The sequence below is a fragment of the Streptomyces monomycini genome, from assembly GCF_022271435.1.
GTDB classification, from domain to species: domain Bacteria; phylum Actinomycetota; class Actinomycetes; order Streptomycetales; family Streptomycetaceae; genus Streptomyces; species Streptomyces monomycini.
In genome coordinates this window covers 57672-172265 of the sequence record NZ_JAFIQY010000010.1, presented here as the reverse complement: position 1 = coordinate 172265, position 114594 = coordinate 57672, and the positions used below count along the sequence as shown (strand labels likewise).

At 72.4% G+C, this 114594-nt stretch carries 102 protein-coding genes, 1 tRNA gene and 3 pseudogenes (1 of these 106 cut by a window edge); 64 read left to right on the top strand and 42 right to left on the bottom strand.

Features of this window, described 5'->3' with window-relative positions; translation table 11 throughout:
- The first annotated feature begins 145 nt into the window (after positions 1-145).
- Positions 146-694 carry a pyridoxamine 5'-phosphate oxidase family protein gene (locus JXZ78_RS15230; RefSeq protein ID WP_050502982.1) on the top strand — a complete coding sequence of 183 codons (549 nt, stop codon included), beginning with the start codon at positions 146-148 and terminating at the stop codon, positions 692-694.
- Positions 695-742: 48 nt separating this feature from the next.
- On the opposite strand, the gene JXZ78_RS15225 is transcribed toward JXZ78_RS15230, so the two are convergent.
- Positions 743-1342, bottom strand: a complete 600-nt coding sequence (locus tag JXZ78_RS15225; protein ID WP_050502983.1) for a UbiA prenyltransferase family protein — start codon at positions 1340-1342, stop codon at positions 743-745.
- A 120-nt stretch (positions 1343-1462) separates the two neighbouring features.
- Positions 1463-1834, bottom strand: a pseudogene (locus tag JXZ78_RS15220) (GNAT family N-acetyltransferase); the annotation flags it as partial.
- Between the two features lie 175 nt (positions 1835-2009).
- Between JXZ78_RS15220 and JXZ78_RS15215 the strand changes: the two are divergent.
- The 4 genes from JXZ78_RS15215 (at position 2010) to JXZ78_RS15200 (ending at position 7158) form a co-directional block, all read left to right on the top strand.
- The gene (locus tag JXZ78_RS15215) at positions 2010-3011 is read left to right on the top strand and encodes a sigma-70 family RNA polymerase sigma factor (RefSeq protein ID WP_030024263.1); all 1002 of its coding nucleotides are present in this window, start codon (positions 2010-2012) and stop codon (positions 3009-3011) included.
- Positions 3012-3316: 305 nt separating this feature from the next.
- Positions 3317-4087 carry a DeoR/GlpR family DNA-binding transcription regulator gene (locus JXZ78_RS15210; protein ID WP_030024264.1) on the top strand — a complete coding sequence of 257 codons (771 nt, stop codon included), beginning with the start codon at positions 3317-3319 and terminating at the stop codon, positions 4085-4087.
- Entirely contained in the window at positions 4084-5031 is a 948-nt protein-coding gene (gene pfkB, locus JXZ78_RS15205; RefSeq protein WP_030024265.1) for a 1-phosphofructokinase, read from the top strand. The genes JXZ78_RS15210 and pfkB overlap by 4 nt, the downstream gene beginning before the upstream one ends.
- A 72-nt stretch (positions 5032-5103) precedes the next feature.
- Positions 5104-7158, top strand: coding sequence for a PTS fructose transporter subunit IIABC (locus JXZ78_RS15200; protein WP_030024267.1), 2055 nt, complete (start codon positions 5104-5106; stop codon positions 7156-7158).
- Positions 7159-7283: 125 nt separating this feature from the next.
- Here JXZ78_RS15200 and JXZ78_RS15195 read toward each other — a convergent pair whose 3' ends face one another.
- Together JXZ78_RS15195 and JXZ78_RS15190 are read right to left on the bottom strand one after the other, a co-directional pair.
- A complete protein-coding gene (locus JXZ78_RS15195) occupies positions 7284-8540 on the bottom strand; it encodes a L,D-transpeptidase (protein WP_106968916.1) in 1257 nt (418 codons plus the stop codon).
- A gap of 99 nt (positions 8541-8639) precedes the next feature.
- Complete coding sequence (locus tag JXZ78_RS15190; protein ID WP_208870240.1) at positions 8640-9839, bottom strand: CaiB/BaiF CoA transferase family protein; 1200 nt, start codon at positions 9837-9839, stop codon at positions 8640-8642.
- A 345-nt stretch (positions 9840-10184) separates the two neighbouring features.
- Between JXZ78_RS15190 and JXZ78_RS15185 the strand changes: the two genes are divergently transcribed.
- A complete protein-coding gene (locus JXZ78_RS15185; RefSeq protein ID WP_030024273.1) occupies positions 10185-10463 on the top strand; it encodes a hypothetical protein in 279 nt (92 codons plus the stop codon).
- 60 nt (positions 10464-10523) lie between these two features.
- On the opposite strand, the gene JXZ78_RS15180 is transcribed toward JXZ78_RS15185, so the two are convergent.
- The 7 genes from JXZ78_RS15180 to JXZ78_RS15150 form a co-directional block, all read right to left on the bottom strand.
- Entirely contained in the window at positions 10524-11147 is a 624-nt protein-coding gene (locus tag JXZ78_RS15180; RefSeq protein WP_238783118.1) for a YIP1 family protein, read from the bottom strand.
- A 22-nt stretch (positions 11148-11169) separates the two neighbouring features.
- Complete coding sequence (locus tag JXZ78_RS15175) at positions 11170-12450, bottom strand: P1 family peptidase (RefSeq protein ID WP_078624634.1); 1281 nt, start codon at positions 12448-12450, stop codon at positions 11170-11172.
- Positions 12451-12572: 122 nt separating this feature from the next.
- Entirely contained in the window at positions 12573-13343 is a 771-nt protein-coding gene (locus JXZ78_RS15170; protein WP_106968917.1) for a L,D-transpeptidase family protein, read from the bottom strand.
- A gap of 392 nt (positions 13344-13735) precedes the next feature.
- Positions 13736-14647, bottom strand: coding sequence for a hypothetical protein (locus tag JXZ78_RS15165; protein ID WP_167745482.1), 912 nt, complete (start codon positions 14645-14647; stop codon positions 13736-13738).
- Positions 14648-14655: 8 nt separating this feature from the next.
- Positions 14656-16275 (bottom strand): cysteine peptidase family C39 domain-containing protein, encoded by a 1620-nt coding sequence (locus JXZ78_RS15160; protein ID WP_030024283.1) that lies wholly within the window; start codon positions 16273-16275, stop codon positions 14656-14658.
- A 113-nt stretch (positions 16276-16388) separates the two neighbouring features.
- Positions 16389-16802, bottom strand: coding sequence for a hypothetical protein (locus tag JXZ78_RS15155; protein ID WP_030024284.1), 414 nt, complete (start codon positions 16800-16802; stop codon positions 16389-16391).
- Between the two features lie 168 nt (positions 16803-16970).
- Positions 16971-17324 (bottom strand): WXG100 family type VII secretion target, encoded by a 354-nt coding sequence (locus tag JXZ78_RS15150; RefSeq protein ID WP_030024285.1) that lies wholly within the window; start codon positions 17322-17324, stop codon positions 16971-16973.
- Positions 17325-17927: 603 nt separating this feature from the next.
- Here JXZ78_RS15150 and JXZ78_RS15145 point away from each other — a divergent pair.
- A complete protein-coding gene (locus JXZ78_RS15145) occupies positions 17928-19229 on the top strand; it encodes a M20/M25/M40 family metallo-hydrolase (RefSeq protein ID WP_030024286.1) in 1302 nt (433 codons plus the stop codon).
- Between the two features lie 212 nt (positions 19230-19441).
- On the opposite strand, the gene JXZ78_RS15140 is transcribed toward JXZ78_RS15145, so the two are convergent.
- On the bottom strand, positions 19442-20017 hold the full coding sequence (locus JXZ78_RS15140; RefSeq protein ID WP_030024287.1) for a TetR/AcrR family transcriptional regulator: 576 nt from the start codon (positions 20015-20017) through the stop codon (positions 19442-19444).
- Between the two features lie 70 nt (positions 20018-20087).
- Here JXZ78_RS15140 and JXZ78_RS15135 point away from each other — a divergent pair, with 70 nt between their 5' ends.
- From JXZ78_RS15135 to JXZ78_RS15125, 3 genes are all read left to right on the top strand, one after another.
- Positions 20088-20690 (top strand): dihydrofolate reductase family protein, encoded by a 603-nt coding sequence (locus JXZ78_RS15135; RefSeq protein WP_030024289.1) that lies wholly within the window; start codon positions 20088-20090, stop codon positions 20688-20690.
- Positions 20691-20862: 172 nt separating this feature from the next.
- Complete coding sequence (locus tag JXZ78_RS15130; RefSeq protein WP_106968920.1) at positions 20863-22074, top strand: MerR family transcriptional regulator; 1212 nt, start codon at positions 20863-20865, stop codon at positions 22072-22074.
- Between the two features lie 63 nt (positions 22075-22137).
- Positions 22138-22764 carry a TetR/AcrR family transcriptional regulator gene (locus tag JXZ78_RS15125; protein ID WP_050502986.1) on the top strand — a complete coding sequence of 209 codons (627 nt, stop codon included), beginning with the start codon at positions 22138-22140 and terminating at the stop codon, positions 22762-22764.
- A gap of 8 nt (positions 22765-22772) precedes the next feature.
- Here JXZ78_RS15125 and JXZ78_RS15120 read toward each other — a convergent pair whose 3' ends face one another.
- The 3 genes from JXZ78_RS15120 to JXZ78_RS15110 form a co-directional block, all read right to left on the bottom strand.
- Positions 22773-23978 (bottom strand): NAD(P)/FAD-dependent oxidoreductase, encoded by a 1206-nt coding sequence (locus JXZ78_RS15120; protein ID WP_030024292.1) that lies wholly within the window; start codon positions 23976-23978, stop codon positions 22773-22775.
- Between the two features lie 169 nt (positions 23979-24147).
- A complete protein-coding gene (locus JXZ78_RS15115) occupies positions 24148-25035 on the bottom strand; it encodes a sulfite exporter TauE/SafE family protein (protein WP_238783117.1) in 888 nt (295 codons plus the stop codon).
- 52 nt (positions 25036-25087) lie between these two features.
- Positions 25088-25873, bottom strand: a complete 786-nt coding sequence (locus JXZ78_RS15110; RefSeq protein ID WP_030024294.1) for a GntR family transcriptional regulator — start codon at positions 25871-25873, stop codon at positions 25088-25090.
- Between the two features lie 260 nt (positions 25874-26133).
- Between JXZ78_RS15110 and JXZ78_RS15105 the strand changes: the two genes are divergently transcribed.
- Entirely contained in the window at positions 26134-27606 is a 1473-nt protein-coding gene (locus tag JXZ78_RS15105; RefSeq protein ID WP_030024295.1) for an MBL fold metallo-hydrolase, read from the top strand.
- On the opposite strand, the gene JXZ78_RS15100 is transcribed toward JXZ78_RS15105, so the two are convergent.
- Positions 27566-27976 (bottom strand): hypothetical protein, encoded by a 411-nt coding sequence (locus JXZ78_RS15100; RefSeq protein ID WP_030024296.1) that lies wholly within the window; start codon positions 27974-27976, stop codon positions 27566-27568. The two genes, JXZ78_RS15105 and JXZ78_RS15100, sit on opposite strands and share 41 nt — an antisense overlap.
- 671 nt (positions 27977-28647) lie before the next feature.
- Between JXZ78_RS15100 and JXZ78_RS15095 the strand changes: the two genes are divergently transcribed.
- A complete protein-coding gene (locus JXZ78_RS15095; RefSeq protein ID WP_238783116.1) occupies positions 28648-29163 on the top strand; it encodes an AMP-binding protein in 516 nt (171 codons plus the stop codon).
- 20 nt (positions 29164-29183) lie between these two features.
- Here the strand turns inward: JXZ78_RS15095 and JXZ78_RS15090 are convergent, their stop codons facing one another.
- On the bottom strand, positions 29184-29600 hold the full coding sequence (locus tag JXZ78_RS15090; protein ID WP_030024299.1) for a recombinase family protein: 417 nt from the start codon (positions 29598-29600) through the stop codon (positions 29184-29186).
- Between the two features lie 182 nt (positions 29601-29782).
- Positions 29783-30979 (bottom strand): helix-turn-helix domain-containing protein, encoded by a 1197-nt coding sequence (locus JXZ78_RS15085; RefSeq protein ID WP_238783115.1) that lies wholly within the window; start codon positions 30977-30979, stop codon positions 29783-29785.
- Between the two features lie 212 nt (positions 30980-31191).
- Between JXZ78_RS15085 and JXZ78_RS15080 the strand changes: the two genes are divergently transcribed.
- Entirely contained in the window at positions 31192-31458 is a 267-nt protein-coding gene (locus tag JXZ78_RS15080; RefSeq protein ID WP_050502990.1) for a hypothetical protein, read from the top strand.
- Between the two features lie 49 nt (positions 31459-31507).
- On the opposite strand, the gene mscL is transcribed toward JXZ78_RS15080, so the two are convergent.
- Positions 31508-32026, bottom strand: a complete 519-nt coding sequence (gene mscL / locus JXZ78_RS15075; RefSeq protein WP_030024305.1) for a large conductance mechanosensitive channel protein MscL — start codon at positions 32024-32026, stop codon at positions 31508-31510.
- A 166-nt stretch (positions 32027-32192) separates the two neighbouring features.
- On the opposite strand from mscL, the gene JXZ78_RS15070 reads away from it, so the two are divergent.
- Complete coding sequence (locus tag JXZ78_RS15070) at positions 32193-32462, top strand: hypothetical protein (protein ID WP_157851740.1); 270 nt, start codon at positions 32193-32195, stop codon at positions 32460-32462.
- A 430-nt stretch (positions 32463-32892) separates the two neighbouring features.
- Here JXZ78_RS15070 and JXZ78_RS15060 read toward each other — a convergent pair whose 3' ends face one another.
- The 4 genes from JXZ78_RS15060 to JXZ78_RS15045 all read right to left on the bottom strand — a co-directional run bounded on the left by JXZ78_RS15060 (position 32893) and on the right by JXZ78_RS15045 (position 37627).
- A complete protein-coding gene (locus JXZ78_RS15060; protein WP_030024306.1) occupies positions 32893-33726 on the bottom strand; it encodes an S-methyl-5'-thioadenosine phosphorylase in 834 nt (277 codons plus the stop codon).
- A 172-nt stretch (positions 33727-33898) separates the two neighbouring features.
- The gene (locus tag JXZ78_RS15055) at positions 33899-34258 is read right to left on the bottom strand and encodes an FmdB family zinc ribbon protein (RefSeq protein ID WP_030024307.1); all 360 of its coding nucleotides are present in this window, start codon (positions 34256-34258) and stop codon (positions 33899-33901) included.
- Positions 34259-34327: 69 nt separating this feature from the next.
- Entirely contained in the window at positions 34328-35548 is a 1221-nt protein-coding gene (locus tag JXZ78_RS15050; RefSeq protein WP_238783130.1) for an MFS transporter, read from the bottom strand.
- A gap of 447 nt (positions 35549-35995) precedes the next feature.
- On the bottom strand, positions 35996-37627 hold the full coding sequence (locus JXZ78_RS15045) for a potassium/proton antiporter (RefSeq protein WP_078624637.1): 1632 nt from the start codon (positions 37625-37627) through the stop codon (positions 35996-35998).
- A gap of 214 nt (positions 37628-37841) precedes the next feature.
- Here JXZ78_RS15045 and JXZ78_RS15040 point away from each other — a divergent pair, with 214 nt between their 5' ends.
- Positions 37842-40745 carry a penicillin acylase family protein gene (locus JXZ78_RS15040; protein WP_030024310.1) on the top strand — a complete coding sequence of 968 codons (2904 nt, stop codon included), beginning with the start codon at positions 37842-37844 and terminating at the stop codon, positions 40743-40745.
- 164 nt (positions 40746-40909) lie between these two features.
- Here the strand turns inward: JXZ78_RS15040 and JXZ78_RS15035 are convergent, their stop codons facing one another.
- A complete protein-coding gene (locus JXZ78_RS15035) occupies positions 40910-41527 on the bottom strand; it encodes a 5-formyltetrahydrofolate cyclo-ligase (protein WP_030024311.1) in 618 nt (205 codons plus the stop codon).
- An 80-nt stretch (positions 41528-41607) separates the two neighbouring features.
- On the opposite strand from JXZ78_RS15035, the gene galU reads away from it, so the two are divergent.
- From galU to JXZ78_RS14990, 9 genes and pseudogenes are all read left to right on the top strand, one after another.
- Positions 41608-42510: a UTP--glucose-1-phosphate uridylyltransferase GalU gene (gene galU / locus JXZ78_RS15030; RefSeq protein WP_030024313.1), complete on the top strand. Its 903-nt coding sequence runs from the start codon at positions 41608-41610 to the stop codon at positions 42508-42510.
- A 4-nt stretch (positions 42511-42514) separates the two neighbouring features.
- On the top strand, positions 42515-43831 hold the full coding sequence (gene glp, locus JXZ78_RS15025; protein WP_033039825.1) for a molybdotransferase-like divisome protein Glp: 1317 nt from the start codon (positions 42515-42517) through the stop codon (positions 43829-43831).
- A 309-nt stretch (positions 43832-44140) separates the two neighbouring features.
- The gene (gene moaC / locus JXZ78_RS15020; protein ID WP_030024315.1) at positions 44141-44623 is read left to right on the top strand and encodes a cyclic pyranopterin monophosphate synthase MoaC; all 483 of its coding nucleotides are present in this window, start codon (positions 44141-44143) and stop codon (positions 44621-44623) included.
- Positions 44624-44967: 344 nt separating this feature from the next.
- Positions 44968-45492, top strand: a pseudogene (locus JXZ78_RS40760) (MogA/MoaB family molybdenum cofactor biosynthesis protein); the annotation flags it as partial.
- The gene (locus JXZ78_RS15010; protein WP_078624639.1) at positions 45489-46112 is read left to right on the top strand and encodes a GNAT family N-acetyltransferase; all 624 of its coding nucleotides are present in this window, start codon (positions 45489-45491) and stop codon (positions 46110-46112) included. The pseudogene JXZ78_RS40760 and the gene JXZ78_RS15010, both read left to right, overlap by 4 nt.
- A gap of 151 nt (positions 46113-46263) precedes the next feature.
- Positions 46264-47367: a divisome protein SepX/GlpR gene (sepX, locus tag JXZ78_RS15005; RefSeq protein WP_238783114.1), complete on the top strand. Its 1104-nt coding sequence runs from the start codon at positions 46264-46266 to the stop codon at positions 47365-47367.
- A gap of 75 nt (positions 47368-47442) precedes the next feature.
- Positions 47443-47515, top strand: a tRNA-Ala gene (locus JXZ78_RS15000).
- Positions 47516-47973: 458 nt separating this feature from the next.
- The gene (locus JXZ78_RS14995) at positions 47974-48405 is read left to right on the top strand and encodes a DUF3995 domain-containing protein (protein ID WP_030018072.1); all 432 of its coding nucleotides are present in this window, start codon (positions 47974-47976) and stop codon (positions 48403-48405) included.
- A 144-nt stretch (positions 48406-48549) separates the two neighbouring features.
- Positions 48550-49353, top strand: a complete 804-nt coding sequence (locus JXZ78_RS14990) for a hypothetical protein (RefSeq protein WP_030018073.1) — start codon at positions 48550-48552, stop codon at positions 49351-49353.
- Positions 49354-49965: 612 nt separating this feature from the next.
- On the opposite strand, the gene JXZ78_RS14985 is transcribed toward JXZ78_RS14990, so the two are convergent.
- Complete coding sequence (locus tag JXZ78_RS14985; RefSeq protein WP_030017110.1) at positions 49966-50499, bottom strand: M23 family metallopeptidase; 534 nt, start codon at positions 50497-50499, stop codon at positions 49966-49968.
- A 120-nt stretch (positions 50500-50619) separates the two neighbouring features.
- Entirely contained in the window at positions 50620-51777 is a 1158-nt protein-coding gene (locus JXZ78_RS14980; RefSeq protein WP_050501957.1) for a LacI family DNA-binding transcriptional regulator, read from the bottom strand.
- Between the two features lie 550 nt (positions 51778-52327).
- Here JXZ78_RS14980 and JXZ78_RS14975 point away from each other — a divergent pair.
- The 6 genes from JXZ78_RS14975 (at position 52328) to JXZ78_RS14950 (ending at position 62535) form a co-directional block, all read left to right on the top strand.
- Entirely contained in the window at positions 52328-53749 is a 1422-nt protein-coding gene (locus tag JXZ78_RS14975) for an ABC transporter substrate-binding protein (RefSeq protein WP_238783113.1), read from the top strand.
- A 9-nt stretch (positions 53750-53758) separates the two neighbouring features.
- Positions 53759-54796, top strand: a complete 1038-nt coding sequence (locus JXZ78_RS14970) for a carbohydrate ABC transporter permease (protein ID WP_372498424.1) — start codon at positions 53759-53761, stop codon at positions 54794-54796.
- Positions 54793-55674: a carbohydrate ABC transporter permease gene (locus tag JXZ78_RS14965; protein WP_078623890.1), complete on the top strand. Its 882-nt coding sequence runs from the start codon at positions 54793-54795 to the stop codon at positions 55672-55674. Before JXZ78_RS14970 ends, JXZ78_RS14965 begins: the two co-directional genes overlap by 4 nt.
- A gap of 41 nt (positions 55675-55715) precedes the next feature.
- Positions 55716-56948, top strand: a complete 1233-nt coding sequence (locus JXZ78_RS14960; protein ID WP_030017116.1) for a glycoside hydrolase 5 family protein — start codon at positions 55716-55718, stop codon at positions 56946-56948.
- A 165-nt stretch (positions 56949-57113) separates the two neighbouring features.
- Positions 57114-59345, top strand: a complete 2232-nt coding sequence (locus JXZ78_RS14955) for an endo-beta-N-acetylglucosaminidase (RefSeq protein WP_078623891.1) — start codon at positions 57114-57116, stop codon at positions 59343-59345.
- A gap of 100 nt (positions 59346-59445) precedes the next feature.
- Positions 59446-62535, top strand: coding sequence for an alpha-mannosidase (locus JXZ78_RS14950; RefSeq protein ID WP_238783112.1), 3090 nt, complete (start codon positions 59446-59448; stop codon positions 62533-62535).
- A gap of 128 nt (positions 62536-62663) precedes the next feature.
- Here the strand turns inward: JXZ78_RS14950 and JXZ78_RS14945 are convergent, their stop codons facing one another.
- Both JXZ78_RS14945 and JXZ78_RS14940 read right to left on the bottom strand, forming a co-directional pair.
- On the bottom strand, positions 62664-63914 hold the full coding sequence (locus tag JXZ78_RS14945; RefSeq protein ID WP_030017119.1) for a glycosyltransferase: 1251 nt from the start codon (positions 63912-63914) through the stop codon (positions 62664-62666).
- 173 nt (positions 63915-64087) lie between these two features.
- A pseudogene (locus tag JXZ78_RS14940) lies at positions 64088-64855 on the bottom strand (MerR family transcriptional regulator); the annotation flags it as partial.
- Between the two features lie 301 nt (positions 64856-65156).
- Here JXZ78_RS14940 and JXZ78_RS14935 point away from each other — a divergent pair.
- The 3 genes from JXZ78_RS14935 (at position 65157) to JXZ78_RS14925 (ending at position 67594) form a co-directional block, all read left to right on the top strand.
- Positions 65157-65639 carry a hypothetical protein gene (locus JXZ78_RS14935; protein ID WP_030017121.1) on the top strand — a complete coding sequence of 161 codons (483 nt, stop codon included), beginning with the start codon at positions 65157-65159 and terminating at the stop codon, positions 65637-65639.
- Positions 65640-65645: 6 nt separating this feature from the next.
- A complete protein-coding gene (locus JXZ78_RS14930) occupies positions 65646-66986 on the top strand; it encodes an ATP-binding protein (RefSeq protein ID WP_033036952.1) in 1341 nt (446 codons plus the stop codon).
- A 104-nt stretch (positions 66987-67090) separates the two neighbouring features.
- Positions 67091-67594: a DUF1269 domain-containing protein gene (locus JXZ78_RS14925; RefSeq protein ID WP_030017123.1), complete on the top strand. Its 504-nt coding sequence runs from the start codon at positions 67091-67093 to the stop codon at positions 67592-67594.
- A gap of 133 nt (positions 67595-67727) precedes the next feature.
- On the opposite strand, the gene JXZ78_RS14920 is transcribed toward JXZ78_RS14925, so the two are convergent.
- Complete coding sequence (locus JXZ78_RS14920; protein WP_063726005.1) at positions 67728-68276, bottom strand: GNAT family N-acetyltransferase; 549 nt, start codon at positions 68274-68276, stop codon at positions 67728-67730.
- A 250-nt stretch (positions 68277-68526) separates the two neighbouring features.
- Here JXZ78_RS14920 and JXZ78_RS14915 point away from each other — a divergent pair, with 250 nt between their 5' ends.
- The 7 genes from JXZ78_RS14915 to JXZ78_RS40750 all read left to right on the top strand — a co-directional run bounded on the left by JXZ78_RS14915 (position 68527) and on the right by JXZ78_RS40750 (position 74251).
- Entirely contained in the window at positions 68527-68856 is a 330-nt protein-coding gene (locus JXZ78_RS14915; RefSeq protein WP_030017125.1) for a hypothetical protein, read from the top strand.
- 111 nt (positions 68857-68967) lie between these two features.
- Complete coding sequence (locus JXZ78_RS14910; protein ID WP_030017127.1) at positions 68968-69786, top strand: exodeoxyribonuclease III; 819 nt, start codon at positions 68968-68970, stop codon at positions 69784-69786.
- A gap of 166 nt (positions 69787-69952) precedes the next feature.
- The gene (locus JXZ78_RS14905; protein WP_030017128.1) at positions 69953-70300 is read left to right on the top strand and encodes a hypothetical protein; all 348 of its coding nucleotides are present in this window, start codon (positions 69953-69955) and stop codon (positions 70298-70300) included.
- Between the two features lie 30 nt (positions 70301-70330).
- Positions 70331-70621 carry a hypothetical protein gene (locus JXZ78_RS14900; protein WP_050501958.1) on the top strand — a complete coding sequence of 97 codons (291 nt, stop codon included), beginning with the start codon at positions 70331-70333 and terminating at the stop codon, positions 70619-70621.
- A gap of 288 nt (positions 70622-70909) precedes the next feature.
- A complete protein-coding gene (locus JXZ78_RS14895; RefSeq protein ID WP_050501959.1) occupies positions 70910-71557 on the top strand; it encodes a class I SAM-dependent methyltransferase in 648 nt (215 codons plus the stop codon).
- 164 nt (positions 71558-71721) lie between these two features.
- On the top strand, positions 71722-72858 hold the full coding sequence (locus JXZ78_RS40755) for a cytochrome P450 (protein ID WP_238783111.1): 1137 nt from the start codon (positions 71722-71724) through the stop codon (positions 72856-72858).
- A 76-nt stretch (positions 72859-72934) separates the two neighbouring features.
- Positions 72935-74251: a barstar family protein gene (locus tag JXZ78_RS40750; protein ID WP_050501960.1), complete on the top strand. Its 1317-nt coding sequence runs from the start codon at positions 72935-72937 to the stop codon at positions 74249-74251.
- Here the strand turns inward: JXZ78_RS40750 and JXZ78_RS14880 are convergent.
- Entirely contained in the window at positions 74244-75098 is an 855-nt protein-coding gene (locus JXZ78_RS14880; RefSeq protein WP_030017132.1) for a class I SAM-dependent methyltransferase, read from the bottom strand. The two genes, JXZ78_RS40750 and JXZ78_RS14880, sit on opposite strands and share 8 nt — an antisense overlap.
- A gap of 151 nt (positions 75099-75249) precedes the next feature.
- On the opposite strand from JXZ78_RS14880, the gene JXZ78_RS14875 reads away from it, so the two are divergent.
- Positions 75250-75834 carry a TetR/AcrR family transcriptional regulator gene (locus JXZ78_RS14875; protein ID WP_030017133.1) on the top strand — a complete coding sequence of 195 codons (585 nt, stop codon included), beginning with the start codon at positions 75250-75252 and terminating at the stop codon, positions 75832-75834.
- Positions 75835-75931: 97 nt separating this feature from the next.
- A complete protein-coding gene (locus JXZ78_RS14870) occupies positions 75932-76756 on the top strand; it encodes an ATP-grasp domain-containing protein (RefSeq protein WP_030017134.1) in 825 nt (274 codons plus the stop codon).
- 21 nt (positions 76757-76777) lie between these two features.
- On the opposite strand, the gene JXZ78_RS14865 is transcribed toward JXZ78_RS14870, so the two are convergent.
- Both JXZ78_RS14865 and JXZ78_RS14860 read right to left on the bottom strand, forming a co-directional pair.
- Positions 76778-76987 carry a DUF397 domain-containing protein gene (locus JXZ78_RS14865; protein WP_030017135.1) on the bottom strand — a complete coding sequence of 70 codons (210 nt, stop codon included), beginning with the start codon at positions 76985-76987 and terminating at the stop codon, positions 76778-76780.
- Positions 76984-77820, bottom strand: a complete 837-nt coding sequence (locus JXZ78_RS14860) for a helix-turn-helix domain-containing protein (protein WP_308281028.1) — start codon at positions 77818-77820, stop codon at positions 76984-76986. The genes JXZ78_RS14865 and JXZ78_RS14860 overlap by 4 nt, the downstream gene beginning before the upstream one ends.
- 401 nt (positions 77821-78221) lie before the next feature.
- On the opposite strand from JXZ78_RS14860, the gene JXZ78_RS14855 reads away from it, so the two are divergent.
- From JXZ78_RS14855 to JXZ78_RS14835, 5 genes are all read left to right on the top strand, one after another.
- Complete coding sequence (locus tag JXZ78_RS14855) at positions 78222-78470, top strand: hypothetical protein (protein ID WP_033036953.1); 249 nt, start codon at positions 78222-78224, stop codon at positions 78468-78470.
- A gap of 2 nt (positions 78471-78472) precedes the next feature.
- On the top strand, positions 78473-79684 hold the full coding sequence (locus JXZ78_RS14850) for a methyltransferase domain-containing protein (protein WP_050501961.1): 1212 nt from the start codon (positions 78473-78475) through the stop codon (positions 79682-79684).
- Positions 79685-79768: 84 nt separating this feature from the next.
- Positions 79769-80065: a hypothetical protein gene (locus tag JXZ78_RS14845; protein WP_030017138.1), complete on the top strand. Its 297-nt coding sequence runs from the start codon at positions 79769-79771 to the stop codon at positions 80063-80065.
- 310 nt (positions 80066-80375) lie between these two features.
- Positions 80376-81284 (top strand): zinc-binding dehydrogenase, encoded by a 909-nt coding sequence (locus JXZ78_RS14840; RefSeq protein ID WP_030017139.1) that lies wholly within the window; start codon positions 80376-80378, stop codon positions 81282-81284.
- A 24-nt stretch (positions 81285-81308) separates the two neighbouring features.
- Complete coding sequence (locus JXZ78_RS14835) at positions 81309-82226, top strand: AraC family transcriptional regulator (RefSeq protein ID WP_030017140.1); 918 nt, start codon at positions 81309-81311, stop codon at positions 82224-82226.
- Positions 82227-82282: 56 nt separating this feature from the next.
- On the opposite strand, the gene JXZ78_RS14825 is transcribed toward JXZ78_RS14835, so the two are convergent.
- Positions 82283-83044: an ALF repeat-containing protein gene (locus JXZ78_RS14825; protein ID WP_030017141.1), complete on the bottom strand. Its 762-nt coding sequence runs from the start codon at positions 83042-83044 to the stop codon at positions 82283-82285.
- A 266-nt stretch (positions 83045-83310) separates the two neighbouring features.
- On the opposite strand from JXZ78_RS14825, the gene JXZ78_RS14820 reads away from it, so the two are divergent.
- The gene (locus tag JXZ78_RS14820; protein ID WP_030017142.1) at positions 83311-83964 is read left to right on the top strand and encodes a hypothetical protein; all 654 of its coding nucleotides are present in this window, start codon (positions 83311-83313) and stop codon (positions 83962-83964) included.
- 148 nt (positions 83965-84112) lie between these two features.
- Positions 84113-85675: a phosphatidylinositol-specific phospholipase C domain-containing protein gene (locus JXZ78_RS14815; protein ID WP_050501962.1), complete on the top strand. Its 1563-nt coding sequence runs from the start codon at positions 84113-84115 to the stop codon at positions 85673-85675.
- 28 nt (positions 85676-85703) lie between these two features.
- Here the strand turns inward: JXZ78_RS14815 and JXZ78_RS14810 are convergent, their stop codons facing one another.
- Positions 85704-86447: a MerR family transcriptional regulator gene (locus tag JXZ78_RS14810; protein WP_030017144.1), complete on the bottom strand. Its 744-nt coding sequence runs from the start codon at positions 86445-86447 to the stop codon at positions 85704-85706.
- A gap of 263 nt (positions 86448-86710) precedes the next feature.
- Here JXZ78_RS14810 and JXZ78_RS14805 point away from each other — a divergent pair, with 263 nt between their 5' ends.
- Genes JXZ78_RS14805 through JXZ78_RS14795 form a run of 3 tightly spaced genes read left to right on the top strand, consistent with a single transcriptional unit; the run spans position 86711 to position 90077 of the window.
- Positions 86711-88237 (top strand): flavin-containing monooxygenase, encoded by a 1527-nt coding sequence (locus JXZ78_RS14805; RefSeq protein ID WP_030017145.1) that lies wholly within the window; start codon positions 86711-86713, stop codon positions 88235-88237.
- Positions 88237-89199 carry an alpha/beta fold hydrolase gene (locus tag JXZ78_RS14800; RefSeq protein ID WP_030017146.1) on the top strand — a complete coding sequence of 321 codons (963 nt, stop codon included), beginning with the start codon at positions 88237-88239 and terminating at the stop codon, positions 89197-89199. The genes JXZ78_RS14805 and JXZ78_RS14800 overlap by 1 nt, the downstream gene beginning before the upstream one ends.
- Positions 89196-90077 carry an SDR family oxidoreductase gene (locus JXZ78_RS14795; protein ID WP_030017147.1) on the top strand — a complete coding sequence of 294 codons (882 nt, stop codon included), beginning with the start codon at positions 89196-89198 and terminating at the stop codon, positions 90075-90077. The genes JXZ78_RS14800 and JXZ78_RS14795 overlap by 4 nt, the downstream gene beginning before the upstream one ends.
- A 67-nt stretch (positions 90078-90144) precedes the next feature.
- Here JXZ78_RS14795 and JXZ78_RS14790 read toward each other — a convergent pair whose 3' ends face one another.
- Positions 90145-90741 carry a hypothetical protein gene (locus tag JXZ78_RS14790; protein WP_030017148.1) on the bottom strand — a complete coding sequence of 199 codons (597 nt, stop codon included), beginning with the start codon at positions 90739-90741 and terminating at the stop codon, positions 90145-90147.
- Positions 90742-90782: 41 nt separating this feature from the next.
- Positions 90783-94169: a S41 family peptidase gene (locus JXZ78_RS14785; protein WP_030017149.1), complete on the bottom strand. Its 3387-nt coding sequence runs from the start codon at positions 94167-94169 to the stop codon at positions 90783-90785.
- Between the two features lie 171 nt (positions 94170-94340).
- Between JXZ78_RS14785 and JXZ78_RS14780 the strand changes: the two genes are divergently transcribed.
- Together JXZ78_RS14780 and JXZ78_RS14775 are read left to right on the top strand one after the other, a co-directional pair.
- On the top strand, positions 94341-94913 hold the full coding sequence (locus tag JXZ78_RS14780) for a TetR/AcrR family transcriptional regulator (protein WP_030017150.1): 573 nt from the start codon (positions 94341-94343) through the stop codon (positions 94911-94913).
- A gap of 135 nt (positions 94914-95048) precedes the next feature.
- Positions 95049-97256: an MMPL family transporter gene (locus JXZ78_RS14775; RefSeq protein WP_030017151.1), complete on the top strand. Its 2208-nt coding sequence runs from the start codon at positions 95049-95051 to the stop codon at positions 97254-97256.
- Positions 97257-97409: 153 nt separating this feature from the next.
- Here JXZ78_RS14775 and JXZ78_RS14770 read toward each other — a convergent pair whose 3' ends face one another.
- Both JXZ78_RS14770 and JXZ78_RS14765 read right to left on the bottom strand, forming a co-directional pair.
- Complete coding sequence (locus JXZ78_RS14770; protein WP_030017152.1) at positions 97410-98606, bottom strand: serine hydrolase domain-containing protein; 1197 nt, start codon at positions 98604-98606, stop codon at positions 97410-97412.
- Between the two features lie 167 nt (positions 98607-98773).
- The gene (locus JXZ78_RS14765) at positions 98774-100819 is read right to left on the bottom strand and encodes a DHA2 family efflux MFS transporter permease subunit (RefSeq protein WP_030017153.1); all 2046 of its coding nucleotides are present in this window, start codon (positions 100817-100819) and stop codon (positions 98774-98776) included.
- A 149-nt stretch (positions 100820-100968) separates the two neighbouring features.
- Here JXZ78_RS14765 and JXZ78_RS14760 point away from each other — a divergent pair, with 149 nt between their 5' ends.
- From JXZ78_RS14760 to JXZ78_RS14735, 6 genes are all read left to right on the top strand, one after another.
- Positions 100969-102180, top strand: coding sequence for an energy-coupling factor ABC transporter permease (locus JXZ78_RS14760; protein WP_078623895.1), 1212 nt, complete (start codon positions 100969-100971; stop codon positions 102178-102180).
- Position 102181: 1 nt separating this feature from the next.
- Positions 102182-102943, top strand: a complete 762-nt coding sequence (cbiQ, locus tag JXZ78_RS14755) for a cobalt ECF transporter T component CbiQ (RefSeq protein ID WP_030017155.1) — start codon at positions 102182-102184, stop codon at positions 102941-102943.
- Entirely contained in the window at positions 102931-103740 is an 810-nt protein-coding gene (locus tag JXZ78_RS14750) for an energy-coupling factor ABC transporter ATP-binding protein (RefSeq protein ID WP_050501963.1), read from the top strand. Before cbiQ ends, JXZ78_RS14750 begins: the two co-directional genes overlap by 13 nt.
- A gap of 106 nt (positions 103741-103846) precedes the next feature.
- On the top strand, positions 103847-105052 hold the full coding sequence (locus JXZ78_RS14745) for a serine hydrolase domain-containing protein (protein ID WP_033036954.1): 1206 nt from the start codon (positions 103847-103849) through the stop codon (positions 105050-105052).
- 79 nt (positions 105053-105131) lie between these two features.
- The gene (locus tag JXZ78_RS14740) at positions 105132-105293 is read left to right on the top strand and encodes a hypothetical protein (protein WP_157851440.1); all 162 of its coding nucleotides are present in this window, start codon (positions 105132-105134) and stop codon (positions 105291-105293) included.
- 54 nt (positions 105294-105347) lie between these two features.
- A complete protein-coding gene (locus tag JXZ78_RS14735) occupies positions 105348-106166 on the top strand; it encodes an SDR family NAD(P)-dependent oxidoreductase (protein ID WP_030017159.1) in 819 nt (272 codons plus the stop codon).
- On the opposite strand, the gene JXZ78_RS14730 is transcribed toward JXZ78_RS14735, so the two are convergent.
- The 4 genes from JXZ78_RS14730 to JXZ78_RS14715 form a co-directional block, all read right to left on the bottom strand.
- Positions 106163-107008, bottom strand: coding sequence for an EamA family transporter (locus JXZ78_RS14730; RefSeq protein WP_030017160.1), 846 nt, complete (start codon positions 107006-107008; stop codon positions 106163-106165). The genes JXZ78_RS14735 and JXZ78_RS14730 overlap by 4 nt on opposite strands.
- A gap of 216 nt (positions 107009-107224) precedes the next feature.
- Positions 107225-108883, bottom strand: a complete 1659-nt coding sequence (locus JXZ78_RS14725) for a penicillin-binding transpeptidase domain-containing protein (protein ID WP_030017161.1) — start codon at positions 108881-108883, stop codon at positions 107225-107227.
- Between the two features lie 134 nt (positions 108884-109017).
- Positions 109018-109365, bottom strand: coding sequence for a hypothetical protein (locus JXZ78_RS14720; protein WP_030017162.1), 348 nt, complete (start codon positions 109363-109365; stop codon positions 109018-109020).
- A 152-nt stretch (positions 109366-109517) separates the two neighbouring features.
- Positions 109518-111245, bottom strand: coding sequence for a dolichyl-phosphate-mannose--protein mannosyltransferase (locus tag JXZ78_RS14715; protein ID WP_030017164.1), 1728 nt, complete (start codon positions 111243-111245; stop codon positions 109518-109520).
- A gap of 153 nt (positions 111246-111398) precedes the next feature.
- Between JXZ78_RS14715 and rsmI the strand changes: the two genes are divergently transcribed.
- The 4 genes from rsmI to JXZ78_RS14695 form a co-directional block, all read left to right on the top strand.
- Positions 111399-112268, top strand: coding sequence for a 16S rRNA (cytidine(1402)-2'-O)-methyltransferase (gene rsmI, locus JXZ78_RS14710; protein WP_030017165.1), 870 nt, complete (start codon positions 111399-111401; stop codon positions 112266-112268).
- A gap of 170 nt (positions 112269-112438) precedes the next feature.
- The gene (locus tag JXZ78_RS14705) at positions 112439-112951 is read left to right on the top strand and encodes a hypothetical protein (RefSeq protein ID WP_030017166.1); all 513 of its coding nucleotides are present in this window, start codon (positions 112439-112441) and stop codon (positions 112949-112951) included.
- 57 nt (positions 112952-113008) lie between these two features.
- Positions 113009-113911: a TatD family hydrolase gene (locus JXZ78_RS14700; protein ID WP_030017167.1), complete on the top strand. Its 903-nt coding sequence runs from the start codon at positions 113009-113011 to the stop codon at positions 113909-113911.
- 123 nt (positions 113912-114034) lie between these two features.
- A protein-coding gene (locus JXZ78_RS14695; protein ID WP_030017168.1) for a resuscitation-promoting factor crosses the window boundary here: on the top strand, positions 114035-114594 show its start. It continues 1141 nt past the right edge of the window; the window shows 560 of its 1701 coding nt (coding positions 1-560); its start codon is at positions 114035-114037; the stop codon falls past the right edge of the window.

Here is a 114594-nt window from a genome sequence, read left to right as displayed (position 1 = left end):
TCGAGTGGAGATGTCGGGTATTGGCGGGAGGGCGAGGGCATGATGAGTGAGGAGACGCAAATGGACAGCCAGCCGCGTAGCGACGCCGAGGCGCCCCGCGAGCGATGAGACAGGCGCGGGCGACGCGCCACATGGGAGCGCTGACATGTGGACGAGTGACGGGACGGGCGCGGCCGGTGGTGCCGAGGGGGTGCGCTGGGCCGTCTTCGCGGCGGGACAGCCCCGGTTGGCGCGGCAGGTGGAGGAACGTTTCACGGCGCACGGGCCGCACGTCCTCGGCACGGTCCGCCGCGACGGCTCCCCGCGCCTGAGCGGCATCGAGGCGGACTTCCGCTTCGGTGAACTGTGGCTGGGCATGATGGTCCGGTCCCGCAAGACGCTGGACCTGCGGCGTGACCCGCGTTTCGCCCTGCACTCCGATCCGGGGCCCTCCTCGGACATGGCGAGCGGCGACGTACGGCTCGCCGGGCGAGCCATGGAGGTCACCGATCCGGCGCTGCTCGCACAGTATGTGGTGGAGACGAGTCCGACGGAGCCGTTCCATCTGTTCCGTACGGAGCTGACCGAGGTGGTCCGTACGTACGTCGAGGACCCGCACATCGTGCTGGAGACGTGGCGGCCCGGCGGCCCCCTGCGCGTCATCCGGAGGGGGAACGGCGCCGAGCCGCCCGAGGTCACCGTCGTGCCCGAGTAGGGCATCGGCGCGGTGCCGGCGTGAGATCAAGGCGGTCGAGGCGCCGCCTCAGTGCGTCGGGTGTGCCCGGTGCGCTCCGTGCGCCCGGTGTGCTCCGCGGGGGCGGTGTTCACCGTGGGGCTCGCGGGTGCGGTGGGTGCGGAAGACGTACAGGGAGACGACGAACATCACCGCGCCCATGACCAGGCCCATCCGGACCGACTCCAGGATGGACGGCCCGGACGTGTGGGAGATGCTGTAGAGGTAGCCCATCGCGATGCCGAACAGCGTTCCGTACGCCAGCGCCCGCACCTCGGTGATCAGCGTCGACTGGATGCGTACCAGGGCCAGCCCGAGCGCTCCGCTGACGGCGGCCGCGATCAGGCCCAGCAGCCAGGCGTGGCCCAGTGAGGAGCCGCTGGTGCGGTCGACGAAGGCGGTCCACAGGCCGTAGAGGACCGCCGCGGCGACGGGCAGGGCCAGGGCGGGGGTGGACATGCCGCGCCGCTTCGAGCCGGGTGCGTTCTCGTGCGGGGTCGCCTGGGACTGAAGCTGTGACGGTGACCGGAACTGGGACTGGGACCGGGACCGGGGCTGGGACTGTGACCGGGACGTGGGCCCGGGCTGCGGGTCCGCGGTGGCGCCGTTCCGGTGGACGGGTGTCTCCATGACGGGCTCCTCTCACTCGCCCCCGTCTTCCAGGCCACACCCGGGCCTCGCCACCGTCAACTGGAGGGGCTGGTTCCGGCCCGTCGCCGGACGACGGGAGGGCGCCCGCGCTCAGTCCAGGTGCACGTCCTCGTCCGTCAGTGCCTCGAAGAGCGCCTTGTACAGCAGCGTGCCGGCACCGCGCCCGACAGCCTCGGGCGCGCAGTGGACGCCGACCTCCACCGAGGTGGCATAGGCCGGCTTGATCCGGAAAGGCGTACTGGTCACACAACCCAAGAGACTCCGGTTTGTCCGGTCCCGGGCAACCAGAAGGCGGTGCGGGCCGTCTTCAGGGTGGGAGAGCAACCACGAGCGGCGCTGCTCGGGGGTGAAGGGCTCCGCGTCGAAGGTGATGGGCGTCTCACGGACGTAGTGGTCGTAGAGGTCCGTGAGGCTGCCGAGGCCGGCCTCGGTTGCCGCCCTGACCTGCGCTTCCCGGTACTCCGGAGACATCCGGCCTTCTCGGTGGGGCATGCAGGGTACTGCATGATCACGAAAATAGGTGCTCGGCAGGGGAATTCTGTCCGGATTCCAGCCGTTGTTTCCTTCGGAAGGGGTACTCGGGTCTCGCACCCGGTGTCCCACCGCCACCATCCCGCGACCGACTCATCGCAAAGGGAGCACACGCATGGCAACCCGTGCCGTCGCCCGACGTCAGGCCACCAGCAGCGGTGCTGACGGGGCCAACAGTGTTCGCGCCGTAGGCGGGGAGATCGCCGACCGCGACCTGGTCGGCATGTACCTCGACGAGATCGCGCGAACACCCCTGCTCGACGCCGCCAGGGAGGTCGAGCTGTCCCAGACCATCGAGGCGGGCGTCTACGCCCGGCAGATCCTCGACGGGACCGTCGATGACGGCAACGCCGCCGGCGGCACCCGCGAGGAGCTCGAAGCGCTGGCCGAAGAGGCCGAGAAGGCCAAGGACGTCTTCATCCGCTCCAACCTGCGCCTGGTCGTAGCGGTCGCCCGCCGCTACCCGCGCGCCGGTCTGCCCCTGCTCGACCTGATCCAGGAGGGCAACGCGGGCCTGGTCCGCGCGGTCGAGAAGTTCGACTACGCGAAGGGCTTCAAGTTCTCCACGTACGCGACGTGGTGGATCCGCCAGGCCATCACCCGCTCCATCGCGGACCAGTCGCGCACCATCCGGCTCCCCGTCCACCTCGTGGAGGAGCTGGGCCGCATCCGCCGCGTCCAGCGCGAGTTCAACCGTGAGAACGGCCGCGACCCGGAGCCCGCCGAGGTCGCCCAGGAGCTGGGCTCCACGCCCGAGCGCGTCACCGACGTCCTGGACTGGGCCCGCGACCCGGTCAGTCTGAACATGTCCGTCGACGACGAGGGCGACACCCAGTTCGGCGACCTGCTGGAGGACACCTCCGCGGCCTCGCCCGAGCAGTCCGTCCTGACGCTGCTGCGCAGCGAGGAGCTGGAGGACCTGATCGACCGGCTCGACCACCGTACGGCCTCGATCATCAAGGCGCGGTACGGCATCGAGGACGGCCGCGAGCGGACCCTCACCGAGGTCGGCAAGCAGCACGGCCTGACGCGCGAGCGGATCCGGCAGATAGAGAAGCACGCGCTGCTGGAGCTGAAGCGGATGGCGCGTGACACGGGGTTCGACGCGGCGGCGTAGCGGCCGCGGGGCCGCCGTCTGCGGCCCGGTGGTGGACGTGGCGCCTGCGTTCCCTCTCCCGGTCAGCGGTGGCCTGACCTGGTGAGGGGCGACAGCTTGCCCCCGACCCGACCCGACCCGACCCCGCCCCTTCCCCCCCATAGACGAGCCCCGGTGCCGAACCCCCCCTCGGCGCCGGGGCTCTTTGTTGTCCACTCATGCCCGTTTGGTTTTGTTGGGTGCCCGGATGTGTTTACTTCCCGCTCAACCGGACGTACCTTTGGCTCGAAACCACACGGTCGGGCACGAGGCAGGCACGAAGTCACATGTACGCAGCGGAGCGGCAGCAGGAGATCCTGCGACTGGCGCGGGAGAGCGGACGGGTCGACGTCCTCTCGCTCGCCGAGGAGTTCCAGGTCACCGCCGAGACCGTACGCCGGGACCTGAAGGCCCTGGACCGGGCCGGCCTGGTCCGCCGGGTGCACGGCGGCGCCATCCCCGCCGGGCGCCTGGACTTCGAGCCGGACCTCGCCGAGCGGGACACCGTCGCCGCCGACGAGAAGCAGCGCATCGCGCGGGCCGCCCTCGCGGAGCTGCCCGGCGGGTCGGCGCCCGGCAGCGTGATCCTCGACGCGGGCACCACGGCCGCCCGGATCGCCGCCGAACTGCCGCTGGAGGCCGAGCTGACCGTCGTCACGCACGCGCTCCCGGTCGCCGCCCGGCTGGCCGACCACCCGGGCCTGACCCTTCACCTCGTCGGCGGCCGCATCCGGCACCGTACGCGGGCCGCGGTCGACGACTGGGCGCTGCGCGCCTACCGCGAGATCAACGCGGACGTGGTCTTCCTGGCGACCAACGGCTTCTCCCTGGAGGGCGGCCTGACCACCCCCGACCTCGCCGAGGCGGCCGTGAAGCGGGCGGCGATGGCCGCCGCGCGGCGGGTCGTGCTCGTCGCGGACAGCAGCAAGTTCGGGCAGGTGCACTTCGCCCGCTTCGGCGGACTCGCCGACGTGGACCTGCTCGTCACCGACACCGGGCTCAGCCCCGACGACGCCCTCGCCATCGAGCGCGCGGGCACGGAAGTAGTGCGCGCATGATCCTCACCGTCACCCCCAATCCCAGCCTGGACCGCACGTACGAGATCCCGGCGCTGGAGCGCGGCGCCGTGCTGCGGGCCACCGCGGACCGCATCGACCCGGGCGGCAAGGGCGTCAACGTCTCCCGCGCCGTGGCCGCGGCCGGGCACCGCACGCTGGCCGTCCTGCCGCTCGGCGGCCCGGCGGGCGCGGCGCTGGGGGACCTGCTGGCGGCGGAGGGCATCGAGGTCGCGGGCGTGCCGGTGGCCGGACAGACCCGGTCGAACATCTCCGCCGTCGAACCGGACGGCACCCTCACGAAGATCAACGCGGCCGGGCCCGAGCTGACCCCCGACGAGTCGCGGGCGCTCCTCGGCACCGTACGGACCCGCTCGGCCGGAGCGGACTGGATCGCCTGCTGCGGCAGCCTGCCGCGCGGCCTGGCCCCCTCCTGGTACGCGGAACTGGTCGCCCAGGTGCACCGGGCCGGTGCCCGGATCGCCCTGGACACGTCCGGGCCGTCGCTGACCGCCGCGCTGGAGGCACGCCCCGACGTGGTCAAGCCCAATGCGGAGGAACTGGCCCAGGCGGTGGGCCGTCCGCTGCGCACCGTCGGCGACGCCGTGGAAGCCGCGCGGGAACTGCGCGCCCTGGGCGCGGGCGCGGTGCTCGCCTCCCTCGGCGCGGACGGGCAGCTGCTCGTCGACGGCGACGGGGAGCACTTCGCCTCCGCGCCGGTGGCGACCGTACGCAGCAACGTCGGCGCGGGCGACGCGTCGCTGGCCGGGTTCCTGGCGGCGGGCGGCACGGGCGTACGGGCCCTGGCCGCGGCCGTGGCCTACGGGGCAGCAGCCGTGCAGCTGCCGGGCAGCGCCATGCCGACGCCGGAGGACCTTGATCTCTCGGCGGTGGCCGTGGGGGAGACCGTGCCGGTGGCGAGGGAGCTGCGGGAGCCGGCGGGATGAGCGGGGCGGGGTGGAGCGGACCGGTTTCCGTCGGGACCGGGCGTGGACGTGATGCGAGCGAAGGAGCCCGCGATGAGTGAGCTGATCACCGCGGAACTGGTCGATCTCGACCTGTCCGCCGAGAGCAAGGAAGCGGCCGCGCGGTCGCTGGCCGAGCGGATGGCCGGGCTGGGCCGGGTCACCGATCTGGAGGGCTTCCTCGCGGACGTGGCCGCGCGGGAGGCCCAGATGCCGACCGGCCTGGACGGCGGCATCGGCATACCGCACTGCCGCAGCGCGCACGTCACCGAGCCGACGCTCGCCTTCGGGCGCAGCGCCGCCGGGATCGACTTCGGCGCGGCGGACGGGCCCGCCGACCTGGTCTTCCTGATCGCGGCCCCGGCGGGCGGCGACGCCGACCACCTGTCGATCCTGTCGGCGCTGGCCCGGCACCTGATGGACGAGGAGTTCACGGGGGCGCTGCGGGCGGCGGACGACGCGGGGGCCGCGGCGGTGCTGATCCGGGGCGACGAACCGGCTGCCGTAACGGATGCTCCGTCCGTAACGGATGCTCCGTCCGTACCCGGGGCGACGGCCGTACCTGCGGCGACCGCTGAGGCCGACGCCGCCTGGGAGGAAACGTCCCCTCCCGCCGCCCCCTTCAAGATCGTCGCCGTCACCTCCTGCCCCACCGGCATCGCCCACACCTACATGGCCGCCGAAGCACTGGCCAAGGCGGGCAAGGAGGCCGGTGTCGAACTGATCGTGGAGACCCAGGGATCGGCCGGGTTCAAGCGGCTGGCCCCGGAAGTCGTCGCCGCGGCGGACGGCGTGATCTTCGCGCACGACGTGGAAGTTCGGGACAAGGCGCGGTTCGCCGGGAAGCCGACGGTGGACGTCGGGGTCAAGGCAGGCGTCAACCGGCCCGCCGAACTGATCGCGGAAGTACGGAAGAAGGCCGCGCGCGGCGACATCTCCACGCCGGCGGCCGGGCCCGTACCCATGGACCGGAACGGCGAGGCGGGCGACGGCTTCGGTACCCGGCTGCGCAAGTGGCTGATGACCGGCGTCAGCTACATGGTCCCGTTCGTCGCGGCGGGCGGTCTGCTGATCGCCCTGGGCTTCGCGATCGGCGGGTACGGCATCGACAAGGCGCCGTCCGTCGCCGAGCACTTCGTGTGGAGCGAGGCCGCGAGCTGGGCGGCGCTGCTCTTCCAGACCGGCGGCGTGGCGTTCGGCTTCCTCGTCCCCGTACTGGCGGGCTTCATCGCGTACGGCATGGCCGACCGGCCGGGACTGGTGCCGGGCTTCGTCGGCGGCGCGATCGCACTGACCGTCAACGCGGGCTTCCTCGGCGGACTGATCGCCGGTCTGCTCGCGGGCGCGGTGGTGATGGCGGTCCAGCGGGTCGCGGTGCCGCCCGCGCTGCGCGGGATCATGCCGGTCGTCGTCATCCCGCTGATCTCGTCGGCGGTCGTCGGATTCCTGATGTTCCTGGTGGTCGGCAAGCCGATCGCCGCGCTCCAGAAGGCGCTGACCGACTGGCTGAGCGGGCTGTCCGGCGCCAACGCCGTCATCCTGGGCGTCATCCTCGGGCTGATGATGACGTTCGACCTCGGCGGCCCGCTCAACAAGGTGGCGTACGCGTTCGCCGTGGGCGGCCTCGCCAACCCCAACGACGGCAGCCTGAAGGTGATGGCCGCGGCGATGGCGGCCGGCATGGTGCCGCCGCTGGCCATGGCGCTGGCCACGACCGTACGGGGCCGCCTGTTCACCCGTACCGAGCGGGAGAACGGGAAGGCCGCCTGGGTGCTGGGCGCGTCGTTCATCACCGAGGGCGCGATCCCGTTCGCGGCGGCCGACCCGCTGCGCGTCATCCCGTCCGCGATGGCGGGCGGCGCGGTGACCGGCGCCCTGTCGATGGCGTTCGGCTGCACGCTCCGGGCCCCGCACGGCGGCGTCTTCGTGGTGCCGCTGATCGGGCAGCCGCTGCTCTACCTGGTGGCCGTACTGGCCGGTACGGCGGTCACCACCGCCTTGGTCATCCTTCTCAAGGGCCTGCGCAAGCCGGCCGCTCCCGGGTCCGCCCCCGAGTCCGCGGCCGAACCGGCCCAGGCACCGGCCGGGAGCACCCCGGTGGCCGCCTGACCGTAGCGGACGAAGAACGAAGGTGGCCGGTCCCCGCGCGGGGACCGGCCACCTTTTCGCCGTACGGGCCCGGAGGCCTGTTTTCCGCCGTACGGGCCCGGAGGCCCGGGGACGGCCGCGCGGAATCAGCCCGCGCTGCCCGCCTGCCACGCGCTCCACGACATGTTCCAGCCGTTGAGGCCGTTGTCCGGCTTCACGGTCGTGTCGGGGGAGTTCTTGACGACCACGACGTCACCGATCAGCGAGTTGTCGAAGAACCACTTGCCCGGGGTGTCGCCACCGCCGCCCCGGTTGTCCTGGAGGCCGACGCAGCCGTGGCTGGTGCCGGCCTTGCCGAAGATCGACGGGCTGCCCCAGTAGTTGCCGTGGATGAACGTGCCGGAGCGGGACAGCCGCATGGCGTGCGGGACGTCCTTGATGTCGTACTCACCGCCGAAGCCGACCGTCGAGCCGTCCATGCGGGTCTGCGTGAACTTCTCCGAGATGACCATCTGGCCGTTGTACGTCGGGTTCTTCGCGCTGCCGCCGGAGATCGGGATCGACTTGACGGTCTTGCCGTCCCGGACCACCGTCATGGTCTGGGTGTTCATGTCGACCGTCGAGACCTGGGAACGGCCGACGGTGAAGGACACCGTCTTGGACTGCACGCCGGTGATGCCCTGGCCGCCCTTGACCCCGTCCAGCTCGATCTTCAGCGTGACCTTGGAGCCGGCCTTCCAGTACTGCTCCGGGCGGAAGTCCAGGCGCTGGGCGCCGAACCAGTGCCCGACGACCTTCTGGCCGCTGCTGGAGGTCACCGTGATGTGGGACTGGACGTCCTTCTTGTTGGTGATCACCTTGTCGAAGGTGAAGGACACCGGCATGCCCACACCGACGGTCTTGCCGCCGTCGGGCGTGTAGGAGCCGATGAAGCTGTTCTTCGACGAGACGGTGGTGAAGGTGGCGTTCTCGGTGGCCGCCCGGCCCTTGCCGTCCTTGGCGTTGGCCACCAGCTTGTACTTCGTGCCGCGCTCCAGCTGCGCCGACGGCTTCCAGGACGAACCGTCGCCGGATATCTCGCCCTTGACCGCCGCGCCGTTGTCCGCCTGCACCAGCTTCACGTCGGTCAGCTTGCCGCCGCTGACCTTCACCCCGGTGTCGTTGATGCTGGCGTCGGTGGCGCCGTCCTTCGAGGTGACCGAGATCTTCGCCTCGGAGGCGTCCTTGGCGGCCGCGGCGTCCGCGCCCGCCTGCCCCTTGCCGTCGTTGCCGCCCGCCGAGGCGTCCCCGCCGCACGCGGACAGGGTCAGCGCACCGGCGGCCAGAAGGGAGGCCGCCGCGAGTCCGCGACGCAGCCGGCGCTTGGTGCGGGACGGTGCGGGCGGCGCGGTGTTGTCCGGCATTGTCACGGGCTGCTCCATGCAAGGGTGTTGTCAGTCAGTGCTGGTAAACAGCAACTACGGACGGGTTTGGTTGCACTCCCCGAACTGTTGTGATGAACGTCACACAAGAGGCGGCAGGGGAGCGTCGTCCGGGCCGGACAGCCAGGCACGCAGGGGGCCGCCGTGCTCGTCCAGGACGGGCGGGGCGTGCGGGGCGACGACCGGTGTGGCGGACAGCCGCAGCGGGCTGCGCACCTGTGGTGTCCGGTCCGCGCCGACCGGCACGACCGGGTCCAGACCGAGCCGTTCGGCCAGGGCCAGCGCCTCGCCGACGGAGTTGACCGGCCCGCACGGCACGGACGCGGCGGTCAGCCGCTCGGTCCAGACCGCGGGCGTCTCCGCCGCCAGCCGCTTCTCCAACTCGCCGGCCAGTTCGTCGCGGTGGTGCACCCGGTCCTGGTTGCGCGCGAACCGCTCGTCGTCGGCGAGGCCGGGCGCGCCGAGCGCCTGCGCCAGCGCCCGGAACTGCCGGTCGTTGCCGACCGCGACGGCCAGCGGCTCGCCGTCCCGGCAGGCCAGCGTCTCGTACGGGGCGATGCTCGGGTGCCGGTTGCCCATCGGGCCCGGGTCGCGGCCGGTGGCCAGGTGCCCGGAGGCCTGGTTGACCAGCGAACCGAGCAGCGACGACAGCAGGTTGACCTCGACGTGCTGGCCCTGCCCCGTACGGTCGCGGTGGCGCAGCGCGGCCAGGACGGCGGTGGTGGCGTCCTTGGCGGTCAGGACGTCGACGAGTGCGACGCCCGCCTTCAGCGGCGGGCCGCCCGGTTCGCCGGTGATGCTCATCAGACCGCCGACGGCCTGCACGACGAAGTCGTAGCCCGGCAGGCGGGCGCCCTCGCCGGAGCCGAACCCGGTGATCGAGCAGTGCACCAGGCCCGGGTGGGCGGCAAGGGTGGCCGCCGGGTCCAGCCCGTGGCGGGCGAGCGCGCCGGGCCGGAAGTTCTCGATCAGTACGTCGGCCCGGCGGGCCAGTTCCCGGGCGGCCGCCGCGTCGCCGGGGTCGGAAAGGTCCAGGGCCAGGCCGCGTTTGGAGCGGTTGGCGGCGTCGAAGTACGCGGCCGTGCCGTCGGCGGAGAAGGGAGGTCCCCAGGAACGGGTGTCGTCACCGGAGCCGGGCCGCTCCACCTTGACCACGTCGGCACCCAGGTCGGCCAGGGTGGCGGCGGCCAGCGGACCGGCCAGGACACGGCTGAAGTCGGCTACGAGGACGCCTTCCAGGGCCTTGGGGGTGGTGTTCAGGGCCTCGGGGGTGGCGTCCAGGGGCTTCGGGGCGGCGTGGGGCGCGGTCGGCTGCGGCACGTGCGGACTCCTCGCGTCGGGAGGGCGGTCCGCCACATGCTCGTGGACGATCTTGGGGGAGGGGAAGGGGGCGTCGGCGTAGCCGGGGAGCGGGCGTCGGCGTACGGGGTGTGGGTGAAACGTGGGGAGGCCGGGCGGGAGGTGCGGAGGTGCGTGAGCGGTGTGGGAGTTACGTCACGTGTGGGACGTAAGTCCGTTGAATCCCCTGACGGAAGTCCCTGACATGGTGTCTACTACTGAAGTCCGCACGCCGGGGCCCGCACGGGCCCGGAACCGCACCGTCGCGCACCCGACCTGGAGGACCGCATGCTCCCCTCCGTTCCACTCCTCCAGCAGATCGGCCTGGCCATCCTGCTCACCGTCACCGTCGGGTGGGCCGTGAGCCAGGCCCGGCTCGTGCGCCGGCACCGTTTCGGGGCGCCGACTCCGGCTCCGACCGGGAACGGGACGAGACCGCTGCTGCGCGCGGTCCCGCGGCAGACCGGCCCGGCGGGCCCGCCGTCCGAGCGCGTGGAGCTGAGCGCCGCCGAGCGCGAGGCCTTCGCCGGGCTCGTACGGCAACTGGACGGCAACGAGCGGCACTGAGCCGGGCCGGGCCCCGGCGCGGCAAGGGCCGGGCTGCCGTCCCGGCCCCGCGCTACGGCCTCAGCGCACCGGCCCCAGCTTCAGCAGCGCCAGCGAGGTCAGCATCTGCACCGCCACCGCCACCGCCGCCTTGACGGTGGACAGATGGTGCTGCCCCCGGATGAGCAGGATGGCCAGCAGGTAGCCGAAGCCCCAGGTCGTCCAGGCCACGGCCTGCACGAGCGTCGAACCGTGCGGCAGCCAGGTGGCCAGCACCAGCCGCGGCAGGTCGGTGACCCAGAACAGCACGACGAACAGACTGACCGTCGGCTCGAACCGGCCGTTCCCGCCGATCGTGCGCGCTATGGCATGGGTGACCACGCCCAGCGCGAGACTGGCCAGCAGGACGCCCGCCTCCGCGACGGCCGCCAGCTCCAGAGCATCCCGCTGGTCCAGCGCCCACTGCTTGCGGAAGGCGTCCACCGACACGATGCCGAGGGCGCCGCTGATCAGGCACAGCAGGACGGCCGCGCTCCAGGCGCTGCGGTCGCGTGCCTCGTCCATCACCTCGACGGGCCGGTACCAGAGCCCCAGGAACAGACGGTGCCACCACAACCGCCGGGGCCGCTTCGGCGGCTGCGGCGGGCCCGGTTTCTTCTTGGGCGACGGCTGGACGAGCGTGGGGGGAGGCGGCGGCACGGACATAAGGCCCGTTCTACCACCGGTGTCAGGAGGGCGGCTGCGACGGGTGGAGGTCTCGGTACGACGGGTAGAGATCACGGTACGACGGGAAGCAGCCGCCCGGGGTGTCCACCGTCTCCGCCGCCAGTACGCCCTTGACCACGGCCCGGACCAGCACGTCGGCCCCCGCGGCAAGGATCTCGTTGAGGGCGGCGGTCTCGGCGTGCGCTCCGAACGCCGCGTCGGCGTCGGCCGCTTGCGGCGTCAGCGGCCGGTCACCGGTGGCGAGGGCGAAGACCGTGTCGCCGTCGGTGAGCAGATGCGCCGGGCGTACGGCGCGGGCCAGCCCGTCGTGCGCGGTGCCCGCCAGCTTCTGGGCCTGGGCGCGGGTCAGGACCGCGTCGGTCGCGATGACGGCGAGGGTGGTGTTCAGGGGCGGGCGCGCGGAGACGGCCGAACGTCGCTCGGAAGCGGTACGGGCCTCGGCGAGACGGCGCCGCGCGCCGGCGTGCGCGCCAGGGGTGGGCAGGCCGGAGGAGGGCGTGACGGAGGAAGACGTACCGGGGGCCGGCAGGCCGGTCCCGCCGCCGTCTTCGGGTACGGCTCGCGCCAACTCCTCGCACACGTCCCCGTACTGCCCGTACAGCACCCCGGTACGCGGATCGACCACCGACCCCGCCGCGTTGACGGCTGCCAGCGCGGCGACCGTGACGCCCGACGGAAGGACCAGGCTCGCGGTGCCGACGCCGCCCTTGACGCCGCCGGCCACCGCGCCCGTACCGGCACCGGTGTTGCCCTGCGCGACGGGCGCGTTCAGGCCCGTGGCGGCGGCGTCCTCGATGGCGGCGCGGCCCAGCGCGGCGTCCGGGCGGGCGTACCAGTCGCCGCCGCGCCCCAGGTCGAACAGGGCCGCGGCCGGGACGACGGGGACGACCTGCGCCGGGTCGGGACCGACGCGGTAGCCGCGGCCCTGCTCCGCCAGCCAGGCCACCGCCCCTGAGGCGGCGTCCAGGCCGAAGGCGCTGCCGCCGGCCAGGACGACCGCCTCGATGCGCTGGACGAGGTTGCGCGGATCCAGGGCGTCCGTCTCGCGGGTGCCGGGGCCGCCGCCGCGTACGTCCACGGCGGCGATGACGCCGCCCTCGGGTGCCAGGACGACGGTGACGCCCGTCAGGCGGCCGTCGCCGAGGAGTTGCGCGTGACCGACCCGGAGGCCGGTGACGTCGGTCAACGCGTCACCAGGGCCGGGACGTTGCGTGGCCTCCTCAGGGGCGGAGGAGGCGCGGGCTGCGGCTTCGTCGTGCGACTGCTGAGGGTCGTCGGCCATGGCACATGCGTACCACGGGGGAAGCCGGGGTGGTACGGGGAGCGTCGGGGAAGGGCGGAGAAAGGCGGGGTTTTGGCGGGGCTTCCGGCGGGGCTTGTGGCGGGGTCCCGCCACGGGCGACGTCAGTGGCCGGCCGGGCCCATCACGACGACCGGGTGCTGTGCCGGGTCCAGGGTGCGCAGCAACTCCTGCATCACCTCGGGCTTGAGGCTGATGCAGCCCTGCGTGGGCCCGTTGTGGTCGACGTGCAGCCAGACGCCGCCGCCCTTCGCGGCGCCCTGCGGGCGGCGCTGGTCCAGGGGCGAGGAGCCCTTGACCCGGTTGTAGTCGATGGCGATGACGTAGTCGAAGGCGCCGCCCAGCGGCTCTCCCTCGACGCCGGTGCCGTGCGCGACGAAGCTGCTGTTGCGGTCGTACGGCAGCTTGGTGCCCTCCGGCGGCGCCAGCTTGCCGCCCGCGTCGCTGAGCGTGAACACGCCCTCGGGCGAGCGCAGGTCACCGTAGTGGTGGTCCGCGGTCCACCCCCGGGAGGCGTTGTGCGCCACCCAGCGGGCGCCGGGGTGCCAGTCCTGCGAGTGCTCGGCGCGGGTGTAGAGCACGACGGCGGAGTCGTGCGCGTCCGGGCCCTGGCCCGTGACGACCAGGACCTGCCGGGACTCGGCCGGGATCTGCTTGCGGGTGGCGTCGCTCAGGCCCGGGATCGTGCGCGGGGCCGGCGCGGCGGTACCGCCGGTGACGTGGTGCGCGGGGGTGTCCGGTGCCGAGGGGGCCGGGCGGGCCTGGTCGGCGCGGTGGCCGTCGTGGTCGTCGCCGGAGGCGGGCCACGCCCACAGTGCGGTGCCCACGAGGGTGGTCAGGGCGAGACCGCTCACGGCCTTGCCGCGACGGGTCATCCTTATTCGCGTACCGCCCGGCTGGGCGTGGCGGGCAGCCATGTCGTGGCGTCTCCTCGCCCGTCGGCTCTGGCCGGTGGGCTGTCGCAGGTATAAATCGGGCAATCTGCACCCTACACCGTCCGGGTAAATGCTCCGTACAGGTCCCGGTGCTGTTCATGCCTCGGGAGAGGTCAATGGCTGAAAGGTGCAGGCCCTTTGGCCGGAATGGCGGGGTCCGCTGGCCGGCGGACCAGTGCTCGCCCTGTCGTGCGGTCGGCGCCCAGTGCCTGTCCCTGACGCGCGGTCAGCGTCGCACCCGCCGCGACCGGTGGCGGCGCCGCCGCCCGGCCGGCAGGGCCGCCGCACGACCCGCGAACGCGCAGGCCCGTACGGCCGCCTGTGGGGTGGGCTCAGCGAACGGTGATCCTCACCGATCTCGTCTCGGAGTACGCGCGGCTCTCCGCCGACTCCGGGGTGCCATTGCCGCCGTTGCTGCCGTTCGTACAGCGGTAGCACCCGAACAGCTGGACGACGGTGGTGCCCGCCTGGTCGGCCGAGAAGGTGTACCAGTCCTTGCGGTCGCCCGCCGCATCGCCTTCGACGTGCGGCACGTCGCTCAGCAGCGGAGCGGGGCCCGACGCGCTGCGGCTGACGACCCGCCAGCTGATGCCCGGTACGTTCGAGTAGGCGTTCGGCAGCGAGAAGCGTTCCCCGCGCCGGACGGTCACCTCGCCGCCGGAACCGCCCGTGAAGCCGGTGCCCAGCGCGCGCCCCCGATGCAGGCCGCCGCCCGTCGCGCTCGGTGCCGCGCTCGGCGCGGCGCCCGGTCCCGTACCGACGGTGACCTGGTACGTCATGGTGCGCTCGCGGTCCGCCGAGGTCAGCACGATCCGCGCGGTGCCGGGCTTGACGGCGTGGAAGGGGGCTCGTAGGCCGTCCTTCGCGCCGGCGCGCGAGGCGGCACCCGAGGTGGCACCCGAAGCAGCACCCGAGGCGGCGGCGCCGGAACGGTACCGTACCGTCGCTCCCTCGATCTTCGGCTCGTCCACCCGCCAGCCGCTGCCGCCCGCCCGCAGCACGATGTCGAAGTCCGTACCGGCCCGCACCCGCAGGCTCGTCGCCTGGGACGGGAACGCCCAGGCCGCGCCCGGCACCCCGCCCGGCGTGGTGGGCGACGGCGAGGCGGTCGGCGCCTTGACGCAGCAGTCCGGCGTGCCGCCGCACGCGCCCGTCGTCAGGGCGACGAGCGCGGCGCCGGCGGTGGCCAGAGCGGCGGCGCGCAAACGGGGGGCGGGCTTCCGGGGGCCGGGAAAGCGCATCATCAGGCGGCTCACTTCGGTACGTGCACGGCGTACGCGTTCGGCAGGTCGTTGTCGGACGCCTTCTGCATCCGGCCGTTGACGAAATCGTCCTCGCTCACCCAGGTCGTGGTCCCCCACGGGTTGTAGACCTGGAGCATGTCGCCCTCCTGGCCGACGATCATCATGGCGTGGCCGCTGCGGTCGCCGTCCTTGTAGCCCTCGACGCCGATCGGTACGGGCTTGCCCTCGGCCACCGCCTTCTCGATGTCCGGCAGTGCGTCCCGGCGGGCGTCCGCGCTGCCGGTCTCGCGCAGCTCGTACGCGCCGCCCGTGTGCGGGCTGATCTCCTTGTTGACGACCTCGGTCTTGCCGTCGTTGTCCATACCGCTGGGCGCTCCGGTGCCGAACCAGCCCTCGTGGCCGCCGTCCCCCTCCTCGTGCACCCGGTGCTGCTCGTCCACCAGGCGCTCGCGGAACGCCTTGGCGTCGTTCTCCTGGCCCGACTCGCCGCCGGTGAGGCCCAGCGCGTACACCGGGTCGACCATGGCCCGCGCGGTGACGGTCGAGGAGGCCACACAGGTGCCCTCCTGGCCGTCGCCGCCCTGGGCCCACGCCTGGCCGTCGAAGGCCGCGGTGTCCTTGTTGACGTTCGACCCGTCGTCGTTGAGCCCTTCGTCGTCCTTGCTGTCGCCCTGGGTGACGACCGGTGTGAGGTGGGCGGCCAGCCACGCCTCGTCGTCGCCGTGCGGGTGGATCTTGTCGCGGAAGCCGCGTACGGAGTCGAGGTCGTTGCCGGCGGCGAGCGCCTTCATCAGGTAGGCGCGTTCCTCGGGCGACTTGGACTCGGCGAGCATCCGCTCGAACTCGGCCCGGTCCCCGGCGTTCATCCTGTTCAGGTACTGGCTGGACCGCTGGAGATCGTTGCTGGTGAGGATCTCGTTCTGCTCGCGGGCCGGGTCGTTCTCGTCGACGGTGGAGGTGTCGGCGAGCATCAGCTTGTCCGCGGCGGTCAGGCCCCGCGCGGTCACCTTGCCCGAACGGGCCTCCGCGGCGTACTTGTTCAGCTCGCGCGCCGCCGCCCGCCCCGCGTCGTCGGCGGTCACGGCCGCGCGGTACAGGTCGGCGACGCCGGTCTGCGCCAGGCCCTTCGCCCGGTTCTTGGCGTCCTCCTCGCCGTCGTCCTCCCACATGTCGTCGAAGAACCCGTTCTCGCCGCCGAGCAGGCTCAGCGCCTCCTCCAGGCTGGGGCGGCCCCGGCTGTCGGTGTCCTGGGCGGACCGTACGGCGTCCGCGAGCCGGATCAGCTCGCCGCCGGCCTTGCTGAACGCCTCCGCCATCTGCTGCGCCGCCCGGTCGGCCGCGGCCACCACGTCGGCCGCCTTGACCGCCGTCGTGCCGGTCCAGGCGTCCGGCAGGGTCTCCTGGGCGACCTTCTGGACGCGGGGCTGCACCTCGTGGCTACAGGCGTCGGCCGCGGCGCGGTAACTCTTGCCGGCGCTCTCGATCGAGCCGGGGTGACCGAGCGGCGCCTGTACGGCGAGCGCCTTCTTGATCTCGGACATCAGGTCGTTCTTGCTGTCGGCACCGTCGATGCCCTTGACCCGCTCGGCGAGTTCGGCCCGCCGTGCCGTCGTGGATTCGCCCGCCATGTGGGCCGCCTTTCCCCCGTGATGCTGTTGTTGTGGATGTTGCAGGTGGTGTGGTGGTGATGCTGTGGTGTGTTGGTGGTGCCGGGGGCCTGTTTACGGTGCCGGGTGCGTGCTTACGGCGCCGGAGAGGTGCCCGAGATGCCCGACGTACGCGCGGTCAGCCGTAGCTCCATCAGCGCGGCCACCGCCTCCAACCAGCGGGCGAGCGTCTCGTCGTCGTCCACGCCGCCGGTGACCCCGGCCGCGGCGGCGAGCCAGGCGCCCGCCGTACGGGCCGGTGTCTCGCCCGGCAGCGGCAGGTCGAGCGCGGCGGCGTACGCGGCGCCGCCCGCGCGGACGACCTCGGCGAGGTAGGCCACGGAGCGGGGCAGCACGCCGAGCCGGCCGAGCGTCACGGCGGCGGCGATGGCCCCGTCGCCGAAGAGGGCGCGGCGGGCGTGGCCTTCGGCGGGCAGGCCGAAGCGCAGCAGGGACGGGACGTCGAGCCGCAGCAGGTCGTCGTCGGTCTTCGGAGGGAATGCGGTCATGGCTGGCTTGCCCTGTTCTGGTGGCGTGGTGTCGGCCTACGGCCTGGCTTTGGTCTCCGGCCTGCCTTTGGGCCTGCGGCCTGACTTTGGGCCTCCGGCCTCGCTTTGGGCCTGCGGCCTGGCTTGGGGCCTGCGGCTTGGTGCGGCGGTGGCGGGTGCGGCCGCCGGTCAGCCGAAGGGGGTGCTGCCCGCGCCGGAGGGCGCCGGGGCGGCGACGGCCGCGTGGCGCAGGCCGGAGATGGCGGAGTGGTCCGCGGCACCGTAGTTGTTCGTCGTGGTGCGGAGTTTCTTCGCGATCTCGCCGAGAGCGTCGTGCAGAACGGTGGCTTCGCGCTGCCAGGCACCGGCGAAGTTGTCGAAGGCGGGGGCCGCGTCCTCGCCGCCGAACGCGTCCGGCCTGCTGCACGCCTGCTGCGGGATGGATTTCTGTACGGAGGCGAGTTGTCCGGCGGCGGAATCCAGTTCCGACGCGCTGCTCTCCGTACCGGATTCCTTGATCGCGTAACCTGACCCGTTGGCCATGCCTGAGTACCGTCCCCCGTGCGTTCGTGCATGCAGGCGTCTGTGCCTGCGGTTTCCGTGCCTGCGGTTTCCGTGCCGAGCGGCCTGATGTGCCGTGCGGAATTCCCGGACGCGCGCGAAATGCGGGCCGTCCGCCGATTCCGTCCGCCGATCCGGCGCGTAGCGGATTCCGCCGCCCGGACGGGACCGCTTGGATTCCGCTGCGTATCAGGTCACTTCGGTGCCGGAGGAGCATAACCGATTTCCGCCGAACACCGGCCGGACGAAGAGCGATAGGGCGGCTCATTCGGCCCGAAAGGCCGCCCAATAGGCCGTTCCAGGTGCTTCGGTCCCGGGAATTCCCGCAATGGGGTTTCCGTGCGCCGCGGTGCCCGGGCGGCGGAAGGCGGGAGAAGGTGGCGTGGCCGGGAACTTCTCCTCGTGCAACGCACGTTGTCCGTACAGGATTTCAGTGGAAAGGAGGGGGCGCGCAGCGGTCCGTCCGCCGGTTGCCGCCGGTTTTCGCCGGTGTGCCGGGAGGGGCGGTCCCGGGCGGCGTTTTCCGGCCCGCCGCGGCCGGTCCGAGCCTCGCCCGCGCGTCCGTTACATGATCAAATGCAACGTATGAGCGATAGCGCGCGTGACTCCGTACTGGCCCCGCTCGACGCCCGCATGGCGGACCTCGAATCCCTCTACGAAGACCTCCACCGGCACCCCGAACTCGGCTTCCAGGAGACCCGTACGGCAGCCGAAGCCGCCCGCCGCCTGACCTCGTACGGCTACGAGGTCACCACCGGCATCGGCCGGACGGGCGTGACGGGCGTGCTGCGCAACGGCCCCGGCCCGGTCGTCCTGCTGCGCGCCGACATGGACGCCCTCCCCGTCACCGAGCGCAGCAGCCTGCCGTACGCCTCCGCCGTCCCCGGCGTCATGCACGCCTGCGGCCACGACGTGCACGTCACCTGCCTGGCGGGCGCCGCCGACCTGCTGGCGGCGGGCCGGGAGCACTGGTCCGGCACCCTGGTCGTGCTCTTCCAGCCCGCCGAGGAGGTCGGCGACGGGGCCCGGGCGATGATCGAGGACGGCTTGTTCGGGGCGGCGGCGGACGGCTCCGCTGCTCCTTCTGATGCCGGTGCCGGTGCCGATGGGCAGGGGCGGGTGCCCACGCCCGACGTGGTGCTCGCCCAGCACGTCGCCCCGCTCGGCGCGGGCCTGATCACCTACGCCCCCGGCGCCTGTATGGCCGCCTCGGACAGCCTGAAGATCACCTTCCACGGGACCGGCGGTCACGGCTCCCGACCCGAGACCGCCGTCGACCCGATCGTGATGGCCGCCGCCTTCGTCCAGCGGCTGCAGTCCGTCGTCGCCCGCGAGGTCGCCCCCAAGGACCGCGCCGTCGTCACCGTGGGCTCCTTCCAGGCCGGGGACGCGCCCAACGTCATCCCCGACCAGGCGGTGGTGCAGCTCAGCGTCCGTACCTTCGACGAGGACGTGCGCAGCCGGGTGCTGGCGGCCGTCGACCGCATCGCCAGAGCGGAGGCCACCGCGTCCGGCGCGGAGCGCGAGCCGGAGACCGAGGTGCTGAACACCTTCCCCGTCACCCGCAACGACGACCGCACGCTGGAGCGGGTCAACGCCGCCTTCACCGACCACTTCGGCGCCCAGCGGCTGTTCGGCTACGAACCGGCCGCCGGCAGCGAGGACGCCGGGCTGATCGCCACGGCCGCCGGCGCGCCGCTCTACTACTGGTGGCTGGGCGGCTGGGACCCGGACGAGTTCCGCGCCGCGATGTCCTCCGGACGCCTCGCCCAGGACATCCCCTCCAACCACTCGCCGCACTTCACCCCGGTCAAACAGCCCACCCTGACCATGGGCGTCCAGGCGCTCACCGTTGCCGCACTGAGCCACCTGGAGCCGGGCAAATAATCTCCCGCGTGCCCAGACGTACGTAGGCCACTCACCCCTGGACGGCCAACGCCACCAGGACAGCGGGCCCCACGGCCCAGGGGAGCGCTCCCGCGACGGCGGGGGCGGTGCACAGGGGGGTGGTGATCAGGGTCGGCAGGATGGAAGCGACGGCCAGGCGGGCGCGGGTCCGGGCGCAGGTACGAGTGGGACGTCGGGTTCAAGTACGGGCGTCAGGGGGCCACGATGCGGTCGACCGCGGCGTACACCAGCTCTTCGCGTTCGGTTTCCGAGAGGACGTCGGGCAGGGTGAGCTGTTCGACGATGAGCCAGTTGAAGGCCAGGTACAGCAGCCGGACGGCGGTCGCGTCGCCGGGCAGGCCGGATGCTTCGTGGTAGGCCACGTTGGCGTCGAGGTCGGCGCGGACGCGCTCGGTCAGCACCGCGCGCAGCGCGGGGCGGCGGGTGGCTTCGAGGCGTAGTTCGAGCAGTGCCAGGTAGCCGGTACGGAACGAGCTGACCCGGCCGACCAGCTCGCGCATCAGCATGGCGTACGTCTCCCGGTCGGGCGTGGCCTGCCGCTGCCGCGCGATCGTCGCCTCGTCCGGCTGGAGGCGTTCGTAGACCCGGGCGCCCGCCTGGGTGAGCAGGTCGTCGCGGTTGGCGAAATAGTTGGAGGCGGTGCCAGGGGGGACGGCGGCCGCGTTGTCCACCGCGCGGAAGGTCAGGCCGCGGGCGCCTTCCCCGGCCAGCACCTCGATCGCGGCGTCGACGAGTGCCGCCCTCCGCTCGTCGTTCCTGCGGACCATTGACACCACTCCGTTCGTAGTACTACGTTCTCACCACTTCACTTGGAGCACTATGGATGGAGTCGTCGGTATGCGCAAGCTGGTCTACTACGTTGCCGTCAGCCTGGACGGCCGTATCGCGGGTCCCGGCGGAGAGTTCGACTTCTACCCTGCGGGCGACGAGCAGCAGGCCGCCGCGTACAGCGCGTGGTGCAACGCCCGCTACCCGGAATTTGTCCCCACCGCGATGCGCGACGCCCTCGGCCTCGCCGACACGCCCAACCGGCGCTTCGACACCGTACTGATGGGACTCGGCAGCTACCGCCCCGCGCTGGACGCGGGCATCACCAGCCCGTACGCGCACCTGCGCCAGTACGTGGTGTCGAGCACGCTCGCGCCGGACGCCGACCCCGCCGTGACCGTGGTCCGTGCGGACCCGCTGGCGCTGGTCCGTGACCTGAAGAAGGAGGAGGGCCGGGAAGGGCAGGGGCGGGACATCTGGCTGTGCGGCGGTGGGCGGCTCGCGGGCGCGCTGCTGCCCGAGATCGACGAACTGATCATCAAGAGCTATCCGGTGGTCGCCGGGGCCGGGATCTCCGTGTTCGACGGGGAGTTCGATCCGACCGTCTTCGACGTGACCGACCGGGCCTCGTTCGACAACGGCGTCACGGTCACTCATTTCGCCAGGCGGTGACCGCCTCCGTCCCGCCCTTGACCTTGCCCTTGGGGGAAGACGCAGCCTCAGGTCTGCGGGGCCGACCCCGCACGAGGAGGGTGAACGGGTGCGTGACGACACGGGGCTGGGCCTGGGGCCGCAAGTGGCGGCCGGGACGGGTGAGACGGGCGGCGGGGGAACGGGGCGGCTGCTGAGCATCGGAGCGTTCGCCAGAGCGGCGCGGCTTTCGCCCAAGGCGCTGCGGCTCTACGGCGAACTGGGGCTGCTGCCGCCCGCCCACGTCGATCCCGTCAACGGCTATCGGCGCTACGCGCCCGCCCAGTTGGAGCGCGCCCGGCTGGTCGCCTGGCTGCGCCGGCTCGGTATGCCGCTGGCCCGTATCCGGGACGTGTGCGAGCTGGCCGCGGGACCGGCCGCCGAAGCGGTGTCGGCGTACTGGGCGCAGACCGAGGCGGACACCGCCGCCCGCCGCGAACTGGCGGCCTTCCTCGTCGACCACCTGAAAAGGAAGGACGAGGCCATGACGGACATGTCCACGACCGCCCCGAGGCCCGAACGCCGACCGCTACCGCTCGGCATCCGCTACGCGGCCCTCTCGGACACCGGGCTGGTCCGGGAGAGCAATCAGGACACCGCCTACGCGGGCGACCGGCTGCTGGCCGTGGCCGACGGCTTCGGCGGGGCCGGGGCATCCGCCGGGGCCGCGGCCGTCGAGGCGCTGCGCGGCCTGGAGAGCTTCGACGGCGGGACGTTGCGCCCCGGCGACCTGCTCAACGTACTGGCGGACGCGGCCGGGCAGGCGAACCGTTCCGTACGGGGTGTCGTGACGGCCGCGGACGCGGACCACGCCGGCACCACGCTGACCGCCCTGCTCTGGACCGGCTCCCACCTGGCCCTCGTGCATGTGGGCGACTCGCGGGCGTACCTGCTGCGCGGCGGCGGGCTGTTCCAGATCACGCACGACCACACCCACGTCCAGTCGCTCGTCGAGGAGGGCCGGCTGACGCCCGAGGAGGCCGAGTCGCATCCGCAGCGCGCGCTGCTGTTCCGGGCGCTGGACGGCAGTGACGGGGTCGAGCCGGAGGTGGGGCTGCGGGAGGCGCGCCCCGGCGACCGCTACCTGCTCTGCTCGGACGGACTGTCGGCGGTGGTGTCCTCCGACGCCGTACGGGAGGTGCTCGGCGCGGCCCCCGGCCCCGGCCGGGCGGTACGGGACCTGGTGGCGCTGGCGCACGAGGCGGGGGCGCCGGACAACGTGAGCTGTGTGGTGGCGGATGTGGTCACGGACGTGCCGGTGGGCGGCAGCACGGATGTGCCGGTGGGTGGGGGTACGGATGTGGCGATGGGCAGGGGTACGGACGTGTTGACGGACGGGGGTACGGACGTGTCGGCCGCCACGTAGCGCCGAGGCGCGCGGGTATCGTCCGACGACGTCTCCGATTCCGTACCTGCTGCTGGAGCCCCCGTGAACGATCCGGAAGCGCACGAACCGGCCGCTGACGAAGCGTACGAACCGGCCGCCGACGGGCTCCGTTCCGCCGGGAAGCACGAGCGGCAGGCGCTGATCGAGGCCGCTCTGCGGGTCGTCGCGCGGGACGGTGCGGCGGGCGTCACCCACCGCACCGTCGCCCACGAGGCGCAACTGCCCACCGCGGCCGCCACATCCGCCTTCGAGAGCGCCGACGCGCTGCTCACGGCCGTGCTGACCAGTGCGATGGAGCAGGAGACCGAACGGGTACGGCAGCTCACCGCCGCGCCCGTCGAAGGGCCGGACGCGGCGGGCGGGCACGGCGACAAGCGGCGGATGCTGGCGCGCCTGACAGCCGGGTCGCTGGAGGACCGGGGGCTGCTGCTCGCCGAGTTCGAACTGTGCCTGCTGGCCGCCCGCCGCCCCGAACTGCGCGGCCACATCCGCCGCTGGTCCGAGGCGCTCGCCGGCTTCGCCCGCCTCCACACGCGGGACCCGATGCGCGTCGCGCTCTTCACCCGCGCCTACGAAGGGCTGCGCCTCCAGGCCCTGCTGGCCGACGATCCGCCTGCCGCCGAGGAGTTCGAGGCGATGCTGTGGGAGCTGCTGCCGGACGAGGGGTAGGCCTCCGCTCAGGCCAGGCCCTTGAGCATCCCCTTGAAGTACAGCTGCGGCAGCCCGTACCGCTTCAGGAACCACATGTCGGTGCGTTCCTTCGTCGTGTCGATGAACGGGATGGAGGGCGCCGGTTCCAGGTCGTAGTCGAACTCGGCGAGCAGCATCTTGTGGCGCGCGGTGACCAAGGGGCAGGAGGTGTAGCCGTCGTAGCGGGCGGTGGCGGGCCGTCCGCGCAGTCCGGCCCGCAGGTTGGCGACGACGACCGGGGCCTGTTTGCGGATCGCCGCGCCCGTCTTGGAGGTCGGCAGGTTCGCGACGTCACCGATCGCGAACACCTCGGGGAAGTCGGGGTGCTGGAGCGTCTCCCGGTCGGCCTTGGCGTAGCCGAAGGGCGAGGCCGGGTCGGCGAGCGGGCTGTCGGCCACCCACTGCGGCGCGCGCTGCGGCGGTACGGCGTGCAGCAGGTCGTAGCGGATCGTTTCCTTGGCGCCGGTCGCGTGGTCGACGATCTCCGCCTCCCGCGCGGCACCGTCCACCTGCGTCAGCTCCGACTGGAGCCGCACCTCGATGCCGTACCGCCGCGCCGTCTCCTGGAGCGCCCGGTCGAAGACCGGCACTTTGAACATGGCGGGCTCGGGCAGCACCAGGATCGTACGGATACGGCCCAGCAGCCCTCGCTTGCGCCAGTAGTCGGCGGCCAGGTACGCGATCTTCTGCGGGGCGCCGCCGCACTTCACCGGTCCGGACGGCATCGTGAACAGTGCCGTACCGCGCTGGGTGCGCCGGATGAAGTCCCAGGTCAGCGGGGCGAGATCGGGGCGGTAGTTGCTGGAGACACCGCCGTGGCCGAGGGCCTGCGCCAGCCCCGGTATGCCGTCCCAGTCCAGGCTCAGCCCGGGGGCGAGCACCAGCCGGTCGTACGAGACCGTCCGCCCCGAGGCGGTGCCCACCGTACGCGCGGCCGGGTCGACGGAGACGGCGGACTCGCGCAGCCACCGCACACCGGGCGGCATGACCTCCGCCTCCGTACGCAGGGCCGCCCGCAGCGGCGCCTGACCACCGCCGACCAGCGTCCAGAGCGGCTGGTACCAGTGCGTCTCGGAAGGCTCCAGCACCGCGATGTCACGCAGTCCGGCGCGGCGCAGCCGGGCGGCCACGGTGATGCCCGCGGTGCCGCCGCCGATGATGACGACCTGGTGGTGCGTCGAGGCGGAAGTCATGGTTCTTTCCTCCTGAGGTCGAGCTGGGATCGGGGACCGGATGAGGGGGTCGGGAGTCGGGGGCCGGGGGCCGGGGGTCGGATGAGGGGGTCGGGAGTCGGGGGCCGGGGGCCGGGGGTCGGATGAGGGGGATCGGGGGGCGGGCCGCCATGGTTCGGCCGTGGCCGGGTCACAAGCGGGGGATGCTGGTCACCGCCATCGACACGGCGAGCACCGTGACCAGCGACGCGAACGCCGTGGACAGGGCCTGCGGCCGCAGCCGGGCGGCGAGCCGGTTGCCGAGCCAGCTGCCGAGCGCGGCACAGGCGGCGAAGGAAGCCAGCAGCGGCCAGTCCAGGCCGCCCGCCCCGGCCCGGGTGGCGAACGCCGTACCGGAGTTGACGAGGATGACCAGGAGCGACGTGCCGATGGCGACCGGCATCTCCAGGCCGAGGACGAGGGTCAGCGCCGGCACGACGACGAAACCGCCGCCGACACCGAAGAAGCCGGTCAGCAGGCCGACGGCGGTCGCGGTGACACCGATGCGCAGAGCGGCGGCCAGGCGGGGGGCGGGGCGGGCGGCGAGCGGTGATCCGGAGGCGGTGGGAGACGCGGGGGGCGTGGCGGCCGTGCGCGCAGGGGCCTTCTCCCGTTCGCGCCACGCCCGTACGAGCATCACCGCCGCCACCGCCAGCATCAGCCCGGCGAACGCCGTCATCAGGACGGTCGGGTTCAGCGACGCGCTCCAACGGGAGCCCAGGAACGTACCGGCAGTGCCCAGCCCGCCGAACGCCGCACCCGCCCCCCAACGGACCCGGCCCGCACGGGCATGACAGGCCAGGCCGGACGCCGCGCCGATCCCCACCACCACCAGCGCACCCGCCGTGGCCTCGTGCGGGGTCTGGTGCAGCAGGTAGACCAGCGCCGGTACGGCGAGGATCGAACCGCCACCGCCGAGCGCGCCCAGCAGCAGCCCGATGACCAGCCCGCAGGGCAGCGCCGCCCAGGCTAGAAGCGGCATCGCCGGGGGCGGGTCGTCGGCGGCACCGGCCACGCGGCGGTGTGTGGCGCGGGCCACCACGCGGTGTGTGGTGCGGGCCGCGTCGCGGGGTGCGGTGCGGGTCCGGCCGTCATGACGGACACGAGGCGCGGGGCGCCAGTTCGACCGCGTGGCTGTCGCTCGACCACTCGGCGACGAAGGCGAAGCGGTCGCCGCGTACGACGGTCTCGCGCCACTCCACCGGCCGCTCCCCGGAACGCCCCAGCCGCTCGATGGCGAACGCGGGCTCACGGTCGGCCAGCCCCAGCAGCCACGCCTGCCGGATGTCGGGCAGAAAAGGGTGGATGCGTTCCCGGCCGCCGGTGACCTTGATCCCGCAGCGCTGCTGCAACTCGCCGTACAGCGAGGTGTGCCGGAAGTCGGCGTCGAGCAGCGGCTCGGCCACCTCGGCGGGCAGGTACGTGGTGTCGTGGGCGAGCGGTTCGCCGTCCGCCAGCCGGAGCCGTTCCAGTACGACCAGCGGTGCGTCCGGAACGAGTCCGAGCTGGTCGGCGACCGGGCCGTCCGCCGTCCGCTCCAGCCGCAGCACCTCGCTGCGCTGCTCCACGCCCTGGCCCTCCAGCTCGCGGAAGAGGCTGTAGAGGGAGCCGAGCGGCTGCTGTATGCGCCGGGTGTTCAGACGGCTGGCGCGCCCGCGTTCGGCGATCACCAGACCGTCCGCGCGCAGCTTGCGCAGCGCCTCGCGCACGGTGTGCCGGCTGACCTCGTACTCCCCGGTGAGCCGGTGCTCGGCCGGGAACTCCTCGGCGAACTCGTCCGCCTCCATACGGCGCCGCAGGTCCTCGGAGAGCTGGGCCCACAGGGGCAGCGGGGAGCGCCGGTCCAGGGGACGCGGGCCCGGGGGGTGTTCGGTCATGAGGGCGCCTCCGGGGGTGCGAGGGGTTCGCGGGGTTCGCGGGGTGTGAGGGCTGCGAGAGGTTTGACGGGTGTGGTTGGTACGGGCGGTTCGAGCGAGCGGTACGGGTGGGGCGTTCCGTCTCGTCACCCGCCTCCGTACCGGCCCCCAACTTGTCGGCGCCGACGGCGCATGCCTAATGTACGTACATCCGTGCATCCGCACAACACACTCCCCGCGGGGCTCGTGACGGCGGGCCCGCAGGACCACGGAGGTCGACCGTGCATTTCGCGCAGTACTACCTCGACTGCCTCTCCCAGGCGTCGTACCTGATCGGCGACAAGACCACCGGACGTGCCGTCCTCGTCGACCCACGCCGCGACATCGACGACTACCTGCGCGACGCGGAGGCGGCCGGACTGCGCATCGAACTGATCATCGAGACGCACTTCCACGCCGACTTCCTCTCCGGACACCTCGAACTGGCCCGCGCCACCGGCGCCACCATCGCCTTCGGCGAGGCCGCCGAGACCGGCTACCCGATACGGCGGCTGCGCGACGGCGAACGGATTTACCTGGGAGGCGGACCGGGCGACGGATCGGGCGGTGAAACGGGTGGCAGAACGGGCAATGGAACGGGCGGTGGAACGGGTGACGGACCGGGCGGTGAAACGGGTGACGGACCGGAGCCCTCCGGCGTGACCCTCACCGTCCTCGCCACCCCCGGCCACACCCCGGAATCCATCTGCCTCGTCGTCCACCAACACCCGGAGGCGGCGGAACCGTACGGTGTCCTGACCGGCGACACGCTCTTCGTCGGCGACGTGGGGCGCCCCGACCTGCTCGCCACGGCCGGCCTGACGCCGCAGGACATGGCGGGCCGCCTCTACCGCTCCCTGCACGGCAAACTGCTCACCCTCCCGGACGCCACCCGCGTCTTCCCCGCCCACGGCGCCGGTTCGGCCTGCGGCCGCAACCTCTCCACCGAGACCACCTCCACCATCGGCGACCAGCGCCGCCACAACTACGCCTTGCAGCCCATGCCGGAGGCCGAGTTCATACGCCTGGTCACGGCCGGACAGCCCGCCACCCCCGGCTACTTCGCGCACGACGCCGCCCTCAACCGCGACGGCCACCCGCTCCTGGACGCCGCGCCGCCCGCCGCGCTCACCCTCGACGAGGCGCTCGCCGCCTGCCGGGACACCGGCGCGGTCCTCCTGGACAGCCGCCCCCTCGCCGCCTACACCGCGGCGCACTTCACCGGTTCGCTGCACATCAGCCTGGACACCCGGTTCGCCGAGTACGCGGGCAGCGTGGTGGCGCCCGGCACGCCGATCGTCCTCGTCAGCGACCCCGGCACGGAGGCCGAGGCCCGCCTCCGCCTGGCCCGCATCGGTTACGACCACGTCCTCGGGCACGTACCCGACCCGGCCGCCGAACTCGCCCGCCACCCCGAGCTGGTGTCCCGCAGCCGCCGCCTGTCGCCCGGCGACGTGCCGGCCGAGGGCGTCCAGCTGATCGACGTCCGCAACCCCGCCGAGTACGAGACGGGCGCCCTGCCGGGCTCCCGCAACCTGCCCCTCGCGAGCCTTCCCACCAGCTGCGCGACGCTGGACGCCGACCGTCCGGTGGTCCTCTACTGCCGCAGCGGCGGCCGCTCCGTGATCGCCGCCGCGCTGCTGGAGGCCCGCGGCTTCCGGGACGTACGGGACGTCATCGGGGGCTACGAGGCGGCCGCGGCCACCTGCGGCTGACGCGCCACGGGATGCGCCGCTCCCGCGGGGCGTGCGGCTTCCGCCGGTCCCGCGGGGCAGGCCGGTCCTGCTGGTTCCGCCGGTCCTGCCGGTCCTGCCGGTCCTGCCGGTCTTGCTGGTCCTGCCGGTCCTGCGGGTTCCGCCGGTTTCGCGACAGGAGGGCCAGGCAGGCGGCCGCGCACCCGGCCGAGGCCAGGCGCAGCGCGCCGTCCGGATCCGAGCCGGCCGGTGCGAGGCCCGGCCCGGCCGCCGCCATCGCGGCTGCCGGTAGGAGGAAGACCGTTCCCGCACCCGGTACGGACATCCCCAGCACCCCCTGGAGCACGAACGGAACCACGAAGAGGAGCACCACGGTCGCCGCGTTCGCCACGCACCGGCCGAAGCGAGCGCGACGTAAGGCGCGTCACGGAAGAGGCCGAGGTCGTTCAGCGGCGCGCACGACCGGCGCTCGGCCCGTACGAACACCACACCGAACCCCAAAGCGCCCGCCGCCCACCCGCACGCCTGCCACCACACCCCCACGCTCTCTACAGTCATCACCGAACACACCGGCACCCCGGTCCCCATGACCATCGATCCCCACCGACCTCGACCACCCCGGACGACCCAGAAGCCCCGCAAACTCCAGACGCCCCAGGCGCCCCGGACGTCCTTGCCGCGGTCCAGACGAGCCACCACCCCGCCCCGGAGCCCCACCACCCGGGCATCACCCGCATGACACGACTCGTCATTCCCCTCAGACCTCGGACAACCGATCCACCTCTCACGCCACGCCACGCCACGCGGCTCGGCGCGGCGCAAGTACGTACGGACGAGGAAGGTGAAGGCGGGGGATTGGGTGTGCCGGAGACGGGGCAGAGACGTGGGGGTGCCGTACGGGCACCTACGGTCTCTCACGAACACGTCGCCCGAGGGGCACGAGAAGCGACGCCTTCCGGGGCGTCGCGAAAGCGGCGGCTACGGGGCACAGGACGTGCCGTACAGCGGACGTTCAGCAGTTGTTGATCGCTGATCTTCAAGCTGGTCCACATGTTGCGCCGTGTGATCTCCGAGCATGAGGAAACGACCCGGGAAACGCAGGAGCCCCCGGCGTCCCCGTCCCCGATGGCCCTCACCTGGCACGGTGAGCCGGGACGTCACGAGGAGCTGACCCACACCATGCTCATGGGCCAGGCCAAGCGGGCGGCCGCTGCGCTGGCCCGGCTCGGCGTACGGGCCGGCGACCCGGTGGCGGTCCACCTGCCGCTGGTGCCGGAGTCCGTCATTGCCACCCTCGCCTGCGGCCGGCTCGACGCCGTCCGTACGACGCTGCCGGTCTACCTGACCGTCCCGGAACTCGCCGAGGCGGCCCGCGCGTCCGGCGCCAAGGTGATCATCACCGCGGACGCGGCGTTCTGGGACGGCGCGGTGCGCCCGGTCAAGCCCGTACTGGACCGCGCCCTGCGCCGCGACTGCGCGTGGGTACGGTCCGTCCTGGTCGTCAACCGCACCAGCCGCCCGGTCTCCTGGACAGCGGGCCGCGACCACTGGTGGCACGAGGCCCTCGCCACCCGCTGACACCCGGCCCGGCCGACCAGCTACTCCAAGGGCTGCCGCCCCACCGGTACCCACGCGTACCCGGCCCGCGCGTCGCTCCGGCCGTTCTCGTCGCTCTCGCCGAACGTCGTGACCGAGAACCCGCCTGCCTCCGCCACGCGCCCCTGGAGCGCGAGCCGCCCCTCGACGTCGTGCGCGAACCGGTTCCAGTGGTGTACGAGACAGAACGCGCGCCGGCCCACCACCTGGCGCCCCAACACGCCGACCAGCGCCCCCAACTCGGGACGCTCACCCCCCAACGCCGCATCCCCGAAATCCACCCACCACCCGGCAACCTCCCACCCCTGCCGCTCGGCATAGGTGCGACACCCGGCCAAGCGCAGCTCCAACATCGCATGTGACCGCGTGGCACAGCGGTCGTAGACGAAGGCGAGCGGGGGTGTGGTGGCACCGGTCATACCTGGCTCCTGGTGGTTCACGGAGCGGCACCGTCTCCGCCCCGGTCCGGGAACGTGCGGGCGCCGCGTCATGCGGAGCACGCTAGGTATCGGCGCCGTTCCGGACCAGGGACGCCCTGGCCCATGTCGCGTCCGTGGTAGGGCGGCGGGGCCCAGGTGCTGGAACGGTGGGGCAGGGTGTCCTACCCACCGACCCCCAGCCGGTCGGCGAGCCTCAGCACCGGCGCGTCCCGGCGCCCGGCGCTCTCGCGCAGCTCGGTGACGAGGCGGCGGGACGTCGAGTGGTAGCGCATCCACTCGGGCGCGTCCCGCTCGGCCATGAGCAGGGCACGCGTCGCCGCCTTGTCGTCTTCGAGGTCGTGATGGGCCAAGGCCCGGTCGACGTGGAAGCGGGCCCGCCACGTGGGCGGGAGGGAGGCGAGGTCGGGCACAGCGCGGGCTTCGCGGACGGCGCGCTCGCTCTGCTCCATCTCCACCAGGAAATTGACCTTGGCGACACCGGTGTTGGTCGGGCCGAAGGGGACGGCGTAGACGATCTGGTCCTCCCCGATCAGCTCGGCGGCCGCCGAAGCCATCCGCAGGAGGTCGGTGACCGCGGCATGCCGCTTCTGCCGCACGGTGGCGGTGGCGGCGCGCAGCAGCAGGATGCCCCAGAGCGCGACGTCCCGGGGCGGCGAACGGAAGCCCGGCTCGATCGAGTCCGCGCGGACCATCGCCACGCGCTCGGCGTCGGCGAGGCGGCCCTGTTTGGTGAGCACCCAGCTCAGGGTGGATGCGGAGAGGGTCTCCAGGTGCGGGTCGTCGGAGAGGCGGACCGCCGCGAGGGAACGTTCCATGGCGGTATACGCCGCGTCCTCCTTGCCCAGCGCGGTCAGCGTCGTGGCGGCGACCTGGTAGGCGACGGCCAGCACGGAGTTGGCGGCGGCCGCCTCCGCACCGGTGAAGGCGTGGGCAGCCGTGCGCGCGTCGCGGATCAGGCTGGGCAGCAGGACACCGATCTCGCCCATCCGGCCTTCGCGCCTGATGCTCTCCGTGGACCGGAGCGCTGCGCGCAACTGGCCGATGGTCGGCGGTTCCTCGTGATCCTCGTCGTCCCCGAGGAGATCCGAGACCGGCGACACGGCGCGGCGCAGGGCCAGGACCGACGGGGCTTCGTCCTGAGCATCCTGCTGGATCTCGAAGGTCCCGGGCTGGCCGACGAGGTGGGACGGCTCGGTGTCCAAAGCGGCTGCGAGGGCGTTGATGCTGGACAGCCGTGCCGTTCTGCGGCGGCCCTGCTCCAGTTTGCGGACGACGTCCACCGAGAGGCGGGCCGCCTCGGCGAGCTGCTCCTGCGTCAGGCCACGGCGCAGCCGGAGCCGAGCCAGCCGGTCGCCCATCCCTGCTTCGTACGCGGCACTCATGAAGCCCCCCGCCGGAAGGTGTTCCGGCCACGGTACGCCCGGCAGCCCGGCGGGCCGCAAACGTACGGAGGCCGAGGCGGCGCCTGCCCGGGCCGCCCCGGGCCTTTCTCCGGCGGCCGTACCCTGGAGGAGTGAGTACGACCCCCGAACCCCGGCCCGAGGCCGACGCGGAGCCGCAGGAGTGCCCGGTGTCGCAGGAGACTGCGGAGACCGAGGAGACCGAGGAGACCGAGGAGGCCGCAGAGACCGCGGCACCTTCCGAGCAGTCCCCGCGGGTCCCGCAGACGCCGCCGTCCCCGCAGCCCGCGGCACACGCGGCGCTGATTTTCGACGACCCGTTGAGCCGGCGGTCGTCGGACGACACCGACCGTGGCTGGGGCGAGCGCCCGAGCCGTACGGACAGCGCTGCCGACCTCGCGCGCTTCCTCGACGAAAAGCCGCCCCACCACCTCTGACCGAGGCGCCGGGACGGCTTCGTGGGACCGTGGTCCGTCGTGGCGTCCGTTACTGCGTCTTCTGCGTGACGACCGAGCCGGTGCCGCCATGTCCGGGCGAGTTCGTGGACGAACCGGACAGCGAGCCGTTGCGCTGCGCCACGAGCGCGTCGCGGATCTCCATCAGCAGTTCGACCTCGGTCGGGTCCGCCGGGCCGTCGTCCACCGGCTTCTTGGCGTCCTGGCGGGCCTTCCACTTGTTCATCGGCAGGATCATGAGGAAGTACACGACCGCGGCCGTGATCAGGAACGTCAGGACGGCGCTGAGCACCGAGCCCCACAGGATGTAGATCCCGTCCGTGTAGTCGCCGGTCTTGGCGTTCGTGGAGCAGGTGGTGAGGCAGGTCTTGTAGTGGTCGAGGTTCTGCGAGCCCAGGGCACCGACGATCGGGTTGATCACGCCCTTGACCACGGCGTTCACGATGTTCGTGAACGCGGCTCCGACGACCACGGCCACCGCGAGCTCGATCACGTTGCCGCGCATCAGGAATTCCTTGAACCCTGACAGTACGCCCGTCTTCCCGCTCACCTGACAGCCTCTTTCCACACTCACTACGAACCGTGCAACGAACAGCACCGCAACCTACGGCAGGGCAGGGCGAGGCTGTCCAATCCCATGACCTGAACCGATGAGCGGACAGAGCGTCCGTACGGATCGGCGCCGCGTCCCGGCCGGCCGGGGGAGAGCCTTCCCCATGGCACGCCGGACGCACCCCGCCACTCTCGCCAGTGTCGCGCGCATATCGGGCAAAGGCCACTCGATCTTCGCCGGGCGCGGTCGGGGCCGTCATGACTGTCCCCAGCCCGGGTGGCCCTCGGGCGCCGGGGCGGCACAGGCGCCCGAGGAGCCCGAGGCGCGGCCCTCGCCGCTCTGGTGGGCCGTGGCGGTCAAGGCCGCCGCGGTCATCGCCAGCCCCGCCGTCATGGTGTGCCGACGGCGCCGTACGGCCCGGCGCAACCGGTGACGCCCGCCCCGCGCCCTTACGGGAGTGAAGTGCGCAACCTCACACGGCGGAGGGAGGGGGAGGGGAGGAGTGAGATGGAGGTCGAGGTCGAGGTCGTGGGGCACGGTAACCACCGCCTGCGGTGCCGGAATCGGTGCGGACGAGCTCCACGGTGCCGGACTTCGCCGGAGCCCGCTCGGGGCTGTGGACAACGGCGACCGACGTGCACGGGCCGACGTTCGCTACCCGCTGGTTGTGGAGAAAGCGGTCACCCTCACGGGCCTCCCCAGCTCTCACGAGCCTCCTCTGCCCCGCGCGAGTCCCCTCCGCCTCGCGTGAGTCCCCTCCGCTCCGCGTGAGTCCCCTCCGCTCCGCGTGAGTCCCCTCCGCCCCGCGCGAGACCCCTCCGCCCCGCGCGAGTTTCCTTCGTCCCTCACGAACCCCACTGCCCTCACGGCAACGGGATTCCCAGATCCCAGCCCGCGTGCGCGTCCGCGCACGCGCAGGTCCGCTCCGCCGTCGCCGGCAGCGCGCCCACCGCGTCGAACAGCACCTCGCGCAGCCGCCCGACGTTCCGCCCGAAGACCTCCAGCACCTCCTCGTGCGAGACGCCCTCACCCGTCTCCGTACCCGCGTCCAAGTCCGTGACCAGCGACAACGACGTGTAGCAGAGGGCCAGCTCACGGGCCAGCACCGCTTCCGGATGGCCGGTCATGCCGACCACCGCCCAGCCCTGCGCCGCGTGCCACCGCGACTCCGCACGGGTTGAGAAGCGCGGTCCCTCGATGACCACGAGCGTGCCGCCCTCCACCGGCTCCCACGCGCGGCCCCGGGCCGCCGCGGCCACCGTCGCGCGGCCGACCGGGCAGTACGGATCGGCGAACGCCAGGTGCACCACGTTCGGCACACTGCCGTCCGGCAGCGGCACCCCGTCCAAGTACGTCTGCGTCCTGGCCTTCGTGCGGTCCACGAGCTGGTCCGGCACGAGCAGCGTCCCCGGCCCGTACTCCGGGCGCAGCCCGCCCACCGCGCACGGGCCGAGCACCTGCCGCACGCCGACGGACCGCAGCGCCCACAGGTTGGCGCGGTAGTTGATGCGGTGCGGCGGCAGATGGTGCTTGCGGCCGTGCCGGGGCAGGAAGGCGACGGCGCGTCCGGCCACCTCGCCGAGGAAGAGGGAGTCGCTGGGGGCGCCGTAGGGGGTGTCGACGGTGATCTCCGTCACGTCGTCCAGGAACGAGTAGAAGCCGGACCCGCCGATGACCCCGATCTCCGCGTCAGCCATGCGAGCACATTAGCCGCGGGGAGGGAGTGTGAGGAGAGGGCCTCGGGGAGGGTGAGAGGGCTCCAGAAGGGGCGGGAGGCGTGCCCGGAACGCCGGAAGCCCCGCCGTCGGTGACGGCGGGGCTTCCGCGAAGAGATGTCCCGTACGGGCGCGTACGGGGCCGGAGCCTCGGTCAGGCGGCCGAGGCCTTGGGCGTCGAGCTGGACCCCGTACCCGAAGAGCTCGACGAGCCGGCGGACGACTTCGACTCGCCGCCCGAGGACGACGAGGAAGACGACGAGGACCCGGAGTCCGAGGGCGACGAGGAGCCCGACGACGAGGACGAGCTCGACGCGGGGGTGCTGCTGGACGACGAGCCGCGGCTGTCGTTCCGGTAGAACCCGGAGCCCTTGAACACGATGCCGACCGCGGAGAACACCTTCTTGAGGCGTCCGTCGCAGGCGGGGCACTCGGTGAGCGCGTCGTCGGTGAACTTCTGCACCGCCTCGAGGCCCTCGCCGCACGCGGTGCACTGATACTGGTAGGTCGGCACTGTGACTTCCTCCTGGCACTCTCACTCAATGAGTGCTAACGACGCTCCATAGTGCAGTATTCCGGCCCGTCAGTCCACTGTTACCGGCGAGCGGTGACCGACCCCACGTCCGACGACCAGTGTTTCGGCCCGCGGCACCAGGTGTCCTCGGAACACCGCGAGCACCACCAGCGCCAGGCCCGTACCGCACAGCGGCACCAGGAATCCGGCATGCGGACCGAAGTGGTCCGCCAGCAGACCGGCGACCGTCGACGCCGCGGCCTGGCCCAGACCGACCGCGCCGGTCAGCCAGGTGAACGCCTCCGTACGGGCGGAGGCCGGGACCAGCGAGTCCACCAGCGTGTAACCGGTGATCAGCGCCGGGGCGATGCACAGACCCACCAGCAGGCCCACCGCGCCCATCAGCGGCGCCACGCTCACCGCCCACAGCGGGGTGGTCAGCAGCGTCAGCAGCGCGTATCCGGTCAGCAGGCGGCGCCGGGGGCCGATCTTCCAGGAGATCGCGCCGCACACGATGCCGGCCAGCATGTTGCCCGCCGCGAAGACCCCGTACAGCAGGCCGTTGATGCCGGGCTGCCCGATGTCCTCGGCGAAGGCCGTGAGGGAGACCTGCATGCCGCCGAAGACCGTGCCGATGCCGAAGAGCCCCGCGATCAGGACCCGCAGGCCCGGCACCGACAGCGCCGAGACGCGCTTGGCGGCGCTGTCGTCCGACCGGTGCACCGGCGGCTGGCTGCGCCGCTGCGCCGCGAAGAGCAGGCCGCCGCCCAGCGTCAGGACGCCCTCGGCGACCAGGCCGGCCGCCGGGTGGATGCCGGTGCACAGCGCGGTCGCCAGCACCGAGCCGACGACGAAGGTGAACTCGTCGGTCACCGACTCGAAGGCGGTGGACGTCGGCATCAGGGGCGTACCGGTGAGCTTGGCGGCCCACCGGGAGCGCACCATGGGGCCGATCTGCGGCGTCGAGGCGCCGGTCGGTACGGCGATGACCAGCAGCGCCCACAGCGGAGCGTGCGACAGCGCCAGCGTGATCATCGCGGCGACCGCCGCCGCGTGCACCAGCACGCCGGGTACGAGCACCGCGCGCTGCCCGAACCGGTCCGCCAGCTTGCCGCTCTGCGGGGCGAACAGCGCCATCGAGACGCCGGTGACCGCCGAGACGACACCGGCGGTGCCGTACGAGCCGGTGGTGTGCTGGACGAGCAGCAGGATGCTGAACGTCAGCATCGCGAAGGGCTGGCGGGCCAGGAAGCCCGGCAGCAGGAACGCCCACGCCCCCGGGGTGCGCAGCAGCTGCCCGTAACCGGGACGGACGTCCTTGACCGGGGGCTGCTGGGTGGGAGCGGTCCCGTCCTGGGCTGCCTCGCCCCGGACGTCCTTGCCCGCGTTGTCCTTGACCGCGGATGCCACGGCCGAGCCTTTCTACCGCCTGGTAGCGCGCTGCCCGCGAGGTTGTCACGGGGTGCGCGCCGAGAGCTGTCCTCTCGCGCAGGACCGAGTGATACCGCGTGGTCCGCACCGGGGAGGTGGCTGCGTGTGGCAGGGGACCGCGGCCGCCGAGCGGTCGCGCCAGCTCTGCGTCAGGCAGAGTTGGTTCCTTTGATTGCCGTTTCATAGTACAGGCCGATACGCGGGAAGCCCCGGCATCGGCCAGGGCTTCCCGCGCATGTCGCGCCGTCCCGCTCGGAGCGCCGGGAGGCGCCGTCCCGCTCACCGTGCCGGGGTGTGCCGTTCCGCTCAGCGAGCCGGAGTGGGCGGCGGCCGGCCTTCCGTCCGGCCGTCCGGATGCCGGCCGGCCTCTCCGGCCTTGCCCTCCGGCCGGTCCCCGGACCGGTCGCCCGGCCGCACCCCCGCCTTCTTGACGGGCCGCCGCCCGCCCGGCGTGCCCGGCGCCAGCCAGCCGGCCAGCTTGCCGTGCTGGGAGACCGCCTGGAGCCGGTTCTCGACCGCGTCCCGTACCGGGTCCGTGGCCACGACCAGCAGATCGTCCCCGCGGCGCAGCACGGTCGTCGGCGACGGTACGAAGCTGGTCCCGTCCCGTACGACGAGGGTGACCGCGGCCCCCGGAGGCAGCCGCAGTTCGCTGATCTCCACGCCGTGCATCCGCGACTTCGCGCTGATCGTGGTGGACAGCAGATGGCCGCGCAGCCGCTCCAGCGGCGCCGACTCGATCCCCAGGTCCGCGGCCTCCTCGTCGTCGCCCAGGCGCAGTTTCCTGGCCAGCCAGGGCAGCGTCGGGCCCTGGATCAGGGTGTAGACGACGACCAGGATGAAGACGATGTTGAAGACCCGGTCGCTGCCGGGCACGCCGCCCACCATGGGGATGGTGGCCAGCACGATCGGTACGGCGCCGCGCAGCCCGGCCCAGGACAGCAGCGCCTTCTCACGCCAGGGCACCTTGAAGGGCAGCAACCCCAGGAACACGGAGGTCGGCCGGGCCACGATCGTCAGGATCAGGCCGATGATCAGCGCCGGTACCGCGTCGTCGAACAGTGTGTGCGGGGTGACCAGCAGGCCGAGCAGTACGAACATGCCGATCTGGCCGATCCAGCCGAGGCCTTCGGCGAAGCCGCGGGTGGCGGCCGAGTGCGGCAGTTTCGCGTTGCCGAGGATCAGCGCGGCGATGTACACGGCGAGGAAGCCGGAGCCGTGCGCGAGCGCGCCGGCCGCGTAGGCGGAGACGGCGATGGCCATCACCGCGATCGGGTACAGACCGGACGCGGGCAGCGCGACGTGCCGCATCCCGTACGCGCCCAGCCAGCCGACGGCCATGCCTATGGCCGCGCCGATCGCCAGTTCCAGGGCGATCTCGCCGATCAGCGTGTACCAGTGCTCCACCGGGCCGGCGGTGGAGAACGCGACGACGAGGATGACCACGGGGGCGTCGTTGAAGCCGGACTCGGCCTCCAGGACGCCGGTCAGCCGGGCGGGCAGCGGCACGTTGCGCAGGACGGAGAAGACCGCCGCCGCGTCCGTGGAGGAGACCACCGCGCCGATGAGCAGCGCCTGGCGCCAGTCCAGGCCGACGAGGTAGTGGGCGCCGGCCGCGGTGACCCCCACGCTCACCGCGACACCGAACGTGGACAGCACCGCGGCTCTGGGCAGCGCGGGTTTGATCTCTTTCCACTTCGTGCCGAGGCCGCCCTCGGCCAGGATCACGACCAGGGCGGTGTAGCCCAGTATCTGGGTCAGCTCGGCGTTGTCGAAGACGACACCGCCGAATCCGTCCTGCCCTATGGCGATGCCTATCCCCAGATAGATGAGCAGGCTGGGCAGTCCGCTGCGGGAGGAGACGCGTACCGCTGCCACCGCGACGAGCAGGACGAGGGCGCAGATCAGCAGGAGTTCGTTGAGGCGGTCGACAGTCAGGACTGGTCCTTCCTCGTGGCGGGCCGGTCAGGCACGGGAACGGGCACAGGGCTGTGGATCGGGCGGGCTTTCCTTACCGTATCTAGTTACTGAGACTAACAATTTACCATTGCTTGAACCTTGGAGGTGTCGGCGGCTACACCGCGTAGGGCTCGGCGGACCCGTGCGCCTATGGTTGCTCCAGCACTCCCACCCTGCCCCTCGAAGGACAGAGATGCCCGCCAACAAGTCCGCCCCCGCCCCTGACGAGGCTGCGAAGAAGCCGAAGAAGAAGGGGCGGCGCGGCCGCCTCGTCGCGATCACGGTCGTGCTTCTGCTCGTGGCGGGCATCGGCTACGGCGCGTACTGGGGCGTGAGTACCGTCCGCGCCTCGTACCCGCAGACCACCGGCTCCCTGAAGCTGGCCGGCCTGACCGCACCCGTCGACGTCGCCCGCGACGGCAACGGCATTCCGCAGATCTACGCCGACACCGACGAGGACCTCTTCCGCGCCCAGGGCTTCGTGCAGGCCCAGGACCGCTTCTGGGAGATGGACGTACGCCGTCACATGACGGCCGGCCGCCTCTCGGAGATGTTCGGCCAGAGCCAGGTCGACACCGATGCCTTCCTGCGCACGCTCGGCTGGCACGACGTCGCACAGCGGGAGTACGACACCAAGCTCTCCCCGGAGACGAAGAAGTACCTCCAGGCGTACTCGGACGGCGTCAACGCCTACCTCAAGGAACACGAGGGCTCGGCGCTCTCCCTGGAGTACGCGGCGCTCGGCTTCCAGAACGACTACAAGCCGCAGAAGTGGACCCCGGTCGACTCGGTGGCCTGGCTCAAGGCGATGGCCTGGGACCTGCGCGGCAACATGCAGGACGAGATCGACCGCGCCCTGATGACCAGCCGCTTCAGCCCGACGCAGATCGACCAGCTCTACCCGAAGTACCCGGCGAAGCGGAACCGGCCGATCGTCGACGGCGGCGCCGTCAACCCGGTCACCAAGGACTTCGACGCCAAGGCGACGCCGAGCGGCGGGCCGCAGAACAACTCGGGCACGGGGACGGGCTCCGGCACCGGTACGGGTGCGGGGAACGGCTCCGGTACGCGTACGGGGCAGGGAACCGGCAACGGGACGGGTACGGGCACCGGAACCGGCAGCGGTGCCGGTACGGGAACCGGCTCGGGCACCGGAACCGGAAGCGGAACCAACTCCGCCTCCGCCGCCACCCAGGGCGTGCAGACCCAGCTCTCCTCGGTCTCCAAGTCCCTGGAGAAGATCCCGGCCCTGCTCGGCCCCAACGGCAACGGCATCGGCTCGAACTCCTGGGTCGTCTCCGGCGCCCACACCACCACCGGCAAGCCGCTGCTCGCCAACGACCCGCACCTGGCCCCCCAGATGCCGTCCCTCTGGTACCAGATGGGCCTGCACTGCCGCACCACCAGCGCCAAGTGCACCTACGACGTCTCGGGCTACACCTTCTCCGGGATGCCCGGCGTGGTCATCGGCCACAACCAGGACATCTCCTGGGGCATGACCAACCTGGGCGCCGACGTCACCGACCTGTACCTGGAGAAGATCAGCGCCAACGGGTACCTCTCGAACAACACGGTCAAGCCGTACAAGACCCGCAAGGAGACCATCAAGGTCGCCGGCGGCGCGGACCGCGAGATCACGGTCCGCTCCACCGACAACGGCCCGCTGATCTCCGACCGCGACGACGAGATGACCAAGGTCGGCAAGCACGCCCCGGTCGGCAACGCGGCACCCGACCGCGGCGACGGCTACGGCATCTCGCTGCGCTGGACCGCCCTGGACCCGGGCAAGTCGATGGACGCGGTCTTCGAGCTGAACCGCGCCAAGAACTGGACGGACTTCCGTAAGGCCGCCTCGCACTTCGAGGTGCCCTCGCAGAACCTGATCTACGCCGACACCAAGGGCAACATCGGCTACCAGGCGCCCGGCCGGATCCCGGTCCGCGGCAAGGGCTACGACGGCACGCTGCCCGCCCCGGGCTGGGACCCGAAGGCCCGCTGGGACGGCTACGTGCCCCAGAAGGCGCTGCCCAGCGAGTACAACCCGGCGCGCGGCTACATCGTCACCGCCAACCAGGCCGTCGTCGACCCGGACAAGTACCCGTACCTGCTGACCAAGGACTGGGGCTACGGCGCCCGCAGCCAGCGGATCAACGACCTCGTCCAGTCGAAGATCAAGGACGGCGGCAAGGTCTCCACGGACGACATGCAGACCATGCAGATGGACAACAGCAGCGAGATCGCCAAGCTGCTGACGCCCTACCTGCTGAAGATCGACGTGGACGACCCGTACGTCCGCGAGGCGCAGAAGCTGCTGGAGGGCTGGGACTACACCCAGGAGCCCGACTCGGCCGCCGCCGCCTACTTCAACGCGGTCTGGCGCAACACCCTCAAGCTGGCCTTCGGCAACAAGATGCCCAAGGAACTGCGGGTCGACGGGCAGTGCCTCAACGTCCGCCCGGCCGACGACACCGGCCCGGCCGACGACCAGGACAAGCTGGTGCGCGAGTGCGGCCAGCGCGCCCCCGACCAGGCGCAGCCCGACGGCGGCGACCGCTGGTACGAGGTCGTCCGGAACATCATCGACGACCCGAAGAACGACTGGTGGAAGACGGAGTCCCGGCCCGGCCGCGTCCTCGACGCCAACCGCGACCAGCTCCTGAAGCACGCCATGCGGGACGCCCGCTACGAGCTGACCAGCAAGCTCGGCAAGAACGTCGACAACTGGAGCTGGGGCCGCCTGCACCAGATGTTCCTGAAGAACCAGACGCTGGGCACCAGCGGCCCGGGCCTCCTCCAGGGCCTGTTCAACCGCGGCCCCTGGAACGTGGGCGGCGGCGAGGCGGCCGTCAACGCCACCGGCTGGAACGCGGCCGGCGGCTACGAGGTCACCTGGGTCCCGTCCATGCGGATGGTCGTCAACCTGGCCGACTTGGACAAGTCGCGGTGGATCAACCTGACGGGCGCCTCCGGGCACGCGTACAGCGCGCACTACTACGACCAGACGGACAAGTGGGCCAAGGGCGAACTGCTCCCGTGGGCCTACTCCGAGAAGGCCGTCAAGGCCGCGGCCAAGGACACGCTGACGCTGTCGCCGTGACGGATGCCGTGACGGGGTGCTGACTCCGTAGGCCGGGCGGGCTCGAATACATTCGGGCCCGCCCGGCTTCGTTCAGGGCGGTCTACAGCGGTCTACAGCGGTCTACGGCGGTTTGCAGCGGTCTAAAGCGGTTCACGGCGGTTCACGGCTGCCTCCTGTAGGGACTACCCGGCGACGGGCGGAGGCGACTGCGCGGCGAACCGGTGCACACCCCCCGGCGTCACCGCCACGTCCACCGGCCGGTCGTGCTCCTCGGCCGGCACCTCCGCCAGCACCTCCGCGTCGTACAGCAGCACCACCTTCGCCGGCCGGACGCCCGCCTTCTCCAGCCGCTCCAGCACCCGGTCGTACGATCCGCCGCCGCGCCCGAGCCGCATGCCGCGCCGGTCCACCGCCAGCCCCGGCAGCAGCATCGCGTCCGCCTCGGTGACGGACCGCGGACCCAGCCGGGGCCCGGCGGGCTCCCGCAGCCCCCGCGCGGCCCGTACGAGGCCCTCGGCACCGCCGTACGGGGCCCAGTCCAGGTCGTTGTCCGGCAGCAGTACGGGCAGCAGCACCCGCACCCCGGCGGCGTGCAACTGGTCCAACAGGGCGTGCGTGGACGGCTCGCGCCCCACCGACACGTACGCGGCGACCGTGTCCGCCCCGGCCAGCTCCGGCAGGGCCAGCGCACGGCGCGCCAGCACCGCTCCCGCCGCCCGGATTTCACCGTCCGGCAACTGGGCCCTCATGTCCAGGAGATCGCGCCGCAACCCGCGTTTCCCACCGTCGTAACCGCTCATGATGCGCCGTCGCTCCCGCTCCTGTGACCCGTTCACCGGACCCCGCCTTCCGGTGCAAAGTGCCGGTTATCGTGATCCGCATGACTCCATCGCGTACTCGGATCACCAAGGCTGTCATTCCGGCAGCCGGTCTCGGGACCCGCTTCCTCCCGGCGACCAAGGCCACGCCCAAGGAGATGCTGCCGGTCGTCGACAAACCCGCCATCCAGTACGTCGTGGAGGAGGCCGCCACCGCCGGACTCAGCGACGTCCTGATGGTCACCGGACGCAACAAGCGCCCCCTCGAAGACCATTTCGACCGCAATTACGAGCTCGAAGAGGCCCTGGACCGCAAAGGGGACGAATCGCGCCTCGCCCGGGTCCAGGAGTCCAGCGACCTGGCCACCATGCACTACGTCCGCCAGGGCGACCCCAGGGGCCTCGGCCACGCCGTCCTGTGCGCCGCCCCGCACGTCGGCGACCAGCCCTTCGCGGTCATGCTCGGCGACGACCTGATCGACCCGCGTGACCCGCTGCTCCAGCGCATGATCGAGGTGCGGGAGCAGCACGGCGGCTCCGTCATCGCCCTCATGGAGGTCGATCCGGCGCAGATCGGGCTCTACGGGTGCGCGGCCGCCGCCCCGGACGGCGACGACGACGTGGTGCTCGTCTCCGACCTGGTCGAGAAGCCGGATCCGGCCGACGCCCCCAGCAATCTGGCCATCATCGGCCGGTACGTCCTGGACCCGGCCGTCTTCGAGGTGCTGCGCAGGACCGAGCCGGGCCGCGGCGGCGAGATCCAGCTGACCGACGCCCTCCAGGCGCTCGCCGCCGACCCGGATCTCGGCGGGCCCGTGCACGGCGTGGTCTTCAAGGGGCGCCGCTATGACACCGGCGACCGCGGCGACTACCTCCGCGCCATTGTCAGACTGGCGTGCGAACGTGAGGACCTGGGCCCGGAGTTCCGGACCTGGCTGCGCAGCTTCGTCAGCGAGGAGATGTGACACCGTGAGCGCCACCACCGGCCGGATCACCCACCAGGAACGCGTCTGGTCGGTGGCCGACCACCTCGACGACGTACTGTCCAAGATCCACCCGCTGGAGCCGATCGAGCTCCACCTCCTGGACGCGCAGGGCTGCGTACTGGTGGAGGACGTCACCGTCCCCGCCGCCCTGCCGCCCTTCGACAACAGCTCCATGGACGGGTACGCGGTCCGCGTCGCCGACGTGGCGGGCGCCACCGACGAGTTCCCCGCCGCCCTGACGGTGGTCGGCGACGTCGCGGCGGGCAGCGCCGAACTGCCCGCCGTCGGCCCCGGCGAAGCCGCCCGCATCATGACCGGCGCGCCCCTTCCGCCCGGCGCGGAAGCCGTCGTGCCGGTGGAATGGACCGACGGCGGGACGGGCGGCGGCCCCGCCGAGGCGATGCGCGCGCACAGCGCCGCGCCCGAGGCCGCCGGCGGCGAGGTCCGGATCTACCGACCGGTCGACGCCCGCCGGCACGTACGCGCCCGCGGCAGCGACGTCCCGGCCGGCGAACTGGCCCTGCCGGCCGGCACCGTCATCGGCCCCGCCCAGACCGGCCTGCTCGCCGCCATCGGACGCGCCTCGGTCCGGGTCCGGCCGCGCCCCCGGGTCGTGGTCCTGTCCACCGGCAGCGAACTGGTCCAGCCCGGCGAGGAGTTGGCCCCCGGCCAGATCCACGACTCCAACAGCTTCCAGCTGACCGCCGCCGCCCGCGCGGCCGGCGCCATCGCCTACCGCGTCGGTGCCGTCGCCGACGACGCCGAGACGCTGCGCGCCACCCTGGAGGACCAGCTCATCCGGGCCGACATCCTGGTGACCAGCGGCGGCGTCAGCGTCGGCGCGTACGACGTGGTCAAGGAGACCCTCGCCGACCTGTCCGCCGAGGAAGGCACCGTCGAGTTCCGCAAGCTGGCCATGCAGCCGGGCAAGCCGCAGGGCTTCGGCCTCATCGGCCCGGACCGCACCCCGCTGCTGGCCCTGCCCGGCAATCCGGTCAGCTCCTACGTCTCCTTCGAACTGTTCGTACGCCCCGCCATCCGTACGCTCATGGGCCTGCCCGACGTCCACCGCCACACCTCCCGGGCCACCTGCGGCGCGGCCGTCGAGTCCTCCCCGCAGGGCCGGCGCCAGTTCCTGCGCGGCTGGTACGACGCCGACACGGCCACCGTCACGCCCGTGGGCGGCGCCGGGTCCCACCTGATCAAGGCGCTGGCCCAGGCCAACGCGCTGATCGTGATCCCGGAGGAGACGACCGAGGTGGCGGAGGGGGCGGAGGTGGAGGTTGTGTTGCTGGGGTGAGGTGTCAGGGGGATCGCGGGGGACGAGAAGGGGTAGGGCGGGTGCCGGCCGTACGGCGCCGCGGGGGCCGTACGGACCGCACGCGGGAGTCGTCGGCGCCGGATGTGGGTGCCGTCGGCCTGCTCGCGCGTGCTGCCCCGCACCGTACGCGGGGGCGCCGTCCGCACCGTATGCGCGGGCCGTCCGCACCGTACGTGAAGGCCATCCGTACTGCCCCCGGGTGCCGTCCGCACCGGGTAGCCGGGTGACGGCCGACGCCTGCGGGTACGGTGTCGTCGCACAGGCGGCACGGTCCGGACCGGGAGAACGATGAGCAGCGGCCAGCAAGACCTCACCCACCTCGACGCGTCGGGCGCGGCCCGCATGGTCGACGTGTCCCGGAAGGACGTCACCGCGCGCACCGCCCGCGCCAGCGGCCGCGTCCTGGTCGCGCCGCGCGTCGTCGAGCTGCTGCGCGGCGAGGGGGTCCCGAAGGGCGACGCGCTCGCCACCGCCCGTATCGCCGGCATCATGGGCGCCAAGCGCACCCCCGACCTGATCCCGCTCTGCCACCCGCTCGCGATCTCCGGGGTCGAGATCGACCTCCGGGTGGCCGACGACGCCGTGGAGATCCTGGCCACGGTTCGCACCACCGACCGCACGGGCGTGGAGATGGAGGCCCTGACGGCCGTCTCGGTCGCCGCCCTGACCGTCGTGGACATGGTCAAGGCCGTCGACAAGGGCGCGGTCGTCACCGACGTACGGGTCGAGGAGAAAACGGGCGGCAAGTCGGGCCACTGGAGCCGTTCATGACCGCGGACCGGCACCGCCCAGGCCAGGACGGACACGGCACGACGGCAGATCCGGGGCCGGAGACCGCGTCCGGCGCGGTGCGCGGCCCGACCGCGAACCCGGGCCCGGGCACGGCCCCCGACCGTTCCGCCACCACGCCACCCAACCCAGGACCGGGCTCCGCGGACGGGGCCACCGGGGCCGCCGCCCCTGCCGGCCCAGGCCCGAGCCCGAGTTCGAGTCCGAGTCCGAGTCCGAGCCCGAGTCCGAGTCCGAGTCCGAGTCCGAGCCCGAGTCCGAGCCCGGAAGCGTCCCACCACTCACACCAGCACGCCTCGTCTCAGCAACCCACCTCCTCCACCCCCACCCCACCCCGGGCCCTCGTCGTCACCGCGTCCAACCGCGCGGCGGCCGGTGTGTACGCGGACAAGGGTGGGCCGCTGCTCGCCGAGGGCCTGGCCGCGCTGGGCTTCACGGTCGACGGGCCGCAGGTGGTCCCGGACGGCGAGCCCGTCGAGGCCGCCCTGCGCGCCGCCGTCGCCGCTGCCTACGACGTCGTCCTGACCACCGGCGGTACGGGTATCTCTCCCACCGACCGCACCCCCGACGTCACCCGCGACGTCATCGACTACGAGGTCCCCGGCATCCCGGAGGCGATCCGCGCCGCCGGCTGCGCGAAGGTGCCCACCGCCGCGCTCTCCCGCGGCCTGGCCGGAGTCGCCGGCCGTACGCTGATCATCAACCTGCCCGGCTCCACCGGCGGCGTCCGTGACGGCCTGGCGGTCCTCGCCGGCCTCCTTCCGCACGCGGTGGACCAGCTACGGGGCGGCGACCACGCGCCGATGCCGACGACGTCCCAGGGCTCCACCTCCACCGGGAGCGCACACTGAACGCCCCCTGGCCCGTCGTACTGGCGGACGGCGAGACCGCCCTCCGCCCGATAAAGCTGCGCGACCAACGGGCCTGGCGCGACGTCAACCGCCGTAACCGCGACTGGCTGCGCCCCTGGGAGGCGACCATCCCGCCGCCCCCGCCGGGCATTCCCGCGCCGCACCGGCCCACGTACCGTCAGATGGTCCGCCACCTGCGCGCCGAGGCGCACGCGGGGCGGATGCTGCCGTTCGTCGTCGAGCACCGGGGACGGCTGGCCGGGCAGCTGACGGTGGCCGGGATCACCTGGGGCTCGATGTGCTCGGGGCATGTCGGCTACTGGGTCGACGAGGCGGTGGCGGGCCGCGGCGTCATACCGACGGCGGTGGCGCTCGCCGTCGACCACTGCTTCCGCTCGGTGGGCCTGCACCGCATCGAGGTCTGTATTCGGCCGGAGAACCTGCCCAGCCGACGGGTCGTGGAGAAACTCGGCTTTCGCGAGGAGGGGCTGCGTCCGCGCTATCTGCACATCGACGGGGCCTGGCGCGACCATCTCGTATTCGCGCTGACCGCGGAGGAGGTGCCCGAGGGGCTGTTGGCCCGCTGGCACCGGGAGAAGCCCAGCACACCCCACAAATAAAATACGTGTTCGAATATTTTCACCAATTGACCACAACCGCGTACGGCTGATCTCAACAATCACAAAAAAAGTTCGAGATATCAGCCAGATCGTGCGACACACCGGCTCAATTGGCGGATGGCCCCCTGCAAACCCCTCTACCGTGTGAGACGTGAGCAGCAGCGGCCTCATCTACGCAGTCATCGTCGGGGCCTGGGCCGCCTACTTGGTGCCGATGTGGCTCCGCAGGCAGGACGAGCTCAATGAAGCCCGGCCGACGGAGCGCTTCAGTACCGCCATCCGGCTCCTGTCCGGACGCGCGGCCATGGAGCGCCGTTACGCCAAGGGGCTGGAGGGGCAGGGCGGCCGGTCCACCGACGATGCGGGCGAAGTGCGTGAGCCGGACGCCGTGGCCGAGGAGGCCGACGTCCGGGACTTCGACGCGCCCGCGGACGAAGTTCCGCCCGCCGCTCAACGCCAGCCGGCGCCCGCCGCCGGCGGCGCGACCGGCCCTGCGCCGCGTCCCGTCAAGAAGCCCGGCTTCGGCCGGGCCTCCACCGCCGACCGCATGAAGCGCGCCAAGGTGCTGGCCCGCCGCCGGCGCACCACCACCGTCCTCTTCCTCGCCTTCACCGTCGGCACGGTCGTCGCGGCCGTCGGCGGCCTCGCCTTCCTCTGGGCGCCGGCCATCCCCGCCATACTGCTCAGCGCGTACATCGTCTACCTCCGCGCCCAGGAACGGCGCCGCTTCACCTTCACCATGGACCAGCGCCAGGCCGAGGCGGCCGCCCAGCGGCTACGGGAGGGCAGGCCACGCCCTCCTCAGGCGTCCCAGCAGCCCCCCGCCGACGAAGCCCCCGCTGAGGACGCCGCCACCACGCCCCCCGCCCCGGCGCGCACTCCCGCGCCCGCCCCCCGCCCCGAGCCGGCGTCGACGGCCGGCCGCCGCGCCCTGGTGGAGGAGACCGACCACGCGGAGTGGGTGGACCAGCAGCGCGAACGCGAGCGCACCGAGCCCGGCGGCTGGGACCCCGTCCCGGTCCCGCTCCCGACGTACGTCACGGCCCCCGTCGCCCCGCGCGCCACCAGCCACGTCGACCTCGACGCCGACGACGCCTGGAGCTCCGCCCGCTCCGGCCCGGCCACCGAGACCCCCCAGCCCACCCCGTCCGCCACCCCGCAGCGCCGCACCACCCCCGGCCGCCGCACCCGGGGCCGCACCCCCCTGTTCGACCAGTACGCCGACGAGGACCGCCCCCGCGCGGCGAACGAGTGACCCCCCACAGCTGACCAGCACGGGAAGCGATTTTTGAGCACCCCGACAAGGATGCTAGAGTTTCACTCGTCGCAAGGGCCTGTGGCGCAGCTGGTAGCGCACCTCGTTCGCAACGAGGGGGTCAGGGGTTCGAATCCCCTCAGGTCCACCGGCGGACTGTTTCCGAGTTGGCTCGGGAGTGGTTCATGAGATCCCGTCCGATCTGTTGATCGGGCGGGATCTTTGCGTTGCGGGACGGTGTCCGGGGTGTGCCCGGGTGGCGCGCGGAGTGGTTTCTCGCCGTGGTGCGGTGGTGATTCCTGGATGGTCCGGACGGAGCCCGGAGGCCCCATGGGTGCGACGCCTGCTGACCGGGGTCTCGTGGCCGAAGCGGAACAAGACCCCGCCGACTCGAAGTGATCACCGACGCCACCCCTGAGGACGGCGAGGACGGCGCTGCCGAGGTCGTCGTGGATGGGGTGGGTGTCGCTGCGGCCGATTATCGGCCGCTGCTCGACGGTTGATGGCGGTCGGCGTGTCAAGGCCACCCCAACTGCGGTGTGATTAAGAGCAGTTGCCATACTGGGTCTGTTCCGTATGGGCGGCGGCCAGGGGGAGGCGTTGTACATGGTTCGCACGGTGATTCCGGTGGGGTTGGCGGTTGTTCTGGCGGCAGTCGGGGTGCTGCATTTCGTCTGGGCTTTCACGACCTGGCCGATGAAGGACACGGTGACGTTCACCAAGACGATCGGTGGCAGCGACGACGGTGTGATGCCGTCGGCGCCCAGCACGATGCTGGTGGGGGCGGCGCTGATCGGTGGCGCCGTGCTCACGCTCATGGTCAATGAGTCCATCCCGGCGATCGGCCCGGACTGGCTGCGGCTGGTGGGCATGTACGGGCTGGCCGTGGTCATGCTGGCCCGTGGCGTGGGCGGGTACTTCATGAACTCCGGGGCCGCCGTCGAGTTCCAGCGGTTGAACAGTGTCCTGTACTCGCCGTTGTGCGTGGCGCTCGGCGTCCTGAGCGGGATCGTCGCAGTGGCCGCGAGCAGGCGCTGACACGTCGCGGACGCGGGGGAACGAGGGTTATCCACAGGCCAGTTGAAAATCGGCCCCGGGCTCTAAAATTGTTGCTTGCGGGGCCGGTGGGCTTCGTCATGTGGGTACGTGATCGGGTATCCGATGGCGGCGACGGGAGGGCACATGGCCAAGGAACGGGCGTTCGGGCCGCATCAGCTGGCCGAGTGGCTGGGGATCGAACCGCGGCACGTACGGCGTGCCGAGACGCGGGGGCTGATTCCGCCCCCGGACGTGGGGGACGAGCGTTGGTCGATGGGGTTGGCCAAGACGCTGCCGGACCGGGTCGAGGAGATCCTGTCCGTGGTGGGGGACGAGAACTACGGGGACGCGCAGGGCGCCGTGAAGGGCGGACGCCGTCAGCCGGTCAAGGGGGAGACGTTCGGCCCGCACCAACTGGCGAGTGAGCTGGACCTTCAGCGGTGGCAGGTCGGCCGGGCCGGGCAGCGGGGCCTGTTGCCGCCGCCGGACGTGGACGGCAAGCGGTGGTCGCGCGAGGTCGTGGAGGGCTTGCGGGAGCGGGTGGCGGAGATCAGGGAAGAGCTCGGTGACCATCCCGGGCTGGGGTCGATCGACGCGGCGAAGCACCTGGCCGGGCGTACGGAGCTGGAGGTCGAGCGGGAGGACGTACGGGTGCTGGCGGGGCAGGGGCACCTTCGGCCGGCGGGGGAGTTCCGGGGGTACCCCATGTTCAGCCTGGAGAGCCTCGACGGGCTGGACGGGGAGCTGGTCGCGGGGGTGGTGGCTGAGCGGCAGCGGTGGATGGAGCGGAGTGTGACGGCCAAGGAGGCGGCGGCGCTGTTGGGGTGGCCGGCCGGCAGGTTCGAGGTGACGGCGGAGCGGAACGGGCTGGCTCCGGGGCGGCTCGGCCGGTACGACCGGGCGGAGGTCGAGGAACTGCCGGAGAGGGATAGGGAGGGGAGGGAGTAGGGGGAGGGAGGTAGGAGGTGAGGGGAGGGAAGGGGTGGGCGGGGAGGCGGGTGGGTTTCGGTGGGGGGGGGTAAGGCTGGGGCTGGGGCGGGGGTTGTTGGGGGCTTCTTCTTGGCGCTGGACTGGCGGGCTGGGTGGCTGACTTGTCGGGCTGCCCATGCTCGGCGGGTGTGGGGTGTACGGGGTCGGCCTCCGGCGTTCCTGCGTCGTCTCCCAGCGCCTGGGTCGACACGGGCGTGTTGCTCATGGGGGCGTCGGTGAGTGGTTCGTGGGTGCCGTGATGGTCGGGAGGGTGTTCGGTCTGTAGGCCGTGGTCGGGACGGCGCGGCGCGGGGCGGGACGGGTTGGGATGGGTCGGGCTGGCTTGGGTGAGGTGGGGGTGGGTTGTGTGGGGCTGAGGGCTGAGGGCTGAGGGCTGAGGGCTGAGGGTTGGGGGCTGGGGTTGGGGCCTGGGGGCTGGGGGGGCTGGGGGCTGGGTGAGGGTGTTGGGGCTGTCGTGGTGGTGGTGTGGTGAGGGGGAGGGGAGGCGGAGGGAGGGGGCGGGGCGGGGGGGGGAGAGGAGGTGTGGCGGTGGGCGCGTGGGTGGGGGTGTAGGCGTAACTGCGGCGTGGGTTAGTGGGGGATGGCGCGGTGGGTGATGCGGATGCCTCGGCGGGACAGGTAGGTGAGGGGGTTGATGTCGGAGCCGTAGCGGCGTGTCTTGCGTACCTCGAAGTGGAGGTGGGGGCCGGTGGTGCGGCCGGTGGAGCCGCTGTAGCCGATGCGGGTGCCGGCCCGTACGCGTTGGCCGACGCGGGCGGTGATGCGGGAGAGGTGGCCGAAGAGGGTGTAGTAGCCGTCGGTCATGTGGATGGTGACGGCGAGGCCGTAGTCGCCCGAGCGTTTGGCCAGGACGACGGTGCCGGAGCCGACCGAGGAGACCGGGGTGCCGGTGCGGACGGCGAAGTCGACACCGGTGTGATGGCCGGCGGCCCAGTTGCCCTTGACGCCGTAGGGCGAGCTGATGCGGGCATGGGCGGCGATCGGGCGGGTCCACGGGCCGGCCGCCGCGGTCGGGACCGCCTCGGTCGCGGTCAGGCCGAGGACGGTACCGATCGCCACCGGCACCACGCCGAGCAGCAGGAGTCGTCTGCGGAGCCAGTTCATAGTTGTGAGGACACGCCCTACGCCGGGCGGATGCATCTGGAAACGCCCGGTGGGCGCCCGAACGGCGCAGAGGTTCCCCGTACCGGGTGGTAACAGGGGTGAGTCCGGGTGTACGGGGAATCAGGGCGCGCGGGTGGTGCTCTCGCGGTGTTCGAGGTGCGGCAGCTCGGCCTGGAGCCGGCGGGTGGGCGCGCCGTCCAGGAGGGACAGCAGCTCCTGGGCGGCCAGGCGGCCGAATCCGGCGGTGTCGCGTACCAGTGAGGTCAGACGCGGGTGGGTCACGCGGCACAGGGGCGAGTCGTCCCAGGCGACGATGGACAGGGCGCCGGGTACGGGAACACCGCGTCCGGCGGCCACGGCGGCGCCGGCCACGGCCATCACGTCGTTGTCGTAGACGATCGCGGTGGGCGGGTGAGGGGTGGCCAGCAGGCGGCGGGTGGCTTCGGCGCCCTGCTCGTCGGAGTAGTCCGTGCAGACGGAGCGGACGTCGCGGGCGTCCAGGCCGAGGCGGGCGGCCTCGGCGCGCAGGGCGGCTACCCGGCGTTCGGTGTGGGCGAGGCCGGGCAGGCCGGCGATGTGCACGATGCGACGGTGGCCGAGCGCGTGCAGGTGGTCGATGATCGAGCGCATCGCGGCGGCGTCGTCGGCCCAGATGGTGGAGAGGGGGGCGGGAGAGAGGGTGGGGGTGGGCTGCTGGGGCGGGGTCGTTCCAGGTGTCGCTCCTGCCCCGGGCGCCGCTACCGTCCCAGGTCCCAGCTGGGTGTCCCCGATGACGACAGTGGGCAGGGCCAGGGAGGCGAGGAGGGCCGGGCGGGGGTCCTCGGTGCGGGGATCCACGACCAGGACGCCGTCCACGCGCCGCTCGGCCCACCAGCGCCGGTAGGTCGCGCACTCGGCGTCCAGGTCCTCGACGACCTGGAAGAGGAGCGCGACGCGCCGGGCGGCGAGGGCCTCCTGGATGCCGGAGACCAGCTGGAGGAAGAAGGACTCGACGCCGAGGGTACGGGCGGGGCGGGCGAGGACGAGTCCGACGCAGTCGGAGCGTTCGCCGGACAGTGCGCGGGCGGCGCTGTTGGGCTGCCAGCCCAGTTCCTCGGCGACCTCGCGGATACGGGCGCGGGTGCCGGGGGAGACGCCGTCGCGGTCGTTGAGGGCGAAGGACACGGCCGAGGGGGAGACGCCGGCGCGTGCGGCGATGTCCTTCATGGTCGGGCGGCGGCGCGGGGGCGCCGTGGGGGTGCGGGGGGCGTCGTCCGAGGCTGGGGGGCCGGTGGTCATGTCGTCCGTCAGCTCCTCCGGTCGGCCCGGTGTCCGTGGTGCGGTGGCCGGGGAGGCCTTGGTTGCTAAACCGCATTAGGTGAACGGGCTAAAGCGCATTAGGTGGTTCAGGATCACGGTGTGGGTGCGGGAAGTCAATCGTTGTACGGGGAGGTGGAAGAAGGTGCGTCGGCAGATTAACTCCCGGGCATCGTTACGGAATTGAGACGGTGGGTTTCATGCGTGGCGGCTTTAGCGCATTAGTGCAGGTGGGGGGAGTGGTGTGGCAGGAAAGGGCGGGGGTGGGCGCGGAGGGATGACGAGGTGGGGGGAACTCGGGGCGGCGGAGTTGGGGAACGTGCATTGACGGGACGGAAAGCGGACGACAACGTTGGCATCGCCATCCGGCGGCGCGGCCGGTCGTGTGCCGGTCCGTGCGTGGCTCTTTGCTGTTTCCTCGCGGTTCCCCGATGCGGGAGCGTTCCCTCACGGGGACGTGCCGCCCGGGCAGAAGCGTTTCCCCGACGCAGGAGTGACCATGACGCGCAGGCACTTGGATCCCGTACGTAACGTGAGCAGAGCAGACGGCGCGAGCGGCGCCCAGGGCGCGAGCAGCGCGTGCAGTGCGAGCAATCATCGTCCCGGGCGCTCCCGGCCGGTCATGGCCACCGCCCTCGCGGCCGCTCTGCTGTCGGCCACGGCCGCCTGCGGTGTCGGCGGGGCCGAGGGGTCCTCGGCCGCCGAGGGGCAGCCGAAGCGGACCGGCAAGGTCTCCGGCGAGATCACCTTCCGTACGCTCCAGCTGAAGCCGAACTTCACCGCGTACGTGCAGGGCGTCATCGACGCGTTCGAGAAGAAGTACCCGGGTACCAAGGTGACCTGGGAAGACGTGCCGGGTGACGGTTACAACGAGAAGCTCGTGGCGGATGCGCAGGCCGGCGGGCTGCCTGATGTGGTCAACCTGAACACCGACTCCTTCCAGTTGCTCGGCGACCGGGGGATGCTCGCGGACGTCGCCCGGCTGGACCCGAAGATCGCGCAGGAGTACGTACCGGGTGCCTGGGAGCAGTACAAGCTGCCGGGCAAGGGGGACGGCGTGTACGCGTATCCCTGGTACGTGACGCCCGAGATCCTCACGTACAACAGGGAACTCTTCGCCAAGGCCGGGCTCGACGTGAACAAGCCGCCCACCACCGTGGAGCAGTTCTTCGACCAGGCGGAGCGGATCGCGAAGGCGGCGGACGGCCGGTACAGCGCGTTCATGGCGGACCCGAAGGGGAGGCTGCCGGGTGACTGGCAGAAGATGGGCGTGCCGATCCTGAACAAGGAGAAGGACGCGTTCGCCTTCGACACGTCCAAGGCCGTCGAGTGGGTGCAGCGGATGAAGAAGCTGTACGCGATGGGGGCCATGCCGAAGGAGTCGCTGACCAAGGCCGATGACCTCGCGCAGCTCTACGGGGCGGGGAAGCTGGTGTTCGGGCCCGGGTCGCCGGGCGTCCTCAAGGACGTCAAGCGCAACTCCCCCTCGGCGTACGCGAACACGCAGGTGGCGCCGGCCGTCACCGGGACGCTGAAGCACATCGGCATCTACACGCAGTCGCTGGGCGTGCGGAAGGACACCGCGCACCCGGACGCGGCGGCGGAGTTCGCGAAGTGGGTGACCAACGGGCCCAACCAGGTGGCGTTCTCGAAACAGGTGACGATCTACCCGTCGAACGCGAAGGGGCTCGCCGACCCGTACTTCGCCGACCGGGGCGACGGCAAGGACCCGGAGACGATGGCGCGCGCCATCGGGGCCGAGGAGCTGAAGGCGGCCCAGCTGGACGCCAACACGCCCGTGGAGTGGACCACCCAGGTCGGTGACGCGGTGGTGCGGGAGATGCAGAAGGGGATCAAGGGGGAAGAGGAGCCCGCGGCGGCGGTCAAGAACGCGCAGGAAGCGGCCAACAAGATCCTCGAACAGCAGCAGAAGCACCAGAAGCAGAAGCGGTAGTGACCGGTGATGGCATCCGGTACGACGCGCACGAAGCGCACCGCTCACACGACGGCTCCCCCGGCCGCGGAGGCCCCGACGACCTCGACCTCGGGCCCGGCCACACTCACCTCCGCCCCCTCCCGACGCGCGGCCCGACGCAGCCGCACAGCTCTCGACACGGACACCGGCCTGGTGCACCGCCGTTGGTGGACGCCGTACCTCTTCCTGCTGCCGGGCCTGGTCATGGTGGTGCTGTTCAGTCTCTGGCCTTTTGTCAACACCGTCATCCTGTCGCTCACCGACGCCCAGATCCTGCGCGGCGGCCGCTTCGTGGGCCTGGAGAACTACGGGCGGGCGCTCGACGACCCCGACTTCTGGACGGCGACCGTCAACAGCGTCGTCTACCTGGCCGTCGTCGTGCCGTGCCTGGTGCTGCTGCCGCTGGCGCTGGCCGTCCTCGTGCAGCGGAAGGTGCCCGGCATCGGCTTCTTCCGCTCCGCCTTCTATACGCCGGTCATCGCGTCGGCGGTCGTCGTCGGGCTGATCTGGCAGTGGGTGCTGCGCAGTGACGGACTGGTCAACACCGTGTTCGAAAAGCTGCACCTGATCTCCGGGCCGATTCCATTTCTGACCGACTCCACGATGCTTCTGGTCTCCGCCATGATCGTCACGATCTGGAAGGGCCTGGGCTACTACATGGTCTTCTACCTCGCGGCGCTGGGGAACGTGCCGACGTCGCTGTACGAGGCCGCCGCGCTCGACGGCGCCGGGGCCGTACGCCGCTTCCTCAGCATCACCATCCCCAGCGTGAAACCGATGATGCTGCTGGTCGGGACGTTGTCGGCGATCTCTGCGCTGCGCGTGTTCACCGAGATCTACATCCTCGGCGGGGAGAGCGGCGGCCCCGGCGGCGGGGCCCGGACGCTGCCGTTCCTGATCCGGCAGGTCGGGCTGGGCTTCGCGGGCGAGACCGGTTACGCGGCAGCCGTATCGATCCTGCTGTTCCTGCTGACGCTGGCGTTCAGCCTGCTGGGGCACCGGCTGTCGAAAGGAGACGAGAGGTGACCGTACTGTCCTCGCCAGGTGCACGGCGGGCCCGGCGCGCCCCTGTCGGGGGCCGTGGCCGCAAGGCGGTTCTCGGTCTGTCCGGCCGCTATCTGACGTTGTGCCTGATGCTGGTGGTGATGCTGGGGCCCATCGTCTGGCAGTTCCTGACGTCGCTGAAGGGGCGCGGGGAGGATGTGTACGGGGGTGTGCTGCCCAGCCAGCCGACGCTGGACAACTACGTACGGGTCGCCGAGTCGTTCCCCCTGCTGCACTACGTGGGCAACACGCTGATCGTCGCGGCGCTGGCCGTCACCTCCAACTGCGTGTTCGCCGCGATGGGCGGTTACGCGCTGTCGAGGGCCGGGTGGCGTGGGCGGCGGGCCGTGTTCACGGTGCTGGTCGCGACGCTGATGTTCCCCTTCGAGTCCGTGATGATCTCGATGTTCCTCACGGTGCGTTCCATGGGGCTGGTGGACACGCTCGTCGGCGTCTGGCTGCCCGGCGCGGTCTCCGTGCTGAACCTGATGATCATGCGGGCCGCATTCCTCGCCGTACCGAAGGAGGTGGAGGAAGCCGCGGTGCTGGACGGGGCGAACGAGTGGCAGCGCTTCACGAAGGTGTTCGTGCCGGCCGCCAAGGGCGCGCTGGCGGTGGTCTGCCTGACCAGCTTCATGGGCGCCTGGGACGACTTCCTGTGGCCGCTGATCGTGCTGACCAACAGCGATCACTACACCCTGCAGCTCGGACTCAAATCGCTGGCCGGGGCCACCACGGTCAACGACCAGCGGCTGATCGCGGCCGGCGCGATGGCCGCGCTGATCCCGATGATGGCGCTCTTCTTCGCCCTTCAGCGGTTCTTCTTCAAGGGCGTGGGCGAAGGGGCGCTGAAGACGTGAAGGGAAGCGATGTGACGTCGTCCGCCGGCCGTGCGCCCCGTATGGGCGCCAACTACACGCCCAGCCACGGCTGGTTCCACCACTGGCTGGATTTCGACCTCGACGCCGTACGCCGCGACCTGGACGCGCTCGCGGCGCTCGGCCTGGACCACATCCGGGTCTTCGCCCTCTGGCCGGTCTTCCAGCCGAACCGTTCCCTCATCCGTCCGCGCGCCGTCGACCAGCTGGGGCAGCTGGTGGACGCGGCCGCGCAGTGCGGCCTGGACGTCGCCGTGGACGCCCTCCAGGGCCACCTGTCCAGCTTCGACTTCGTACCGTCCTGGCTGCGCACCTGGCACCGGCGCAACATGTTCACCGACACGGAGGCGGTCGACGGCGCTGCCCGCTACCTGGAAACCCTCGCGACGTCCCTTGCCGGGCGTCCCAACTTCCTGGGTATGACGCTGGGAAACGAGGTCAACCAGTTCTCGGGGCCGCCGCACCCGGACCCCGACCCGTGCACGTACGAGGAGGCCGGGCAGTGGCTGACCCGGCTGCTGGACGTGTGCGAGCGGGCCGCGCCGGGACGGGCGCACACCCACGCCGAGTACGACGCGGTGTGGTTCCAGGACGGCCACCCTTTCACCCCCGCCCAGGCCGCGCGCCTCGGCCGGGCCACCACCCTCCACTCCTGGGTCTTCAACGGGACCGCCCAGCGGCACGGCCACGACGGGACGGCGACGGTACGGCTGGCCGAGTACCTGATCCAGGTGGCCACGGCCTGGGCCGACGACCCGGCGCGGCCGGTCTGGCTCCAGGAGGTCGGCGCGCCCGCCCCGCTCGTCCCGCCCGAACACGCCGCCGCGTTCGCCACGGCCACCCTCGACAACGCCCTGACCTGCGAAGAGCTTTCCGGCATCACGTGGTGGTGTTCGCACGACGTGTCCCGCGAGCTGGCGGACTTCCCGGAGCTGGAGTACGGGCTCGGGCTGCTCACCTCGGACGGCGCGGTCAAGCCGGCGGGGCGGGCGGTGGCCGAGACCGCGGCCCGGCTGCGGGCCGAGCCGCCCCCGCCGGTACGCCGGACGACCGCGCTGGTCCTGGACGCGGGGGACGCCGCCACGGCGCCGCGCCGGTCGGTCTGCGCGCCGGGCGGGCCCTTCTTCGAGGCGTGGGTCCGGCTGGCCGACCAGGGCGTGCGGGCGGGCGCCGTCCTGGCGGACCGGGCGCGCGATGCCGCCTACCTGGCGGGGCGGGGGATCACGGAGGTGGTGTGGCCCTCGGACGTGAAGTGAGGAACGGAAGGGAGCGGAGAAGAGCGGAGCGGAACGGAAGGGAACGGAAGGGAGCGGAAGGGAGCGGAAGGGAGCGGAACGGAAGGGAGCGGATCGGAGCGGATCGGATCGGATCAGTACGGGCGCGGACATGACCGGAGAGCGGGACGAGCGGTGGAGGACGCAATGGACGTACGACGTGATGCGGAGCGGGGTGGGGGCAAGGGCGGTGGCGGGGGCGCCGAGCGCGGGCCGTCCCGGCGCAAGCTGGTCGCCGGGGCCGCGGCGGCAGGGCTGGCGCTGCCGCTGACCTCCGGGAGCGCGGGAGCGGTCGTACGGGCGGACCCGTCCAGAGTGGCCGTACCGACGGACGCCGCCGGAGCGGCGGGACGGGAACGTCCCCCGAAAGCGGCAGGCTTCCTCCAGCCGTTCGCCTCCTACTGGTTCCCCGACAGCTTTCCTGAGGGCCGCGAGCCCGACCCGGGCGCGGTCTGGCGCAGCCTGAAGAGCTGGCGCCCGCAGGACGACGCGGACCTGCCGTACAACGCCGCGACCGTGCCCCTGGCCGAGCGCTTCACGCCGGTGCCCGCCAACGCCACCGCGCGTGCCGGCCAGGCCCGGATCTCGGCGCTCGTCTCCTTCGCCGGAACGGCCGGCAACCCCTCCCAGGGAGGCCCCAAGGCGGACTACTACGCCCTCAGCCACTGGGCCTACCTGGACGAACTGGTCTTCTGGGGCGGCTCGTCCGGCGAGGGCATCATCCTCGCCCCCAACGCTCCGGTCACCGACGCCGCGCACCGCAACGGCGTGCCCGTGCTGGGCAACGTCTTCCTCCCGCCCACCGCGTACGGCGGCGAGCTGACCTGGACGCGCGAGCTGGTCCAGAAGGACGCGCGCGGCCGCTTCCCGCTGGCGGACAAGCTGATCCAGGTGGCCCGCACGTACGGCTTCGACGGCTGGTTCCTCAACGGCGAGACCGACGGCGGCGACCCCGCGCTGGCCCGGCAGTTCGCCGACTTCGTGCAGGCGCTGCGCCAGGGCGCGCCCGAACTGCGCATCACCTGGTACGACGCGTTCAACGCGGACGGCCGGGTCGGCTGGCAGGGCGCGCTGAACGACAAGAACGCGATGTTCTTCCAGCGCGGGGGCCGGAAGCTGTCCGACACGATGTTCGTCGACTTCCGGTGGAGCGCGGCCCGGCTGGCGTCGTCGGCCGCGTACGCCCGGCGGCTGGGGCGTTCGCCGTACGAGCTGTGGGCCGGTGTCGACGTCGAGGCGAGCGGCTGGGACGCGCGCGTGAACTGGGACGCCTTCGTGCCGGAGGGCCGGGACCACGTGGTGTCGTACGGGCTCTACCGGCCCGAGTGGACGCGCCGCTCCGGCGAGGCGCCCGGGCCGTTCCACGCGCGCGACGACCAGTTCTGGGGCGGGCGGAACACCGACCCGTCGGCGCCCGCCGGGCCGGGCTCCTGGCGCCCGGCCGCCCGTACGGTCGCGGACCGCTCGACCGTCACCTCCGTACCGTTCGCCTCCACGTTCAACACCGGGCACGGGACGGCCTGGTACGAGGGCGGGGCGCGGGCCGGCGAGGCCGAGTGGAACCACCTCGGCCTTCAGGACCGGCTGCCGGGGCGGCGCTGGGCGCTGTGGGCAGACGGCGGCGGAACGTTTCGGCGGCCCGCTGTCGGCTTCGACTTCGGGGCGGCGTGGCGCGGCGGCAGCAGTCTGCTCGTGGACGGCGCGCTCGACCGCCCCGTGACGCTGGAGCTGTACCGGACGCGGCTGCCCCTGCGCGCCGGCACCGTCCTGGAGATCACCCACCGCGCCGACGAGGGTTCGGCGGCGGTCACCGTGGAGGCGGCCGTGGCGTACGAGGAGCCCGCGGAGGCGGGCGGGCGGCCGGAGTTCCGCCGGATTCCCGCGAAGGCAGTCCGGGCCGCGGACGGCTGGGTCACTTCAACCGTACGGATCGGGTACGGGCCCGGCCGTACCGCGCACATGGGGGACGGCCCCGGCCGTACCGCGTACGCGCTCGGTGTCCGCCTGAGCGCCCCCGGCGGCAGCCCCGTGCGCTGGCGGCTCGGCGCCCTCGCCGTACGGGACGGCGAGCCCGCCGCGCACACGCCCGCGCCGCCGAGCGCCTTGCGCATCGCCGCCTCGCACATCACGGGCGACGGCGTGGCCGAACTACGGCTCAGCTGGAAGCCGTCGGCCAAGGCCGCCCCCGTCAGGCACTACGAAGTGCACCAGATCCTCCCGGACGGAAAGCGCCGCTTCCTGGGCGGGACCTGCGGCACCGCCTGCTACCTGCCCGCGCTGCGGCGTACGTCCGGCGAGCCGGGAACCCGGCTGGAAGTGCGGGCGGTCGGCGAGCTGTACGCCTCTTCGGCGGCCGCCGCGGCCGTATTCACCTGGTAGGTCACCCGCCCAAGGGGCAGAAAACCCGCAGAACCGCGCAACCCGTTCGTGATCACCCCGCACCCACCCCCACCCGCCACACACCCACCGGAGCACCCGCATGCACGACGACCGCAGCATCGTGGAACACCGTCTACGCCGAGTCCTGAACGACCGCATCGTGCCCGCCGTCCGCAGCCGGTCCGTGCCGCTGACGGTCGAGCGCTGGGAGGCGCCGGGCGAGCCGGTGCCGCCCGCCGAGGGCCTGGCCGCCGCCTACGAACCGACGAAGACCGGGGAGGGGTGGGGGCCGGCCTGGGGCACCACCTGGTTCCGGGTCACCGGGCGGGTCCCGGCGGACTGGGCCGGGCGCGCCGTCGAAGCCGTACTGGACCTCGGCTTCGACGCGAACATGCCCGGTTTCCAGTGCGAGGGCCTGGTCTACCGGGCGGACGGCGAGGCGGTGAAGGGCCTGAACCCGCGCAACGACTGGGTGCGGGTCGCCGACGCCGCCACCGGCGACGAGGAGGTCGAGCTGTACGTGGAGGCCGCCTCCAACCCGGTTCTGGCGGACCACCGCCCCACCTACGAGGGCGACCGGCTGACCGCGAGCCACGCGCCGCTGTACCGGCTGCGGCGGATGGACCTCGTCGTCTTCGAGACCGAGGTCTGGGAACTGGTTCAGGACCTGGAGGTGCTGGGCAGCCTGATGGGGGAGCTGGACGTGGCCGACGCGCGCCGCCACGGCATTCTGCGCGCCGTCGAACGCGCCCTGGACGCCGTCGACCTGAAGGACATCCCCGGCACCGCCGCGCGGGCGCGCGAGCAGCTCGCGGACGTCCTCGCGTCCCCGGCTCACGCCTCGGCCCACCGCGTCAGCGCGGTCGGCCACGCGCACATCGACTCCGCCTGGCTGTGGCCGCTGCGCGAGACGGTCCGCAAGGTGGCCCGTACCTCCTCGAACATGGTCAACCTGATGGACGGGCACCCCGAGTTCGTCTTCGCCATGTCCCAGGCGCAGCAGCTCGCCTGGATCAAGGAGCACCGCCCCGAGGTGTTCGCCAAGGTCAAGGCGAAGATCGAGGCGGGGCAGTTCGTGCCGGTCGGCGGCATGTGGGTGGAGTCGGACACCAACATGGTCGGCGGCGAGGCGATGGCCCGGCAGTTCCTGTACGGGAAGAAGTTCTTCCTGGACGAGTTCGGCATCGAGACGAAGGAGGTGTGGCTGCCGGACTCCTTCGGCTACACGGCGGCCATGCCCCAGCTCGTGAAGCTGTCGGGCTCGACGTGGTTCCTGACGCAGAAGATCTCCTGGAGCCAGGTCAACAGGTTCCCGCACCACACCTTCTGGTGGGAGGGCATCGACGGCACCCGCGTCTTCACCCACTTCCCGCCGGTCGACACGTACAACTCCGATCTCGGCGGGAAGGAGATGGCGCACGCGGCCCGCAACTACCGTGAGAAGGGGCGGGGTTCGCGGTCGCTCGCGCCCTTCGGGTGGGGCGACGGCGGTGGCGGAGCCACCCGCGAGATGCTGGCCCGCGCCGCCCGTCTGCGGGACCTGGAGGGCTCGCCGCGGGTCGAGATCGAGCGGCCCGACGCGTTCTTCGAGAAGGCGCACGCGGAGTATCCGGACGCGCCGGTGTGGGCGGGCGAGCTGTACCTGGAGCTGCACCGCGGCACGTACACCTCCCAGGCCAAGACCAAGCAGGGCAACCGGCACAGCGAGTCCCTGCTGCGCGAGGCCGAGCTGTGGGCCGCCACCGCGGCCGTACGGGTACCGGGCCACGAGTACCCGTACGAGGACCTGGAGCGGATCTGGAAGACGGTGCTGCTGCACCAGTTCCACGACATCCTGCCCGGCTCGTCGATCGCCTGGGTGCACCGGGAGGCCCGGGACACGTACGCGCGGGTACGCGAGGAGCTGACCGGGATCGTCCGCGCCGCGCAGAGCGCGCTGGCCGGACCCGGCACCCAGGAGATCGTCTTCAACGCGGCACCGCACGCGCGCCGCGGCGTCCCGGCGGGCGGCGCGCAGCCGGCACCTGGGCAGGTGGCCGGACAGGCACCCGCCCAGAGCGGCGCGCCCGTCTCCGTACACCCGGTGACGGTCGAGCCGCTGACCGTGGACGGTCGGGCCACCGGCGGCCACCGTCTCGCCAACGGCCGGCTGCGGATCGAGATCGACGCCCGCGGGCTGGTCGTGTCGGCATATGACATCGAGGCCGAACGAGAGGCCGTGGCACCGGGCGCGGCGGCCAACCTCCTCCAGATCCACCCGGACTTCCCCAACATGTGGGACGCCTGGGACGTGGACGAGTTCTACCGGCACAACGTCACCGACCTGGTGTCCGTGGACGAGCTGACGGTCGACGCGGCCGGCCCGCACGAGGTACGGGTCAAGGTCGCCCGGTCCTTCGGGCACGGCTCCACCGTCGTACAGCACCTGACGCTGCGGTCCGGCGCCAAGGTGCTGGACATCGACACCGAGGTGGACTGGCGGGAGACCGAGACGTTCCTCAAGGCCGCCTTCCCGCTGGACGTGAAGGCCGACCGGTCCGCCTCCGAGACCCAGTTCGGGCACGTCTTCCGCGCCACCCACACCAACACGTCCTGGGAGGCCGCCAAGTTCGAGATCTGCGCGCACCGCTGGATCCAGGTCGAGGAACCGGGCTGGGGCGCGGCCCTCGTCAACGACTCCACGTACGGGCACGACGTCACCCGCGACATCCGCCCCGACGGCGGCCAGACCACGACCGTACGGCTGTCCCTGCTGCGGGCACCCCGCTACCCGGACCCGGAGACCGACCAGGGCCGGCACCGCCTGCGGCACGCGCTCGCGCCCGGCGCGGCGGTCGGCGACGCGGTACGGGAGGGACACTGGATCAACCTGCCCGAGCGCACGGTGCGGGGCGGCGGGCCGGTCGAGCCGCTGGTCGCGGTCGACAACGACGCGGTGGTGGCGGAGGCCGTGAAGCTGGCCGAGGACCGGAGCGGCGACGTCGTGGTCCGGCTGTACGAGTCGCACGGCGGCCGGGCGTCGGCGACGCTCACGGCCGGGTTCCCGGTGGCGGGGGCCGTGGAGACGGATCTGCTGGAGCGGGAGACGGCCGGTTCGGCCGTCGGTGAGGTGCGGGACGGGCGGGTGGCGCTGACGCTGCGGCCGTTCCAGATCGTGACCGTACGGCTGTCGCGAGGGGCGGAGGGCTGACGCGCGGGCGGGGCGGCCGGAATCCCGCGGACCCGGCCGGGGGCGGCCGAAATCCTGCGGACCCGGCTGCCCCGCCCTGCTCCCCCCTGCTCAGTTTCCCCCTGCGTTGCTTCGTCCCCGCCCTGACCTCACCCCCCGTTCTCCACCGCCTTCAGCACCTCCCCCGCGCCGTCCTCCGCCTCCATGTGCCGCGCGATCCCGGTGGCGGCAGTGCGGTAGGCGGGCTCCCGTACGGCGCGCGCGACGGCCTCCGCCAAGAGGTCCGGTGTGCCTTCTTCCTCCGCCAGCGCGCGGAACGGCACCGGACCCGTACCGGCGCCCAGCGCGGCCAGCCGGGCCGCCCAGAACGGCTGGTCGGCGGTGACCGGCACCGGTACGGCCGGGACCCCGGCCCGTAGCGCGGCGGCCGTCGTGCCCGCGCCCGCGTGGTGCACGACGGCCGCCGTGCGCGGGAAGAGGAGGGCGTGCGGTACCTCGCCGACGGTGAGGAGGTCGTCGCCGGTCTCCGGTCCGGCCAGGCCCGCCCAGCCGGACTGGAGCACGCCGCGCACCCTGGCGCGGCGGAGGGCGGCGACGACGTTCGCCGTCAGCCGCGCGGCCGTGCCGTCGTCCCGCGCACCCGCCGCCATGCTGCCGAAGCCGACGAAGACGGGCGGCGGGCCCGCCGCGAGGAAGTCCTCCAGCGCGGGCGGGAGGGCGGCGTCGGGTGCCGTGTACGGCCACCAGTTGCCGACCAGTTCCAGCCCGGGGCGCCAGTCCGCCGGCCGGGGGACGAGTGCGGGGCTGACGCCGTGCAGCACCGGACGACGATCCGCGTCCCGGCGGCGGCGTAGCGCGCCCGCCGAGAGGAGCGGCAGGCCCAGCTGGGCCCGTAGCTCCCGTACCCCGTCCGCGTACAGGCGGTCCACCACCCGCAGGGAGAGGCGTCCCGCGGCCCGGTTGCCCCGGCGGCCCAGCGAGCGGGTGCCCGCGACCACGGGCGGGAAGGCGCCGGTGGGAGCGTTCGGCTGGAGCGGCAGGTCGAGGGACGGGATGCCCATCGCCTCGGCGGCGTGCCGGCCGAGCGGGGCGGTGGTCGCGGACAGGAGCAGCAGGTCGGCGCCCTGGGCGGCGGCATCGGCGAGGCCCGGCCCGAGCTGCCGGGTGAAGGCGGCGGCCCGCCGCATCAGCTCCCGCTTCCCGCCGGAAGCCCCGCTCCGTTCCCTCCGGGGATCGGCGGGCAGCGCCCGGAACTCCAGCCCGGCGGCCCGTACGAGCGGTGCGTACGAGGCGTCGGCGGCCAGCGCGACGGTGTGTCCGGCCTCCTGGAGACGGGCGCCGAGGCCGGTGTACGGGGCGACGTCGCCGTACGAACCGGCGGCCGTGACGAGGATCTTCATGACGGCTCCGGGGAGGAGGAGGGCTGGGCGGCTTCGGACGAGGCGGCTTCGGGCGGGGCGGATGCGGTCGAAGGAGTTTCGGTCGGAAGGGTTCCGGCCGGGGCGGGTGCGGTCGCGGGAGCCCCGGACGGACGCGTTCCGGTCGGGGCGGTCCCGGAAGGGGCGGAGGCGGGGGCCTGCCGTACCGCGTTGGCATGCACCGCCGTCCGCAGATAGGCGGCGAGGCCGGGACGCTGCTGGGACGGCGGTACGACGAGCGCGTAGGCCCGTGGGTCGGCCGTGAAGTCGTCGGCGATCCGGCCGTGCATGTCGGGCGGGCACGGGGTGAACCAGCGGGTGAGGTGGGCGCGGTGCTCCTCGGCCAGGTCCATGGCCCGGTCGCCGTCGGCGGGCGCGCCGGCGTCGAAGGCGGCGAGCAGCCGGTGCCGCCACGCGCCCGCTTCGGCCATGATCCGCGCCCAGTCCTCCTTGGTGTGCGCGGCGGCCCGCGCCATGGCCTGCTGGTGGCCCGCGCTGTGCTGCCACTTCAGGTGCGCGTCGGTGGCGTAACTGAGGTCGAAGGCGACCTCGCCGAAGACCTCGAAGCGCTCCTCGGGCGTCAGCTCCACCCCCGTACGCTGCACCTCCATCGCCCGCTCGGCGACCTCGACCAGCCGTTGCAGCTCGGTGACCTGCTCCTTGAGCAGGCGGTGCCGGGCGCGCAGGTGGTCCAGGGCGTCGGCCTGCGGGTCCCGGAGGACGGCGGCGATCTCGTCGAGGCCGAAGCCGAGCTGCCGGTAGAAGAGGATCTGCTGGAGGCGGGCCAGGTCGGCGTCGTCGTAGCGGCGGTATCCGGCGGGGCTGCGGGCGCTGGGGGAGAGCAGGCCGGTCTTGTCGTAGTGGTGCAGGGTGCGGACCGTGATGCCCGCGAAGCCGGAGACCTGACCGACCGAGTACGCCATGGAACCGCCTCTCGTGCCACGGCCCGCCGGGGGCCGCCGTACGGCCCGTGCCGTACGGACACAGGCTGCGGCCTGACGTGAGGGGAGGGTCAAGCGGGGGCCGGGGCGGTGCCGGTCCCGGCGGCTGCCGCAAGTGACGGAAGACCTCTGTTCCACGGTCCTGGGACCGTCGTGAAACGGGCTGCTGAGCGTGCGGGCATTCTGGGCGGACACGGTTACCTTTGTCGTAAAAGCCCACCCCAGGGCTTCCCGGTGGCGCCCCGGCGCCGCCCCGAGGCCCGCCCAGCCGACCGAGGGACCCGTGCGCTCACTCACCGCGACCGCCTGCGTCGCCGCGATGTCCGCGGCCGCGCTGCTGCTGTCCGGCTGCTCCGACCCGCGCGGCCTGCGGGTGGCGGGCCCCGCCGTGTCCCCCTCGCCGCCGGCCGGCCCCGCCGAGGTCACCGAGCCCGTCTACGTCTCCGACGCGGCCCGCCGCCCGTTGCAGCGCCCCGCCTCCTTCGAGCTGACCGACGCGGTGAGCCTGACCGGCCTGCACTGGACGTCCTGGGGCGACGCGACGGCCAAGGCCACCGGAGGGCTCAGCGGCGCCTGGTGCCGTCCCGAGTGCAAGGAACAGCCGTACCCGGTCGAGGTCACGCTCAGCGGCCTGCTCAAGCAGGACGGGCCGAAGCGGCAGAGCCGGCCGGCGTTCTATTCGAGCGCCACCCTCGTCTCCGACCGCCTGCCGCCGGAGAAGGCCGCCGAGCTGGGCAGGGTCAGCCTGCACACCCCGGAGTTCTAGGCCGCCATGGGGTTGCGCGCGAAGATCGGCATAGCGATCGCCGCCACGGCCGCCGTGGTCGCGGTCCTCATCGGGGTGCTCGTGCACAACCGGACCGTGGACGCGCAGTTCGACCTGGCGGCCGAATCGATCGACGGACGGCTGCAGAGCCTGGTGCAGGACCGGGCGGCCGGCATCGACACCGGCCGGGCGATCGTCGACCCGCCCGACCTCCCCGGCCCGCTGAAGGACGCGGTCGCGCACGGCGAGCGCGGCGTCTACCTGGAACCCGACGGCCCCAGGCCGCACCTGTGGGCCGCGACCGAGCTGGGCGGCGAGGTCATCGCCATCAAGCGTCCGTACGTACGGGAGCGGGAGGTCCTGCGCAACCTGGACCGCGTGCTGTGGCTGTCCGGCATCGCGGGCACCGCGCTGGGATGCGTCGTCGGCCTGCTGGTCGCCCGCCGGCTGGGACGGCGGCTGACCTCCTCGGCGGTCACCGCGCAGCGGATCGCCGAGGGCGACCTGACCGCGCGGCTGCCGCGCGGCGGCAAGGACGAGATAGCCCAGCTGACCACCGCGGTCAACACCATGGCCGACGCGCTGGCCGCCCGCCTCCAGGCCGAACGCGACGTCACCGCGAACATCGCCCACGAACTGCGCACCCCCGTCGCCGGCCTGGTCGCGGCCGCCGGTCTGCTGCCGCCCTCGCGCCCCACCGAGATGGTCCAGGACCGGGCCCAGCGGGTACGGGCGCTGATGGAGGACGTCCTGGAGGTGGCACGGCTGGACGCGCGTACCGAGGAGGCCGACACGGAGCTGCGGCCGCTGGGCGAGCTGGCGCGGCGGACGGTGGCGGCGCTGGGCGAGGGCGCCGGGGCGGGCGTGGAGATACGGGTGCTTTCGGACGGGCTGGTGGAGACCGACCCGCGGCGGGTCGAGCGGATCCTCGTCAACCTGGTCGGCAACGCGCTGCGGCACGGCGCGGCCCCGGTGACCGTCGAGGTCGAGCGCGGCGTCCTGCGTGTCCGCGACAGCGGTCCCGGCTTCCCGGAGGCGCTGCTGGCGCACGGTCCGCAGCGCTTCCGCACGGGCGGCGGCTCGGACGGGCACGGGCTGGGCCTCGGGCTGACCATCGCGTCCGGGCAAGCGCGGGTGCTGGGCGGGCGGCTGACATTCGCCAATCCGGCGGGGGGAGGGGCGGAGGCGACGCTGGACCTCGGCCGGTCGCTCGCCGGCCGCTCACCTTCCGGGGGCTCGGAAGGCTCCGGGGGTTCCGAGGGCTCCGAGGGAACTGGGGGCTCGGGGGGCTCCGAGGGCTCCAGGGGTTCCGAGGGTCCCGGAGGTTCGTCCTCCGACCGCTCCTGACATGCGTACCGGCCCGTCCGCCCCAAGAGTGGTGTGAGACGCCCGCCTACGGAGCAGGCGTACCGGTACCCCACCGTCGACCGCAGACCACTGGAGCCACCGCGATGGACGAGAACGTGCTCTTCATGGACCTCACCCACGCCGGTGAGGGCGCGGCGCGGCGTGCCCTGGACGCGCTGCGCCACGAGGACGCCGAACACCGGATCACGCTGCGCGAGGCCACCGTGATCGCCCGGGACGCCGACGGCAACGTCACCTTCCCCGAGAACGAGGACCGCACCGGCACCGTGCGCGGCTTCGCCGTCGGCGGGCTGCTCGGCGGGCTCGTCGGGCTGCTGGGCGGGCCGCTGGGCGCCGTGGTCGGCTTCGGCGCCGGCGGCCTCCTGGGCGGCGCGCGCGACGCGCGGCGGGCCAGCGCGGACAACGCGGCCGTGGACATGCTGGCGGCGGAGGTGCCGCCGGGCAGCACCGTCCTGGTCGCCGAGGTCTCGGAACCGGCCAGGGGCCCGGTCGACGCGGCACTGGCGGGCATCGGCGAGGGCGTCGTCCGCTACCCGGCGGCCGAGGTGCGCGAGCGCGTGGAAGAGCTGATCGCGGAGAGCCGCTGAGGGGCGTACGCCCGAGGTGGGGCGGCGGCCCGTACGCCCCGTACGCCCCGTACAGGGGCTGTACGGCCGTCAGCTCGTCGTACAGCGGCCGTACGCCCGTCGGCCCCGTACAGCAGCCGTACGCCGTCCGCCCCTACGAGCTGTGCACCCGGCTGCCCGCGCCGGTCGGCTTTCCGGTCGGCGCTCCGGCCTCGTCCTCCGGTGACGACACCAGCGACTTCCCCATGCAGCGGCTGTCCTCATACATCCGGTACAGCCCGAACTTCGTCACCGGCCGGTAGCCGCACGACGCGTACAGCGCCAGCGCCTCGGGCTGCTTGATGCCCGTCTCCAGCACCATCCGGGTGCGGCCCGCGGCCCGCGCGTCCGCCTCCAGGGCCGCGAGGATGCGCCGGGCCAGCCCGCGCCCGCGGGCCTCCGCCACCACGAACATGCGCTTTATCTCGGCGTCCCCGTCCGCGTACCCCTCGGGGTTGGCGTCCTGGGCCCGCCAGCCGCCGGTGGCCAGCGGACGCCCGTCCTCGTAGGCGAGCAGGTACAGACCGTTCGGCGGGCGGAACATCCCCGGGTCGAGGGGCGTGATGTCGCCCTCGTCGTCGTACCGCTCGGCGTACTCGCGCTGCACCAGCCGGTCGAGGTCGACGGCGTCGGGGTGGTCGTAGGGGACGGGACGGATCTCCATCCGATGAATCGTACGGATGTCCGGCCGTTGGGGCGAGAGTGCCGGACGGGATACCGGCGCACACCCGCCGCATCCCTCCTCCGCACCCCGCATCCCCTCTACCGGACCCCGCCCGCGCCCTCCCGTCGCATACGGCGGTTCGGCGGAGCCAAAGCACCCGATGGGGGTGTGTCGGTACGGGAACGGACAACACCGGCCGCCGACGGGGAACGGCTGCTGCGCCACTGACGCTGAACCGAAGGAGAAACTTATGCGTCTGCGTCCCGTGCTGGCCACCGCCGCCGCCGTACTCTCCCTGTCCGCAACCGGTCTGACCGGGGCTGCCGTGGCGGCGGCCCCTGCGGACCCCGCACCGCCGGTCAGCTTCGGCGGCCAGTCGAACGACGACAGCGCCAACGGCGACAGCCGCGGCGAGCGCGATTACCCCGGCACCATCGGGTGGGGGCACAAGCCGTACCAGCTGCTCGGCGACCGCGACGGCAAGTACGTCATCACGGCGGTGAACAAGACCGACACCGACCGGCTGCCGACCTGCTACCGCGACCTGTACGCGACCCCGGCCTCCTCGATCTGCCACTGACCGGGGCGGCTCACCGTGGTGCCCGGCGCTCATCGCGCCGGGCACGCGCGCGGATAGCGCCGAGTCGTTCCCGCCCCCTCGCGTCGCGTAGGCTGCGCTGCCGCCAGCGCGATGAGGGAGCAAGTAGTGCTAACTGTGACAACCGTCAACGTCAACGGCCTGCGCGCCGCGGCCAAGAAGGGCTTTCTTCCCTGGCTGGCGGAGACGGACGCCGACGTGATCTGCCTCCAGGAGGTACGCGCCGAGCCGGACCAGCTGCCCGCCGAGGCCCGTGACCCCGAAGGCTGGCACACGGTGCACGCCCCCGCGGCCGCCAAGGGCCGGGCCGGCGTCTCCCTCTACTCGCGCCGCGCGCCCGAGCGCGTACAGACCGGATTCGGGTCCGACGAGTTCGACACCAGCGGCCGGTACGTCGAGATCGACCTGCCCGGCGTGACGGTCGCCAGCCTCTACCTCCCCTCCGGCGAGGTGGGCACCGACCGGCAGGACGAGAAGGAACGGTTCATGGCCGAGTTCCTCCCGTACCTCGCCGGACTGCGCGAGCGGGCGGCCGCGTCCGGCCGTGAGGTCGTGGTGTGCGGCGACTGGAACATCGCCCACCAGGAGGCCGACCTGAAGAACTGGAAGGCCAACCGGAAGAAGGCCGGCTTCCTCCCCGAGGAGCGCGCCTGGCTCAGCCGCGTTCTCGACGCGCACGACGGCGGCTACGTGGACGTCGTCCGCGCCCTGCACCCGGACACCGAGGGCCCGTACTCGTGGTGGTCCTACCGGGGCCGCGCGTTCGACAATGACGCAGGGTGGCGCATTGATTACCAGGTGTCGACGCCGGGCCTCGCCGCCCGCGCGGTCAAGGGCTTCGTGGAGCGCGCCGCGACCCATGACGCCCGGTGGTCGGACCATGCGCCGGTGACGGTGGTCTACGAGCTTTAGGGGTGGTCCGGCGGGAGCCTCGCCCGTGCGTCTCGTGGAGCGGCGTACGGATGGGGCTCGGCTCGGATTCATTCCGCGTATGCCCTCGCCCACTGTCTGTGCGGCGACAGGCTGCACAGGCGGTACTCCGCATCAGGAAGCACAGGCCAAACGGGAGAAGGGAACGATGACCACAGCTGCCATGGGTGAGCCGGGCATTCCCCCTATGCCGGAGAGAAACCCGAAGGCTCTCCGTGAAGCCATCGCTCGGCATGCTCCCCAGCTCCTGCCCGATTTCGACGCGCACTGGAAGCGGTACGTCGCCGACGCATACGACACCAGTACGGTGCCCGCCTTCATGGCCCGGTGGTGGGGCGAGTATGCGATCGCCCGCGACCCGCAGCGCGATGCCCACGTCACCGGCCTCGAACACCGTGCCGCCTATGAGTGCACCGACCCGGCCGAAGCCAAAGCGCTCCTGGAAGAAGCATCCAGCATCCGCCACATGGCAGCCCGCACGGAGCCCGGCCGGTGACCAGTGGCTTCATGGGTCCGCCCTGGAAGCATGGACCGGACCCTCAAGGCCCAGGCTGCACGCGACGCGCTGCCTGAGTACGTGCGGCAGATGATCGACGCAGCCCGTGCAGAGCTGGTCACGGCGGACGACCCGTACTTCCGCGGGATCGACGCGGATGCCGACCTGCCCGAAGACATGCTTGTCGAACCCGCCAGGTCCAGTAATCCGAAGGGCTCTCGCGTGCTGTACTTCGACAACGGGCATGGCTGGTTGACCTGCACGTTCGTGCGGCTAGCCGAGGACCCGCAGATTGTTGTGGAACAGGTCTTCTGGCAGTGACCGGTCCGCATTCGGGCCGGTGAGTGCCCACTGGTCGGACCACGCGCCGGTGACAGTTGCCTGCGATCACGGCTGACGTCGGAGCCGCACGGGACCGGGCGGCGCCGGAGCGGTGGCCGGGCGACGGCAGGGCGGACCCGGGGCGGGCGGTGCGCGGAGCGCGCGACCGCTGGCGGCTCGGTGTCACGCTTTCGAGGTATCGACGGCATCGAAACCGCTCATTACGGGCATGAACGACACATGTCCGTAAGCCGCGCAAGGAGTGGCAATGGCGGCCTTGATGCTGCGGTGATCTCTCCGGAAGGCGCCCGGGCGGCGCGCGTCTTCGACAGCCTCGGTATGGATTTCGAGCGGGCCTTCGCCGGCCGGAAGCAGGCCCAGACCGACGCTGTCGACGGCCTGGCGCGCCGCCTCGCTCCCGGCTCCCGTGTCCTGGACGTGGGATGCGCGACGGGCCGTCCCACCACGGAGCAGCTGTGCGCGAAGGGTCTGGACGTCACGGGCATCGACGTCTCCGAGGTGATGCTGGCCCACGCGCGGCGCCAGGTGCCCCGGGCGCGCTTCGTGCTGGCCGACCTCTTCGGCGAGGTTCCCGCCGAGCTGGGCGCGTACGACGCCGTGGTGTGCCTGTTCTGCTTCGTCGACCTGCCCGAGCACTCCTTCGTGGAGGGAGTACGGCGGCTGGCGGCCCTCACCGTGCCGGGCGGCACCGTCCTGCTGGCGGTTCTGGAGCGCCGGGACACGCAGGTCGTGCGGTTCCTCGGCCGGACCTACCGTGCCGCGCGGTGTCTGCGCGAGGACGTGTGCCATTACGCCGAGCTGGCCGGTCTGGAGGTCGAGCGCGTGGAGGTCCGCACCGAAGCCCCGGCGCGCGACCAGGCGCCGGCCGAACCAGAGAGAAGCCTGTACCTGTGGGCGAGGACTCCGGCGTCATGACGGCACAAGAAGAGTTCAGCGGCGGCACGCGAGAGGCGGCCTGTCCGCAGGGGCATTCGCGGTCAGAAGCCGGTGGCGGCGTCGGTGGCGGCGTCGGTGGCGGTGGCGGTGGCGGTGTCGATGTGGAATGGCCTCTCGCCCGGCGAGGTGATGTGGTTCCCGACGTGTGTACGTGGCTCCGCGAGCACAAGCCCGTCGCCCGCATCCGTACGTTCACCGGCGACCCGGCCTGGCTGGTCTGTACGCACGAACTGGCCACGCGGGTGCTCCAGGACGACGCCTTCAGCATGTCGGCCCTGGCCGAACCGGGCGGGCGCCTGCAATACGCGCCGCTCTTCCCGGCGTCGAACCGCAGCAGCGTCAAGGACATGGTCGGCGCGGGGCTGCGCGAGACGGTCATGCAGGCCCTCTCCCCGCACGCGGTCAAGGAAGCGACCGGCGCTTTCCGCCGCAAGGCCGAGGAACTGCTCGACGAGCTGACGGCCGAGGGGCCGCCGGTGGACGTCCGGGCGCGCTTCACCCAGCCCTACACCGCCTCCGTGATGTCCACCGTCCTGGGGCTCACCGAAGACCACGGCCGCCTGCTGATGGACGGGTTCGACATCAGCATCATGACCGTGCCGCGCTCCTTCGAGGGCGCGGAGGCCAACCTGGCGAAGTGCCTGGCCCGCACGCGCGCCCGCCTGATCGCGCCCGACGCCGTCGACGCGCCGGGCCTGCTGGGCGCGCTGGCCCGCTCCCGTGCCGAGAACGGGACGACGCCCGAGCTCGACGAAGAGATCACCCTCATGATCAACAACCTCTTCGTCGCGGGCGGGCTGAGCACCGCGGCCTTCCTGCTGCTGTCCCTGCTGCAACTCGCCACCCACCGGGACCAGGCGCGATGGCTGCGCGCCCACCCGGAAGCCATGGAACCGGCGGTGGAGGAACTCCTCCGTTACAGCCTCGCCATCGGCGACGGACTCCCGCGCATCGCCGTCAGGGACACCGAACTCGGCGGCCAGGCCGTCTCCAAGGGCGACCTCGTCCTCGTCCTCGTGGAAGGCGCCAACTACGACCCCGCCGTGTTCCAGGACCCGCAGGAACTCGACCTGACCCGCAACGCGAAGGAACACCTGACCTTCGGCGCCGGCCGCCACTACTGCTCGGCCACGTATCTCGCGCGCACCCACGCATCCGTCGCGCTGTCCGCCGTCCTGGACCGCATGCCCGACCTGCGCCTGGCGATCCCCCCGGAAGAGATCAACTGGCGTACGGGCTGGATCAAGCGCACCCCGGAGCGGCTGCCGGTCCTGTGGTGACACCGCGCGGGCGCGCGGCGGGCACGGTTGTCTACGATCACGGCTGACGCCTGAGCCGTACGGGCCGGGCGCGACCGTGACCACGGGAGCGGCACCGCTGAACCACCAGCCCGAGCATCAGCCGGCCCACGCCTGGCCGCCCGGCGTGCACCGTGCCGACACGCCGGCGTACGCGCTGGCCGGCACCGCCGACGACAGCACGTGGGGCGTCTGCGCCGACGTCACCGGCCTGTACGCCGACCCGCCCCGCAAGCCGTACGAACTCCTCGGCTGTGTCCCGGCCGGCCCCCTGCGCGCGGCGGTCCGGGCCGGTACGGGACAGCTGGGCGACATCTGGCTGCGCCCCGAGCGCCCCGAGCGCCCCCAAGAGCTCGCACGTCCTCAGGACCCCGAGCGCCCCGAGGACCCCGAAAACCCCGAGCGCCCCCAGAACCCCGAGCGCCCCGAGGCCGACACCCGCTGTCCCGCGGACTCCGGCCGGCCGGACGCCTGGCGCCTCCTCGACGCACGGGTCACCGGCGTCCGCCGCCACCCGGCCGACGCCGCACGCTGGGACATCAGCATCGACGGCGTCGAGGACGACTACGGGGAACCGGCGGACCCGTACCTCGAAGCGGGCGTGACCCTGCACGACGGACGCGCCCTCCTCGGCCACTGCCGGGACCTCTCGACCGTCCTCCCGCCCGACGAGGCCCCGACAGGCCCGCCCTTCCAACTCCTCGGCTGCGCCCCCGGCCCCGCGCTCGGTGCCGCCCTGGCGACCGGCACCCGCCGCTCCCTGCACCTGGACGAGGCCGAACTCCGCATCCTCGACCGGACCGGCGGACTGCTGACCGACCGCCTGGTGTCCGCCGCCGACATCACCGCCTGGCGCCCGTCCGCCCTCGGCGACGGCCTGCTCGACATCGATCTCACCCGTGGCCCCTGGCCGCGCATCCCCACCTGGGCCCGCCCCCTCTGGACCCGCTGGCTCACCGGCCCACCCGCCGAACCCGACCTCTGGGCCGGATACTCCACCCGCGAGCGCGGGCAGTGGCTGGACATCGTCCGGGAACGGGGCTGCCGCCACGCCGGCCACACCCCGGACCGCCCGCCCGGCGGCGTCCACGACCTCGACGGCCGCCGCATCACCGACGTACCCGGCCTGTACTGCGCTCTCGGCGAGGCGGTCAACGGCCCCGGCGGCTATTTCGGCGCCAACCTCGACGCCCTCGACGACTGCCTCACCGGCCGCTTCGGCACCACCACCCCCTTCACCCTCCGCTGGCACCACTCCCACGTGGCCCGCCGCCACCTGAGCCACCGGATAACGCCCGACGGCAGGCCCTGCCGCTTCTTCGACCAGGTGCTGGCCGTACTGGCGGGAAGGCAGGTGGAGGTCGTGCTCAGGTGACCGGCGCGGCCGCCGTGACCAGCCACGACGTGCTGCGGAGCCGGACCGTGCCGTCCGCCGTCTCGTAGGCGCGCAGGTGGGCTGTGAGGGTGGTGCGAGCGTGGGCGCGGGTGGCCGCGTCGGCCGCCTGTTCCGTGAGGTGGCGGCCCGGGCCGGTGGCCAGGAGGAAGTCGGCGGCGTCCGCGGCCCCGTGCCCCCACGTTCCGTACGCCTGGATCCGGTCGACGGAGACAGTGGTGAAACCGGCCGTGGCGAGGACGTCGCGTATACGGTCCGGCTCGGCCAGGGAGAACATGCCGGGGAGGCCCGGCTGCCCGAAGTCGCCGACCGGCACGATGTCGCGCAGCGACGCGACCGCCGTCACCCAGTCGTTGAGCGCGGCGTCGGCCGGGCAGACGAAGGCCAGGCGGCCGCCGGGCCACAGCGCGCGGCCGATGTTCCCGAAGGCCGCCACGGGATCGGCGTAGAACATCACCCCGAACCGGCTGATCGCCGCACCGAACTGACCTGCCTCGAAGGGGTGCGTCTGCGCATCCCCTTGGACGAACGCCGCATTGACGACGCCCTCCCGCTCCGCGCGGGCCCGCGCCTCGGTGAGCATCGGGCCGGACAGATCGAGGCCCAGCGCGTGCCCCCGGGGCGCCCGGAGCGCGGCGAGGCGGGTGGTCTGGCCGGAGCCGCAGCCGAGGTCGAGGGTGCGGGTGTCCTGCGCGATGTCGGCGGCGTCGAGCAGGGCGGCGTCGAAGCCTCCGTTCACGGCGTTCCAGCGGTCCTGGTTACGGGCCCAGTGGGCGCCTTCGGGGCCGTTCCATGCCTGCGCCTGTTCGGAGTTGACGATGTCCGGCACGTGAGCCTCCTGGGAGGAAGACGGGGAATGGGCGAGCGCCCAAACTGTGCTCAGACTGTATGGGCGCGCGCCCATACTGGCAATCCCCGTTACGCTGGCCCGTGGTGTGCGCCCCGAGGACGGGCGACGGAGGCGAGACGGAAGGCGGCCCATGTCACCGCGCGGAGTGGCGACCCCGGACGTCGGCGAGCGGCTGTTCGCGGCCGCCGAACGCGTCATCGTCAGGGACGGCCCGGGTGCGCTCACCAGCCGTGCCGTCACCACCGAGGCGGGCTGTGCCAAGGGTCTGCTGCACGCGCACTTCGCGGGGCTGGACGCGTTCGTGGCCGAACTCTGCCTCGACCGGTTCGCGCGCACGGCCACGAAGGCGCGGGCGCTGTCGGAACGCGTAGGCCAGGACACGGTGGCGGCGAACCTCGAAGCCGTCGCCCTCGCACTGCTCGACTCCGGCGGCCCGGCCATCTCGGGCCTCGCCATGACCCGCCCCGCCGCCACGGCGCGCATCCGCGAAGCGCTCGCGGCCGGGGCTCCCGGCTTCGAATCGATTCAGGATGCGATAGTCGATTATCTGGTGGCGGAACAGGGCCTGGGCCGGGTGCCGGCGGCCGTCGACCCGCCCACCGTGGCACTCGCCGTCGTCGGCGCCACCCATCACCTGCTGATGACCGGCTGGCCGGGCGCACCCGACCCGCGCCTTTCGGTGACACGGCTGGTGGGCGCGCTGGTGAAGGGCTGAGAGCCGTCCCGGGCCCGGGACGGTGAGCAGCACGGCCCGCTCAAGACGCCCTCACCTGCACGGTTAGGCTGATGATCACCGTTCAAGGAGATGCGCCGTGCCTGCCCGCCCCCGCGTTCTGTTCGTGACCGACCTCGCCTACCAGGCCAAGGGGCGGCGGTACTGCGACGAGGACATTTTCCTGTCCTCCCGCCTGCGCGACGCCTTCACCATCGCCCTGTGCCATCCCCTGGACGCCGCCGGGCTGATGGACGCGTTCGACGCGGTCATCGTCCGTAACAGCGGCCCCGTGCTGCATTACCAGGAGGAGTACGACGCGTTCCGCGAGCAGGCTCTGGCGCGCGGCACGCGGGTGTACAACCCGCTGACCGGGCGCGGTGACATGGCCGGCAAGCAGTACCTGCTGGACCTGACCGCCGCCGGGTACCCGGTCATCCCCACCGTCGACCGTCCCCAGGACCTCCACCTGCTGCCCCAGGCCCCGCAGTACGCGGTCAAGCCGAAGGCGGGCGCGGACTCCATAGGCCTGACCTTCGCCCCCGCGGACCAGCTCGCCGGTCTGGACTACGGCGCCATCCTCGTCCAGCCGCGTATCGACTTCCGCTACGAGGTGTCCTTCTACTACGTGGACGACACCTTCCAGTACGCCCTCCACGCCCCCGACCCCGCCCGCCGCTGGGAACTCGAACCGTACGAGCCCACCGAGGCGGACCTCGCCTTCGCGCGGAAGTTCATCGGCTGGAACACCCTCGCCCACGGCATCCAGCGCGTGGACGCCTGCCGCACCCCCGAGGGCGACCTCCTCCTGGTCGAGCTGGAGGACCTCAACCCGTACCTTTCCCTGGGGCTGCTCCCCGAGCCGACCCGGGAGGCGTTCGCGACCAGCCTGGCGGCGTCGCTGCGTGGGTTCTTGGATGGGTGAGGGGACACCCGGGCGAGTCACTCAGGCGGAGAAGGTGCTGGTCTTTACACCTGCGATGAATATCGCGAAGGCGTCGGTGGGGAAGGCGAGAACGGGTCCGTGCGGGGACTTGCTGTCGCGGACCGGGACGGTGCCGGTCGCCTCGGCGGACGAGGGGGACCACTCCAGGCAGTTGCCGCCATCGGGGCTGCTGTGGCTCGACTTGACCCACCGAGTCGAACTGATCTTCACGTCAGTTTCTCCATCTGCTCGGCGATCAGACGTGCACTTACCCGTGGGGGCAGCGCATCGCCGGTGAGTTCATCGTAGGCCCGCAGTGCTGCTTGGACGAGTTCCCGATCCTCCAGGATGCCGCCCGTCCGGTAGTTCTCCACGCAAACGACTACGTTGTGTTGAGGAGAGGTGATGAGCGACACCGGTCCGTCGATGAACAGATGGGCGGGTGCGTCCAAGGGGAGGACCTGCACACGAACCGTGGGGCGCGATCCGGCAACAAGCAAGGCTTTCAGCTGCCGACGCATGACCTCGGGAGGGCAGAAGTGTCGACGCAGTACTGACTCGCACAGCACTACGCGAACGTCAGGTGGCGTGTCTGCGTCGAGCAAAGCCCTCCTCGCCATCCGATCGTTTACGGACGTTGAGATCTCCCTCGCATTGGCTCGCGGGTAGCCACCCTGGAACACATGGCGTGCGTAGTCGGCCGTCTGGAACAACCCTGGTACGAGCGTTGGCGACCACTCCCGAATGGTCACGGCTGTGCGTTCCATGGCCATGCGCCGCCGGTAGACCGAGCGGAACGATGCCGCAATTGCCGCCTCGTGAAGTCTCCTGAACTTCCCATCCGTCCCGAAGACCTCGTCCAGCAGCGGAGGAAGGTCCGGTGGAATCGCCCCCTCGCACGTCTCCACGCGCGAGATGGTGCTCCTGGAGGTACGAATGAGCCTCGCCAGGTCCTGTTGCGTCAACGCTTTCGGATCGTGCAACTCCCTCGCACTGCGGCATTCTTCGGCAAATTCCCGGCGTGGGTCCTCCGGGCTGTCAGTTTCTTCGTCCACGATGTCCACGATTCCCCCGACTTGGCGCCTGGGCATGGTGCTCGGTCAGGCTGTTTTCGCTGGTCAACGACGTGCGCATATGCCATGACGCTCAGCCCTCAGGTCGGGCGCCCGAACGCTCCCCAGGCTACTGATATCTGCGCCAACCTGTAACCAGGTGGCTGCACTGGGTGAGTGTGCGAGCCGGGAACAAGTGAAGGGTTTCTTATGGGTATCGGCGAAAGGGCCGGCGTAGTTGGCGAAGGGCCGGTCATGGGAACGGGGCTGGAACCCGTCCCCGCCCCCGGCTGCACCGTATGTGCGTCCGCGTACGGGGACCGGGAGCCCGCTCGGGACGATGGGCGGCCGCTCACCGTGCTGAGCTGCAACGGAGTCATCGCCGGGCACCCGCACGAGCGGGGGAGCCGGGCATGACGGTGTTGCTGAACCCTCAGAAGGGCGCCGGGGAGTGCCCGGCGTGTGTGGAGCTGGCGCGTGCGCTGGTCGTCGCGTTGAAGTCCGGCGACCGGTCCAGGGCGACCGACTGCCAAGTCCTGATCCGCCGGCACCCCCATCACGGTGGCGGCGACAAGCTGCCCGGCGAGCCCTACCCGGGCCCGCACCAGCCGCCGACACCGGACGGCGGTCCCGGTGTTCCCAATCCGCCGAAGGTTGTGTAGGCATGGCGTACGAACGTCAGCGGCTGCCCGTGAGTACCGAGTTGGGCCTCGCCCTCGTCCGCACCGGCGTGTTGTCCGCCGAGTGGGCGCCGTCGTTCGCGGAAGTGCCCCGGTCGGCCTTTCTGCCGGCGCTCATGTGGCCTTGGGACATGGCGGCCGGGCACAGCGTATTCGTCTCCCGGGCCGACGAGCCGGAGCGGTGGCGGGCCTACGCCGACGCGGACTGTCCGGTGGTCACACAGTGGGACGACGGTAAGCACACCGGTACGGAGCCGGGGGCCGTGGCCACCAGTTCCGCGTCCATGCCGTCGGTGGTGTTCCGGATGCTGCGGGACGTGGACCTGCGGCCGGGGGACAAGGTGCTGGAGATCGGGACGGGGACAGGGTGGAACGCGGCGCTGCTGGCGCACCGGGCCGGGCCGGGGCGGGTGGTCAGCGTGGAGGTGGACGGGGAGGCCGCGGAGCGGGCCCGTACGGCGCTGGACGCGTTCGGCAGCTTCGTGCGGGTTGTGCACGGGGACGGCACACGGGGGCATCCGGAGGGGGCGCCGTACGACCGGATCATCGCGACGTGCGGGCTCCGTCGCTTTCCCTGGGCCTGGGTCGAGCAGTGCCGCCCCGGGGGAATTCTCGTCGCGCCCTGGGGGACGCATTACAGTCACGCCGATGGCGTGGCGCGTCTGGTGGTGGCAGAGGACGGTCGCAGCGCTTCGGGGAAATTCACCGGGCCGGTGGAATTCATGAAGCTGCGGGCGCATCGGCTGCGGCCGGTTGAGCACGCGGAGTACGTTCCGGGGAATGTGAGAGGCGGGGAGGAGACGTCCACGGAACTCACGGAGGAGGAATTCACGGGCGGGGCGTTCGGGCCGCAACGGTTCGTGATCGGGCTGAGGGTGCCCGACTGCGTGCAGGTCGAGGCGGAGAAACGGGACGGTGCGCGCCCGGTGTGGCTCTACGGGCTGCGGGACCGGTCCTGGGCGTGTGCGTACTTCCGGGACGGCGGGGGAGCCCGCGTCTGGCAGGGCGGCCCCCGTCGGCTCTGGGACGAGGCGGAGGCCGCACACCGGTGGTGGGAAGGGAATGGCCGGCCCGGACATGAACGGTTCGGCCTGACCGTCACCGCGGAAGGCGAGGAGGTGTGGCTGGACGATCCGAGGAAAAGTACAGGCTTTCGCGGGATAAGCGGTGAATTGGGTGACGGCTGGGAATGCTGATCCCTTCGGCTACAGTGATCGACTGTTATCAGCCACACCTCAACGGGTCGGTCGGTACGACTCGTTATGTGAACGGGGAGCTTTATGCGTCGACGTATCACCACACTTGCCGTTTCCGCCGCTCTCGCGGGCGGCGTTCTGTTCGCGGCCGTTCCCGCGCAGGCGGCCCAGGGCGCCGTGTCGGCCCGTGGGAAGGTCACCTGCCACATCGGCCAGATGAGCCAGGAGGCCAAGGCGCACAAGTCCAAGGCCGCGAAGCTGGACGCCCGTGGTCAGCACAAGGCGGCCGACAAGGAGCGCGCCAAGGCGCGGGCGATCGAGAAGCGGATCAAGCAGTGCCAGGACGCGGACAAGAACAACCCCGGTCCGTTCGGCAGCTGAGGTCCGATCGCCGGACGGCTCCGGGGCGGGTCCCGGAGGCGGACGGCCCTTGAGGCGGCAGGCCCCGGAGATTGAGCGAGCCGCTGCCCGGTGATTTCTTCACCGGGCAGCGGCTCATTCGTGTTCTGCGGTGTCGTGCGGACCACGAGTCGCACTGATACAGATCGTCAACTGATCGGTTCTGACGGGGCTGGTCGCCGTGCTGGTCCTGCGACAGGGTTTCAGGAGGCGACAGTGCGGCTTTCGCGCCCACTCCGTCCACTGCCGCGCCGAGTTCCGGGCGCATTCCGCGAGAGAAGGAAACACCCCTATGCGCGCCCTTGTGGTCGAGCACGGCGAGGCCGGGCCCGTCCGGTTCGCCGACGTTGACGAGCCCGTTCCGGCCGACGACGAGGCATTGGTCGGGATACGGCACATCGGTCTCAACTTCGGAGAGCTGAATTACGTGGACCAGTGGCCGGCCGGCGCTGTGCACGGTCACGACGCGGCCGGCGTCGTGGTGCGCGCCGCAGCCGATGGCTCGGGGCCGCCCGAAGGGACACGTGTCGCGCTGGGGATGTCCGCGCACGCGTGGGCGGAGCGGGTGGCGGTCAGGCCCGCTTCGCTCGGTACCGTGCCCCAGGGCGTGGATCTGGCCGACGCCGCCGCGCTGGGCATCGCGGGAGTCACCGCGCTGCGGGTGCTGCGCAAGCGTTCCCTGCTGGCGCGCGACGTGCTGATCACCGGCGCCAGCGGGGGCGTGGGGCACTTCGCCGTGCAGTTGGCGGCGCTGGCGGGCGCCCGGGTGACGGCACTCGTGGGGTCACCGGACCGGGCCGCCGGGCTCCGCGAACTCGGCGCCGACAAGGTGGTGACCGACCTGGCCGCGACCGAGTGCCGGTTCGACCTCGTCCTGGACACGGTCGGCGGGCCGCTGGTGGCCGAGGCGTGGAGTCTCCTCGCCGAGGGCGGCACCCTCCACGTGGTCGGTTACTCCTCGGGGCAGGACACCACGTTCCCGTCAGGGGTCCTGTTCGGTTTCGGCGAGCCCCGTAGCATCGCCACCTACGGCGACATGACGCCGACCAGCGGGGAGCTGACGGACCTGCTGGGCCTCATGGCAGCCGGAAAGCTCTCGGCGCCGGTCGGACTGCGCGGCGACTGGCAGGACGTGGGCGACGCCGTCCGGGCACTGTTCGCGCGGAAGGTGCACGGGAAGATCGTTCTTGACGTGGTCTGACGCCCGTCGAGGAGGACGGTGACGATGGACGTACTCGCGGAGGCCTTGCGTGTATCGGGTGCGCGGGGGGCGCTCGGGGTCGTACTGAAGGCCGGAGGGAGCTGGGGGCTGTGGCTGGACGCCGGTCCGGCAGCGGCACTGCATGTGGTGTCTCGTGGCTCGATGTGGCTCCACGTCCCGGGCGGGAAGCCTCTGGAGGTGCGGGCGGGAGACGCCGTCCTGTTGGCGCCGGACACCGCCCACGGGTTGGCCGGCGGGCCCGGTACGGCGATGGGCCCCTGTGACCGGAAAGCGACGGACCAGGCCCTCACCGACGGCGGCGCCCTGCACCTGGGCTCGGCGCCGGCGCGGACGGAAGTGATCGTCCTGCGCTATGAGCAGGACCCGGAGGTGAGCACGCCGGTGCTCACCTCCCTCGGCCGGCCGATGCACGTCACGAGCCGGGAGAACACACAGCTCACAAGGACCGTCGAGCTTCTGACGGCGGAGCTCGCACAGCCCCAGATCGGCAGCACCGCCGCCGTCAACAGCATCGTGGACCTTCTGCTCGTCCAGTTCGTCCGCGTCTGGCTGGCCCGCCACCCGGAGGAGCAGTCCGGCTCATGGCTGGGCGCGATGCGTGATCCGGTCGTGCGCGACGCCCTGGCACGGGTCCACGCCCGACCGGAACACCCCTGGACGACCGAGTCCCTGGCGGCCGCGACGGCGGTCTCCCGGACGACGCTGTCCCGGCACTTCCGGTCCGCGCTCGGACAGACGCCGGGCGCCTACGTGACGCAGTGGCGCATGGACCTGGCGTCCGTCCGGCTCCGCGACACCGACGAGCCGGTCGAGTCGATCTCCGGCGCGGTCGGCTACGCCTCGCCGCACGCTTTCAGCCGCGCCTTCCGACGTGCCCGGGGCATGCCGCCGGGCGAGTACCGTTCCCGGCTTCGCGAGTGATCGCCCTCCAGCGTGCGGCCGGTGCCGGGCGCCGGCCGCACGCTGGAGGGCTCAGGTCACTTGCCGTCCACCTTGTACTGGCCGACCTCCAGGAAGTACCGCAGCGCCTCCGGCGATCCGTCGTCGAGGACCTCGTTGACCGCCTTACGGAGAGCCTTGCTGATGTTCGGCCTGGTGAGGATTCTGGCGACGGCCACGCGGTCGTCATCGGCCTGGGCGAGGCGGTAGCCGGTTTCGAGGAAGGCGCGGAACTCTTCGGGCGTGCCGTTGTTGTCGAGGAGCTGGTAGATCTCCTTCTTGACCCCGGGACCGATTTCCTTGCGCGCCAGGATGCTGGAGACGGCTACGCGGTCGTCCTCGAAACGGGCGAGGCGGTAACCCGTTTCGAGGAAGGCGCGCAATTCTTCCGGCGTGCCGTTGTCGAGGAGCTGGTAAATGGCTTCCTTGACCGCGCGGCCGGTGTCCTTGCGGGCGAGGATGGTGGAGATGGCGACGCGGTCGTCCTCGGCCTGGGCGAGGCGGTGACCGGTTCCGAGGAAGGCGCGGAGGGCTTCGGGGCTGCCGTCGGCAAGGGCTCTGGCGGCCTCGCGCTGCACGCCCTTGCCGATGTTCTTGTCCGCCAGAATGCGCGAGACCGCTACGCGGAGGTCGTCCGTCGACACCTCGCCGACCGGCGTCCCGGGTGTGGCTGCCACGGGGGCCGTCGCGACCGTACGGGCGGTGGCGGACGCCGGGGCGGCGAACGCCGGGGTGGCCAGGAGCAGGGCCGGGGTCAGGGCGGTGGCGGCGACGATCAGGGTGGCGCGGGTCGGTCTCATGGGTGGGGTGCCTCCGGGTTCGGACTGTCGATGAAGAGATCATCGCGGCAATTCGCCCGGATGTCGTTGCCGGAAGTTGGCAATGTCGTACGGATGTTGGCGACGCCCGTATACCCGATGACCGGTGGGCTGGTCAACGCGCCAGGTCCGGTCGTTCCCCGCCCCCTCCGGGGCCATGGCTCCAGTGGTTGTCGGGCTGTCGACTGGTCGAAAGCGTCGGAAAAATGGGTTGAGGTCCGTCTTTATCCTGCGCTTAACATGACCGCATGAAGATCATCCGAATCGCGGCCGCCGTGGCCGCCGCGGCGCTCGCCCCTTCCCTCGTCCTCGCCACCCCCGCGCTCGCCGACAGCGCTCAGCGGACGAGCGCGTCCGCGCCGGCCGCCGAGGCCGAGCAGATGCCCGTGGTGATGCAGTTCCACGACATGCCGAGCACCTTCACGGCGGGCGGCGACTGGTCGGAGTTCTCGCTTTCGATGGAGAACCGGTACGACTTCCCCTTCCCCATCACCATGTACTGGTCCCACATCGTGTTCCACACGAGCCGGTCGGCGGACCAGCTCCGTTTCGGCGACGCCGAACTCCAGTACTTCGCGGGCGGGGAATGGCACCCCTTGGTGGCCGAGTACGGCGACCACCGTTTCACCACGCACATCTGCCCGCGGGAAAATCCGATTCCCGCCGACAACCCGCACTACACGCAATGGCAGAACTGTCCCGCACCGATCGACGCGGTGCAGCCGGGCGGCACCCACACCCTGAAGCTCCGGATGCGTTTCGCCGCGAGCGCGCCCGCGACCCGGATCGTGGCGGTCGCGAACGATCACGTCAGTCACCCGAGCGGCGAACTGTCGACGACCTGGTTCCCCAACCGGGCGCGCTTCAGCATTGTCCCGGCCGAGAAGTCCGTACAGCAGTAAGCGGTAATCGGCGGGCCGCCGCCCGCCGGATACCGGCGGCGGCCGGGCCATTAGAAAAACGTTAGGTCAGCGGGACAGAGTGAGGGACGTCCACGCGACGTCCCGTGACCGTCTTCGGTCGTCTCCAGTGAATTCCGACAGGAGTCCCATGTCCCGCCCCATCTCCCCCGACACCGGCGCCGGATCGCGTCGGCGATCCCGCCCCCTGGTGCGTCTGCTCACGGTCTGTGCCGCCCTGGGCGCGGGGCTGCTCGCGCCCGGTGCCGCCGGGGCGGCCGGATCGCGGAACCAGGACGCCTACCGGGATCTCGGGGCGACGACCCGGCTGGACTGGATGGCGAACATCGCGGACGACACCTCGCTGGCGGCGATGTCCCTGCCCGGCACCCACGACACGCTCTCCATTCACGGTGGCCCCATCACGCAGACGCAGGAGGACTTCGGCGACAGCGGGAAGACCCTGAAGGCGCAGCTGGAGCACGGCATCCGCGCCATCGACATCCGGGTCCGCATCAGCGGAGCCATGGATTTCACGATCCACCACGGAGTGGTCTACCAGAAGGCCAATTTCCGTGACGTTCTGGACGTGACGCAGGAATTCCTGGAGAAGCACCCGAGCGAGACGGTGGTGATGCGCCTGAAGGCCGAGTGCCCCTTCAAGGACACCGTCGGCGCCACCGAGTGTGCGAACGATCCGAAGACGATGAGGGAGAAAGACGCCCAGAGCATCTTCGGCCACTACGTGAGCAGGTTCAGCAACCTGTTCTACTCCCCTTCGGTGAAGGGCGACAAGCGAGCGCCGGTTCCCAGCCTCAAGGAAGCCCGCGGCAAGCTGGTCCTGGGCAGCTTCGACAGCGTCGGCAACGACGAATACGGGATCGAGACCTTCAACAAGAATCAGGAAGACCACTGGACGGCGTACCCCGTCCAGCAGAAGTGGGACTACGTCAAGGAGAACGTCGACCGGGCCGCCCGCGACGACAAGGACGAGATGTACGTGACGTACACCTCGGCGTCCAAGACCATTCTGCGGCTCCCGTTCGAGTACGCCGGCGGATACGTGCAGGAGCAGGGCGGTGTCCGTACCGAAGTCCAGGGCGTCAACTACCGGTTGATGAAGTACCTCAACGCCGGTGACAGTGGCCGCGTCGGCACGGTCATGATGGACTTCCCCGGCTGGGCCCTGGTGGACAACATCATCTCCCGCAACAACAGCCACATCCCCAAGGGCAACGGCAACCGGGCGATCTGGCTGGTCAACTCCGACAAGACCTACGTCAACAGCCAGTACAAGCGGTGCATGGTGCGGGGTCCCGAGTTCGACAGCTCCAAGTCCGGCGGCCTGGTCACCCAGCGCGAGTGCCAGTCGAAGGCGCCCAGCAGCCACCAGTGGCAGGCCGAGCAGCCCAAGTCGTTCGACCACAAGGGCTACTTCCAGATCAAGACGAGCAACGGCAAGTGCCTGACCATCCCCTACAACAACGGCACGCCGCCGTCGGCCGGCACCCAGCTGTTCTGGTGGGACTGCGAGACCCGCTGGTTCTCGGGCAGCCAGATGTGGAACGTCGTCCCGACCAAGATCGGGTCCGCGAACGACTCCAAGAAGAGCTACCGGTTCATCAACAACTGGACGAACCTGTGCCTGTCGATGGACCCGGCCACCGCCTCCGCCAACGGCGGCAAGGTGACCCAGGACACCTGCCCGAAGTAGGCGGGCCGGGCGCGGGAGCGGGGACCGGTCAGTCCCCGCTCCCGCCCCCTCCATCCGTCTCCCGCCGCCACGAGTCCAGCTCCGCCCGCACCCTCCGGTCCATCGCCATCGACAGTTCCGCGTCGACGATGCCCTTGGAGATGGGGCGGAGCTTTTCGATGGTCTGGGTGATGCGGGCGGCCTCGGTGGGGTCGAGCGGCTCGCCGGCCGCGGCGCGGTCGAGGACGTCGGCCAGGACGTGGGTGCGGACGACCGAGATGAACAGGTCGGCGAGGGCGTCGGCGTGGGTGCGGACCGCGCGGCCCGCTTCGAGGACGGCGGCCAGCGGCACGCCGTTGGCGACGAGTTCGGTGGAGGCGTCGAGCAGCCGGCGGCTGATGTGCACGAACTCGTCGCCGTCGACGGCCAGGTAGCCGATGTCGAGGGAGGCGGAGAGGTTCTCCGGGGTGACGTCGTCCTTGAAGTGGTCGGCGAGTTCCCCGGGAGTCAGGCGTACGGGGGTCTCCTCGGACCAGGGGGCCACGAGGGTGTCCTCCAGGCCGAGGAGTTCGCCGACGTCGCGGCCGGTGTCGAAGGCGGCGAGGAGTTCGGCGATACCGCCCAGGGTGTGGCCGCGTTCGAGCAGGCCGGCGATGGTGTGGAGGCGGGCGAGGTGGTGCTCGTTGTACCAGGCGATGCGGCCTTCGCGGCGCGGCGGCGGGATGAGTTTGCGCTCGCGGTAGAAGCGGAGGGTGCGGACGGTGATGCCGGCCGCTTCGGCGAGGTCGGCCATGCGGTATTCGCGGGGGCCGGGGCCGGAAGCGGGGGTGCCGGGGTCGGCGGGAGGTCCGGGATCGCCGTGCGTCTTCTCATCCACGGCTTCACCCTATGTCGCCCCACCAGGCCCCCGCCGAGGTGCAACCAGCGGTAACTAACCGCCGCAGACCCCCTACCGCTCGGTACGTCCGTGTCCTACCCTCCAATCGTGCCAGTGATTGCTGGCGCGGTTAATCCGAAGGCTAGACGTTCTGACGGTCGAACTCGGGAGGCGGCGGCATGGCCGAGCGCGAACACGAGCACGTACGGGTGGCGGTGATCGGATCGGGGTTCGGTGGTCTGGGGGCGGCCGTACGGCTGCGGCGCCAGGGCATCACGGACTTCGTGGTCCTGGAGCGGGCCGGCTCGGTGGGCGGCACCTGGCGTGACAACAGCTACCCGGGATGCGCGTGCGACGTGCCCTCGCACCTGTACTCGTTCTCCTTCGCGCCCAACCCCGAGTGGCCGCGCAACTTCTCCGGACAGCCGCACATCCGCGCGTACCTGGAGCGGGTCACCGACACCTTCGGGCTGCGGCCGCACATCCGGTTCGACTCCGAGGTGCGCAGCCTGCGGTGGAACGGGGAGGAACTGCACTGGGAGGTGGAGACGGCGCGGGGCGCCCTGACGGCGGACGTGGTCGTGTCCGCGACCGGGCCGCTGTCGGACCCGAAGGTGCCGGACGTTCCCGGGCTGGACTCCTTCCCGGGGAAGGTGTTCCACTCGGCGCGCTGGGACCACGACTACGACCTGCGCGGCAAGCGGATCGCGATGATCGGTACGGGGGCCTCGGCGATCCAGATCGTGCCGGCCGTCCAGCCGACGGTCGACCGCCTCACCCTCTTCCAGCGCACCCCGGCCTGGGTGCTGCCGCGCGCCGACCGGCGGATCAGCGGCCTGGAACGCTGGCTGCACACCAGGGTCCCGGCGACCCGGGTGGCGCGCCGCGGACTGCTGTGGGGCATCCGCGAGATGCAGGTCAGCGCCTTCACCAAGCGCCCGAACGAGCTGGGGCTGATCGAGGGCCTGGCCAAGGGCCACATGAAGCGGGCCGTGAAGGACCCGGCGCTGCGGGCCAAGCTCACGCCGGACTACCGCATCGGCTGCAAGCGCATCCTGCTGTCGAACTCGTACTACCCGGCGCTGACGCAGCCGAATGTGGACGTGGTGGCGAGCGGACTGAAGGAGGTCCGGGGCAATGTGCTGGTCGCCGCGGACGGTACGGAGACCGAGGCGGACGCGATCGTCTTCGGTACGGGCTTCCACGTCACGGACATGCCGATCGCCCACCGCGTCACCGGCGCCAACGGCACCACCCTCGCCGAGGAGTGGAAGGACGGCATGGAGTCGCTGCGCGGCGCCAGCGCCGCCGGCTTCCCCAACTTCCTCACCATCATCGGGCCCAACACGGGCCTCGGGAACAGCTCGATGATCCTGATGATCGAGTCCCAGCTGAACTACCTGGTCGACTACATGCGGCAGCTGGACGTACTGGGCGGCAAGATCGCGCTGAACGCGCGGCCCTCCGCGGTGCACGCCTGGACCCGCGGCATCCAGCGGCGGATGGAGCGCACGGTGTGGACCACCGGCGGTTGCGACAGCTGGTACCTGGACGCCAACGGGCGCAACACGACGGCCTGGCCCGGTACGACCGCCGAGTTCCGCAAGCTGACCCGGGAGGTGGACCTCGCGGAGTACGAAGTGCTGCGCGTACCGGCGTCCCGTACGGGCGCACGGGCCGGGCAGGCCGCGAAGGCGGTGGCGTGATGGCACCGGCCCCCATGACCCACGGGCGGTACGCGCCGCCCGTACCGCGCCGTGAACTGACCGCCACCTCCGCCGACGGCTCCCGGCTGCACGTGGAGATCCACGGGCCGGAGGCCCCCGGCACCCCCGCCGTCGTCCTGTCGCACGGCTGGACCTGCTCGACCGCCTTCTGGGCCCCGGTCGTCAGGGACCTCGCCGCCGATCACAAGGTGGTGCTCTACGACCAGCGGGGGCACGGCCGCACCCCCTCGGCCGGCCCGCGCGGCTACAGCACCACCGCGCTCGCCGACGACCTGACCGCCGTCCTCGGCGCCGCGCTGGAACCGGGGGAGCGGGCCGTGCTGGCCGGGCACTCCATGGGCGGCATGACGATGATGGCCTCCGCCGAACGCCCGGAGTTCCGGGAGCGGGCCGCCGCCGTCCTGCTGTGCAGCACCGGCAGCGCGAACCTGACGGCGGAGGCCCTGGTGATCCCGCTGCGCTCGCCGGGCGGCCGGCGCGTCGCGCACCAGGTCGTCCTCGGATCGCGGGCGCCGCTCGGGCCCGTCAGCGCGGTCGCCAAGCGGATCCTGAAGTACGCCACGATGGGGCCCGCCGCCACGCCCGAGCAGGTCGAGGCGTGCGCACGCATCGTGCACGCCTGCCAGGTGCGCCCCCGGGCGAAGTGGGGCAAGGTCCTCGCCGGGCTGGACCTGACCGGCGGCGCCGCCCGGCTGGAGGTGCCGACCGCCGTCGTCGCGGGCACCGCCGACCGGCTCACCCCGATCGTCCTCTCCCGGCGGCTGGCCTCCGTACTGCCCCAGTTCCTGGGCATGACCGAGCTGCCCGGAGCCGGGCACATGACGCCCATCGAGGAGCCGGACGCGGTCATCGCCCGCATCCGGGAGCTGGTACGGGACCACCTGCCGGCCCGTGACGACCGTGCCGAGGCGGCCACCGACGCGAAGGAGAAGACCGTATGAGCGCACGCAGGAGCCTGGAGGGACAGGTCGCCGTCGTCACCGGCGCGGCCCGCGGGGTCGGCGAACTCCTCGCCCGCAAACTGTCCGCACGCGGCGCCACGCTCGCCCTGGTCGGCCTGGAGCCGGAGGAACTGGCGCGGGTCGCCGCCTCGATGCACGGCGAGGCGGCGCACTGGCATGCCGACGTGACCGACCACGAGGCGATGGCCCAGGTGGCGCGCGAGGTCAAGGCGCGCTTCGGCAAGGTGGACATCGTGGTCGCCAACGCCGGGGTGGCCACCGGCGGTCCGTTCGTGGACTCCGACCCGGTGTCCTGGCGGCGGGTCATCGAGGTCAACCTCATCGGCGGCGCGGTCACGGGGCGCGCGTTCCTGCCGGTCCTGACGGAGTCGCGCGGCTACTTCCTCCAGATCGCCTCGCTCGCCGCACTCACCCCGGCACCCATGATGACCGCGTACTGCGCCTCCAAGTCCGGCGTCGAGGCGTTCGCGCACAGCCTGCGCGCCGAGGTCGGCCACAAGGGCGTACGGGTCGGCGTCGGCTACCTGAGCTGGACCGACACGGACATGGTGCGCGGCGCCGACCAGGACGACATCATGCGCGAGCTGCGGCAGCGGCTGCCCTGGCCGACGAACAAGACGTACCCGCTGAGCCCGGCCGTGGACCGGATCGTGGCGGGCGTCGAGCGCCGCTCGTCGCACGTGTACGGGCAGTGGTGGCTGCGCGGCATGCAGTCGGTCCGCGGCTACCTGCCGTCCGTCATCGGGACGGTGGGGCAGCGCGAGATGCGGCGCTTCGGCGACCGGCTGGAGGGGATGCGCGTGGGGCTGGTCGGCGCGGGCGGGGAGGCGGACGAGAAGGTGCGCGCGAACCACTGAGGGGGCTTCTGGTGCGGGGGTGCACCCGTTCCGGCGGGTGCACCCCTCGACCGGATGGCGAAACGCCCTACTTGACGACCTTCAGCGACGTCGGCCACCCGTACCGCTCCGCCGCCGCGAAGAGGTTCTTGATGTCCGCCGGAGCCAGCTTCACACAGCCCAGCGAGCGGTAGTCCACGTCGCCGTCCCAGCGGTACGGGCTGTCGCGGCCCGGCACCGCGATGCCCTGGGCGCCGTCCGACCGCATCTCGCTGTGCACGAACAGGGCGGTGCGCCGGGTGCTGCCGTCCCGGCACACCTTGTCGCCGACGTGGATCGCGTAGCCGTTGATGCCGTCCCGCCCGCCCTTCTTGCGGGTGGTGTGCGAGAGCACCCGGTACGTGCCGTCCGGCAGCCAGCCCTTGTTCCGTACGCACTCGTCGCGGCCCGCCGTGCCGCCCTGGCCGGACCCGGCACGGTACTCGGCCAGCGTCTTGCCGGTGCCGGACCGCACCAGGCGCACCCGGGACGCGGCCGGGTCGCGCTGGTTCTTCTCGAAGACGAGGTGGGTCGGGCCCGCCCGGCCGGGCGGGGAGGCGGCGTGGGCGGGTGCGGTGGCCGTGGCGAGTCCGGCCGTCAACGCTGCGGTGACGGCCAGTGACGCTGTGCGTATGTGGGTTGCCATGCAGGTGCTCCTGTCGTGCGGAGGGTGTGCGGGGGCCTTGCTCAGCCGCTGCGGGGCGGCAGTTGGGGGCGCCGCCGGTCCGGTACGCCGGACAGGTCGGGCGGCGTCGCGGCGGGGTGGCGTTCCAGGAGGTCCAGCGCGGTACGGACGGCGACGCCGAGCTGCGGGTGACGGCCCTCGGCCCAGTCCAGCGGGGAGCGCGGCGCCTCGATGTCCGGCTCCACGCCGTGATTCTCCACGCCCCAGCCGTACGCCTCGAACCAGGCGGCGTTCATCGGCACCGTGATGTACGTACCGTCGCCCAGCCGGTGCCGCCCGGTCATCCCGACCACGCCGCCCCAGGTGCGCAGACCCACGACCGGGCCGATGCCCTGGAGCTTGAACGCGGCGGTGATCATGTCGCCGTCGGAGGAGGTCATCTCGTCGGCGACGGCGACGACCGGGCCGCGCGGCGCGTTGCTGGCGTAGCTGACCGGCCGGGCGTCGCGGGTCAGGTCCCAGCCGACGATGGTGCGGGTCAGCTTCTCGACGACCAGCTCGGAGATGTTGCCGCCCGCGTTGCCCCGTACGTCCACGATCAGCGCGGGCCGCGAGACCTCCATGCGCAGGTCGCGGTTGAACTGCGCCCAGCCGGAGCCGCCCATGTCGGGGATGTGCAGATAGCCGCACCGGCCGTCGCTCAGCTCGCGCACCACCTCGCGGCGCTTGGCCACCCAGTCCTGGTAGCGCAGCGGCCGCTCGTCGACCAGCGGGACCACCGCGACCCGCCGCGACGGGCCGCCGCCCTCGGGCGCGAAGGTCAGCTCGACGGTGGTGCCGCCGGCCGCGGACAGCAGCGGGGCGGGCCCGGCCGCCGGATCGACCCGGCGGCCGTCCACGTGCGTGAGCGCGGCGCCCTCGCGGATGCCCGTACCGGCCAGCGGCGAGCGGGCCCGGGAGTCGGAGGAGTCGCCGGGCAGGATGCGCCGCACCACCCAGTAGCCGTCCTTGAAGACGAAGTTGGCGCCGAGCAGGCCGATCGCGCGCTGGTAGTGCGGCGGTCCCTCGTTGCGCTTGCCGGCCGTCACGTACGCGTGCGAGGTGCCCAGCTCGCCCAGCACCTCGCGCATCAGGTCGGCGAACTCGTCGGGCGAGGCGACCCGTTCGACCAGCGGCCGGTACTGCTCCAGCACCGCCTCCCAGTCGACACCGCACAGCCCGGGGTCCCAGAAGTACGCGCGGATGATCCGGCCCGCCTCGTCGTACGCCTGGCGCCACTCGGCGGGCGGGTCCACGTCGTGCAGGATGCGCCGCGGGTCCAGGTGGACGGTCGAGTCGGCGTCCGGCGGCTCGGTCGCGGGCACCGCCCGCAGGTCGCCCTCGTCGTTGACGACCAGCCGGGTGCCGTCGCCGCTGAGCGCGTACGCGTCGATGGCGCCGGTCAGTTCGGTGCGCTTGGCCTTGACCAGGTCGAAGTGTTCCAGCGTGGGCTGGCCCGAGGTGTTGTCGGGATTGGCGAAGGTCTCGCCGAGCGCGCCGGAGATCGGCCAGCGCAGCCAGACCAGCCCGCCGCCCGCGACCGGGCGCAGCGCCGAGTACTTCGACGCCGACACCGGGAACGGCGTCACCCGGCTGGCCAGCCCCTCCACCTCCACCAGCGCCGTGCCCTCGGCCGTCACCGGGGCCTGTGCCGGGTCCAGGCCGCCCGCCGCGGGCCGCCCGTCGGCGGAGAGCTGGAAGGGGGAGGGCGTGGCGGAGGACAGTGGTACGAGGTAGGGGCGGCAGCCGAGCGGGAAGGACAGGTCGCCGGTGTGCACGTCGTAGACCGGGTCGAAGCCGCGCCAGGACAGGAACGCGAGGTAGCGGCCGTCGCGGGTGAAGACCGGCTGCTCGTCCTCGAAGCGGCCGTTGGTGACGTCCACGACGGTGCGGGCGGCCTCCTCGCCGTCCCCCGCGCCGGTACCGGTGAGCCGGGCCATCTTGATCTGCCGCAGCGTGCGGCCGATGCCGGGGTGGGACCAGGTCAGCCAGCCCGAGTCGGGGGAGAAGGCCAGGTCCCGTACGGGTCCGTTGCCGGACCTGATCAGCTCGGTGACCCGGCCCTCGCCGTCGCCGTCGGCCGAGACGTCGACGAGCAGCAGCCGCCCGTCGTGCGCCGCCACCGCCAGTCGTTCGCCGTCCGGCGCGGCGACCAGTTCGTGCACCCGGCCGAGCCGGCCGGCCGCCAGGCGGTGCGGGTCGCGCGGGATGCCGGCCTTGGGCAGGTCGGCGATCTCGATGGCGTCGTCGCCCTCGGCGGAGGTGATGTAGGCGATCCGTCCGGTGGAGCCGAGCATCTCGGGCAGCCGGACGCGTACTCCCGGCTCGTCGTGGATGGTGCGGGCCGGGCCGTCGCGATGGGTGAGCCAGTACAGGCTGCCGCGGACGCCGACGGCGCTGGCCCGCCCGGTGGTGTCCACGGCGAGGGACGTGATGTGCGAGCCGGCCGGGATCTGGTACGTGCGGCGTCCGGCGCGCGGGCCGCCCAGGCGCACCTGGAGGCGGCGGGGCCGGCCGCTCGGGCTCAGGTCGTCGACCAGCCACAGGTCGCCGCCGCACTGGTAGACGATGCGTTGCCCGTCGGTGGCGGCGTGCCGGGCGTAGAAGTCGGCGTGGTCGGTGTGCCGCCGCAGGTCCGTGCTGTCCGGCTTGCAGGAGTAGACATTGGCGATCCCCTCGTGGTCGGAGAGGAACGCGATCCGGTCGCCGACGAACATCACCGCGTCCAGGTGGCCGCGCAGGTCCGGCACGAGCCGGGTGCCGTGCAGCCACAGCCGCCCCATCGCGCCGCCGCGGTAGCGCTTCCAGGAGGCGGGCTCGTGCGGCGGCTTGCCGGTGAGCAGCAGCGTCTTGCGGTCCACCGAGTCGTCGTGGCCGCCCCGGGAGCCGTGTCCGTCGCCGCCCTCCCCGTCGCCGACGTGCCCGTACGGATGGCCGTCGCCCGCCAGCCGGTGCCCGTCCGCGGCGAAGTCGGCGACCGCGATGTCCGAGACCGGGCCCCAGGGCAGCCGGCCGCCGGGGCTGCCGTCGGTGGGGACGCTGTAGGCCCAGGAGTAGTACGAGAAGGGCTGGCCGTGCGAGGAGACGGCCAGGATCTGGCCGTCCGGGGTCCAGCCGCAGACCCGGGCGTCGGTGCTCCCCCAATAGGTGAGGCGGCGGGCCGGGCCGCCCTCCACCGGGGCGAGGTGGATCTCCGGGTCGAGGCTGCGCCAGGTGGTGAAGGCGATGTGTCCGCCGTCCGGGGAGATCCGCGGGTGGCTGATCCGGGTGCGGTCCACCGTCAGCCGCCAGGCCCGTGGCGTACCGCCGCCCTCGGCCGTCAGCGGTGCCACCCAGAGGTCGTCCTCGGCGGCGAAACACAGCATCTCGCCGTGGAGATGCGGGAACCGGAGATACGCGCCGTCACTCACGCCCCCATGCTTTCGGCGAGTGCGGACCGTGGCAACTCGGCCGGGCGCGTGGTGCCGTGACGCACACCACCATCGAAACGTTTCCGTTTCGCTGGAGCCGGGGGTACGGTCGAGCCGTACGAAGCTGTACGAAACCGTTTCGTTCACATGAGTCAGGAGGAGGTGTCCGCCATGGGCCGCAGCCGGCTGACCCCCGAGCGCGAGGCGGAGCTCTACGCGGCCGTGCTCGACCTGCTCCGCGAGGTCGGTTACGACGCCCTGACCATGGACGCCGTCGCCGCCCGCACCCACGCCAGCAAGGCCACCCTCTACCGCCAGTGGCAGGGCAAGCCGGAGCTGGTGGCCAAGGCGCTCCACCACCACAAGCCCGTCCACCTCGCCGACATCGACACCGGCAGCATCCGCGGCGACCTGCACGCCATGGTCTCCCGCGGCGACGACTGCGAGATGGAACGCGACTCCGCGCTGCTGCGGGGCCTCATGCGGGCCGCACACGACAACCCCGACCTCCAGCAGGCGCTGCGCGACCTGTTCGTCAACCCGGACATCTCCGGGATGGACGCGATGCTCGCCCGCGCCGTCGAGCGCGGCGAGATCCCCGCCGGCCGCCCCGCGCTCGCCTACGTACCGCACATGCTGGTCGGCGCCTTCGCCGCCCAGCAGCTCATCGAGGACCGGCCGCCGGACCGCGCCTTCCTCGCCGGATACGTCGACGCCGTGGTCCTCCCCGCCCTAGGCGTCTGACCGGTCCCGGCCCTTGCCGGGCCGTCCGTCCCCAACTCCCCCCCATAACGGCAGCACTCGACGCGCCGCTCTCGTCGTCGGGCCGGCTCCGTACGCCCTTGTACGTCCCTCTTCCCGACGGGAGCGCCCCTTCTCGTGGCTACATTCCTCTACAAACTCGGACGGTTCGCCTTCCGGCGACGCCGCTTCGTCGCCCTCATATGGGTGGCGCTGCTGGCCGTCGCCGGAGTCGGCGCCGCCACCGCGTCCTCGCCCGCCGCCGACTCCTTCTCCGTACCGGGTACGGAGTCGCAGCAGACCTTCGACCTGCTGGGCGAACGCTTCCCCGGCACCAAGGCGGACGGCGCCACCGCGCGCGTGGTCTTCAAGGCGCCCGACGGGCAGCAGGTCACCGCGCCGGCGCAGAAGAAGGCCGTCGAGAAGGTCGTCGGCGAGCTGAAGTCCTCCTCGCCGCAGGTCGCCTCGGTCTCCGACCCGTACCTGGCCAAGGGGGTGGCCCAGGACGGCAAGATCGCCTACGCGCAGGTCACCTACAAGGTCTCCGGCTTCGAGCTGAAGGACGACGCGCGTGACGCGCTCAAGGAAGCGGCTCAGCACGGCCGGGACACCGGGCTGACCGTCGAGATCGGCGGCAACGCGCTCCAGGCGATGCCGGAGACCGGCGCGACCGAGATCATCGGCATCGTCATCTCCGCCGTCGTCCTCGTCATCACCTTCGGCGCGCTGACAGCCGCCGGCCTGCCGCTGCTGACCGCGCTGATCGGCGTGGGCATCGGCGTCTCGTCCATCACCGCGCTCGGCAGCGTGCTGGACCTGTCCAGTACGACGTCCACCCTCGCCATGATGATCGGCCTCGCCGTCGGCATCGACTACGCGCTGTTCATCGTCTCCCGCTACCGCTCCGAACTGGCCGAGGGCCGGGAGCGGGAAGAGGCGGCCGGGCGCGCGACCGGCACCGCCGGGTCCGCCGTGGTCTTCGCCGGGCTGACCGTCGTCATCGCCCTGGTGGGCCTGTCGGTGGTCAACATCCCGATGCTCACCAAGATGGGCATCGCGGCGGCCGGCACGGTCGTCATCGCCGTCCTCGTCGCCCTGACCCTGATCCCCGCGCTGCTGGGCTTCGCGGGCAAGCGCGTACTGAGCCGCAAGGCCCGCAAGGGCGCCACCGCCCCCGGGGAGGCCGAGGGCGGCAAGCCCAACATGGGCACCCGCTGGGCGCGCTTCGTGCTGCGGCGTCCGGTCGCCGTGCTGCTGGCCGGTGTCGTCGGCCTGGGCGTCATCGCCGTACCCGCGAGTTCGCTGGAGATGGGCCTGCCGGACGACGGCGCGCAGCCCACCAGCACCACCCAGCGCAAGGCGTACGACCTGCTCTCCGAAGGCTTCGGGCCGGGCTTCAACGGCCCGCTGATGCTGGTCGTGGACGGACAGGGCAGCAAGGACCCGAAGGCCGCGGCGACGCGGGTCGCCGGGACCGTCGCGAAGCTGGACGGCGTCGCGGCCGTCACCCCGCCCACCTTCAACCAGGCGGGCGACACGGCGCTGCTGAACGTCGTGCCGAAGTCCAAGCCGAGCAGCACCGAGACCGAGGACCTGGTCCACGAGATCCGCGGCAAGGCGGGCGACGCGGCGCGGGACGCCGACGCGCGGGCGCTGGTCACCGGCACCACCGCGATGAACATCGACGTCTCCGAGAAGCTCAACGACGCGCTGCTGCCCTACCTGGCGCTGGTCGTCGGCCTGGCCTTCCTGCTGCTGATGGTCGTCTTCCGGTCCGTCCTGGTGCCCCTGAAGGCCGCCCTCGGCTTCCTGCTGTCGGTCGTCGCGGCGCTCGGCGCGGTGGTCGCGGTCTTCCAGTGGGGCTGGCTGGCGGACCTGTTCGGCGTCGAGCAGACCGGCCCGGTCATGAGCATGATGCCGATCTTCATGGTGGGCGTGGTCTTCGGACTCGCCATGGACTACGAGGTCTTCCTCGTGACCCGGATGCGGGAGGCGTTCGTCCACGGGGAGCGCCCCGGACAGGCCGTCGTCACCGGTTTCCGGCACGGCGCGCGGGTGGTCACGGCCGCCGCGGTCATCATGATCTCGGTCTTCGCGGGCTTCATCGGCTCCTCCGAATCCATGATCAAGATGATCGGTTTCGGGCTCGCCGTCGCCGTCTTCTTCGACGCGTTCGTGGTCCGCATGGCCCTCGTCCCCGCCGTCCTCGCGCTCCTCGGGCGCGCGGCGTGGTGGCTGCCCAAGTGGCTCCAGCGCGCCCTGCCCAACGTGGACGTCGAAGGCGAACAGCTCCAGAAACACCTCGCGCCCGAACCGGCCGACAAGCCGGAACTCACCAAGGTGTGACGGCCGGGGCGTGACGAGCCCCGGGGCGGCCGCGTGAGCGGCGCGTCCGCCCCGGTCCGCGCCGCTCCGTGGGGACGGGGCGCGGTGCGCAGGACACGGCCCGGCGACGGGTCCCGTACGGAACGGGGCCGGTCGCCGGGCCGTGCCCGTACCTCAAGAAGTGCGCCCCGCCACCCCCGGCGTCGCGTACACCGCCTCGACCAGCGCGAGGTTGCGGGTGTCGTCGCCCGTCGTACCGCCCCCGAAGCTGTTCATCACGTACGCGTACGCCAGCCGGCTCTCCGGGTCGGCGAAGGCGAGGGAGCCTCCCGCGCCGCCGTGGCCGAAGGCCGTACGGTTCGGGCCGAAGTAGTGGGACTCGTTGAGCATGTAGCCGCAGGACCAGGCGAACGGCAGGTCCTCCGGCGCGAACGCGCCGAGCACCAGGTCGCGTTCGCCGGGGCGGCTCTGCCGTTCCCGCAGGGCCGCGAGGGTGCCGGGGCCGACCAGTTCGCCGTCGGCCAGCGCGCGGTAGACCGCCGCCAGGCCGCGCGCGGTGGCGTTGCCGTTGGCGGCGGGGATCTCGGCCGAGCGGCACGTGGCGCTGTTCACGTCCCCCGTGGGCATGTGGCGCATGGCGAGCGCCAGTGGAGCGAACGGGTGGGAGTCCAGGGACCGTACGGTCCCGTCCGGAATGCCCGGGAACGCGCTGCTGAGGACGCCGTCGCCGTCCGGGCCGATGAACCGGGCGCAGCGGCCGTGCTCCGAGGCCGGCGTGCCGATGTACAGGTCGGCGCCGAGCGGTTCGGTGATCTCCGTACGCAGGAAGGTGCCGAGCGAGACCCCGGTGACACGGCGGACGACCTCGCCGACCAGGAAGCCGAAGCTGACGGCGTGGTAGCCCTGCGCGGTGCCCGGCTCCCACCACGGCTCGGTGGCGGCCAGTACGGCGCAGGTCTTCTCCCAGTCGTACACGTCCTCGGCCGTCAGCGGCTCCCGGGGGCCGATGAGGACCGCGCGGTGCGAGAGCAGCCAGCGCACCGGCACCTCGCCCTTGCCGGCCTGCGCGAACTCCGGCCAGTAGCGGGCGACGGGCGCGTCCAGGTCCAGCTCGCCGCGGTCGGCGAGCAGATGGGCGCACAGGGCGGTCAGGCCCTTGCTCGTCGAGTACACGGTGACCAGCGTGTCGCGCTCCCACGGGCGGGTGCCGTCGGCGTCCGCGTGCCCGCCCCACAGGTCGACGACCTTCTCGCCGTCCAGGTACACCGCGACCGCGGCGCCCACCTCCCCGCGTTCGGCGAAGTTGCGCGCGAACTCGGCCCGTACGTTCTCGAACTCCGGGGCACAGGTGCCCTGAACGGCTGCTGTCACGGTCGGCGGCTCCTCACGCGGGCTGCATGGTTGCCTTGGCAACCTAACCTCGGGCCGTGGCCTCGTCCAGGACGCCTCTGGGCACTTGGACAGCCTTGGCGCGTGCCCGCCCCCGTACGGTCCTCAGGCCGTCCTCGTACGGTCCTCAGACCGTCCCCGTACCGACCTCAGACCGCCGTACGCTCCCGGTGCGACGTGTCCTCGTCCAGCAGCCGCGCCGCCATGTTGTCCAGCGCGCGCGCCAGCCGGGCGCGGTCCTCGGGGTCCTCCGCGGTCCAGCCCTCCAGCCGCTCGTCCAGCCACTCGCGCCAGGCGACGATCAGCCGGTCGATCTCGGCGCGGCCCGCCTCGGTGGGCTCCAGCCGCCCGTCGTCGCCGTACCGCGCGTACCCGGACCCGATCACCCGCGTGAAGACCGGCTCCAGCACCTCGTCCGGCATCCGGTGCGCCTGGGCGACGGCCGCCAGCGACGTCTCCCCGTGGATGCGCGTACGCCAGTGGATCTGGCCCAGCGCCCACGCCTGGCCGGGCGTGAGCGGGCTGCCGGACGCGGCCAGCACCTCCAGGCTCACCGGCCCCTCCGCCTTGCGCATCGCCCGCGCCACCGCACGCTCCAACTGCTGGTCGGAATCGGTGGAGTCGGGTGCCGCGAAACCCTCGCCGAGGTCGCCGGCGGCCGCCCGCGCGCTGTCCCGCAGCGGCACCTCCTTGAGGAACCACGCCACCACGAACCCGGCCAGCGCGACCGGCACCACCCACTGGAAGACATGGTTGACGGTGTCCGCGTACGCGTCGATCACCGGCCTGGCCTGCGCTTCGGGCAGCCGGTGCAGTGCCTGCGGGCTCGCCGCTGCCTCCGGCGGCACGCCCGGGGACTTCGCCAGCGCGGCCTTCAGGTTGGGGTCGAGGCGGTTGCTGTAGAGCGTGCCGAAGACGGCCGTGCCGAACGACGAGCCGAGGGTACGGAAGAAGGTCACGCCGGAGGTCGCGGAGCCCAGCTCGTGGTAGTCGACCGTGTTCTGCACGGCGATGGTCAGCACCTGCATCGCCAGGCCGATGCCGAGGCCGAGGACGAACATGTACAGCGATTCGAGCCAGACGCCGGTGTCCGCGCCCATGGTCGACATCAGGTACAGGCCGAGCGCCATCACGCCCGTACCGACGATGGGGAAGACCCGGTAGCGGCCGGTGCGGCTGACGACGACGCCGGAGAGCATCGAGGTGCCCAGCAGCCCGGCGACCATCGGCAGCGTCCGCACGCCCGACATGGTCGCCGAGACCCCGTCGACGAACTGGAGGTACGTCGGCAGGTACGTCATCGCGCCGAGCATCGCGAAGCCGACGATGAAGCTGAGCACCGAGCAGACGGTGAAGACCGGGTTGCGGAACAGATGCATCGGGAGCATCGGCTCCCTGGCCCGCAGCTCCACGAAGACGAAGCCCGCCAGCAGCACCAGCGATCCCGTGAACAGACCGATGATGACCGGGGAGCCCCAGGCGTACTCGTTGCCGCCCCACTCCAGGCCCAGCACCAGGCCGGAGGCGCCCATCGCGACCAGCACGATGCCGAGGTAGTCGATCAGCGGGCGCACCGCGGCCCGTACGACCGGGACGGTACGCGCCGCCATCACGACCATCACGATCGCGATGGGGATGTTGACGTAGAAGCACCAGCGCCAGGAGGCATGGTCGGTGAACAGGCCGCCCAGCGTGGGCCCGACGACCGTGGTCACCCCGAAGACGGCGCCCAGCGCGCCCTGGTACTTGCCGCGTTCGCGCAGCGGGATGACGTCCGCGATCAGCGCCATCGCGGTGACCATCAGGCCACCGCCGCCGACGCCCTGCACGGCGCGCGCCACGACCAGCATCAGCATCGAGGCCGAGGCGCCGGCCAGGATCGAGCCGCCGACGAAGACCACCGCGCTGACCTGAAAAATGATCTTCCGGCCGAAGAGGTCGCCGAACTTGCCGACCAGCACCGTCGCCACGGTCTCCGCCAGCAGGTACGCCGTCACCACCCACGCCATGTGCCCGCCGCCGCCCAGGTCCGCCACGATCGTGGGCAGCGCGGTGGACACGATCGTCTGGTCCAGGGCGGCCAGCAGCATGCCGAGCACGATCGTGGTGAAGACCAGGTTGGTACGGCGGCGGCTGAGCGCGGGCGGAGTGCTGCGCGCTTCGGGGGCGGAGGCTTGCGCGGCGGCCGTGGTCATGGACCAAGCCTTTGCGCCAATGCCCCGCTTCGCCACCTTTTGCTGCTGTGGGGGTGACGCGCCGTTGCCGTTTCGCGCCCCGAGCGCTCTTGCGACCCGTTTGCAGTACGGCCACGATGAAGGGATTGCGCGGCTGAGCGGAGACCCTCATGCACGTACCCGACGGATTCATCGACGCCCCCGTCTCGGCCGCCACCGGCGTCCTCGCCGCTGCCGCCGTCGCGGTCAGCCTGCGCGGCGCCCGCCGCGAACTGGGCGGCCCCGAGGCGCACGCCGGACTCGGCGCCGAACGCACCGCGCCCCTCGCCGGTCTGGTCGCCGCCTTCATCTTCGCCGTCCAGATGCTCAACTTCCCCGTCGCCGCCGGGACCAGCGGGCACCTGCTCGGCGGCGCGCTGGCCGCCATCCTCGTCGGCCCGTACACGGGCGTGCTCTGCGTCTCCGTCGTCCTGCTCATGCAGGCCGTGCTCTTCGCGGACGGCGGGCTGACCGCGCTCGGGGTCAACATCACCGACATGGCGGTGGTGACCACCGTCGTCGCGTACGGGATCTTCCGCGGCCTGGTCAAGGCGCTGCCGCGCGGCCGCCGCGCGGTGACGGCCGCCGCCTTCGTGGCCGCCGTGATCTCCGTACCGGCCGCCGCCGTCGCCTTCACCGGCCTGTACGCGCTGGGCGGCACCACCCACGTACCGATCGGCACCGTCTTCGCGGCGATGACCGGCGTGCACGTCCTCATCGGCATCGGCGAGGCCGCCATCACCGCACTCACCGTCGGTGCGGTCCTCGCCGTGCGCCCCGACCTCGTGTACGGGGCGCGCGGGCTGGCCAAGCCGCTCCAGCTGCGGACTTCCCCCTTGGCCGGACCCGTGGCGGGAGCGGGGGAGCCCGGTTCCGGGCCGTCGGCGGCGCCGGGCGCCGGGCCGCGGCCGGCCGGCGCCCGGCGCTCCGCCCGCCGCGTCTGGCTGGCCGGTGTCGCCGTCGCGCTCGTCTGCGCGGGCGGCGTCAGCTACTACGCCTCCACCAGCCCGGACGGCCTGGAGAAGGTCGCGCAGGACCAGGGCATCGACGCCAAGGCCGAGGAGCACGCCGCGAAGGACTCGCCGCTGGCCGACTACAGCGTCAAGGACATCGCGGACCCCCGGATCAGCGGCGGGCTCGCCGGGGTGATCGGGGTGGGCGCGACGCTCGCCGTCGGCACCGGCGTCTTCGTCGTCGTACGGCGCCGGCGCGGCGCGGCCCGGGGTGACGCCGATACCGATACCGCCGCCGAGGCCACCACCGAGGCCGGCTCGGCTGCCGGGACCGGCACCACCGTCGGAGACGCCCCGGCGCCCCCGCGGCACACCCCGGAATCGGCCTGACATGAGCGCCGGGCACGCCCACAAGCTCTACCGGCACGGGCACTCGCCGGTGCACGCCCTGCCACCGCACTGCAAGATCGCGGCGGTGCTCTGCTTCGTCCTGGCCGTCGTCGCCACCCCGCGCACCGCCGTCTGGACCTTCGCCCTGTACGCGCTGCTGCTCGCCGCCGTCGCGGCGGCCGCCCGGGTGCCCGCCGCCTTCCTGCTCAAACGGCTGCTCGTCGAGGTGCCGTTCGTGGCCTTCGCCGTCCTGATGCCGTTCGTCGCCACCGGGCCGCGCGTCCACATCCTGGGGACGGCGCTGAGCGAGCCCGGACTCTGGGGCGCCTGGAACATCCTCGCCAAGGGCACCCTGGGCGTCGCCGCCTCCGTCCTGCTGGCCGCCACCACCGACCTGCGCGGCCTGCTGCTCGGCCTGCAACGGCTGCGGATGCCGCCGCTGCTCGTCCAGATCGCCTCCTTCATGATCCGGTATGGCGACGTCATCGCCGACGAACTGCGGCGGATGCGCGTCGCCCGCCTCTCCCGCGGCTTCGAGGCACGCGGCGTACGCCACTGGGGCGTCCTCGCCAAGACCGCGGGCGCCCTGTTCATCCGCTCCTACGAACGCGGCGAACGCGTCCACCTCGCCATGGTCAGCCGCGGCTACACGGGCACCCTGCCCGTACCGGACGCCGCCGCGGCGACCGGCGCCCAGTGGACCCGCGCCGCCGCCCTGCCCGCCGCCGCCCTCGCCGTATGCCTGCTGGGATGGACCCTTTGAACAACCCGCTGCACACCCGCGCCACCGCCCCGACCCCGGAAACCCCCGCGCCCTCCCTGGAGGTCGCCGGGCTCGCCTACGCCTATCCCGACGGACACCAGGCCCTCTACGGCGTCGACCTGACCGTCGCCCACGGCGAGCGGGTCGCCCTGCTCGGGCCCAACGGCGCCGGGAAGACCACCTTCGTCCTGCACCTGAACGGCATCCTCACGCCCGGCGCCGGCACGGTCACGGTCGCCGGGCTGCCCGTCGTCCGCCGCCACCTCGCGGAGGTCCGCCGCCGCGTCGGCATCGTCTTCCAGGACCCCGACGACCAGCTGTTCATGCCCACCGTCCGCGAGGACGTCGCCTTCGGGCCCGCCGCGGCCGGGCTGCGCGGCGCCGAACTGGCGGCGCGGGTCACCGAAGCCCTCGGCCGCGTCGGCATGGCGGACCACGCCGACCGCCCGCCGCACCACCTCTCCTTCGGGCAGCGCCGCCGGGTCGCGGTCGCCACCGTCCTCGCGATGCGCCCCGAGATCCTCGTCCTGGACGAGCCCTCGTCCAACCTCGACCCCGCCTCCCGCCGCGAACTGGCCGACATCCTGCGGGCGTTGGACGTGACGGTGCTGATGGTCACGCACGACCTGCCGTACGCGCTCGAACTGTGCCCCCGGTCCGTCGTGCTCTCCGAAGGCGTCATCACCGCCGACGGGCCCACCCAGCACCTGCTGAGCGACACGGAGCTGATGGCCGCGCACCGCCTCGAACTGCCCTTCGGATTCGATCTGCGCTCTGTGACGATCCCCACGCCCTGACGATCCCCGCGCCCTGACGGCACCCCCGCCCACCGCGTCCGCCGCCGCCCCTGGTCACCAGCACTGATCCGCGCGTTGCACCATTGATAGGTCACAAACGCGACGGATGAGTGGGAAGCGGGAAACAGTGGTGGACGTCCAGGGCACGGTCGCGGACGGCTTCGAGCCGGTCCGGGACGCCTTCGCGGCCAACTTCGCGCGGCGCGGCGAGCGCGGCGCGGCTGTCGCCGTCTACCGGCACGGGCGCAAGATCGTCGACCTGTGGGGCGGCAGCCGGGACGCCGACGCCCCCGAGCACGGCGGAGCCCCCTGGGAGGCGGACACCGCCCAGGTCGTCCGCTCCGCCACCAAGGGCGTCGCCGCGATCGTCCCGCTCCTGCTGCACCAGCGCGGCCTGCTCGACCTGGACGCGCCGGTCGGCACGTACTGGCCCGAGTTCAAGGCCGCCGGCAAGGAACGCGTCCTGGTCCGCCACCTCCTCTCGCACCGCGCCGGACTGCCCGTCCTGGACACCCCGCTCACCCCGGAGCAGGCCGTCGACGGCGTCAGCGGCCCCGCCGCCCTCGCCGCCCAGGCGCCCGCCTGGACCCCCGGCACCGAGCACGGCTACCACGCCCAGACCTACAGCTGGCTGCTGGCCGAACTGGTACGGCGGGTCACCGGCCGCACCATCGGCACCTGGATCGCCGACGAGATATCCGGGCCCCTCGGCCTGGAACTGTGGGTCGGCGCCCCCGCCGACGCGCTCGCCCGCACCGGCCGCCTGGCCGACGTCGAGGCACCCGCCCCGCCCGCCGCCGCCGGACTGCGCGTCCGCCCCAAGCGCAGCGTCACCGACGCCTACCGCGACCCCGCCTCCCTCACCCGGCGCGCCTTCGGCGCCATCACCCCGGCCCCCGACGAGAACGCCGGCGCCTACCGCGCCGCCGAACTCCCCGCCTCCAACGGCATCGCCACCGCCCGCGCCCTGGCCCGCTGCTACGCGGCGCTCATCGGCCCCGTCGACGGCCACCCCCGCCTCTTCGCGCCCGCCACCCTCACCCTGGCCCGTACGGAGGAGTCCGCGGGCCCCGACCGCGTCCTCGTGGTCAACACCCGCTTCGGCCTCGGCCACATGCTGCACGGCCCCGCCGCGCCCCTCCTGGGCCCCGGCTCCTTCGGCCACCCCGGCCGCGGCGGCTGCCTGGCCTTCGCCGACCCCGAGTCCGGTACGGCCTTCGGCTATGTCACCAACGGGATGCAGCAGAACGTGACGGCCGACCCGCGGGCCCAGGCGCTGGTACGGGGGCTGCGGGCGGCGCTGGAGGGCTGAGCGCGGGGTACGGACGTGTCGCAAGGGGCGGGAGGGGCACCCGTACGCCTGACACGTCCGCTCATCCCAAGGAGTCGGCATGGCCGAGCAGCGCAAGACGGAGGATCCCCGGGAGGCCGGGCCCGACCAGGACAAGCCGAAGCCGCCGGACAGCGAGCGGGACCGCAGCGCCGAGGAGGTCAACGCGGACCAGCCGTCCGTACGCGGCGAGAAGCCGAAGCCGGCGCCGAAGCGGTACTGACCGGGTGCCCCACGCGGTCTGTTGCCGCCGGGGCATATGCGCCAAGGTGGGCGCATGCGGCGATTCGACGGCTACAGCGTACTGATCACCGGCGCCGGCCGGGGCATCGGCGAGGCCACCGCGCGGCGGCTCGCCGCCGAGGGCGCGCGGGTCCTGGTCACCGACCTGGACGCGGGCCGCGCCGAGAAGGCGGCCGCCCGCATCCGCGAGAGCGCACCCGTGCGTGACAGCGGTGGCACCGCCGAAGCGCTCGCCTGTGACGTCGCGGACCGCACCGCCGTGGAGGCGGCCGTCGCACACGCCGTACGGCGTTTCGGCGGGCTCGACGTGCTGGTCAACAACGCCTGCCGCTGCACCCCCGACGCCCCGCTCTTCGACGGCCAGCGGGACGAGGACTGGGCCGGCGACCTGGACATCACCCTCAACGGCGCGGTCCGCTGCGCCCGCGCCGCCCTGCCCCACCTGGCCGCCGCGGGCGGCCGCGGCGTGATCGTCAGCGTCGGCTCGGTCAACGGCGAGCAGGACTTCGGCAACCACGCCTACAGCGCCGCCAAGGCGGGCCTGGCCTCCCTCACCCGCACGCTCGCGGGCGAGGCGGCCGGGCGGGGCGTACGGGTCAACCTGGTCGCGCCGGGCACGGTCGACACCCCCAACTGGGGCGACCGCCCCGAAGCACTGGAGCGCGCCGCGGCCGAGTACCCCCTGGGCCGCGTCGGCCGCCCCGCCGACATCGCCGCCGCCGTGGCCTTCCTGGCCTCCTCCGACGCCGCCTGGATCACCGGCGTCACGCTCCCGGTGGACGGCGGCATCCTGATCGCCAACACGTCCCTGAGCCGGGCGCTGCACGGCGGCGGCCCGGAAGCGTCCCGCTAGCGCAGCATCAGCGCGATCCCCGCGACCATCAGCCCCGCCGCCGCGAGCCGCGGAGCGCCGAAACGTTCCTTGAAGAACAGCGTGCCGATGGCCGCGCCCACGATGATCGAGGACTCGCGGAGCGCGGCGATCGGTGCCAGGTCGGCCCGCGTCTGGGCCCACAGGACCAGGCCGTACGCGAACACGGACAGCACCCCGCCGGCCGCGCCGCGCACGGCCACCGGGCGCAGCTGGGCCAGGAGCAGCCGGCGCCGGGTGGCCAGCGCGTACACGGGGATCGCCACGCCTTCGAGGACCATCAGCCAGCCGATGTAGCCGAGGGCGGTGCCGGAGGCGCGGACGCCGATCCCGTCCACCGTCGTGTACGAGGCGATGGCCAGCCCGGTGGCGAGCGCGGCGACGATGGCCGGCCAGTGCGGCTTCGTACCGGAGCCCCGGATGCCCCACAGCGCCAGGCCGACCAGGCCCGCCGAGGCGAGCACCACACCGGCCAGGGCCCAGGCGTCGGGCACCTCACCGACGAAGACGGCGGCCAGGACCGTGACGGCCAGCGGCGCCGTACCCCGCGCGATGGGGTACATCTGCCCGAACTCGCCCATCCGGAAGGACTGCATCAGCAGCACCTGGTAGACGATGTGCAGCACGGTGGAGCCCGCGAGCGGGAGCCACGCGGCGGGCGCGGGCAGCGGCGCGAAGCAGGCCAGCACCGCGCCGCAGACCGCACCGCCGCCGCCGACCAGCGTGAAGGCGATCAGCTGGTCCTCGATGTGGTGCGCGATCGCGTTCCAGCTGGCGTGGGTGACGGCGGCGGTCAGGACCGCGGCGACGACCAGGGGGCTCATGCGGCGCGCTCGCGCACGTCGGCCGCCCGGCTCCGGGCGTACGGGGCGGCCGGGGAGCCGGGGGCGGCGCCGGAGGCCGGTGGGCGGAGGGCTTCGTGACCGTACGGGAAATGGCGCATGGCCCGCACGCTAGCTGTAGCTGTACGGGCCATGCGATGGTGCGCGGGAGGGGTGGGGGAGATCACCCCGGGGGATCACCCCCCCGGGCGGCGGGGTTCAGCCCGCCGACAGGATCGACCGGACGACCGGCCCGGCGTTCGAGCCGCCGTGCCCGCTGGCCGGGACGACGGCGGCGGCCGCGATGTCACCGCGGTAGGCGGTGAACCAGGCGTTCGGCTTCTCCTGCCCGTCGACCTCGGCCGAGCCGGTCTTCGCGCCGATGTCACCGCTGAGCCCGGACATCGCCTCGGCCGCCGTGCCGGAGGTGGCGGTCAGCTTCATCAGCGACTTCAGCGCGGACGCGGTGTCCGGCTTCATCGCGCGCGGCGCCTTGGCCAGGGCCCGGCCGTCCAGCGCGGGCGCGACGATGTACGGCTGGTGGAAGCCGCCGTTCTGCACGGTCGCGGCGACGGAGGCGACGGTCAGCGGGTTCATCCGTACCCCGCCCTGCCCGATCAGCGAGGCGGCCATCTGCGCGTCGCTCTGCACCGGCACCGCGCCGTCGAACGTCGGGATGCCGGTCTGCCAGTTCAGGCCGATGCCGAAGACGTCGCGGGCCTGCTTGGTCAGGTCGTCGTCCGCGAGCTTGGGCGCCATGGAGATGAAGGCGTTGTTGCAGGACGCGGCGAAACTCTGCGCGAAGGTGCCGTTCTTGATCTCGGTCTTGTTCAGGTTCTGGAACTTCCAGCCGCCGACCGTCACGAACTTCTCGCACGGGTGCGGCTTGTCCGGCGCCGTCAGGCCCTTGTCGATGAGCATCGAGGCCGTCACGACCTTCATCGTCGAGCCCGGGGCCAGCGAGCCCTGGGTGGCCGTGTTGAAGCCCTTCTCCGGGGAGTTGGCGATGGCCAGGATCTCGCCGGTGCTCGGCTTGAGGGCGACCGCCGACGCCTTCGGCTTGCCCTTGACGGCCTTCTCCGCCGCGGCCTGCACCGTGGCGTCCAGGGTGGTCTTCAGGGTGCCCGGCGTGCCCTTGGAGAGCACCTTCAGTGTCTCGTCCGGCTTCTGTGTCGCCTTGTCGCCGGCGGCCCGGTGGACGGACAGCTCCACGCCGGGCTTGCCGTCCGTCTTCTTGCCGTACTTGTCGCGCAGGCTGTCCAGCACCCCGGCCAGCGCCGGGTGCGCCTCCTTGGTCAGCTCGGCGCCGTTGCGGTCCACGGCCTTGATGGGCGGCGCCTCGGCCTCGCCGGTCCGCAGCACGTCGCCCTTGCCCAGCTTCGGGTGCAGGATGCTCGGCGCCCAGGCGACCCGCGGCTCGCCGGTCTCCTTGTCGCGCTTGACGGTCAGTGAGGTGCCGTACGAGACGGGCGCCTTCAGGTTCTTGTACGCGATCTGCGCGGCGACCGTGTAGGCGACCTTGTCGCCGGAGGCCTTGCCCGGGGTGAGCTTCAGGTCCGTGAAGTGGGTCTGCTTCGGGTACGCGGCCAGCCCGGCGGCGGCCGCCTTCGCGTCGTCCGTGAGGGCGGCGGCCCGGTCGGCGGCGCCCGCCTTCCAGGCGTCGAGGAACTTCCCCGCGGTGCCGGTGACTTCCGCGGCGGACAGCGGCCCGGACTTCACCTCGGGTGCTCCGTCGCCGGGCTTGCCGTCCCGGGCCGCGCGGACCTCCTGGGCCGGATCGCCGTCGCCGGACCCGCCGAGCAGCGTGTAGCCGCCGACACCGCCCAGGACCAGGGCCACCGCCCCACCGATCAGCCCGTACCTCACCTCACGGCGCATCTCGCCGATCCCCTCCCGAATCCTCGTTCTTCAGCACGCACACAAGAACGTGCAGCGCACTCTATGGGACACGGGGTGCGGGAGTGAGTTCCGGCCCTGTGACGCGGACGACGCCGGCGGGGCGCCGCCGTGCCTCAGCCGTGCGGCTGCTGCCGGGGCGGCCTGCGCTGCCAGCGCTGGGTGGCGACGACCTCCACCGGGCTGATGCGGAAGACCGTGGTCTTCTGCCCGTCCACCTCGGTCGTGGCCTGGAGGCCGGGGGCGTCACCGAGCAGCGGGTTGTTGTTCTCCTGCCAGGTCAGCCCCGGGTACTGCTGCCGTTCGCCCCAGATCTCGGCCTCCTCCCTGGCCTGCTCGATGTCGAGGAACGCGGCGAGGGCCAGTTCCTTGCAGGCGGGCGCGACGGTGCGCAGCGCGCCGTGGTCCTCGACCTGTTCCGGCTTGTTGTGCTCGATGACATACACGATCTTCGGGGTGCTCAATTGCGGTCCCTCCTCGGCCGCCCGGGGCCGCGGGGCGACGATCGGCATTGACCGGCATCGTCCGATGGAGGCCAAGTATGACCGCCGGCCCTGCGCGGACGGCGCTTTCGGCGTACGGAATCCGGCCGTGTCGGCACCTGGGTCCAGGTCTCCTAGACCCAGGTGTCGAACCACATCCGGTTGTGCCAGGCGCTCTTGGGGATCGGCTGCCCCGTGTAGAGCGGGTAGAAGTAGATGAAGTTCCAGATGATGAGCAGGACGAGTACCCCGGCGCCGACCGCGCCGACCGCGCGCCGCCGTTCGCCCGACCCCGGCGGGCCGAGGATCGCCCCGGTCATCATGGCCAGGGCCAGGCACACGAACGGCACGAACACCACCGCGTAGAACAGGAAGATCGTCCGGTCCTGGTACAGGAACCACGGCAGATAGCCCGCCGCGATGCCGCAGGCGACGGCGCCCGCCCGCCAGTCCCGTCGGAACAGCCAGCGGTAGAGCACGTACAGGATCGCGAAGCAGCCTGCCCACCACAGCAAGGGAGTACCCAGCGCGAGCACTTCCCGTGCACAGCCCTCGGCCGCCTTGCAGCCGTCGTGCCCCATCTTGGGGTCCTCGTAGAAGTACGAGACGGGACGGCCCTGGACCAGCCAGCTCCAGGGGTTGGACTGGTACGTGTGCGGCGTGGACAGGCCCTTGTGGAAGTCGTAGACCTCCGTCTCGTAATGCCACAGGCTGCGCAGCCAGTCCGGGAGCCACTGCCAGCCGCCCGCCCGGCCCTCCGGCGTGGCGGTGGCCCAGTCGCGGTAGTAGCCGCCCTTGGTGACGATCCAGCCGGTCCACGTCACCAGGTACGCGGCCAGGCCCACCACGACGGTCGAGACGAACGCGGGCACCATGTCCCGGCGCAGCACCGCGCGCACCGGGTGCCGGGCGCCGGCCGTGCGCCGCGCGGCCACGTCCCACAGCACTGCCAGCACGGCGAACGCCGCCAGGAAGTACAGGCCGTTCCACTTGCTCGCGGCGGACAGGCCCAGGCACAGCCCGGCCGCCAGCCGCCACGGCCGCCACCCCAGCCGCATCCGGTCGCCCACCTGCTCGTCCGGCCGGGCCAGCCCGTCCGTGCCGACCGGCAGCGCCGCCGCCAGCCGCGCCCGGGTGCGGTCCCGGTCCACCAGCAGGCAGCCGAACGCCGCCACCACCCAGAACATGACGATGAGGTCCAGCAGCGCCGTACGGCTCATCACGAAGTGCAGCCCGTCCACCGCCAGCAGCACGCCCGCCAGGCAGCCCAGCGCGGTGGAGCGCAGCAGCCGGCGGCCGATGCGGCAGATCATCAGCACCGACAGGGTGCCGAGCAGCGCGACCATGAACCGCCAGCCGAAGGGGTTCATCCCGAACACCCACTCGCCCAGCGCGATCATCCACTTGCCCAGCGGCGGATGGACGACGTAGGAGTGCTCGGGCGAGAGCAGGATCTCCGGCGGGTGCGCCACGAGCGCGTCGTTGGCGTTCTTCGCCCAGGTGCCCTCGTAGCCGTACTGGAGCAGCGACCAGGCGTCCTTGGGGTAGTACGTCTCGTCGAATATCACCTTCGCCGGGCTGCCCAGGTTCCAGAACCGCAGCAGGCCCGCGAAGAGCGCGACCAGCAGCGGACCGCCCCAGCCCGACCAGCGCGCCAGCCGGCCGGCGGCGGCCGGGCCCAGGCCCAGCACCGTCCACACCCGCGTCCCCGGCTCGGGGAACGCCGGCACCAGCCGCTCGCGGGCGTCGGCCTGCGGCTGCCCGGCGTAGCCGAACCGGCGCAGCCTGCGCTGCCACCGCCGGGGCTGCCCGGCGGCCTCCTCCTCGGCGCGGTCTGCGTCTGTCGCGGTGTCACTCGTCACCGGCCCATCGTAGGGAAGTGGTCTGTGCGGAACGTGAGGGCCGCGCGGCCGGGGCCCGAGGACCGGTACAGGCGGGGCGTACGGGGCCGGTGGGCCGCGTGCGGCCGCCGCCACCGGGACGCGCCGCACCGTACGGCTGGGAGGATGGGGGGCGTGACTGGAACGCTGGTACTTGCAGGGACGCCCATCGGCGACGTCGCGGACGCCCCGCCGCGGCTCGCCGCCGAACTGGCCGCGGCCGAGGTGATCGCCGCCGAGGACACCCGGCGGCTGCGCCGCCTGACCCAGGCGCTCGGCGTGCACACGACCGGCCGCGTCGTGTCGTACTTCGAGGGCAACGAGGCGGCCCGCACCCCCGAGCTGGCCGACGCCCTCGAAGCGGGCGCCCGCGTCCTGCTCGTCACCGACGCCGGCATGCCCTCGGTCTCCGACCCCGGCTACCGGCTGGTCGCCGCCGCCGTCGAGCGCGGCATCAAGGTCACCGCCGTGCCCGGCCCCAGCGCGGTGCTCACCGCGCTCGCCGTCTCCGGCCTGCCCGTGGACCGGTTCTGCTTCGAGGGCTTCCTGCCCCGCAAGCCCGGCGAACGCCGCTCCCGGCTGCGCGAGGTGGCCGACGAGCGCCGCACCCTCGTCTACTTCGAGGCACCGCACCGCCTCGACGACACCCTCGCAGCCATGAGCGAGATCCTCGGCGCCGAGCGCCGCGCCGCGGTCTGCCGCGAGCTGACCAAGACCTACGAGGAGGTCCGGCGCGGCCCCCTGGAGGAGCTGGCCGCGTGGGCGGCGGACGGCGTACGCGGCGAGATCACCATCGTCGTCGAGGGCGCCCCCGAGACCGGCCCGCAGGACCTCGGCCCCGAGGAGCTCGTGCGTCGCGTACACGTCAGGGAGGAGGCGGGGGAGCGCCGCAAGGAGGCCATCGCCGCCGTCGCCGCCGAGACCGGCCTTCCCAAGCGCGAGGTGTTCGATGCCGTCGTGGCGGCAAAGAATGCGGCGCGAACGGGACCGGCGGAAGGTAAATGACTAGCCTGGAAGGTAAAACGTGGGCCGCGCAGCGGGGCCGATCCTCTGTCCCCCGCCAAATCTGGGCCAACAGCTGACCGCCCTTGCTGCGCCACCGCCGGGGAAGGCGTCCACTGGGAGGTGGGACGTTCGTCCCCGGAGACCTTGTCCAGCGGGCAAGAGGAGCGGCTATGAGTGACATCGCGCGTACGCCGGGTATCACCACCGGCGCCCACCCCACCCCCCGGGCAGACCCCCCGGCACACGAGGCCTACGCCTTCGCGTGCATGAGGTGCGGCCACGGCTGGGAGCAGGCGTACGAGATAACGCACCACGTCGACGGGGACGGGCGCGCGCACTGTGTGTACTACGCGGACGGCGAGCGCGTCCCCTCCCCCCTCACCCGGCCCACCTGCCTGAACTGCGGCGCGCACGTCGTCCGCATCATGCGGGCCGGACAGGTCTCCATGGTCTCCAAGGCGATCGCGAGCCTGTACGAGCAGCCGTCGGCGGGCGCCGCCGAGGGCCACGCGGGCGCGGGCGCGGGGACGGTCCCGCAGCAGGGCGAGAGCAGCGGGAACAGCGAGGCCGGCGGGGACAGCGGGACCACCGCCGACGGCGGCGCCACCGCGGACGGCCACCGCGCACGCCACCACTGGCACCTCGCCGACCTGCTGCACCCCTTCCAGCACCACCGCAGGTGAGCCGGCGGCCGCGGTCCCGCCCGGTGGCCGTCACCGGCCCCTCGTAGGATCGCGGCCATGAGCAAGAGCACCAAGGACGCGCCGCCGCCGCTGCCCGAACCGCTTCGGGTGCCGGTGGCGGACTCGCACACCCACCTGGACATGCTCCCCCGGCTACCGCTGGGAGGGGACCCCACCGGCACCGTCACGGACGCCCTCGCCAAGGCCGCCTCCGTGGGCGTGACCACCGTCGTCCAGGTCGGCTGCGACGTGAACGGCTCGCGCTGGGCCGCCGAGACCGCCGCCGCGCACGAGGCCGTGCACGCGACGGTCGCGCTGCACCCCAACGAGGCGCCCCGCATCGTGCTCGGTGATCCGGACGGCTGGTCGCGCCAGGGTGCCCGCGAGCCCGGCGGGGACGCCGCCCTCGACGCCGCGCTCGCCGAGATCGACGCCCTCGCCGCCCTCCCGCACGTCCGCGGCGTCGGCGAGACCGGCCTGGACCACTTCCGCACCGGCCCCGACGGCATGGCCGCCCAGCAGCGCTCCTTCCGCGCCCACATCGAGATCGCCAAGCGGCACGGCAAGGCCCTGGTCATCCACGACCGGGAGGCCCACGACGACGTGTTGCGGATCCTGCGCGAAGAGGGCGCGCCGGAGAGCGTCGTCTTCCACTGCTACTCGGGCGACGCCGAGATGGCCAAGGTCTGCGCCGAGGCCGGATACTTCATGTCCTTCGCGGGCAACGTCACCTTCAAGAACGCCCAGCCGCTGCGCGACGCCCTCGCCGTCGCCCCGCCCGAACTGGTGCTCGTCGAGACCGACGCGCCCTTCCTCACCCCCGCCCCGTACCGCGGACGGCCTAACGCCCCGTATCTCATTCCGGTCACGCTGCGGGCCATGGCCGAGGTCAAGGGAATGACGGAGGACGCCCTGGCCACCGCCGTCGCCGCGAACACGGCGCGCGCCTTCGGCTACTGAGGGGCCCCCGGAACGGACGCGGCACCCTAGCGCGACGACACTGCGTAGCGGGTCCGCTTTGGAGAGTCACCCGCGCTCCGCTACATTCCGGGCCACACCCGGACCCGTGGCACGTGGAGCGTCGTGACTCATTCGCAGGGCAGCCACCACCTCGCGCACGGCGGACACGGACCCAGCACCGAGCCGCCGCGCGACGCAGCCGTCGAGAACCCCGACCCGTACGGGCGGTACGCGGCGTACGGCGATCACGCGGCGTACGGGGCGCAGGGGGGACACCGGGCGCAGGGCGAGTACGGGGCCTACAGCGCGTACGGCGAGTACGGGCCGTACGACGTGTACGAGACGTACAGCCCGTACGGAACGGCCGACCGGTACGAGCGCCACGACCCCGCACGGGACGGCCGCGCCGGCTCCGGCCCGGCCCCCGCGCTCCCGTACCCGTATCCGGCGCGCGACACCGACGACACCCGGCAGCCGCAGGACACACCGGGCGGCCCGGCAAGCCCGCCCGGCACCGGCGAGACCTGGGAGACGCCCGAGGCCGCCGCCTCCCCGGCGCCCGGACGCGTGCCCCACCAGGGGCCGCTGGTCCCGCTGCGCGACGACCTGGCAGGAGTCCCCGCCCCCCGCGCCGGCGGCCGGGCCGCCGCCCGCCGCGCCTCCCGCGGCACCGCCCACCGCCG

Coding starts and splice junctions, on each gene's coding strand:
- JXZ78_RS15230 (WP_050502982.1), top strand. CDS start 146: ATGTGGACGAGTGACGGGACGGGCGCGGCCGGTGGTGCCGAGGGGGTG.
- JXZ78_RS15225 (WP_050502983.1), bottom strand. CDS start 1,342: ATGGAGACACCCGTCCACCGGAACGGCGCCACCGCGGACCCGCAGCCC.
- JXZ78_RS15215 (WP_030024263.1), top strand. CDS start 2,010: ATGGCAACCCGTGCCGTCGCCCGACGTCAGGCCACCAGCAGCGGTGCT.
- JXZ78_RS15210 (WP_030024264.1), top strand. CDS start 3,317: ATGTACGCAGCGGAGCGGCAGCAGGAGATCCTGCGACTGGCGCGGGAG.
- pfkB (WP_030024265.1), top strand. CDS start 4,084: ATGATCCTCACCGTCACCCCCAATCCCAGCCTGGACCGCACGTACGAG.
- JXZ78_RS15200 (WP_030024267.1), top strand. CDS start 5,104: ATGAGTGAGCTGATCACCGCGGAACTGGTCGATCTCGACCTGTCCGCC.
- JXZ78_RS15195 (WP_106968916.1), bottom strand. CDS start 8,540: ATGCCGGACAACACCGCGCCGCCCGCACCGTCCCGCACCAAGCGCCGG.
- JXZ78_RS15185 (WP_030024273.1), top strand. CDS start 10,185: ATGCTCCCCTCCGTTCCACTCCTCCAGCAGATCGGCCTGGCCATCCTG.
- JXZ78_RS15180 (WP_238783118.1), bottom strand. CDS start 11,147: ATGTCCGTGCCGCCGCCTCCCCCCACGCTCGTCCAGCCGTCGCCCAAG.
- JXZ78_RS15175 (WP_078624634.1), bottom strand. CDS start 12,450: ATGGCCGACGACCCTCAGCAGTCGCACGACGAAGCCGCAGCCCGCGCC.
- JXZ78_RS15170 (WP_106968917.1), bottom strand. CDS start 13,343: ATGACCCGTCGCGGCAAGGCCGTGAGCGGTCTCGCCCTGACCACCCTC.
- JXZ78_RS15165 (WP_167745482.1), bottom strand. CDS start 14,647: ATGATGCGCTTTCCCGGCCCCCGGAAGCCCGCCCCCCGTTTGCGCGCC.
- JXZ78_RS15160 (WP_030024283.1), bottom strand. CDS start 16,275: ATGGCGGGCGAATCCACGACGGCACGGCGGGCCGAACTCGCCGAGCGG.
- JXZ78_RS15155 (WP_030024284.1), bottom strand. CDS start 16,802: ATGACCGCATTCCCTCCGAAGACCGACGACGACCTGCTGCGGCTCGAC.
- JXZ78_RS15150 (WP_030024285.1), bottom strand. CDS start 17,324: ATGGCCAACGGGTCAGGTTACGCGATCAAGGAATCCGGTACGGAGAGC.
- JXZ78_RS15145 (WP_030024286.1), top strand. CDS start 17,928: ATGAGCGATAGCGCGCGTGACTCCGTACTGGCCCCGCTCGACGCCCGC.
- JXZ78_RS15140 (WP_030024287.1), bottom strand. CDS start 20,017: ATGGTCCGCAGGAACGACGAGCGGAGGGCGGCACTCGTCGACGCCGCG.
- JXZ78_RS15135 (WP_030024289.1), top strand. CDS start 20,088: ATGCGCAAGCTGGTCTACTACGTTGCCGTCAGCCTGGACGGCCGTATC.
- JXZ78_RS15120 (WP_030024292.1), bottom strand. CDS start 23,978: ATGACTTCCGCCTCGACGCACCACCAGGTCGTCATCATCGGCGGCGGC.
- JXZ78_RS15110 (WP_030024294.1), bottom strand. CDS start 25,873: ATGACCGAACACCCCCCGGGCCCGCGTCCCCTGGACCGGCGCTCCCCG.
- JXZ78_RS15090 (WP_030024299.1), bottom strand. CDS start 29,600: ATGACCGGTGCCACCACACCCCCGCTCGCCTTCGTCTACGACCGCTGT.
- JXZ78_RS15085 (WP_238783115.1), bottom strand. CDS start 30,979: ATGGGCGACCGGCTGGCTCGGCTCCGGCTGCGCCGTGGCCTGACGCAG.
- JXZ78_RS15070 (WP_157851740.1), top strand. CDS start 32,193: ATGGCACGCCGGACGCACCCCGCCACTCTCGCCAGTGTCGCGCGCATA.
- JXZ78_RS15060 (WP_030024306.1), bottom strand. CDS start 33,726: ATGGCTGACGCGGAGATCGGGGTCATCGGCGGGTCCGGCTTCTACTCG.
- JXZ78_RS15040 (WP_030024310.1), top strand. CDS start 37,842: ATGCCCGCCAACAAGTCCGCCCCCGCCCCTGACGAGGCTGCGAAGAAG.
- JXZ78_RS15035 (WP_030024311.1), bottom strand. CDS start 41,527: ATGAGCGGTTACGACGGTGGGAAACGCGGGTTGCGGCGCGATCTCCTG.
- galU (WP_030024313.1), top strand. CDS start 41,608: ATGACTCCATCGCGTACTCGGATCACCAAGGCTGTCATTCCGGCAGCC.
- moaC (WP_030024315.1), top strand. CDS start 44,141: ATGAGCAGCGGCCAGCAAGACCTCACCCACCTCGACGCGTCGGGCGCG.
- JXZ78_RS14995 (WP_030018072.1), top strand. CDS start 47,974: ATGGTTCGCACGGTGATTCCGGTGGGGTTGGCGGTTGTTCTGGCGGCA.
- JXZ78_RS14990 (WP_030018073.1), top strand. CDS start 48,550: ATGGCCAAGGAACGGGCGTTCGGGCCGCATCAGCTGGCCGAGTGGCTG.
- JXZ78_RS14985 (WP_030017110.1), bottom strand. CDS start 50,499: ATGAACTGGCTCCGCAGACGACTCCTGCTGCTCGGCGTGGTGCCGGTG.
- JXZ78_RS14980 (WP_050501957.1), bottom strand. CDS start 51,777: ATGACCACCGGCCCCCCAGCCTCGGACGACGCCCCCCGCACCCCCACG.
- JXZ78_RS14970 (WP_372498424.1), top strand. CDS start 53,759: ATGGCATCCGGTACGACGCGCACGAAGCGCACCGCTCACACGACGGCT.
- JXZ78_RS14960 (WP_030017116.1), top strand. CDS start 55,716: ATGGGCGCCAACTACACGCCCAGCCACGGCTGGTTCCACCACTGGCTG.
- JXZ78_RS14955 (WP_078623891.1), top strand. CDS start 57,114: ATGGACGTACGACGTGATGCGGAGCGGGGTGGGGGCAAGGGCGGTGGC.
- JXZ78_RS14950 (WP_238783112.1), top strand. CDS start 59,446: ATGCACGACGACCGCAGCATCGTGGAACACCGTCTACGCCGAGTCCTG.
- JXZ78_RS14945 (WP_030017119.1), bottom strand. CDS start 63,914: ATGAAGATCCTCGTCACGGCCGCCGGTTCGTACGGCGACGTCGCCCCG.
- JXZ78_RS14930 (WP_033036952.1), top strand. CDS start 65,646: ATGGGGTTGCGCGCGAAGATCGGCATAGCGATCGCCGCCACGGCCGCC.
- JXZ78_RS14925 (WP_030017123.1), top strand. CDS start 67,091: ATGGACGAGAACGTGCTCTTCATGGACCTCACCCACGCCGGTGAGGGC.
- JXZ78_RS14920 (WP_063726005.1), bottom strand. CDS start 68,276: ATGGAGATCCGTCCCGTCCCCTACGACCACCCCGACGCCGTCGACCTC.
- JXZ78_RS14915 (WP_030017125.1), top strand. CDS start 68,527: ATGCGTCTGCGTCCCGTGCTGGCCACCGCCGCCGCCGTACTCTCCCTG.
- JXZ78_RS14910 (WP_030017127.1), top strand. CDS start 68,968: ATGAGGGAGCAAGTAGTGCTAACTGTGACAACCGTCAACGTCAACGGC.
- JXZ78_RS14905 (WP_030017128.1), top strand. CDS start 69,953: ATGACCACAGCTGCCATGGGTGAGCCGGGCATTCCCCCTATGCCGGAG.
- JXZ78_RS14900 (WP_050501958.1), top strand. CDS start 70,331: ATGGACCGGACCCTCAAGGCCCAGGCTGCACGCGACGCGCTGCCTGAG.
- JXZ78_RS14875 (WP_030017133.1), top strand. CDS start 75,250: ATGTCACCGCGCGGAGTGGCGACCCCGGACGTCGGCGAGCGGCTGTTC.
- JXZ78_RS14855 (WP_033036953.1), top strand. CDS start 78,222: ATGACGGTGTTGCTGAACCCTCAGAAGGGCGCCGGGGAGTGCCCGGCG.
- JXZ78_RS14850 (WP_050501961.1), top strand. CDS start 78,473: ATGGCGTACGAACGTCAGCGGCTGCCCGTGAGTACCGAGTTGGGCCTC.
- JXZ78_RS14845 (WP_030017138.1), top strand. CDS start 79,769: ATGCGTCGACGTATCACCACACTTGCCGTTTCCGCCGCTCTCGCGGGC.
- JXZ78_RS14840 (WP_030017139.1), top strand. CDS start 80,376: ATGCGCGCCCTTGTGGTCGAGCACGGCGAGGCCGGGCCCGTCCGGTTC.
- JXZ78_RS14835 (WP_030017140.1), top strand. CDS start 81,309: ATGGACGTACTCGCGGAGGCCTTGCGTGTATCGGGTGCGCGGGGGGCG.
- JXZ78_RS14825 (WP_030017141.1), bottom strand. CDS start 83,044: ATGAGACCGACCCGCGCCACCCTGATCGTCGCCGCCACCGCCCTGACC.
- JXZ78_RS14820 (WP_030017142.1), top strand. CDS start 83,311: ATGAAGATCATCCGAATCGCGGCCGCCGTGGCCGCCGCGGCGCTCGCC.
- JXZ78_RS14815 (WP_050501962.1), top strand. CDS start 84,113: ATGTCCCGCCCCATCTCCCCCGACACCGGCGCCGGATCGCGTCGGCGA.
- JXZ78_RS14810 (WP_030017144.1), bottom strand. CDS start 86,447: ATGGCCGACCTCGCCGAAGCGGCCGGCATCACCGTCCGCACCCTCCGC.
- JXZ78_RS14805 (WP_030017145.1), top strand. CDS start 86,711: ATGGCCGAGCGCGAACACGAGCACGTACGGGTGGCGGTGATCGGATCG.
- JXZ78_RS14800 (WP_030017146.1), top strand. CDS start 88,237: ATGGCACCGGCCCCCATGACCCACGGGCGGTACGCGCCGCCCGTACCG.
- JXZ78_RS14795 (WP_030017147.1), top strand. CDS start 89,196: ATGAGCGCACGCAGGAGCCTGGAGGGACAGGTCGCCGTCGTCACCGGC.
- JXZ78_RS14790 (WP_030017148.1), bottom strand. CDS start 90,741: ATGGCAACCCACATACGCACAGCGTCACTGGCCGTCACCGCAGCGTTG.
- JXZ78_RS14780 (WP_030017150.1), top strand. CDS start 94,341: ATGGGCCGCAGCCGGCTGACCCCCGAGCGCGAGGCGGAGCTCTACGCG.
- JXZ78_RS14765 (WP_030017153.1), bottom strand. CDS start 100,819: ATGACCACGGCCGCCGCGCAAGCCTCCGCCCCCGAAGCGCGCAGCACT.
- JXZ78_RS14760 (WP_078623895.1), top strand. CDS start 100,969: ATGCACGTACCCGACGGATTCATCGACGCCCCCGTCTCGGCCGCCACC.
- cbiQ (WP_030017155.1), top strand. CDS start 102,182: ATGAGCGCCGGGCACGCCCACAAGCTCTACCGGCACGGGCACTCGCCG.
- JXZ78_RS14750 (WP_050501963.1), top strand. CDS start 102,931: ATGGACCCTTTGAACAACCCGCTGCACACCCGCGCCACCGCCCCGACC.
- JXZ78_RS14745 (WP_033036954.1), top strand. CDS start 103,847: ATGAGTGGGAAGCGGGAAACAGTGGTGGACGTCCAGGGCACGGTCGCG.
- JXZ78_RS14740 (WP_157851440.1), top strand. CDS start 105,132: ATGGCCGAGCAGCGCAAGACGGAGGATCCCCGGGAGGCCGGGCCCGAC.
- JXZ78_RS14735 (WP_030017159.1), top strand. CDS start 105,348: ATGCGGCGATTCGACGGCTACAGCGTACTGATCACCGGCGCCGGCCGG.
- JXZ78_RS14730 (WP_030017160.1), bottom strand. CDS start 107,008: ATGAGCCCCCTGGTCGTCGCCGCGGTCCTGACCGCCGCCGTCACCCAC.
- JXZ78_RS14725 (WP_030017161.1), bottom strand. CDS start 108,883: ATGCGCCGTGAGGTGAGGTACGGGCTGATCGGTGGGGCGGTGGCCCTG.
- JXZ78_RS14705 (WP_030017166.1), top strand. CDS start 112,439: ATGAGTGACATCGCGCGTACGCCGGGTATCACCACCGGCGCCCACCCC.
- JXZ78_RS14700 (WP_030017167.1), top strand. CDS start 113,009: ATGAGCAAGAGCACCAAGGACGCGCCGCCGCCGCTGCCCGAACCGCTT.